General features: G+C 59.6%; 106 protein-coding genes, 5 tRNA genes, 1 other RNA gene and 1 riboswitch (1 of these 113 only partly in view). Of the genes, 53 read left to right on the forward strand and 59 right to left on the reverse strand.

Features of this window, described 5'->3' with window-relative positions; all coding sequences use genetic code 11:
* The first annotated feature begins 862 nt into the window (after positions 1-862).
* The 4 genes from HALAL_RS0107575 to HALAL_RS0107590 all read left to right on the forward strand — a co-directional run bounded on the left by HALAL_RS0107575 (position 863) and on the right by HALAL_RS0107590 (position 5,703).
* Positions 863-1,861 (forward strand): bifunctional DNA primase/polymerase, encoded by a 999-nt coding sequence (locus HALAL_RS0107575; protein ID WP_084471904.1) that lies wholly within the window; start codon positions 863-865, stop codon positions 1,859-1,861.
* Between the two features lie 254 nt (positions 1,862-2,115).
* On the forward strand, positions 2,116-3,915 hold the full coding sequence (locus HALAL_RS18905; RefSeq protein ID WP_025273424.1) for a hypothetical protein: 1,800 nt from the start codon (positions 2,116-2,118) through the stop codon (positions 3,913-3,915).
* 12 nt (positions 3,916-3,927) lie between these two features.
* Entirely contained in the window at positions 3,928-4,236 is a 309-nt protein-coding gene (locus tag HALAL_RS0107585; RefSeq protein WP_169732417.1) for a helix-turn-helix transcriptional regulator, read from the forward strand.
* Between the two features lie 243 nt (positions 4,237-4,479).
* Complete coding sequence (locus HALAL_RS0107590; RefSeq protein WP_169732418.1) at positions 4,480-5,703, forward strand: tyrosine-type recombinase/integrase; 1,224 nt, start codon at positions 4,480-4,482, stop codon at positions 5,701-5,703.
* Between the two features lie 98 nt (positions 5,704-5,801).
* On the opposite strand, the gene HALAL_RS0107595 is transcribed toward HALAL_RS0107590, so the two are convergent.
* Both HALAL_RS0107595 and HALAL_RS0107600 read right to left on the reverse strand, forming a co-directional pair.
* Positions 5,802-5,889 (reverse strand) — tRNA-Ser (locus HALAL_RS0107595).
* 56 nt (positions 5,890-5,945) lie between these two features.
* Positions 5,946-7,325, reverse strand: coding sequence for an aldehyde dehydrogenase family protein (locus tag HALAL_RS0107600; protein WP_029767560.1), 1,380 nt, complete (start codon positions 7,323-7,325; stop codon positions 5,946-5,948).
* 168 nt (positions 7,326-7,493) lie between these two features.
* Here HALAL_RS0107600 and HALAL_RS0107605 point away from each other — a divergent pair, with 168 nt between their 5' ends.
* A complete protein-coding gene (locus HALAL_RS0107605) occupies positions 7,494-8,078 on the forward strand; it encodes a helix-turn-helix domain-containing protein (protein ID WP_025273428.1) in 585 nt (194 codons plus the stop codon).
* 185 nt (positions 8,079-8,263) lie between these two features.
* On the opposite strand, the gene HALAL_RS0107610 is transcribed toward HALAL_RS0107605, so the two are convergent.
* Complete coding sequence (locus tag HALAL_RS0107610) at positions 8,264-9,733, reverse strand: catalase (protein ID WP_025273429.1); 1,470 nt, start codon at positions 9,731-9,733, stop codon at positions 8,264-8,266.
* Positions 9,734-10,257: 524 nt separating this feature from the next.
* Here HALAL_RS0107610 and HALAL_RS0107615 point away from each other — a divergent pair.
* The 4 genes from HALAL_RS0107615 (at position 10,258) to HALAL_RS0107630 (ending at position 14,266) form a co-directional block, all read left to right on the forward strand.
* Positions 10,258-10,680 carry a Fur family transcriptional regulator gene (locus HALAL_RS0107615; protein WP_025273430.1) on the forward strand — a complete coding sequence of 141 codons (423 nt, stop codon included), beginning with the start codon at positions 10,258-10,260 and terminating at the stop codon, positions 10,678-10,680.
* 101 nt (positions 10,681-10,781) lie between these two features.
* Positions 10,782-12,245, forward strand: a complete 1,464-nt coding sequence (locus tag HALAL_RS0107620) for an alanine/glycine:cation symporter family protein (RefSeq protein WP_025273431.1) — start codon at positions 10,782-10,784, stop codon at positions 12,243-12,245.
* Between the two features lie 11 nt (positions 12,246-12,256).
* Positions 12,257-13,756, forward strand: a complete 1,500-nt coding sequence (gene nhaA, locus HALAL_RS0107625; protein WP_051462826.1) for a Na+/H+ antiporter NhaA — start codon at positions 12,257-12,259, stop codon at positions 13,754-13,756.
* A gap of 117 nt (positions 13,757-13,873) precedes the next feature.
* Complete coding sequence (locus HALAL_RS0107630) at positions 13,874-14,266, forward strand: DUF3151 domain-containing protein (RefSeq protein ID WP_029767562.1); 393 nt, start codon at positions 13,874-13,876, stop codon at positions 14,264-14,266.
* An 84-nt stretch (positions 14,267-14,350) separates the two neighbouring features.
* Here the strand turns inward: HALAL_RS0107630 and HALAL_RS0107635 are convergent, their stop codons facing one another.
* The 3 genes from HALAL_RS0107635 to HALAL_RS0107645 form a co-directional block, all read right to left on the reverse strand.
* A complete protein-coding gene (locus HALAL_RS0107635) occupies positions 14,351-15,478 on the reverse strand; it encodes an acyl-CoA dehydrogenase family protein (RefSeq protein WP_025273434.1) in 1,128 nt (375 codons plus the stop codon).
* Between the two features lie 11 nt (positions 15,479-15,489).
* Positions 15,490-16,986 carry a carboxyl transferase domain-containing protein gene (locus HALAL_RS0107640; protein WP_025273435.1) on the reverse strand — a complete coding sequence of 499 codons (1,497 nt, stop codon included), beginning with the start codon at positions 16,984-16,986 and terminating at the stop codon, positions 15,490-15,492.
* 271 nt (positions 16,987-17,257) lie between these two features.
* Complete coding sequence (locus HALAL_RS0107645; RefSeq protein ID WP_025273436.1) at positions 17,258-17,749, reverse strand: YajQ family cyclic di-GMP-binding protein; 492 nt, start codon at positions 17,747-17,749, stop codon at positions 17,258-17,260.
* A 764-nt stretch (positions 17,750-18,513) separates the two neighbouring features.
* Between HALAL_RS0107645 and HALAL_RS0107650 the strand changes: the two genes are divergently transcribed.
* The 3 genes from HALAL_RS0107650 (at position 18,514) to HALAL_RS0107660 (ending at position 21,078) form a co-directional block, all read left to right on the forward strand.
* Entirely contained in the window at positions 18,514-19,536 is a 1,023-nt protein-coding gene (locus tag HALAL_RS0107650) for a peptidoglycan-binding domain-containing protein (RefSeq protein ID WP_169732419.1), read from the forward strand.
* Positions 19,529-20,740 (forward strand): ABC transporter permease, encoded by a 1,212-nt coding sequence (locus HALAL_RS0107655; RefSeq protein WP_169732420.1) that lies wholly within the window; start codon positions 19,529-19,531, stop codon positions 20,738-20,740. The genes HALAL_RS0107650 and HALAL_RS0107655 overlap by 8 nt, the downstream gene beginning before the upstream one ends.
* 255 nt (positions 20,741-20,995) lie before the next feature.
* Positions 20,996-21,078 (forward strand) — tRNA-Tyr (locus tag HALAL_RS0107660).
* A 196-nt stretch (positions 21,079-21,274) separates the two neighbouring features.
* Here the strand turns inward: HALAL_RS0107660 and HALAL_RS0107665 are convergent.
* The 4 genes from HALAL_RS0107665 to HALAL_RS0107680 form a co-directional block, all read right to left on the reverse strand.
* Positions 21,275-21,628, reverse strand: coding sequence for a DUF805 domain-containing protein (locus HALAL_RS0107665; RefSeq protein WP_025273439.1), 354 nt, complete (start codon positions 21,626-21,628; stop codon positions 21,275-21,277).
* A gap of 397 nt (positions 21,629-22,025) precedes the next feature.
* Positions 22,026-22,724: a Type 1 glutamine amidotransferase-like domain-containing protein gene (locus HALAL_RS0107670; RefSeq protein WP_025273440.1), complete on the reverse strand. Its 699-nt coding sequence runs from the start codon at positions 22,722-22,724 to the stop codon at positions 22,026-22,028.
* A gap of 157 nt (positions 22,725-22,881) precedes the next feature.
* Positions 22,882-23,655, reverse strand: a complete 774-nt coding sequence (locus HALAL_RS0107675) for an NAD(P)-binding domain-containing protein (RefSeq protein WP_025273441.1) — start codon at positions 23,653-23,655, stop codon at positions 22,882-22,884.
* Between the two features lie 157 nt (positions 23,656-23,812).
* Positions 23,813-25,309 (reverse strand): multicopper oxidase family protein, encoded by a 1,497-nt coding sequence (locus HALAL_RS0107680; protein WP_025273442.1) that lies wholly within the window; start codon positions 25,307-25,309, stop codon positions 23,813-23,815.
* A gap of 369 nt (positions 25,310-25,678) precedes the next feature.
* On the opposite strand from HALAL_RS0107680, the gene HALAL_RS0107685 reads away from it, so the two are divergent.
* On the forward strand, positions 25,679-27,385 hold the full coding sequence (locus HALAL_RS0107685) for an MFS transporter (protein ID WP_025273443.1): 1,707 nt from the start codon (positions 25,679-25,681) through the stop codon (positions 27,383-27,385).
* A 56-nt stretch (positions 27,386-27,441) separates the two neighbouring features.
* Here the strand turns inward: HALAL_RS0107685 and fbaA are convergent, their stop codons facing one another.
* Positions 27,442-28,464, reverse strand: a complete 1,023-nt coding sequence (gene fbaA / locus HALAL_RS0107690) for a class II fructose-bisphosphate aldolase (protein WP_025273444.1) — start codon at positions 28,462-28,464, stop codon at positions 27,442-27,444.
* A 407-nt stretch (positions 28,465-28,871) separates the two neighbouring features.
* On the opposite strand from fbaA, the gene HALAL_RS0107695 reads away from it, so the two are divergent.
* Positions 28,872-29,096 carry a hypothetical protein gene (locus tag HALAL_RS0107695; RefSeq protein WP_025273445.1) on the forward strand — a complete coding sequence of 75 codons (225 nt, stop codon included), beginning with the start codon at positions 28,872-28,874 and terminating at the stop codon, positions 29,094-29,096.
* A gap of 31 nt (positions 29,097-29,127) precedes the next feature.
* On the opposite strand, the gene HALAL_RS0107700 is transcribed toward HALAL_RS0107695, so the two are convergent.
* Positions 29,128-31,197 carry a S9 family peptidase gene (locus HALAL_RS0107700; RefSeq protein WP_025273446.1) on the reverse strand — a complete coding sequence of 690 codons (2,070 nt, stop codon included), beginning with the start codon at positions 31,195-31,197 and terminating at the stop codon, positions 29,128-29,130.
* 186 nt (positions 31,198-31,383) lie between these two features.
* Between HALAL_RS0107700 and HALAL_RS0107705 the strand changes: the two genes are divergently transcribed.
* The 3 genes from HALAL_RS0107705 to HALAL_RS0107715 all read left to right on the forward strand — a co-directional run bounded on the left by HALAL_RS0107705 (position 31,384) and on the right by HALAL_RS0107715 (position 34,229).
* Entirely contained in the window at positions 31,384-32,151 is a 768-nt protein-coding gene (locus HALAL_RS0107705; RefSeq protein WP_025273447.1) for an ATP-binding cassette domain-containing protein, read from the forward strand.
* Positions 32,152-32,164: 13 nt separating this feature from the next.
* The gene (locus tag HALAL_RS0107710; protein ID WP_025273448.1) at positions 32,165-34,009 is read left to right on the forward strand and encodes a YhgE/Pip domain-containing protein; all 1,845 of its coding nucleotides are present in this window, start codon (positions 32,165-32,167) and stop codon (positions 34,007-34,009) included.
* Between the two features lie 146 nt (positions 34,010-34,155).
* Positions 34,156-34,229: transfer RNA gene (locus HALAL_RS0107715), tRNA-Phe, on the forward strand.
* A gap of 184 nt (positions 34,230-34,413) precedes the next feature.
* On the opposite strand, the gene HALAL_RS0107720 is transcribed toward HALAL_RS0107715, so the two are convergent.
* Positions 34,414-36,846 carry a transglycosylase domain-containing protein gene (locus HALAL_RS0107720; RefSeq protein ID WP_025273449.1) on the reverse strand — a complete coding sequence of 811 codons (2,433 nt, stop codon included), beginning with the start codon at positions 36,844-36,846 and terminating at the stop codon, positions 34,414-34,416.
* 299 nt (positions 36,847-37,145) lie between these two features.
* Here HALAL_RS0107720 and HALAL_RS18090 point away from each other — a divergent pair, with 299 nt between their 5' ends.
* On the forward strand, positions 37,146-37,547 hold the full coding sequence (locus tag HALAL_RS18090) for a WhiB family transcriptional regulator (protein ID WP_025273450.1): 402 nt from the start codon (positions 37,146-37,148) through the stop codon (positions 37,545-37,547).
* On the opposite strand, the gene HALAL_RS0107730 is transcribed toward HALAL_RS18090, so the two are convergent.
* Genes HALAL_RS0107730 through HALAL_RS0107740 form a run of 3 tightly spaced genes read right to left on the reverse strand, consistent with a single transcriptional unit; the run spans position 37,498 to position 40,236 of the window.
* Positions 37,498-38,688, reverse strand: coding sequence for an ArsA family ATPase (locus tag HALAL_RS0107730; protein ID WP_169732380.1), 1,191 nt, complete (start codon positions 38,686-38,688; stop codon positions 37,498-37,500). The two genes, HALAL_RS18090 and HALAL_RS0107730, sit on opposite strands and share 50 nt — an antisense overlap.
* Entirely contained in the window at positions 38,681-39,646 is a 966-nt protein-coding gene (locus HALAL_RS0107735) for an ArsA-related P-loop ATPase (RefSeq protein ID WP_025273452.1), read from the reverse strand. Before HALAL_RS0107735 ends, HALAL_RS0107730 begins: the two co-directional genes overlap by 8 nt.
* Before the next feature lie 56 nt (positions 39,647-39,702).
* Positions 39,703-40,236, reverse strand: a complete 534-nt coding sequence (locus tag HALAL_RS0107740; protein ID WP_025273453.1) for a hypothetical protein — start codon at positions 40,234-40,236, stop codon at positions 39,703-39,705.
* Between the two features lie 213 nt (positions 40,237-40,449).
* Between HALAL_RS0107740 and HALAL_RS0107745 the strand changes: the two genes are divergently transcribed.
* Positions 40,450-41,535, forward strand: a complete 1,086-nt coding sequence (locus HALAL_RS0107745; RefSeq protein ID WP_025273454.1) for an aminotransferase-like domain-containing protein — start codon at positions 40,450-40,452, stop codon at positions 41,533-41,535.
* A gap of 146 nt (positions 41,536-41,681) precedes the next feature.
* Here the strand turns inward: HALAL_RS0107745 and HALAL_RS0107750 are convergent, their stop codons facing one another.
* A complete protein-coding gene (locus HALAL_RS0107750) occupies positions 41,682-42,065 on the reverse strand; it encodes a hypothetical protein (RefSeq protein ID WP_025273455.1) in 384 nt (127 codons plus the stop codon).
* A 113-nt stretch (positions 42,066-42,178) separates the two neighbouring features.
* Here HALAL_RS0107750 and HALAL_RS0107755 point away from each other — a divergent pair, with 113 nt between their 5' ends.
* From HALAL_RS0107755 to HALAL_RS0107770, 4 genes are all read left to right on the forward strand, one after another.
* The gene (locus HALAL_RS0107755; RefSeq protein ID WP_156937662.1) at positions 42,179-42,691 is read left to right on the forward strand and encodes a peptidylprolyl isomerase; all 513 of its coding nucleotides are present in this window, start codon (positions 42,179-42,181) and stop codon (positions 42,689-42,691) included.
* A 279-nt stretch (positions 42,692-42,970) separates the two neighbouring features.
* Positions 42,971-43,756, forward strand: a complete 786-nt coding sequence (locus HALAL_RS0107760) for a rhomboid family intramembrane serine protease (protein WP_211240447.1) — start codon at positions 42,971-42,973, stop codon at positions 43,754-43,756.
* 98 nt (positions 43,757-43,854) lie between these two features.
* On the forward strand, positions 43,855-44,817 hold the full coding sequence (locus HALAL_RS0107765) for an endonuclease/exonuclease/phosphatase family protein (protein WP_025273458.1): 963 nt from the start codon (positions 43,855-43,857) through the stop codon (positions 44,815-44,817).
* A 241-nt stretch (positions 44,818-45,058) separates the two neighbouring features.
* Positions 45,059-45,712, forward strand: a complete 654-nt coding sequence (locus tag HALAL_RS0107770) for an ATP-binding cassette domain-containing protein (RefSeq protein ID WP_051463056.1) — start codon at positions 45,059-45,061, stop codon at positions 45,710-45,712.
* A gap of 507 nt (positions 45,713-46,219) precedes the next feature.
* On the opposite strand, the gene HALAL_RS17530 is transcribed toward HALAL_RS0107770, so the two are convergent.
* On the reverse strand, positions 46,220-46,948 hold the full coding sequence (locus tag HALAL_RS17530; protein ID WP_025273460.1) for a maleylpyruvate isomerase N-terminal domain-containing protein: 729 nt from the start codon (positions 46,946-46,948) through the stop codon (positions 46,220-46,222).
* A gap of 79 nt (positions 46,949-47,027) precedes the next feature.
* On the opposite strand from HALAL_RS17530, the gene HALAL_RS0107780 reads away from it, so the two are divergent.
* From HALAL_RS0107780 to HALAL_RS0107790, 3 genes are all read left to right on the forward strand, one after another.
* The gene (locus tag HALAL_RS0107780; RefSeq protein WP_025273461.1) at positions 47,028-48,044 is read left to right on the forward strand and encodes a UDP-N-acetylmuramate dehydrogenase; all 1,017 of its coding nucleotides are present in this window, start codon (positions 47,028-47,030) and stop codon (positions 48,042-48,044) included.
* Between the two features lie 116 nt (positions 48,045-48,160).
* Entirely contained in the window at positions 48,161-51,400 is a 3,240-nt protein-coding gene (locus tag HALAL_RS0107785) for a S41 family peptidase (protein ID WP_025273462.1), read from the forward strand.
* 215 nt (positions 51,401-51,615) lie between these two features.
* Positions 51,616-52,527 (forward strand): hypothetical protein, encoded by a 912-nt coding sequence (locus HALAL_RS0107790; protein ID WP_025273463.1) that lies wholly within the window; start codon positions 51,616-51,618, stop codon positions 52,525-52,527.
* Between the two features lie 272 nt (positions 52,528-52,799).
* On the opposite strand, the gene sucD is transcribed toward HALAL_RS0107790, so the two are convergent.
* The 5 genes from sucD to HALAL_RS0107815 form a co-directional block, all read right to left on the reverse strand.
* Entirely contained in the window at positions 52,800-53,687 is an 888-nt protein-coding gene (gene sucD / locus HALAL_RS0107795) for a succinate--CoA ligase subunit alpha (protein ID WP_025273464.1), read from the reverse strand.
* 2 nt (positions 53,688-53,689) lie between these two features.
* On the reverse strand, positions 53,690-54,868 hold the full coding sequence (gene sucC, locus HALAL_RS0107800; RefSeq protein ID WP_025273465.1) for an ADP-forming succinate--CoA ligase subunit beta: 1,179 nt from the start codon (positions 54,866-54,868) through the stop codon (positions 53,690-53,692).
* 735 nt (positions 54,869-55,603) lie between these two features.
* A complete protein-coding gene (gene icmB / locus HALAL_RS0107805) occupies positions 55,604-56,026 on the reverse strand; it encodes a coenzyme B12-dependent isobutyryl CoA mutase small subunit (RefSeq protein WP_025273466.1) in 423 nt (140 codons plus the stop codon).
* 126 nt (positions 56,027-56,152) lie between these two features.
* Positions 56,153-57,190, reverse strand: coding sequence for a reticulon family protein (locus HALAL_RS19185; protein WP_025273467.1), 1,038 nt, complete (start codon positions 57,188-57,190; stop codon positions 56,153-56,155).
* A gap of 163 nt (positions 57,191-57,353) precedes the next feature.
* Positions 57,354-57,896, reverse strand: a complete 543-nt coding sequence (locus tag HALAL_RS0107815) for a thermonuclease family protein (protein ID WP_025273468.1) — start codon at positions 57,894-57,896, stop codon at positions 57,354-57,356.
* 41 nt (positions 57,897-57,937) lie between these two features.
* On the opposite strand from HALAL_RS0107815, the gene HALAL_RS0107820 reads away from it, so the two are divergent.
* The 4 genes from HALAL_RS0107820 to mscL all read left to right on the forward strand — a co-directional run bounded on the left by HALAL_RS0107820 (position 57,938) and on the right by mscL (position 62,273).
* The gene (locus HALAL_RS0107820) at positions 57,938-59,230 is read left to right on the forward strand and encodes a cell division protein PerM (RefSeq protein ID WP_156937663.1); all 1,293 of its coding nucleotides are present in this window, start codon (positions 57,938-57,940) and stop codon (positions 59,228-59,230) included.
* A complete protein-coding gene (gene purN / locus HALAL_RS0107825; RefSeq protein WP_025273470.1) occupies positions 59,227-59,862 on the forward strand; it encodes a phosphoribosylglycinamide formyltransferase in 636 nt (211 codons plus the stop codon). Before HALAL_RS0107820 ends, purN begins: the two co-directional genes overlap by 4 nt.
* Before the next feature lie 91 nt (positions 59,863-59,953).
* Positions 59,954-60,120: riboswitch (ZMP/ZTP riboswitch) on the forward strand.
* A 58-nt stretch (positions 60,121-60,178) separates the two neighbouring features.
* Positions 60,179-61,759, forward strand: coding sequence for a bifunctional phosphoribosylaminoimidazolecarboxamide formyltransferase/IMP cyclohydrolase (purH, locus tag HALAL_RS0107830; RefSeq protein WP_025273471.1), 1,581 nt, complete (start codon positions 60,179-60,181; stop codon positions 61,757-61,759).
* Positions 61,760-61,865: 106 nt separating this feature from the next.
* On the forward strand, positions 61,866-62,273 hold the full coding sequence (gene mscL / locus HALAL_RS0107835) for a large conductance mechanosensitive channel protein MscL (RefSeq protein ID WP_025273472.1): 408 nt from the start codon (positions 61,866-61,868) through the stop codon (positions 62,271-62,273).
* 15 nt (positions 62,274-62,288) lie between these two features.
* Here the strand turns inward: mscL and HALAL_RS17535 are convergent, their stop codons facing one another.
* A complete protein-coding gene (locus HALAL_RS17535; protein WP_025273473.1) occupies positions 62,289-62,834 on the reverse strand; it encodes a hypothetical protein in 546 nt (181 codons plus the stop codon).
* Between the two features lie 26 nt (positions 62,835-62,860).
* The gene (locus tag HALAL_RS0107845; RefSeq protein WP_025273474.1) at positions 62,861-64,069 is read right to left on the reverse strand and encodes an MFS transporter; all 1,209 of its coding nucleotides are present in this window, start codon (positions 64,067-64,069) and stop codon (positions 62,861-62,863) included.
* 75 nt (positions 64,070-64,144) lie between these two features.
* Between HALAL_RS0107845 and HALAL_RS0107850 the strand changes: the two genes are divergently transcribed.
* On the forward strand, positions 64,145-64,939 hold the full coding sequence (locus HALAL_RS0107850; protein WP_025273475.1) for a TetR/AcrR family transcriptional regulator: 795 nt from the start codon (positions 64,145-64,147) through the stop codon (positions 64,937-64,939).
* Here the strand turns inward: HALAL_RS0107850 and HALAL_RS0107855 are convergent.
* From HALAL_RS0107855 to HALAL_RS0107885, 7 genes are all read right to left on the reverse strand, one after another.
* Positions 64,936-65,547, reverse strand: a complete 612-nt coding sequence (locus tag HALAL_RS0107855; RefSeq protein WP_025273476.1) for a MarC family protein — start codon at positions 65,545-65,547, stop codon at positions 64,936-64,938. The genes HALAL_RS0107850 and HALAL_RS0107855 overlap by 4 nt on opposite strands.
* 195 nt (positions 65,548-65,742) lie before the next feature.
* The gene (locus tag HALAL_RS0107860) at positions 65,743-66,498 is read right to left on the reverse strand and encodes a PH domain-containing protein (RefSeq protein ID WP_025273477.1); all 756 of its coding nucleotides are present in this window, start codon (positions 66,496-66,498) and stop codon (positions 65,743-65,745) included.
* 4 nt (positions 66,499-66,502) lie between these two features.
* Entirely contained in the window at positions 66,503-66,661 is a 159-nt protein-coding gene (locus HALAL_RS18820) for a hypothetical protein (RefSeq protein ID WP_169732421.1), read from the reverse strand.
* Positions 66,662-67,334: 673 nt separating this feature from the next.
* Positions 67,335-67,976, reverse strand: coding sequence for a TrmH family RNA methyltransferase (locus HALAL_RS0107870; protein WP_025273478.1), 642 nt, complete (start codon positions 67,974-67,976; stop codon positions 67,335-67,337).
* A 184-nt stretch (positions 67,977-68,160) separates the two neighbouring features.
* Entirely contained in the window at positions 68,161-70,344 is a 2,184-nt protein-coding gene (locus tag HALAL_RS0107875) for a heavy metal translocating P-type ATPase (RefSeq protein WP_025273479.1), read from the reverse strand.
* Positions 70,345-70,553: 209 nt separating this feature from the next.
* The gene (locus HALAL_RS18095; protein ID WP_084471907.1) at positions 70,554-70,730 is read right to left on the reverse strand and encodes a DUF397 domain-containing protein; all 177 of its coding nucleotides are present in this window, start codon (positions 70,728-70,730) and stop codon (positions 70,554-70,556) included.
* Positions 70,724-71,524: a Scr1 family TA system antitoxin-like transcriptional regulator gene (locus HALAL_RS0107885; RefSeq protein ID WP_025273480.1), complete on the reverse strand. Its 801-nt coding sequence runs from the start codon at positions 71,522-71,524 to the stop codon at positions 70,724-70,726. Before HALAL_RS0107885 ends, HALAL_RS18095 begins: the two co-directional genes overlap by 7 nt.
* 332 nt (positions 71,525-71,856) lie before the next feature.
* Here HALAL_RS0107885 and HALAL_RS0107890 point away from each other — a divergent pair, with 332 nt between their 5' ends.
* Positions 71,857-72,153 (forward strand): hypothetical protein, encoded by a 297-nt coding sequence (locus tag HALAL_RS0107890; RefSeq protein ID WP_156937664.1) that lies wholly within the window; start codon positions 71,857-71,859, stop codon positions 72,151-72,153.
* A 345-nt stretch (positions 72,154-72,498) separates the two neighbouring features.
* Here HALAL_RS0107890 and HALAL_RS0107895 read toward each other — a convergent pair whose 3' ends face one another.
* The 7 genes from HALAL_RS0107895 to galE form a co-directional block, all read right to left on the reverse strand.
* Positions 72,499-73,695, reverse strand: a complete 1,197-nt coding sequence (locus tag HALAL_RS0107895) for an ABC transporter permease (protein WP_025273482.1) — start codon at positions 73,693-73,695, stop codon at positions 72,499-72,501.
* Between the two features lie 19 nt (positions 73,696-73,714).
* Positions 73,715-74,626, reverse strand: a complete 912-nt coding sequence (locus tag HALAL_RS0107900) for an ABC transporter ATP-binding protein (protein WP_245598060.1) — start codon at positions 74,624-74,626, stop codon at positions 73,715-73,717.
* Between the two features lie 96 nt (positions 74,627-74,722).
* Positions 74,723-75,412 (reverse strand): response regulator transcription factor, encoded by a 690-nt coding sequence (locus HALAL_RS0107905; RefSeq protein WP_025273484.1) that lies wholly within the window; start codon positions 75,410-75,412, stop codon positions 74,723-74,725.
* A 66-nt stretch (positions 75,413-75,478) separates the two neighbouring features.
* Positions 75,479-76,591: an ATP-binding protein gene (locus HALAL_RS0107910; protein ID WP_025273485.1), complete on the reverse strand. Its 1,113-nt coding sequence runs from the start codon at positions 76,589-76,591 to the stop codon at positions 75,479-75,481.
* 161 nt (positions 76,592-76,752) lie between these two features.
* Complete coding sequence (locus HALAL_RS0107915; RefSeq protein WP_025273486.1) at positions 76,753-77,505, reverse strand: phosphoglyceromutase; 753 nt, start codon at positions 77,503-77,505, stop codon at positions 76,753-76,755.
* Positions 77,506-77,569: 64 nt separating this feature from the next.
* Positions 77,570-78,064 carry a type III secretion system chaperone family protein gene (locus HALAL_RS0107920; protein ID WP_025273487.1) on the reverse strand — a complete coding sequence of 165 codons (495 nt, stop codon included), beginning with the start codon at positions 78,062-78,064 and terminating at the stop codon, positions 77,570-77,572.
* Position 78,065: 1 nt separating this feature from the next.
* Positions 78,066-79,043, reverse strand: coding sequence for a UDP-glucose 4-epimerase GalE (galE, locus tag HALAL_RS0107925; RefSeq protein ID WP_025273488.1), 978 nt, complete (start codon positions 79,041-79,043; stop codon positions 78,066-78,068).
* A gap of 181 nt (positions 79,044-79,224) precedes the next feature.
* On the opposite strand from galE, the gene trpS reads away from it, so the two are divergent.
* Positions 79,225-80,256 (forward strand): tryptophan--tRNA ligase, encoded by a 1,032-nt coding sequence (trpS, locus tag HALAL_RS0107930; RefSeq protein WP_025273489.1) that lies wholly within the window; start codon positions 79,225-79,227, stop codon positions 80,254-80,256.
* Between the two features lie 39 nt (positions 80,257-80,295).
* Positions 80,296-80,880, forward strand: a complete 585-nt coding sequence (locus HALAL_RS0107935) for a 2'-5' RNA ligase family protein (protein WP_029767581.1) — start codon at positions 80,296-80,298, stop codon at positions 80,878-80,880.
* Positions 80,881-80,950: 70 nt separating this feature from the next.
* On the opposite strand, the gene HALAL_RS18910 is transcribed toward HALAL_RS0107935, so the two are convergent.
* Complete coding sequence (locus HALAL_RS18910; RefSeq protein WP_025273491.1) at positions 80,951-81,550, reverse strand: hypothetical protein; 600 nt, start codon at positions 81,548-81,550, stop codon at positions 80,951-80,953.
* Between the two features lie 325 nt (positions 81,551-81,875).
* Here HALAL_RS18910 and HALAL_RS0107945 point away from each other — a divergent pair, with 325 nt between their 5' ends.
* Positions 81,876-82,466, forward strand: coding sequence for a hypothetical protein (locus HALAL_RS0107945; RefSeq protein ID WP_025273492.1), 591 nt, complete (start codon positions 81,876-81,878; stop codon positions 82,464-82,466).
* 41 nt (positions 82,467-82,507) lie between these two features.
* Positions 82,508-85,180, forward strand: coding sequence for a DEAD/DEAH box helicase (locus HALAL_RS16755; protein ID WP_025273493.1), 2,673 nt, complete (start codon positions 82,508-82,510; stop codon positions 85,178-85,180).
* A gap of 20 nt (positions 85,181-85,200) precedes the next feature.
* Here the strand turns inward: HALAL_RS16755 and HALAL_RS0107955 are convergent, their stop codons facing one another.
* Positions 85,201-86,094, reverse strand: coding sequence for a TIGR01777 family oxidoreductase (locus HALAL_RS0107955; RefSeq protein WP_025273494.1), 894 nt, complete (start codon positions 86,092-86,094; stop codon positions 85,201-85,203).
* Between the two features lie 360 nt (positions 86,095-86,454).
* On the opposite strand from HALAL_RS0107955, the gene HALAL_RS0107960 reads away from it, so the two are divergent.
* The gene (locus HALAL_RS0107960; protein ID WP_025273495.1) at positions 86,455-87,018 is read left to right on the forward strand and encodes a flavodoxin family protein; all 564 of its coding nucleotides are present in this window, start codon (positions 86,455-86,457) and stop codon (positions 87,016-87,018) included.
* Between the two features lie 200 nt (positions 87,019-87,218).
* On the forward strand, positions 87,219-87,761 hold the full coding sequence (locus HALAL_RS0107965) for a thioredoxin family protein (RefSeq protein ID WP_029767584.1): 543 nt from the start codon (positions 87,219-87,221) through the stop codon (positions 87,759-87,761).
* 508 nt (positions 87,762-88,269) lie between these two features.
* On the opposite strand, the gene HALAL_RS18100 is transcribed toward HALAL_RS0107965, so the two are convergent.
* From HALAL_RS18100 to HALAL_RS0108035, 13 genes are all read right to left on the reverse strand, one after another.
* On the reverse strand, positions 88,270-89,364 hold the full coding sequence (locus tag HALAL_RS18100; protein ID WP_025273496.1) for a tyrosine-type recombinase/integrase: 1,095 nt from the start codon (positions 89,362-89,364) through the stop codon (positions 88,270-88,272).
* Entirely contained in the window at positions 89,364-89,546 is a 183-nt protein-coding gene (locus HALAL_RS0107975) for a helix-turn-helix domain-containing protein (protein ID WP_025273497.1), read from the reverse strand. The genes HALAL_RS18100 and HALAL_RS0107975 overlap by 1 nt, the downstream gene beginning before the upstream one ends.
* Positions 89,543-89,737, reverse strand: a complete 195-nt coding sequence (locus HALAL_RS0107980; protein WP_025273498.1) for a hypothetical protein — start codon at positions 89,735-89,737, stop codon at positions 89,543-89,545. Before HALAL_RS0107980 ends, HALAL_RS0107975 begins: the two co-directional genes overlap by 4 nt.
* Positions 89,730-89,936: a hypothetical protein gene (locus tag HALAL_RS0107985; protein WP_025273499.1), complete on the reverse strand. Its 207-nt coding sequence runs from the start codon at positions 89,934-89,936 to the stop codon at positions 89,730-89,732. The genes HALAL_RS0107980 and HALAL_RS0107985 overlap by 8 nt, the downstream gene beginning before the upstream one ends.
* On the reverse strand, positions 89,936-91,327 hold the full coding sequence (locus HALAL_RS0107990) for a replication initiator (protein ID WP_425402658.1): 1,392 nt from the start codon (positions 91,325-91,327) through the stop codon (positions 89,936-89,938). Before HALAL_RS0107990 ends, HALAL_RS0107985 begins: the two co-directional genes overlap by 1 nt.
* 63 nt (positions 91,328-91,390) lie before the next feature.
* The gene (locus HALAL_RS17540; RefSeq protein WP_025273501.1) at positions 91,391-92,335 is read right to left on the reverse strand and encodes a hypothetical protein; all 945 of its coding nucleotides are present in this window, start codon (positions 92,333-92,335) and stop codon (positions 91,391-91,393) included.
* 32 nt (positions 92,336-92,367) lie between these two features.
* Entirely contained in the window at positions 92,368-93,765 is a 1,398-nt protein-coding gene (locus tag HALAL_RS0108000; protein ID WP_051462834.1) for an FtsK/SpoIIIE domain-containing protein, read from the reverse strand.
* A 170-nt stretch (positions 93,766-93,935) separates the two neighbouring features.
* On the reverse strand, positions 93,936-94,163 hold the full coding sequence (locus tag HALAL_RS0108005; protein ID WP_025273503.1) for a hypothetical protein: 228 nt from the start codon (positions 94,161-94,163) through the stop codon (positions 93,936-93,938).
* Between the two features lie 25 nt (positions 94,164-94,188).
* Positions 94,189-94,461, reverse strand: a complete 273-nt coding sequence (locus HALAL_RS0108010) for a hypothetical protein (RefSeq protein WP_025273504.1) — start codon at positions 94,459-94,461, stop codon at positions 94,189-94,191.
* A 173-nt stretch (positions 94,462-94,634) separates the two neighbouring features.
* The gene (locus HALAL_RS18565) at positions 94,635-94,937 is read right to left on the reverse strand and encodes a hypothetical protein (protein ID WP_156937665.1); all 303 of its coding nucleotides are present in this window, start codon (positions 94,935-94,937) and stop codon (positions 94,635-94,637) included.
* A 60-nt stretch (positions 94,938-94,997) separates the two neighbouring features.
* The gene (locus HALAL_RS0108025; protein WP_156937666.1) at positions 94,998-95,303 is read right to left on the reverse strand and encodes a hypothetical protein; all 306 of its coding nucleotides are present in this window, start codon (positions 95,301-95,303) and stop codon (positions 94,998-95,000) included.
* Between the two features lie 118 nt (positions 95,304-95,421).
* Positions 95,422-95,892 carry a hypothetical protein gene (locus HALAL_RS0108030; protein WP_025273507.1) on the reverse strand — a complete coding sequence of 157 codons (471 nt, stop codon included), beginning with the start codon at positions 95,890-95,892 and terminating at the stop codon, positions 95,422-95,424.
* Positions 95,893-96,180: 288 nt separating this feature from the next.
* Positions 96,181-96,531, reverse strand: a complete 351-nt coding sequence (locus tag HALAL_RS0108035) for a hypothetical protein (protein WP_025273508.1) — start codon at positions 96,529-96,531, stop codon at positions 96,181-96,183.
* A gap of 227 nt (positions 96,532-96,758) precedes the next feature.
* Here HALAL_RS0108035 and HALAL_RS0108040 point away from each other — a divergent pair, with 227 nt between their 5' ends.
* On the forward strand, positions 96,759-97,619 hold the full coding sequence (locus HALAL_RS0108040; protein ID WP_025273509.1) for a sigma factor-like helix-turn-helix DNA-binding protein: 861 nt from the start codon (positions 96,759-96,761) through the stop codon (positions 97,617-97,619).
* Entirely contained in the window at positions 97,616-98,512 is an 897-nt protein-coding gene (locus tag HALAL_RS18570) for a hypothetical protein (RefSeq protein WP_156937667.1), read from the forward strand. Before HALAL_RS0108040 ends, HALAL_RS18570 begins: the two co-directional genes overlap by 4 nt.
* 296 nt (positions 98,513-98,808) lie before the next feature.
* Here HALAL_RS18570 and HALAL_RS0108055 read toward each other — a convergent pair whose 3' ends face one another.
* Both HALAL_RS0108055 and HALAL_RS0108060 read right to left on the reverse strand, forming a co-directional pair.
* On the reverse strand, positions 98,809-99,015 hold the full coding sequence (locus HALAL_RS0108055; RefSeq protein ID WP_025273511.1) for a hypothetical protein: 207 nt from the start codon (positions 99,013-99,015) through the stop codon (positions 98,809-98,811).
* A 709-nt stretch (positions 99,016-99,724) separates the two neighbouring features.
* Positions 99,725-99,814, reverse strand: a tRNA-Ser gene (locus HALAL_RS0108060).
* A gap of 229 nt (positions 99,815-100,043) precedes the next feature.
* On the opposite strand from HALAL_RS0108060, the gene ffs reads away from it, so the two are divergent.
* Together ffs and HALAL_RS0108065 are read left to right on the forward strand one after the other, a co-directional pair.
* Positions 100,044-100,137: signal recognition particle sRNA small type (gene ffs, locus HALAL_RS18105), an RNA gene on the forward strand.
* A tRNA-Thr gene (locus HALAL_RS0108065) sits at positions 100,135-100,207 on the forward strand. The genes ffs and HALAL_RS0108065 overlap by 3 nt, the downstream gene beginning before the upstream one ends.
* A 182-nt stretch (positions 100,208-100,389) precedes the next feature.
* On the opposite strand, the gene HALAL_RS0108070 is transcribed toward HALAL_RS0108065, so the two are convergent.
* Complete coding sequence (locus tag HALAL_RS0108070; RefSeq protein ID WP_025273512.1) at positions 100,390-100,794, reverse strand: MerR family transcriptional regulator; 405 nt, start codon at positions 100,792-100,794, stop codon at positions 100,390-100,392.
* Between the two features lie 107 nt (positions 100,795-100,901).
* On the opposite strand from HALAL_RS0108070, the gene HALAL_RS0108075 reads away from it, so the two are divergent.
* Positions 100,902-101,873 (forward strand): aldo/keto reductase, encoded by a 972-nt coding sequence (locus HALAL_RS0108075; protein WP_025273513.1) that lies wholly within the window; start codon positions 100,902-100,904, stop codon positions 101,871-101,873.
* Here the strand turns inward: HALAL_RS0108075 and HALAL_RS0108080 are convergent.
* Positions 101,870-102,727, reverse strand: coding sequence for a sterol desaturase family protein (locus tag HALAL_RS0108080; RefSeq protein ID WP_025273514.1), 858 nt, complete (start codon positions 102,725-102,727; stop codon positions 101,870-101,872). The two genes, HALAL_RS0108075 and HALAL_RS0108080, sit on opposite strands and share 4 nt — an antisense overlap.
* 242 nt (positions 102,728-102,969) lie before the next feature.
* On the opposite strand from HALAL_RS0108080, the gene HALAL_RS0108085 reads away from it, so the two are divergent.
* From HALAL_RS0108085 to HALAL_RS0108125, 9 genes are all read left to right on the forward strand, one after another.
* Positions 102,970-104,859: a DNA polymerase III subunit gamma and tau gene (locus tag HALAL_RS0108085; RefSeq protein WP_025273515.1), complete on the forward strand. Its 1,890-nt coding sequence runs from the start codon at positions 102,970-102,972 to the stop codon at positions 104,857-104,859.
* A 25-nt stretch (positions 104,860-104,884) separates the two neighbouring features.
* A complete protein-coding gene (locus HALAL_RS0108090) occupies positions 104,885-105,223 on the forward strand; it encodes a YbaB/EbfC family nucleoid-associated protein (protein ID WP_025273516.1) in 339 nt (112 codons plus the stop codon).
* A 56-nt stretch (positions 105,224-105,279) separates the two neighbouring features.
* A complete protein-coding gene (gene recR / locus HALAL_RS0108095) occupies positions 105,280-105,876 on the forward strand; it encodes a recombination mediator RecR (RefSeq protein WP_025273517.1) in 597 nt (198 codons plus the stop codon).
* 702 nt (positions 105,877-106,578) lie between these two features.
* A complete protein-coding gene (locus HALAL_RS0108100; protein ID WP_156937668.1) occupies positions 106,579-108,228 on the forward strand; it encodes an ABC transporter substrate-binding protein in 1,650 nt (549 codons plus the stop codon).
* Between the two features lie 192 nt (positions 108,229-108,420).
* Positions 108,421-110,034: an ABC transporter substrate-binding protein gene (locus HALAL_RS0108105; protein ID WP_025273519.1), complete on the forward strand. Its 1,614-nt coding sequence runs from the start codon at positions 108,421-108,423 to the stop codon at positions 110,032-110,034.
* 115 nt (positions 110,035-110,149) lie between these two features.
* Positions 110,150-111,154 (forward strand): ABC transporter permease, encoded by a 1,005-nt coding sequence (locus tag HALAL_RS0108110; RefSeq protein WP_025273520.1) that lies wholly within the window; start codon positions 110,150-110,152, stop codon positions 111,152-111,154.
* A 2-nt stretch (positions 111,155-111,156) separates the two neighbouring features.
* Positions 111,157-112,113, forward strand: a complete 957-nt coding sequence (locus tag HALAL_RS0108115) for an ABC transporter permease (protein ID WP_025273521.1) — start codon at positions 111,157-111,159, stop codon at positions 112,111-112,113.
* On the forward strand, positions 112,113-113,117 hold the full coding sequence (locus HALAL_RS0108120; protein WP_025273522.1) for an ABC transporter ATP-binding protein: 1,005 nt from the start codon (positions 112,113-112,115) through the stop codon (positions 113,115-113,117). Before HALAL_RS0108115 ends, HALAL_RS0108120 begins: the two co-directional genes overlap by 1 nt.
* Entirely contained in the window at positions 113,114-114,127 is a 1,014-nt protein-coding gene (locus HALAL_RS0108125; RefSeq protein ID WP_025273523.1) for an ABC transporter ATP-binding protein, read from the forward strand. Before HALAL_RS0108120 ends, HALAL_RS0108125 begins: the two co-directional genes overlap by 4 nt.
* Positions 114,128-114,202: 75 nt before the next feature.
* Here HALAL_RS0108125 and HALAL_RS17545 read toward each other — a convergent pair whose 3' ends face one another.
* Entirely contained in the window at positions 114,203-114,544 is a 342-nt protein-coding gene (locus HALAL_RS17545) for a PPC domain-containing DNA-binding protein (RefSeq protein WP_051462836.1), read from the reverse strand.
* 169 nt (positions 114,545-114,713) lie between these two features.
* Between HALAL_RS17545 and HALAL_RS19295 the strand changes: the two genes are divergently transcribed.
* Positions 114,714-114,857, forward strand: partial view of an NUDIX domain-containing protein gene (locus tag HALAL_RS19295; RefSeq protein ID WP_156937669.1) — the beginning only. It continues 312 nt past the right edge of the window; 144 of the gene's 456 nt are visible here — the first part of the coding sequence; its start codon is at positions 114,714-114,716; its stop codon lies off the right edge, out of view.

The raw sequence follows: 114,857 nt of genomic DNA on the forward strand, positions 1-114,857 counted from the left end.
CATCGGCATCGTCATCAGTAACCAATACCCACGGCGAAAACCCAAATCCCTCAATCTATGGCTTGTGCCCAAGGATTCAAGAATGGGGTCAGCCGTGGAAGGCTGACCCCATTTGCAAACCCCATAGCCTATAGGTTCGAAACTCTTCGATATCAGACCTGATGCCTAAACCGAAGAGGATGATCCTTTCGCCGTTGAGCGAGTCCTTCTGCCGTTGGCTTCAGTCTTTTCGCCGTTGGTCATGAGGGCCATTCTTCTGCCGTTGCCTTGTGGCCGCACCGCCGCCTTAGCGGCGGGCGGCCTCCTTCCAGGAGCCCGGAGATTAAGAGAAAGACATTTCCCCGGGTTAAGAGTGGTGCAGCTTGATCCGAAGGCTCACGAGTTCAATCCGATTTGCAAGTGATTGTCGTCACTGATCATAGAGGCGTTGTGGAGTGTAATGCTGAGCTATAGAGAAGTATCTACAGCAATGTCGTGAGCCACTTTCCCCTAGCCCCCTTGCGTTTTCGCGCTATTTTGATTTGGTGTCGGGGTTTATACTGGACGTATACGGGCGCAACCGGACCACACCGGACACTCTTGTCGCTCGTATCAGTCTTTAGCCAGGAACGCTACGCGTCCTGGCTTTTCTTGTCTCCCGCCCCGGCAATGGCCAACCGCGTTAAACCGCTGCGTACCGCTTACATTCGGGGCTATATGAACGTAAGGGAGTCCAGTCCTCAACCCGTTCTACTGAGTTTCGTATCGCTGCGAACGTACGCACGCCTAGCCCTTCCCGTACCGCACGGGCGGGGCTTTTCTTATGTCCCATGTCCTTGGCGCAGTAGCGCCATCGATCGCGTCCTAGTGAGGAGTGACTGTCATGCCTGCATCATCCACCATGTCTCCCACCAACACCGCACCGTCGGAACAGGAGATGAAACCACGCCCGATCGTTGATTGGGCACTGGCGGCCGCCCGACGCGGATGGCCAGTATTCCCCCTCAAGCAGGGCGAGAAACGCCCGGCCCTTTCTAATTGGGAGACGGCTGCTACCACTGACCCGGCTCGCGTCCGTAACTGGTGGGAGCGAACACCGGCAGCGAACTACGGGATCGCGTGTGGGCCTGCGGGGCTCGTGGTGGTCGATTGCGACCTCGCCAAACCTGCGAAGGATGGTACCTACCCGTACGGGCGCGATGACGGCGTGGATCGGTTCCTTGCCTTCGCTGAGGCTTGGGGCGAGACCGCGTTGCCGCACACGTTCACCGTCCAAACCGGTTCGGGTGGATGGCATTTCTACTACCAACAACGAAATGACGATCGCCCGTTGCGAAACACCACCGGGCGGTTGTGCCCCTTCGTCGACACCCGTGCCAGTGGAGGCTACGTGGTCGGACCAGGATCAATCGTCCACGGAGCGACCTACCAACTGGCCAACAAAGAAGAAGCGGCGCCGCTACCCGAATGGACGCGGACGTTTCTCCGTGCCTTGTCGGAGGCTGAAACAACACGGGGTGGTGAATCGGTTCCGTCGCAGTGGTCGCTGACCGCCGTCGGCAGAGGCAGTAACGGTCGCCTCAAACGTTATGCCCACAGCGCGTTGGACTCGACCGTTGAGAAAATAGCTGCCGCTCACCCAGGATACCGCAATAACATGCTGGGCGGTGGAGCCGAATCGATCGGCCAACTCGTCGCCGGTGGTCTCCTTGACGAGGCGGAAGCACGGTCGGCGTTGACCAACGCAGCGATTGCCTGCGGGCTCGACTCTGACAGCGGGCGAGGCGGTGGAACCGCCTGTGGTCTGGCCGGAATCGACAAAACCATCACCTCCGGGTTCCGTCGAGGCGCCAAACACCCACGCACCGGACCACACACCTAACAGCCCGTGAATGTCGCTGTGACCTGGGAAAACAAAACCTCCTGAGAGCGATTCTCAGCGCCGTTGACGCACCGCCCTAGGGTCAACCCACCCCAGAAACACCAGGCACGGCCGTTCAACGGCCCTCATCCACGCTTCCCACTCCACTCGGCACCAGATTTAGTCCAGCCGGGCCGGTGTGGGTACAGAAAAAGCCGCCGACGCGAAGTGAACGATTGCGTCGGCGGCCCTACGAACCGATCCAAGGATACTATATGACGCAACATCTCAATGGCCAGGATTTCGATATACCAGCCGCGATCGTCGAGGCACCACACCCCGCCGAAGTCGACGACGATCAGGCACCCAGCAAGACCGATAGCTCGAACGGAAAAGCGCACGCAGCGCCGTCGGCATCGACGGTGTTGGTCAACATCGCCCGCGAAATGTACAACTTCCGTCTCTCCGAAGGCGGCGATACCTTCGCGGTCCCTAAAACGGGGCCGCATGTGGTTCGTATGTTGCGCGGGGGACGCACCTCGCTGCGCGCCATGCTCGCGTTGGAGTACTTCGAGCGGTACGGCAAAGCCGCCTCCGGGCAGGCGCTGTCAGATGCGCTCATGATCGCCGAAGGACTAGCGGGGCGTGAGAAGGAAGAAGAGCTTCACCTCAGGGTTGCCGAGCACGAGGAGGATATGTGGGTTGACCTGGGCGACACGACCGGTCAGGCGATCCGTATCCGCGACGGGCGGTGGGCCGTTGCCGACCAACCACCCGTGCATTTCCGCCGTACCGCTCTGAACTCGCCTCTCCCACAGCCCGAACGCGGTGGTGACCTTTCGGAGCTGTGGGAGTGGCTGAACGTCACCGACGCTGACAAACCGCTTCTCCTCGCCTGGTTGGTGGCGGCGTTTTTCCCGCGGATTCCTCACCCGGTCCTGTCGATCACCGGTGAACAAGGGACTGGTAAAACCACGGCAGAGAAGCTGTTGGTGTCGCTGCTGGACCCGTCGCCGGTTCCGGTGCGCACCGCACCCAGTGATAAAGAAGCGTGGGTGACCGCTGCTGCCGGCTCCTGGGTGGTGGGCCTGGACAATCTATCCGTTATTCCGCACTGGCTGTCGGACACCATTTGCCGTGCCGTTACAGGTGATGGTGATGTCCGCCGACGCCTCTACACCGACGGAGAGCACTCGGTCTTCGCCTTCCGGCGTGCGGTCGTGCTGAACGGTATCGACCTCGGTGCCGTTGCTGGCGACCTGGCCGACCGTATGATTCCGGTGGAGTTGGAGCCGATCGCAGAAGACCAGCGGTTGGACGAGACGACCATGGGAGATAAATGGACCGCCGCCCACCCACGCCTGTTGGGAGCACTGTTGGATCTTGTCGCCCGGGTGAGGGCCGAAGTGCCGTCCATAACCTTGGCGAAGAAACCCCGGATGGCCGACTTCGCTATTGTTCTCGCTGCTGTTGACCGTGTCTGTTCCACTCACGGTCTCACCACGTATGTGAACAAGCAAGCGACGTTGGCAGGCGATTCGCTGTCGGCCGACCCGTTCATTAGCACGACTGCCAAGACAATCCTGGGCAATGGTGGTGAGTTTATGGGGACTGCTTCCGAACTGTTGGCGTTGTTGGACGACGAGACTGATGAACGCCCGCACGATAAACGGTGGCCGACGACGGCTCGTCAAGTCACCCAACGCCTGAAACGCCAGGCTCCAGTGATGCGCAAAACGGGTTGGGCGATCGACAATGACGGCGGAGCGAACAAAGAGAAGGTCGTCAAATGGGCTATTACCGCGCCGAACTCGTCGCGGGGCGGGGGTTTGGCGGGTGACAACGCGGGGAAGACGGGTGTCGGCGGGTCTCCCACCGCCACCGATACCCGCCGGGATGACCAGGAAAAAGAAGCTTTGGCGGGTGTGGCGGGTGTAAAATCCGCCCCACCTCTGGTATCCGTACCCCACACCGACATTGCGTCGTGTCAATGGTGGATCGCGTCCAATATCGGCCAACACGGACCTGACTGTATGGGATGTCGACAAGCACCAGGGGGCCCCGACACGTATTGAGAATAGATGGTGATGCCTAAAGATAAGACCGAAATAAAACCGACGAACCAGTGGAGTGGTTCGTCGGTTTTTCTGTGTGATCAATTTCCAGCGTTAAGAGGGGAAAATGTTATGACAGCTACCGCCGTCCTTCCTGCCCTGATGATAATCGATGACCTCGCCCAGTACCTAAGCGTGGCGAAGAAAACGATCTATGACTGGAACTGTAGCGGTACAGGCCCCACCCGAATCAAAGTCGGTGGCTCCGTGCGCTACCGCGCCAGCGACATCGAATCATGGATCGACTCCAACACAATAACGCCCCTGGACATCACGGTCTAAAACCACCCAACAACGAATTCTCAGCGAGGGAGCCTCAACCAGAGGCTCCCTCGCTTTTGCTGTCTACTCGAAGGGAGCTCAATGCAGAATCCAAACCTGACGACCTACGTGCGTGTCTATGATCCACGTAAACGCCGTGACTCAGCTCGAAACCCATGGCAAGTGCGGTGGAAAGTCGGACCCTACTCACCGTCTGAGTCTTTTCCCACGAAACGAGCGGCACAAGCGCTACACAGCCGATTGATGAGCGCCTACCTCAACGGCGAGCCCTTCCGCCTCGACACCCGACGCCCCGAATCATGGGCGCCCAAGAACACCGAAGAAAACCAAGATGTTCCCAGCATCGCCGAATTTGCCATAGAAGTGGCTCGAGCACGCTGGAACAAAGGGCTAGCGCCTAACACGCACAAGCGGTCCGCTACTGGGCTTGCACCGGTTATCCTGGGGTTCTGCCCATCTAACGGGCCATTCAGTACAAAAGCCTGTGCCGTTGTAGTGAGAGGACGCATGTTGGCGCGGCGTCCAACGTCGGCAGCTATGCAGATTCCCACCGCCGTTGACGATTGGGTTCGAGAGAACTCCGCTCCTGTCACCCAGTTGGAAGATCCGAAAGCAGTGAGAGCCTGCCTTGACGCGATTGTGCTGAAACAGGTTGGCGGCCTGGCGGCGCGACACACGTTTGCGCGCCGCCGTGAAGAACTATCCCGCCTGATCAAAACGGCGATCCGAGACGGTTGGATCTCCAACAATCTTCTTGATGATCCAAGGTTGGGGTGGGAACGCCCTAAGATGCCCACCGGAGGACTCGCTGATCCTCGTGAAGCATTCTCACCTGATCAATTCAGTAAAATCCGTGCAGCCATCGAAGCACGCTCCAGCACCTGGAAATATCGCGCCATCTTCCACTTGATGTACCGCTGCTTTCTTCGAACAGGGGAAGCGATCGCGCTGAAAAACGGCGATATCACCTTCCTCGACAACGGACGTGGCATCCTTCATGTGCGTCGCCAATCAGTGACGGCAGGAAGCTCCTGGACCGAAGATGGCTCCGAAGACGAACTGAGGCACCTGAAAGCGCGGGAAGAGGGGGAGGAACGCAGTGTGCCGATCCCCGAATCGGTCGTGAACGATATCAGTGAACACCAAGAGGCGTTCGGAAGGTCGCCAGGGGCTTACCTCGTATCAGGGGCCAAGCGAGAGCCGCTCGACAGAGCGGCATTCAATAAAGTGTGGAAACAAGCACGCAATGAAGCGCTAGGCGACGAAATCAATGTCAATCCTCACCTAGCCGGACGACTCTACTCAATGCGAGTCTCCGGAATCAGCCGACTGATCGCCAAAGGCATACCGGTGCCGACGATTGCTCGCTGGGCGGGAAACACCCCGGCGATCCTCCACTCACACTATTCCAAATTCATCGAAGGAGACGAACAACGATGGATTGACCTTATGAACGAAGACTCATAAAACACCGATAGAAATAGCGGGTTGACATCTCGCATGGACGACATGTGGACGGCAACCCGCTCATAAAATAAAACACCTGGTAAACAGGGGTTGTTCGGCGGTGGCGGTGGGATTCGAACCCACGAAGGGCGGTTAACCCTTGCTCGCTTTCGAGGCGAGTTCCTTCGGCCGCTCGGACACGCCACCGCGATCCAGAGTACCGTATTCTGCCGTGCGTCTGACAGCCGGGGGTTATGAAGTGGCTAACGCAGTTTGCGCATGATCTTTTGCTTCCACTCGCTCCACGGTGCGTAAATGACTCGCATGGTGTCGGGCATCAGTGGCTTGTCGAATACCGGCTTACGGTGACTGAAGTTTTCCACCGAGTGCTTGCCGTGGTAGGCCCCTTGTCCACTGAGGCCGACGCCTCCAAAGGGGAGCCCGGGTATGTCGCAGTGTACGAGCGGAATATTGAACCCGACGGCACCGGACGAGGTCCGGGTCAGGACCTTGCGTTTGGATGAGTCGGAGGCACAGAAGGGGTATAGTGACAGAGGTTTCTCACCTTGGCGGACGAAACCGATGGCTTCCTCCAACGTATTGACCGGAATGATCGGGAGAATGGGTCCGAAGATCTCCTCCTGCATGACCGGAGAATCGAGGTCGACCCGGTCGAGCACGGTCGGGGCTATATAGCGCTTCTCCCTGTTGTGGGTTCCACCGACGACGGCACGACCGTTGTCCAGGTATCCGGTGAGACGGTCGAAGGTCTCGTCGTTGATGATGCGCCCGTAGTCGGGACTGTCGGCAGGGGACGTGCCGTACATCGCATTGATGGCGACGGCCAATTCCTCTTTCAGAGTCTCGGCCGTATCGCCCACCGCGAGTACGTAGTCGGGGGCGATGCAGGTTTGTCCGGCGTTGGTGAACTTGCCCCAGGCGATGCGAGTGGCGACCGCCGACAGGTCGATACCGGGTTCAACGATGGCCGGGCTCTTACCGCCCAACTCCAAAGTGACTTTGGTGAGGTTCTCGGCGGCGGCCTTGGCCACGATCTTTCCCACGCGTGTCGAGCCGGTGAAGAAAATATGGTCGACGCGTTGAGCCAATAGCTCCGTCACTTCCGGCACTCCGCCCTGTACGACGGCGATGGCGTCGTTGTCCAGATACTCGAGCAGAAGCGTTTCCAGCAGTTCCGCTGTGGCGGTGGCATGTTCAGAGGGCTTTACGATGACCGTGTTCCCCGCCGCCAGGGCTCCCGCCAAGGGCGACAGCAGCAGTTGAACCGGATAATTGAACGGTCCGATGATCGTGGTGACTCCGAGCGGTTCCAGCAGCGTAAAAGAGCGCCCCGGGAGAAGGTGCGAGGGAGTGTGCACGCGCTGTGGACGAGTCCAGGATCGCAGATTCTTACGAATGTGCTTGACATCGGCCCGCGTGAAGTCGATTTCGGTCAGATACGCTTCCGCCTCGGCTTTTCCCAGGTCGGCGGCCAACGCTTCGGCCAATTGTGGACCGTTGTCCTCCAGCAGTTTCTGCAGCGCCTTCAACTGGGACAGGCGCCAGGGAATCGGTTTGGTTTGCCCGGTATTGAAATGTTCCCGCAATCGATCGACGGAATCGGGGATTTTCACAGTGTCCATGGTTACGAGCCTACAGTCAGTTCGCTATGCCTGAAAAGACGTGCTGCGGCGAAAAGTTAACCGGTGAGTAATGACGCTTGGCTAGTAACACGGTACGACACGCAGTGAAGAACACCTGGCGAATCGTTATTGGTGTGCTATCAACAGAAGGTGGATCTTACGAAACCTATGACGCATCTGGTAAAACGTCGTTATGAGTACACGTTTACCCCTAATTCCCAGCAGGTCCAAAACCTCAACGACACCCTCGGAGCGGTGCGGGTCGCCTATAACTGGGCGCTGCAGGTTTTCAAGGACACCTGGAGGAAAGATGGCGGCAAGATCTCCTACACCGAGATATCAGCGGCGCTGACGACATGGAAGAACCGCCCGGAAAACGCTTGGATCAAGAACTATTCCTCAGTGCCGCTACAACAGATCGTGCGTCAACTGCACACACAGTTCCATGCCTTTACCACTGGACGAGGTGAGGAACCCGCCTTTGCCGATGAGGACGACAACCTCGAACTCATCTACTCGCGCGCCGGATACTACCTCAAAGGTCGCAACGTCAAACTGGCCAAACACGAAGAGCCGTTGGACATCGACTGGGGAACCGAACGACCCGAACGCGACGACATCACGTCGATAACGGTCGTCAAAGTATCCGAGCGGGAATGGCGTCTGCGGATCGTGGCCGAGGAATTCGTCGACGTTCCCCGGCAAAAACCGCCGGAATGCTCCGAATGCGGACGCCCCTACGAAATGTACTGAAACCGGCGACCCCAGCGGTCGCCGTCAACGATGGAATACAGCGCTCTTAGCGGGACGTGAACCTTCCCAGCCGTTCATCTGGGCGGTTACGAATTGGCGAACGTGTCCCACTAAGAGCGCTGAAGTCTCCATTCGGGCCACCGCGGCGCAAAGCCGTGCGAGGCCCGAATCAATACAGTCGTGAACTACTTGCGCAGTTCCTTGACCGCCTCCGACAGACGCTTACCGAAGTCCGCGTCGGCCTTGGCGAAGTTGCCGATCGCACGCTCGGCGATGTCGTCGCGACTGACGCCGGCGATGTCGCCGGCCAGGTTCGTGATCAGACGGCTCTTCTCGTCCTCGCTCATCAGGCGGTACAGATTACCGGCCTGCACGAAGTCGTTGTCCTCCGCGTGGCTCGGAGTCTCCCATTCACCGGTCTGGCCGTTGACCTGAACCGGGCCCCACAGGCTGCTGTTCGTTTCGTCCGGTCCGCCGAAGGAGTTGGGTTCGTAGTTCTTCTGCCCTCCGTGGCGGCCGTCGTAGGCGTAGCCGTCCCGGTTGCCGTTGCGCGCCTCGGTGGCGTGCGGGCGGTTGACCGGCAGGTGATCGGCATTAACGCCCACGCGGTAACGGTGAGCGTCACCGTAGGCGAACAGACGGCCCTGCAACATCTTGTCGGGGCTGGGCCCGATTCCCGGAACCATGTGTGCGGGGGAGAAGATCGACTGCTCCACCTCGGCGAAGATGTTCTCCGGGTTGCGGTTCAGCTCCAGCTTCCCGATCTCGATCGGCGGGTAGTCCTCGTGCGGCCACACCTTGGTGAGGTCGAACGGGTTGAAGCGGTACTTGGCGGCGTCGGCGGCGGGCATGATCTGCACCTGCACCGTCCAGCTCGGGTACTCGCCGCGCTCGATGGCCTCACGCAGGTCCTGCTGGTGGCTGTCGGGGTTCTCCCCGGCCAACTTGTCGGCCTCGTCCTGAGTGAGGTTCTTAATGCCCTGATCGGTCTTGAAGTGGTACTTGACCCAGAACTGCTCACCGGCGTCGTTGACCCACTGGAAGGTGTGGGAGCCGTAACCGTTCATGTGGCGGTAGGAAGCCGGGATACCACGGTCACCGAACAACCAGGTCACCTGGTGAACGGACTCGGGAGAGAGGCTCCAGAAGTCCCATACGTTGTCGGCTTCCTGGCTACCGGTGTAGGGATCACGCTTCTGTGTGTGAATGAAGTCGGGGAACTTGATCGCGTCGCGAATGAAGAACACCGGAGTGTTGTTCCCGACCAGGTCGTAGTTGCCCTCTTCGGTGTAGAACTTCAGCGCGAAACCACGGGGGTCACGAACCGCGTCGGCGGCACCGAGGTTGCCGGCGACGGTCGAGAAACGCAGGAAGGTCTCGGTCTTCTTGCCCACCTCGGACAGGAACTTCGCCTTGGTGTACTTGGAGACGTCGGCGGTGACGGTGAAGGTTCCGTACGCTCCGGCGCCACGGGCGTGGACGACGCGCTCGGGAATGCGCTCGCGGTTGAAGTGCGCGAGCTTCTCCAGCAATACCTGGTCTTGGATGAGCAGGGGACCGCCGACACCGGCGGCTTCGCTCTGGTTGTTGTTCGATACCGGTGCCCCGGACTCTGTGGTGAGAGGTCCGGCGGTGTTGTCAAAGTTGTCAGCCATGAATTTCCGCTTCTTTCGTCGTCGCTATAGCCATGGAGGTTCAACGTGGGCGCACATTGCCACTCAAATAGTACTCACGTATCAATGCGACGGCCACTTCCTGTAGTCAGATCATGACTATGTGGCTGTCGCCGGTCGGCGATGCCATCCCTTTCATCACGTCTGCCGAAGTCAGGCACTGCGGTAAAGCCGTTGTGCGCGCCGCTTCAAACGGAGCGTTGCACTTTCGGCGGTCCGGATGGCCTAGCCGTCGCGTTTTCCCATGGCGGCCCGATTCATTACCATGGAATCAACCTCACATCGCGAACCTCATCGTGGCTCGGTCATGGGGTCGATTCCGGATCGTGAACCGAGTGGCTCATGTACTTGGATAATATCCTACCTTAGACGAATTCTAAACTGCAAGGTACCGTGTAGTGACGTAGTACGAATGTGCGTTGGGGTTCATTTACTGTTAGGATGTATATATTCCTCCAGGTAATGGACAATCAGTGCTCGAACGCCATGAGAATGAAAGATCGACGATGAGTAGTCTGGTAGAACGCCTGCGTGGCCGTAAGTGGCGCATGACGCCGCAGCGGCGCGTCATCGCGGAAACCCTCGACTGTGGAGAGCACGTCCATTACACGGCCGAGGACATTCTGAACCGCGCCAGTGTGCACATGCCTGAAATCTCCCGGGCCACCGTCTACAACACCCTCAACGACCTGGTGTCGTTGGGTGAGGTCTTGGAAGTCTCGGTTGACGGTCGCTCCAAGCGCTACGATCCGAACATTCATCACGATCACGAGCACCTCGTCTGTGACGCCTGCGGTGCGGTACGTGACGTCCACATAGACGGGGACGCGTTGTCGCTCTTGAGTCCTCAGGAAAGCCACGGCTTCCTGGTCACCGAAGCGAAGGTGACCTATCGCGGAATCTGCCCCGATTGCCAGGGCCGTTCCTAGCGGCCGAATTACGAAAACCGCGTTCACACTCCCGCTTCACCGATTAGCCTAAGTTCGCGACGGCTTATTGCGGACCAGGGTCGATTGTGGAGGGGGTTCTTGTGGAATCGTGGCTGGACACCATTAACAGCACCAATGACGATTTTTGGCTCTGGCTGCTCATTCCCGTTTTGGCCCTGGTATCGCTCATCTACATCGTACGCACTCGGGTCGTGCAGATTCGCCTGCTCCCGGCCATGTTCCGCACGATCGGCGAAGCACCGGCGACCGCCCCGGACGGTAAAAAGGCCACGTCCGCCTTCCAAGCCTTCGCCATCTCCTCAGCCGCTCGAATCGGCACCGGAAACGTCGTGGGCGTGTCCATAGCCATTGCGACGGGAGGCCCGGGCGCAATCCTGTGGATGTGGATCATGGGCGTCGTCGTCTCGGCGGCGGCCTTCGCCGAATCCACTCTCGCGCAGCTGTACAAGGTGCGCACCGATATCGGTTATCGCGGTGGCCCGGCCTATTACATGCTGCACGGACTGGGGCGCAAGTGGATGGGTGCGCTCTTCGCCGTGGTTTTGATATTGACCTATCCGCTCACGTTTAATACGGTACAGGCCAATACGGCGACCAATGCGCTGACGGACGCCTTCGCGGCGGCCGATCTCGACGTCGGTTCGGACGTCAACATTCTCATCGGGCTCGGCTTGGCCGCGCTGGTGGGATTGATCATCTTCGGTGGTCTACGGCGTATCGCGCACACCACGCAGTTGCTGATTCCGTTCATGGCACTGCTGTATCTGATCATCGGCACCGCGGTGGTGATCGTCAATCTGGACGCCGTCCCAGGGGTATTCCAGAATATTTTCGAGTCCGCCTTCGGGATACGGGCGATCGGCGGTGCGACGCTCGGGACGGTGTTCGTCATCGGAATCCAACGTGGAATGTTCTCCAATGAAGCCGGAATGGGTTCGGCTCCCAACGCGGGGGCGACCGCCTCGGTGTCTCACCCGGTCAAACAGGGCCTGACGCAGGCGTTCGGCGTCTACTTCGACACTCTTTTCGTCTGCACGATCTCGGCACTGATCGTGCTGACGGCCAATCCACAATACGGGGAGAACGTGGGCGCGCAGCTCATCACCGACGGAGTCACCTCCTCGTTGGGAGCCTGGGCGATCTATCCGCTGACTTTGATCCTCTTGCTGTTCACTTTCACGTCCAGTTTGGGGAATTATTACTACGGTGAGTCGAATACCGAGTTCCTGTCCCAGTCGCCGGTGGCTTTGAACCTGGTTCGATCCTTGGTCGTCTTCGCCGTCTTTTTCGGTTCGGTGGCCAGTCTGGATCTGGTGTGGAGTCTGGCCAACATTTCCATGGGAATCATGGCTCTGATCAATCTCATCGCGGTGGGTGCTCTGACCGGCGTGACGATTACCTTGCTGCGCGATTACGACCACAAGCGACGGCAGGGGATCGATCCGGTCTTCCGAAAAGACGACTACCCGGCGATGAGTGGCGTGCAAGTGTGGGACGACAACATGACCCAGGAACAGCCGCGTCGTTCCGACTCCACAGAGTAGGGTGACCCGATATGAAAAAAATTCCGGAATTGAGGGATCTGCCGATCTGGCGGGATCAACCTCCGTTCATCTGTTCGGACCGGCCTTTGGCTCGCTACATTGGTCTACCGGCCCGGAAATTCCTTCGCATTGAATCCGCCGGTGGGGTCGTTCTTCTCATTGCCACCGCCATTGCCTTGATTTGGGCCAACAGCCCTTGGGGTGGAACCTACACCGAGTTGTGGGAGACCGATCTCGGTTTCACGCTCGGCGGTTTCACCTTGGAAGAGACGCTGGCCCACTGGGTGAACGACGGACTGATGGCGTTGTTCTTCTTTGTCGTCGGGATGGAGATTAAATCCGAGATCGTCTCGGGAGAACTGCGGAGCCCGGCCAAGGCCATCACTCCGATCGCCGGTGCGGCGGGCGGTATGATCGTCCCGGCCGCCGTGTACGCGGCCTTCAACGCCTCCAACCCGGAGACCGCCCACGGTTGGGGAATCCCCATGGCCACCGACATCGCCTTCGCTTTGGGAGTCATCGCCTTCTTCGCCACCAAGATCCCGGCCCCGGCTCGGGTGTTCCTTTTGACCCTGGCGATCGTGGACGATTTGGGGGCCATCACGGTCATCGCGGTCTTTTACACCGAAAACGTGAGTCTCCCGTGGTTGACCGCCGCCGGAGTCGTGGTGGTGCTCCTGATCATCATGCGGATGATGCGGGTCTGGGCCATGCCGATCTACCTGATCCTGGGGCTCACTCTGTGGCTGTGCATGCTGGAATCAGGTGTCCACGCGACCATAGCGGGCGTGATCATGGGGCTGTTCATCAGCGCTAAACCACTTCTCGACCGTCATGTCGCCCGCGATTACGCTCAGCAGATCGCGGCCAAAGGGCCTGGCGACGGGCGGACCCGCCGCCTCATCATTCTGGCGCGCGAATCCGATCCACCGGCCGAACGGATTCAAGCCCGGCTGCACCCCTTCTCCTCGTTTGTGGTGCTGCCGCTGTTCGCTTTGGCGAATGCCGGTATTCCGCTGTCCGGAGACATCGTCAGCCACGCGGTCACCTCGCCGGTGACCTTGGGTATTCTTTTCGGTCTCGTGGTCGGTAAAACCGTCGGAGTCTTCGGTTTCAGCTGGTTGGCGATCACCTTGAAACTGGGCTCCAAACCGGACAACACCAGTTGGTCGATGATGCTCGGTCTCAGCATCGTGGCCGGTATCGGGTTCACCGTCGCGTTGTTCATCACCGAGCTGGCCTTCAGAGGCGGGGATTCGGAGCTCTTCACCGACGAAGCCAAGATCGGGGTGTTGGTCGGATCGATCGTGGCCGCGCTGCTCGGGGCTCTGGTACTGCACTTGAGCACACGGAACGCTCCGGTCACCGCTGCGGCGAACGAGGACAAGGAAAGCGGACCCGAGGTTCGCCACGTACGCGACATCATCGAGACCGCCCAGGCCGCCGAACGAACCGAAAGGACGGAGGCCGAGCGCGGACGATCGGTTTGGGACGAGAATGCGTTAGGCTAGGTCGGGTAGACAGCGACGTGGGCGGGCGAGACCCGCCCACGTCGCCGATGTTCATTCGGTTCATTTTTCCGAACACCCATACATGAAAGGGCGACGCAATTGGTCCCGCAGAATCTTATGGCGCAGCCCCCGGCGACCGAACTTCCCGACGACAGTGACGCCCGGGCACACCTCGACAATTCCAGTGCCGAAGACACGGCCCGCAACTATCCCTGGTTCTGTGCCGCCTGGGCGCGACTGGCGAAGGACGCCTTGGCCGAAGGGCGCGACGTGGAAGCCTACGCCTACGCCAGAACCGGCTACCACCGCGGCCTTGACCAGCTACGTGGTTCCGGATGGAAGGGCAACGGTCCAGTCTTGTGGTCCCACAAGCCCAACCGAGGCTTCCTCAAATCACTCCACCAGCTGTCTCGGGCCGCCGACGCCGTCGGCGAATCCGACGAGGCCGCCCGTTGCGCCCAGTTTCTCCGCGACTGCGACCCCGCAGCCGCCGACTTCGTGACCAGCTAGGACACGTAACCGGAACAAGAAAACGGCCGGCTGGGCTCAGGCTCAGCCGGCCGTTTTCGTCAGTCACACAATAACGGTCGTTGATTACAACCCCATGGAACGGGCGATCAGCATGCGCTGCACCTCATTGGTGCCCTCCCCGATCTCCAAGATCTTGCAGTCGCGCCAATGACGCGCCACCAGAGTCTCGTTCATGAAGCCGTAGCCACCGAAGATCTGAGTCGCGTCACGCGCATTGTCCACCGCGACGGTCGAAGCGTGCAGCTTCGCCATGGCCGCCTCTCCGGCGAACTCCGGCGAATCCATGTCGACGCCCGCCACATCGCGATACAGCAACCGAGCGGTCCGCGCGCGCATCTGCATATCGGCCAACATGAAGGAAATGGACTGATTGGCCCCGATCGGCTTCCCGAACGCCTCGCGGTCCTTGGCCTGCTGCAGCGCCTCGTCCACACATCCCTGCGCGATCCCCGCTGAAATGGCCGCGATCGCCAAACGGCCGCGCGCCAGAAGACCCAAGAACTGCGCGAAACCGCGCCCGCGCTCACCAATCAGGTTTTCCTTGGGTACGCGGCAATCGTCCAAGAACACCGGGCGGGTGTCCGACGTGTGCCAGCCGATCTTCGAATAAGCCGGACCCACCGTGAAGCCGGGGGTTCCCTTCGGAACGGCAATGGTCGACACCTCGTCGGGACCGGTCGTGGCCGTCACGATGATCAGATCGGTCATATCCGTACCGGCACTGGTGATGAAACACTTCGCGCCGTTGATGACCCACTCGTCGCCGTCCAACACCGCCTTGGTGTCGGTCTTACCGGCGTCGGTACCCCCACTGGGCTCGGTCAGCCCAAAGGCGCACAGGCCCTCACCCGATGCCAGACGAGGAAGCCAGCGCTTCTTCTGCTCCTCGGTGCCGAATAGCGCCAAACCCTCCGACCCCAGAGTCACCGACGCTTCCAGCGTCACCGCCACCCCGGAATCGACCTTCGCGATCTCCTCCAACGCCAGACAGAAGGTCAACATGTCCATGCCCGCGCCGCCGTACTCCTCCGGCAAGGTCACCCCGGGAACGCCGAGATCACCGAGCTTGCGGATCAGCTCGGCGGGAAATTCAGCACGCTCATAATAATCGCCGATAACCGGACGAATCTCGGAATCGACGAAATCCCGAACAGCGAACTGAAACTCCTTTTGTTCTTCGGTCAATGACATCGTTGTCTCCTTTAAACAGGCGTAATGGGGTGCCTACGGTTTCCAAAGCGACGTTCCTTGTGAGAAAGCCGCCGATAACGGTCGATCAGGTTCCGGCGCAGATCCTCGGCCTCGACAATGTCGTCGATGACCATCTCACCGGCCAGACGGCGCAGGTCGATATCGGTTTCATACTCGGACCTGCGATCGGCGATGAACTTCTCCCGCTCCTCGGGATCTTCAATCGCGGAAATCTTATTGGCGTAGACGGCGTTGACCGCCGCCTCCGCGCCCATGACGGCAATCTTCCCGGTCGGTAGCGCGATCGTGGCGTCGGTGCCGAAAGCCGGGCCCGACATGGCGTACAATCCCGCTCCGTACGACTTACGCACCACCACACAGATCTTCGGGACGGTGGCCTCGGCGATCGCGGCGATCATCTTCGCGCCGTGGCGGATAATGCCCGCCTTCTCCACTGCGGTACCGACCATGAACCCCGGAACGTCCGACAGGAACAACAACGGAACATTGAACGCGTCGCACGTATTGATGAAGCGAGCCGCCTTATCGGCCGAATCGGCGAACAGAACCCCACCACGAACCGCGGAATTAGACCCGACGATCCCGACCGGACGTCCGTCCAGACGAGCGAACATCGTAATGAGCTCCCCGGCCCACAACTTCTGAACCTCCAAGGTGGAATCCCGGTCGACCAGGCCGTCAATAAAGTCATGCATATCGAACGGAGTGGACTCGCCCGCCGGGACCGTGGACGCCAAATCCACCTCCTGCGGAGGACGGGCCGCCCGCATGGGAGCCTGCTCCTTCCAGTTGGACGGCAAATACGCCAACCAACGCCGCACCGAAGCGATCGCCTCGTCCTCATTGCGGCACAAGAAATGGCCCACACCCGAATCCTGACAATGCACCCGAGCGCCACCCATCTCATCCAAGGTGGTGCTCTCGCCGGTCACCATCTCCACCATGCGCGGCGAACCCAGATACATGGACGCGTTGCCGTCCACCATCGCGACAATGTCGCAGAACGCCGGGATATAAGCCCCACCGGCAGCGGACGGGCCGAACAGCGCACACGCCTGCGGAACCAGACCGGACGCCCGCACTTGCTCGTGGAAGATCCGGCCCGCGCCCCGGCGACCGGGAAAGAGCTGAACTTGGTCGGTAATACGAGCGCCGGCCGAATCAACCAGGTAAATAATCGGGCACAACTCCGTCTGAGCGGCCTCGATCGTGCGAATAATCTTCTCAACGGTCCGTGCGCCCCACGAACCGGCCTTAATGGTCGAATCATTGGCCACAACCCGGACACGACGCCCCTGGACGGTAGCCGAACCGACCACCACGCCGTCGGCGGGCAGCTTCGGATCGGGATTGGCCCAAATGGCGTCTTCTACAAAGGAATCGGTATCGGTGAGAAGTCGGATGCGCTCGCGGGCATGATACTTGCCTTTGGCGGCGGCCGCTTGGTGATACTTCTCCGCTCCGCCTGCGGCGATCTCTTTCCGCATCGATGTGTAGTCCACGTTGACCTCACTTGACCTATCCGTCTCGACCTGGCTCTATGTAGTGGCTCTGTAGAGATGATTGCCGTACCTTAACGATCGTTAAGGTCATGGTGTCAATTGTGACGGATGCTTCAAATATTGTCAACGCGGGGGTAACTAATCCATGGATTAGCAGGTAAATGAGGCGTTTGGGCTTCTTTTGGCGGGTTTATGGTGGTTTGCGTCACTGAAAAAGTGCGGAGGGCGACGTGATGTGCCCTCCGCGCCCGGGTCTCTAGCGGTAGTTGGTGAACTGGAGCGCGACGTCCAGGTCGGATTCCTTGAGCAAGGCGATGACGTCCTGCAGGTGGTCGCGTTTCTTGCCGGTGACGCGGAGCTTTTCGCCCTGGATTTGCGGCTTGACTCCCTTGGGGGCCTCTTCGCGGATGATCTTGGCGATCTTCTTGGCCTGGTCCTGCGGGATGCCCTGCTGAAAGGCAATGTCGATCTTGGTGACCTTACCCGATTGACGCGGGTCCTCCGCCTTCATGGTCTTGAGTGAGACGCCGCGTTTGACCAGCTTGTCTTTGACGACGTCCAAGGCGGCCTTGGCGCGGTCTTCGGTCTCAGCGCTGACGATCACGGCCTCGTCGGATTTCCGGTCGATCTCGGCACCCGTTCCACGGAAGTCAAATCGCGTGGCGAGCTCGCGCTGGGCTTGGTTGAGTGCGTTGTCCAGCTCATTCGAGTCGATTTCGGAGACGATGTCAAACGAGGAGTCAGCCATGGCTGCACGACCTTCCTATTAGTAAATTCAATACGACACCATGTTGTCATCCGTTCATTAAAGGAGGGAGACGCAGCCCCGGTCGACGTTAGGCAGGTCTGCCCGGGTCATCCTCCTTGGAGTCGCACAGTAGGGGACGTTCATTGTGAATGTGGTAGTCGCACAGCGTAAGACTGAAACAGTACCCTAAATATAGGAGAGTCTCCGTCTGGAAGAAGCCTTCTCGCAAGAAAAGACCTCACACATCATCGATTATGAGGTCCCGGTTTTTAGTTTTGCCGAAGAAGCTGAGGCGGTACTCCTTCGAATCCAGGACCTCCTCGCCGATGGAGAACTCACCAATTAGCTCTTGTTGAACATAGGCGGAAAATGAAGTGAGCGTTGTCGGTTTTACTTTCTGGATCTATTTCGGAGATGAACTCATTCTGGACGATCGGACGGGTTTGGCTAGGATATGTGTATATCGGGATGTCGTATGATCGCCATAGAGATTGGCCCCCAGGGTAATTGGCCACCCGGTTAGTTGATGCAAGACGTATCCCCTCCTATGACTAAGGAAAGCATCGGTCATGACGAAAAGCCGCGTTATTCTCAGTATGCTGTCACTGGCTTTGGTGGGAACGACAGGAGCTGCTTGGTATTTTGCTTCCCAGGCTCGAACCAGCGACCAGATCGCACAGGAATCGTCGGCGCCACGTGACAGTACCGTCGGTGTGCGGGTTGAGGAGGGTGAACTTGTCGACGTTGAGAGCTTGACCGGTCAATTGGAGCGCACCGAGGGGCGTGATGTGCTGGGGCCGGAATCGGTTGCGGGAACGTCGAAGGCGATTGTGACCGACATTCCGGTGGAGTCAGGTGATCAGGTCGATAATGGTGCGCTTCTTCTGGAAGTGTCGGGTCGTCCGGTGTTTGCTTTGGCTGGGGAGGTGGATGTCTATCGCGACTTTGTAGAAGGCGAGACATCCGGCGATGATGTGCGGCAATTGCAGACGGCGTTGTCTTGGATCTATGGAACTCCGGTTACAGGGAATTTCGATGCCCGCACGGCTGCTGATGTGCGGAAGTTTTATCAGTCCTCGGGTTATTCGGTTATGGAAGAATCCCAAGGGGATTCGGGATCACCTGAAGACGATCCCGGTGAGGTGGACGGCGATTCGGATGCTCATTCTACCCGTGTCACCATTCCAGCGTCGGAAATCGTGTTCCTGTCGTCAATGCCGATGTCGGTCTCGGAGGTTCATGCGGAGGTGAACGATCCGTCGGGTCAAAATCCGGCATTGAGTCTGGCGTCGGGCGAATGGCAGGCGGCGTTTGAGTTGACTCCGGAAGTCGCCAACGAGATTCGCGGACAAGGAAGCGACTGGACCTACGAACTGTCCGGTGGGGCCATCAAGGGCCAAGAGATTGAGGACTACACCCTGGAGGAACGCACGGTTCAAGGTGACAACGATATGGGCGAACCACGTGAACAGACAAAGGAATTCTTGATCGCTCCTATTGACTCCGATGACCTTGCTGAAGGCGCGGCACCTGGTTCACCACAGACGCTGGAAATAGTCAAGGCTCGCAGCGATGAAAATGCCTTGATCGTTCCCGTATCAGCATTGTGGACCACTGGTGACAAGAGTATGGTCACCGTCCTGGATGAGAACAATGAGGAGATTCGTCAAGTTCAGGTGGAAACCTCGTTGCGCAGCGGCGGACGAACGGTCATCGTGGTCGTCGACGGTACCCTTGAGGCTGGTGAGCGTGTAGCAGTCGCGCGCCGGGATGGGTCTCATGCATAAGCGGCGACATGAAGTCAAGCGTCGTTTTGGTGCGACTTTCCTGGGGATCGTTTCCGAAGCGGTGCAGTCGCTTCGTGGTCGTACGATCCGCACCTGGTTGACCGCTACCGGTATTGCCCTGGGGATTGCCGCTACTGTAGCGACGGTGGGACTATCGTCGACGGCGGCCAATGCGATCTCGGAGCGGTTTGACGAGACCGAGGCGACGACCTTGACGGCGTCCTTCACTGACGAAATGCTCGACAACGGATATGTTCCCGAAATTGCGTCTACCGAGCGGGTGCGGGACATTCACGGCGTTGAGCGGGCGGGCATGTACTGCGAATCGACCGATGAACGTTCGGCCTCCCGCTCGTCCGACGGTGGTTATTCCAGGAGATATAAGGTCTTTGGAGCCGAGCCGCAAACCCTCGACGCATATGGATTCTCGCTACTGCAGGGGACCACGTTCGACCAAGGGCACGTGGATCGCTCCGACAACGTTGCTCTCGTAGACAAGGTAGTGGCCAATGACCTCGGATTTTCGAGCCTCGAAGGTGGACCGATGGTCTACATCGACGGTGTGGAGCACGCCGTCATCGGAATATACGACGCGCCCGAAGGGGAAGCGAAATTCACCGGGGCGATAGTGGTGCCGCCGAGCGGGTGTATGAGTGCGGACAGTGATTTTTCGGCCCCCACGGTTTATGTTCGTACTGAACTCGGTGCGACCGATAAAGTCCTCGAGACCACACCGCTCGCCGTCTTGCCGGAAGCTCCCGAGAAACTGAAAATGTCCAAGCCAATGGACCTGGCAAACCTCCGGAAGGGAGTCGAGGTCGAGATGCAGGGCCTGTTGCTCGGGATGGCGGCGGTGTCCCTGGTGATCGGTGCGGTATCAGTGTCGAACACGTCGCTGGTGTCGGTGATGGAACGGCGGAGTGAGATCGGTCTGCGTCGAGCGGTGGGTGCGGCACGTCGGTCGGTAGCGGTCCAATTCGTGTGGGAGTCGATGATTGTGGGCTTGCTAGGCGGCCTGGTGGGTACCGTTCTGGGAGTCAATACCGTGGCTATCGTGGCGTTGGTGCGAGATTGGCAGATTGTGTTCGATGCGATGTTGTTCCTGGCAGGGCCGCTATTGGGTGCGGTCGTGGGAATTGTCGCGGGTGTATACCCTGCTTGGAGGGCGTCCCGTGTGGCACCAGCCGTCACACTGCGCGCGTAGGCGCCCTGTAAAATGCGACGAATACCCTCAAAGCAATCTAATCCACACATGATGTGGCTACCTCAAGCCGATCATGTAGTTGGCGGGATCCGCTCGAAATGCCGATTCGAGACGCGTGGTCAGTACGCCGGATCCAAAGTTTGCAGTGCAAACCTCGGACTGAATCAGGCATGTGATCCAAATCCAATTCCTTCTGCCCCTCTGTGCAACAAGCACGTGGAGACACGTTATAGTAGGGACAGCTCATTGAGCTTCGGCTGGTTACCCTAGCGGCCAAAGGGAGCGGTCTGTAAAACCGCCGGCTTACGCCTACGTTGGTTCGAATCCAACACCAGCCACCGAGTTTGAAAGGCGGTTGAATCGGGAAATTTCTCAGTTCAACCGCCTTTTTCTGTGCGATCTTCTCTCGCCCGTCAGTCAGGTGTGGCTCGCTGATCGAACGGCCGTAGACACGCGGAGTGGACGATCTCCTGTGTGGGTTTCGTGCCGGTCCCGTTGACTCCGTAGTGGGTCTCCGCGTCCTTCCCCAAGGGCTCAGGCCGCCTTGGGGTTCGGTCCATACCTGTTCGTGCCGGCCTCACTATCGAACAGCCAGAACACGATCAGAATGATCGTGCCGACGATCGGGATGAATCCGATGAACCACCACCACCCGGTCCTGCCGGTGTCGTGGAGGCGGCGAACCTGCACGGCGATGCTGGGGATGATGATCAGAACACCGTAGATCCAGGTGATGACACTCCAGAACCAGCCGTCAGTCTGTTGCGCCAACGTTGACAGGATGAGTCCGATGATCGCGTTGATCAGGATGAACCACCAAAGTTCCCGGCGCCGTGACCTCCCGCTGAATACCGCGTACTTCTTCCATGCTGTGAGATACCAGTTCATCGTCCACTCCTTCGAGATGAAGCGGGGCGGTTTCTCCCCTGTACGATGCATATCACCTGGGAGGCACGCAAGTATTCGTTATGAAGTATTTAAGACGCTGCGATAACGGTGATTCCAACTTGTAGTTCCGTCGTTGACATTTCTGTTGGTGTATCAGTCCAGGTTGAGTGGGTTCCCGTTCCTTCGGAGAGCGTATTTTACCGCAAACGGGATTTATGCAGGTCGGCCGCAGTCAAATGTGACAGGGTCGAGGTCGTTCGATGCCTTCTTACGAAGATCGGTAGCTAAACGGCAAACCCGTCGAAACCTCTCCACCGGCATGAGCGCTGGGGACCTGGAAACCCGTGAGTACAGGCGCTCGTCCGCAATCCTGTTATTCGGTTGTCCTGCGGCCGATTCAACTTTGCGTGTGGATCGCACGAGCCGGATACGGCTCGTGCGTGCCGTCATGGTCGACGCGATAGAGACCGTACTCGTCCCCTCGGTTTCGCACCTCGCTCAGTTCTTCATTCGTGAATCGGGCGAGCGCGCCGTCGTCCAGCGCCCACCCGGGCGGCAGTTCGCCTTCACGGATCGCGGTCTCGTAGTTTTCCTGGCGTCCGTTTTCGGTGTTGAAGTGCGGACAGAAGCTTCCCTTGAGGAATCCGAGTCCGTCGGGAAGAGAGCGTAGTGACCCGAAGGAGTCGGTGGAGCAGCCTTCGAACCACGTGTTCGCTCCTGCGCTGATGCCGCACAGCACGGTTCCACGTTCGTAGGCTTCGCGGACATAGCGATCGACGTTATGCAGGCGCCAAATGGCGAGGAGGTTGGCGGTGTTGCCGCCCCCGAGGTACAGGATGTCCTGGTCCAGGATGGTGCTGCGTAGGTCGTCGCTGCGGTCGAACAGGGACAGGTGGCTGGGGGTGCATTCGAAGCGTTCCATGGCGGTGTAGAAGCGTTCGATATAGCTCAGTGCGTCGCCGCTGGCGGTGCCCACGAAGCACACTTTCGGATTCTTGCTATCGGAATGGTGAAAGACGTACTGGTCGAACAGGTCATCGTCGTCGATGCTGAATCCGCCGCCGAGGGTGATGATGGTGCGGGTCGGGGTGCTCATGTGACTGTCTTTCCGGGGTCGAGGTCGGGGACGACGTGAGAATACCAGGGGACATTGGTTTCAGCGAATCGATTTCGTTTTAGCGTGCGGGCATGGTGCGTACTGCGCCTTGCGATGTGTTGTAGACCTTGAGAACGGTCTCGATGGCCGCGTTTCGTTATTGACGTGGCGGGAACGACTTCAGTAGTTGATCCAGAACCGCCGTCAAGCTGTCGACATTGTCGGAGTCGAACCATTCGGTGCGGAGACGTTCGTTGATTCCTTGCGGAGTTTCGTGATCGGCGGCAAGTTCCGTCAGGGAGCGGGATTCGTCTCCGAGAGCTCGTCCGATCCCTTGGAACAGTCCACGTATGTAGCGATCCGCATCGTTCGGAGATATACCTTGGCTCGTCGCCCAGGCGGCAATCGTGGTGAGAAAGCGATAGTGGGACGACAGGGTGGCGGTCAAGGCGGAGAAGACGTTGAGTTCGCGTTCGCTCGCTACGGCGAGCGCGCCACCGAGCGATGCGAAAAGGGCGTTGACGTTCGGCTCGTTGGGACTTATGACGGTGATGGCGCGGCGCTCGCGTACGGCGGGAAGCGGTATCGCTCGTACGACGGTCGTATCGGTTGCCAGCTCGCGTCTCACGTCGGCGTTGCCGACTCCGGCCATGACGTTGACGAGGACGGTGGGCCCGTTGATGGTCAGTCCGTCGAAGGCGTCTGCTCGGTCATGTGGTCGGACGGCGAGGATGACGGTGTCGGAGTTGTCGACGACGGCTTGGTTGGTGGGGCATTGTGTGACCGTTTCGTATTGGTGCGCGAGAACGTCGGTGGTTTTGCGGCCGCGTGGGGAGAGGAAGATCTGCGGCGGATGTGTCCGGTCCTCGCAGAGGCCGGTGACGATTGCTTTCCCGATCTCGCCTACTCCGATGATTCCGATGGTGGGCATGGTTGTGTTCTCCCTGTCGTTCGGCGCGATGAAATTGGTTTCTGTGGACTGGGGAGTTGTTCGTTCCACTTGCAATGAGGGTGACCGAGTGCGGTGGAACGAACAACCTCCACGACTACAGTGCGCGTGCTGTACGACAACGAGTGTCGGTGCGAGGTCAGTTCATGGGGACGGTTCCGACGTCTTCGTTGTCTCCCAGGACAACGAACTGTCCCATCATTCCCATGTCTTCGTGTCGAAGGATGTGGCAGTGGTACATGTACGGCAGGTCGGGGTCGGTGTAGTCGGTGAATCGCATGGCGAGGCGGTAGGGGAGGTCCGGTTCCAGTGCGATGGTGTCCTTCCAGCCGCGCAGGTGTTCCGGTGGGGCTGCTCCGTCGACGTCGATGACTTGGAACTGTACGTCGTGGACGTGGAAGTTGTGTAGGAACGGGACTCGGTTGCGTACCGTCCATACTTCGGTCGTGTCGACTCGGACGCCGAAGTCGATGCGTTGCATGTCCATGGTCTTGTTGTTGATTTGGTTCATCCCGTGAAGGTCGAATTCGCGGGTGGTGGTGGGATTGTCGGCGTTGAGGTCGGGCATGTCCACGAGTGTGGCGGGCAGTTCCGGGGAGTCGTCCAGTGAGTCGGCGGCTTTGAAGCGCAGTATGTCGAAGCGATCGTCCATTCCGTTGAAGCGTTGGAAGGGGAACCCGTATCCGAGTTCTGCTGGGAAGGATCGTAGGTCGACGGTTTCGTCTTCTTTGAAGTCCACGATGATTTCGGCTCTTTCGCCGGGGGAGAGCGCGATTCGCTCGGTCGGAAGTGGTTTTGAACGCAGGCCTCCGTCGGTGGCGATGAGTTGGAACGAGCGATCGTCGCTGAATCCGAAGTTGTAGACGCGTGAGTTCGAGGCGTTCAACAGGCGCAGTCGGGCTTTTTTGGTGGTGACGGAGAAGTACGGCCCGTAGGTGCCGTTGACGAGGATTTCGTCGCCCATGATTCCGGAGGTGTTCATGAACGAACTGTCTTCCTCGAATTGGTTGTCCGAGGAGAAGGTCCGGTCTTGCACGATCAACGGGACGTCGTCGATTCCGTAACGGTGCGGCAGTGGCAGCGCGTCGCTGATGTCGTCGTCGATCAGTAGCATCCCGGCCAGGCCTCGGTAGACATGGCGAGCGGTGCGTCCGTGCGGGTGCGGGTGGTACCAGAGGGTCGCGGCGTTCTGATCGGCCGTCCACTCCGCTTCCCACGTGTCGCCTGGGGCGATGCTCTGATGGGGTCCGCCGTCGACGGCGGCTGGTAGGTGGGCGCCGTGCCAGTGGACGGTGGTGTCTTCGTCCAGGTGATTGCGAACGCTGAAGGAGGCGTCTTCGCCGCGCCGGAGACGTACCGTCGGTCCGAGGTAGGAACCGTTGACGCCCCAGGTATCCGTTTTACCTCCCGGTTTGAATGCGGTGGTGCCGGTCTGAATGTCCAGTTCGAAATGCCGGACACCGTTTTTGACCGTGGATTCGGCCAGGGGCGGAACGGTCAGTTCGTTGTCGAAGTCGACGTCGTCGAAGGTGTCGGTGCGATACGTGGAGTAGAGGATCCCGAATCCTCCGGCCGGTACGGCGATGGCGGTTCCGAGTCCGGCGGCGCTCCAGGTGAGGACTTTCCGTCTGTTCATGCTTCAACGATTGCCGTTTTCACGTAGCACGACATCGGCGCGGTGACGGTATTTCACCTACGCCAGGGGGCGTAGTTCTGCCGTCGGGATACTCCAGCCGTCGGCAGGGGCGTGGTACGAACGGCTCATCCGATCGAAGGTAATAGGACTTTCTCGGCGTGTCGTGTGGCGTGTTCGGCTTTTTCGCGCCTTCCGGGTGCGAGGATAGGGCAGAAACACCGGTTTTCAGGTGTTTGACCTCGCACAACGCAGTTGTTGGGCGATGAGGTACCGGTAGGGATCGATGGCGGTCGTTCCGGTGTTCGTCGCCTGAAAGATGAACGGTGTACCCCTATTCATCGGTCCCCCAATTCGGGATGGGAGATTCCAATGCCGCAGAGCGATGCCCCTGCCCGCAGTGATGCACAGGGCGAGGAGACCGGTCACCCTCGTCGCTGGTGGATTCTTGCGATCCTCGTCGTTTCGCTTTTGGTTGTCGTCATTGACAATACGATTCTGAACGTAGCGCTGAAGACGCTCGCCGATCCGCATGACGGATTGGGAGCGAGCCAAAGTGAACTGGCCTGGATGGTCAACTCGTATACTTTGGTGTTCGCCGGATTGCTGTTCGCCTTTGGCGTGGTGGGTGATCGCCTGGGCCGTAAGGTCATGATCATGGCCGGCCTTGTGGTGTTCGGTGTGGCGTCTCTGCTGTCGGCCTATGCCGACAGCCCGCTCCAGCTCATCCTGTTTCGCTCGATCATGGGTATGGGGGCGGCGATGATGATGCCCTCGACTCTGTCGATGCTGCGGGCGGTGTTTCCGGCCAAGGAGTTTCCCAAGGCGCTCGCTGTTTGGACGGCCGCGGTGGGGGCGTCGGGTGCATTGGGTCCGCTGGTCGGAGGCGCTTTGCTGGAACGTTTCTGGTGGGGCTCGGTGTTCCTGGTCAATGTGCCCATTGTCGTGTTCGGGTTGCTGTTCATCGGTATTCTGGCTCCGGAATCGCGTGGTAGGCAGGGGAAACCCGACGTCGTCGGCATGCTGTTGTCGGTGGCGGGACTGGTGACGCTCACCTACGGCATTATCGAAGCGGGAGAAAGCGGCACCTGGAACAATGTCGAAGCCTGGGGCACCATGGCCGTCGGGGGTCTCATTCTGGTGTGGTTCATCTGGTGGGAGGCCATCACGCCACACGCCTCCCTGGACGTGTCACTGTTTAAGAAGCAATTGTTTTCGGTCTCCGCGTTCACCATGACCCTGGTGTTCTTCATATCCATGGGTCTGATGTTTTTCATGTCGTTCTATCTGCAGATCGTGCGTGGATACAGCCCCATGCAGGCGGGGTTGCTTTTCCTCCCGACGGCGATTTCCATGCTGCTTTTCGCACCCGGGTCGAACAACCTGGTTCAGAAATTGGGGCCGAAAACGGTCGGTATCGGCGGGATGCTGCTGTTGATCGGATCGGTACTGGTAGTGACGCGACTGGAGGCGGACACCCCGATCGTCATGATCGTGGTCGCGTTCAGCCTGCAGGGGGTGGGGATGGCCTACCTGATGCCTCCGGCCATGACCACCTTGATGAATGCGATGCCGTCCGATCAGGCCGGGGTCGGTTCGGCGTTGAGCAATACCCTGCGGCAAGTCGGAGGGGCTCTGGGCGTGGCAGTGCTGAGTACGGTCATGGCACAGGATTACCGCCGGTCCTTGACCGAGGAGATCCCGGTGATCCGGGGAGAGGCCCGCGAATCGGTGGCGTCCACGTATGCGGCCCTTGACAGTGTGGACGGTATTCCGCCGCCGGTGCGGATGTTCGTGCTGGAAGCGGCCGATAGGTCGTTCATTTCGGCCATGCACGTGACCGCGTACACGGCGTGCGCGATCGCGGTGGTGGGCCTGATCGTGGTGGCTCTGTTCTATCCGAGGCGGGAACGACAAGATGTGCCTCAGCAGCGACGTGCGGAAACCCCGGATTATCGCGCCAAGATGGAGAATCTGGAATGGGGGCCGCCACTGCCTCCGTTGGGGGAATCCGAGCAGGAACACGGAGAATTGCAGACGGCCGGTCAGGCACCCCGTCGGCATCGACAAGGGCAGTGACGAAAAAGCGGTTGGCCGATCGGCCAACCGCTCACGTCGAATACGAGGATCGACTATTAGCTCATCTTGTTGCCAGCGCTGCGCAGCTGCTTGCAAGCTTCGGCAATACGGGCGGCCATGCCCTTTTCGGCGGCCTTACCGTACGAGCGCGGGTCGTAGACCTTCTTGTTTCCGACCTCGTCGTCCACCTTGAGTACACCGTCGTAGTTTTTGAACATGTGGTCGACGATGGGGCGGGTGAAGGCGTACTGGGTGTCGGTGTCGATGTTCATCTTGATGACACCGTAGTCCACCGCGTCGGAGATTTCCTGCTCGGTGGAGCCGGAACCACCGTGGAAGACCAGGTCGAACGGCTTTTCCTTACCGGTTTCGCGCCCGATCTCGTCCTGGATCTCCTTCAGAATTTCCGGACGCAGGCGCACGTTGCCCGGCTTGTAGACGCCGTGTACGTTTCCGAACGTCAGCGCGGTCATGTAACGGCCGTTTTCGCCGGTTCCGAGCGCCTCGACGGTGGCGCGAGCGTCGTCGACCGTGGTGTACAGCTTTTCGTCGATCGCGGCCGATACGCCGTCTTCCTCACCGCCGACGACTCCCACCTCGATTTCGAGGACGATATTGGCGCGGCGGGCACGCTCGAGCAGGTCGGTGGCGATCTCCATGTTCTCTTTGAGCGGCACCGCGGATCCGTCCCACATGTGCGACTGGAACAAGGGGTTCTCCCCGCGAGCCACACGGTCTTCGGAGACCTTCAGCAGGGGACGAACGAATCCGTCCAGGTGCTCCTTCGGGCAGTGGTCGGTGTGCAGCGCGACCTTGACCGGGTAGTTCTTGGCGATCTCCTCGGCGGCGCGGGCGAGGGCGACGGCACCGGTAACTTTGTCCTTAATGGTCTGACCCGACAGGTAGTCGGCACCGCCGGTGGAAACCTGGATGATGCCGTCCGATTCGGCCTCGGCAAAACCGGCCAGCGCGGCGTTCAGAGACTGGGTCGAGGTGACGTTGATGGCCGGGTAGGCGAAGGAATTCTTCTTCGCCCGGTCGAGCATCTCGTTGTATTCCTCGGGTGTCGCGATAGGCATACTGCCTGCTCCTTACGAATGATCAACGGCACGGAGCCGTGTTTATCAGTTTCCTGAGGCGTGCTGACGGTCCCGGCGGAATGGAATCCGGGAGTCCGAGCCGTTCGCTGCCGTGCAGCGAGCCGCTGTCGTCCATTAAAATACCAGCTCGTTGAGCTGGTTGAATCCGGTTCCCTCCGCATGGTGAAGCACGCCTGAACCCCGACCGGGGGTTGTGGGACTCAGACGCCGCTGTCTGGTTTCCCGCACGCACCTACCTTACTACCGACCCTGTTGGCTCTGCGTGAGCAGTCCGCTTTCCGGACGGCCGAGGGGCGAGCATGGCAGCGGTCGATAAGCCTGCCGTATTGAGCGCATCCTGGAGATTTCGGCGCGGGGTGGCCGCGTAGCGTACTAACGTCAATAACATGAGCGCAGCTTTTGAAATTCATCGCGATGAGGACGATTTCCCCACCGACGGTCCGGAGAACAACGAGGACGAAGCGGTGGAGGAGGTGTATGAGGATGAGTTTCCGCTGGAAGGTGGTGAGGCGGTAGAGGTCGGCCTCCCGCTGGAGTCGAACGAGGCCGACGCCATGGAGCAGCGGCAGGAAGTGCCCGAAGACGACGATGCGGCCGACCGCGAAGCGTAAAGGCTCACGATCGGCCGCCGTCCCCCGGTTCTTACTGGGTGGCCTTAAGCTGGTCAAGTACCCAGGCGAGGTGGAAAGCCTCTTCCTTCCAGGCGTCGTAACGGCCGCTACGGCCGCCGTGACCGGCCTCCATTTCCGTCTTCAACAGCACGTGCGAGCTCGGCGAGGTGTGTCGCAGCTGCGCGACCCATTTGGCCGGCTCGTGGAACCCGACGCGCGTATCGTTCAGGCTGGTGACGGCCAGAATATCGGGATACGTGGAGTCGCTGACGTTCTCATAGGGAGAGTAGGACTTCATGTACTCGTAGACTTCGGCGGACTCAATGGGATTGCCCCATTCGTCCCACTCGGGAATGGTCAACGGCATGCTCGGATCCAAAATCGTGGTCAAAGCGTCCACGAACGGCACCTGAGCGAGAATCCCGGTGAACTTGTCGCCGGCCATATTGGCGACGGCACCCATCAGCAGGCCACCCGCCGAACCGCCACGCGCCACGATCCGATTGCCGTCGGCCCACCCGGTCTCGACCAAGTGATCGGCGACGGAGATAAAGTCGGTGAAGGTGTTCTTCTTCTGCAGCAGCTTCCCGTCGTCGTACCAGGAGCGACCCATCTCGCCTCCACCCCGGATGTGGGCGATGGCGAACACCACGCCCCGATCCATAAGGGACAGGCGGGGAATGGAGAAGTACGGGTCCGATGACATCTCGTAGGAGCCGTAGCCCATCAAGAGGACGGGATTGGTGGTGTCCGGTTCCACGTCCTTGTGCGCCACGATCGAAACCGGCACCAGCGTGCCGTCGGCGGCGGTGGCCCATTCGCGGTGCTGCCGGTAGTCGTCCGGATTGAAGTCGCCGAGTACGGGAGTCTGCTTGCGCAGCATCTTGTCGCCACTGCGCACGTTGTAGTCGTAGATGCTCATCGGAGTGACCATCGAGGTGTATCCGAAACGAATGTGGTGGGTGTCGTATTCGGGAGTGTCGCCCAGCCCGACGTCGTAGAGCGGCTCGTCGAACTCGATGAGCTTCAAATCGCCGACCTTGTCCATCAATGCCAGCTGAGAGAGACCGTTCTCGCGCATCGACACGACCGCGAACTCGGCGAAGGCGTCCACACCGAGCAAACGACGGGCGTCGCTGTGAGGAACGAGTTCGTGGTAATCGGTGGTGTCGTCGACCGGCACCCAACCGAGCGTAAAGTTCTTGGCATTGTCGTTGTGCAAGACGAGGAAGCGATCACCCTGGTGGTCGATTTCCACGTCTACGCCGTCGCGACGTCCGTCACCGAAGATGCGGAATTCCCCGGTCGGGTCGTCGGCGGGCAGGTAGCGGATTTCGGAGGTAATGCTGGAGGCCGACATGAGCATCAGGTACTTTTCCGAACGGGTCAAGCCGATGCCGACACGGAAACGCTCGTCGTCCTCCTGATAGATCAAGGTGTCGTCGTTCTCGCCCAAGATGTGACGCCAGACCTGGTGGGGCCGCCAGGCGTGATCGACCTTGGTGTAGAAGTAGGCGGTTCCGTCGGACGACCACGCACCGCCGTAGAAGGTGTCGGGGACGGCGTCGGATAGTTCCTCGCCGGTGCGCAGATCCTTGAAGTGCAGGGTGAAGCGTTCGTCGCCGGAGAAGTTGACCGAATAGGCCAGCAGATTACCGTCCGGAGACACTTCGGCGGCGCCCATGGAGAAGAAGTCGTGGCCCTCCGCCAGGACGTTGCCGTCCAGAATGACTTCCTCGCCCTCGATGGGCTGTCCCGGTTTGATTTCAGGGGGAACCAAACCTTCGGCCTTGAGACGGCACTGCCGGGCGTATTGCTTGCCTTCCTCGGTCCGACCGTAATACCACCAACCGTGGTGGCGCGTCGGCACCGACAGGTCGGTTTCCTGAATACGGCCTTTGATTTCATGGAAAATCTTGTCGCGCAGCGAATCAAGGTGCGCGGTTTCCTGTTCGGTGTAGGCGTTCTCAGCCTTGAGGTAGTCGAGTACCTCGGGGTTCTCTGGATCGCGCAACCAGTAGTAGACGTCGTTGAAGGTGTCGTCGTGGAACGTACGTTCGTGGTCGTACCGTCCAGCGACCGGAGGTTGGATATCTGCCATGCCCCAAGCCTAGATGAGGCGCTCGCCGACGACGGTCGAGGTGGCGTCACCGGTATGCTTAAAGGATAACTTACCCACGGGTAACGATTCCCACAATCGGTATTCACAGCGGTATCCGTGCGGCATAATTTTTCTTACTATGAAAAATTGCGATTACCGCAATGATTGAATGGGAAGATTGCCGATATGAGTGAGCCCAACGACCGGACAGACGAGGGCCAAGCCCCCGACGAGACACGACAAATGCCAACGGCCGCTGACGAATCAGACGACGCCCCCGCCGCTGAAGTACCCGGCACGCCCGACGCTCCCGAATCCGAGGACACCGAAGAACCCGAAGAGCAGGGACCGTATCTCAAGGCCGACAACCTCAAAGCCCACGGCCACCACGGAACGATCATCGAAAAGTTCAGCGTCTCCGGAGACAAAGGACAAATCGTCGCCGTGACCGGCAATGCCGACACCGGACGCACCACCGCACTCCTCTCCCTCAGCGGTCGATTCCAATTCGACACCGGAGTCCTGACCGTCGGAGGCGAGGACAACCAGCGGGCCATCCGTCAACTGTGCGCCATGCCGACCGCAGAACCGGCCATCCATTGCGACGAATACCACACCATTCGTGACATCGCCTTGGAAACCGAAATCGCCACGCAGAAACGAGCCCAGCGCTCCGAGATCGAAAACTGGATCAGCGACCTTGGCGTCTCCACCGGAGCCCGAACCCTGTGGGGACACCTGTCCCAATACGACAAGAAGCTGGTCGGCATCGCGCTCGCCGCAGCGGAGAACACCCCCGTGATCATGCTGGACGACGTGGATGCCGGTCTCGATGTCGCCGAGAGCGACTTGATATTCGGAGCCGTTCGCTCCGTGGCCGACCGCGATCGACTTGTCGTCGTTTCCTGTGTGCGAGGCAACCCGCCCGCCGATACCGTTATCGCACTTCGTTAAGGACCAACCGTTCATGAGTAGTTTCAAACTCGCCTTCCTCGAGCTCCGTCGCTTCAAAGGACACCCCCTACGCTATGCGGCGTTGATCGCCATTATCCTCATGCCCTTGGTTTATGGAGGGCTTTACCTGGCATTTTCCTGGGACCCCTATGGCAAGACAGATCAAGTCCCGGTTGCGGTGGTCAATCAGGACAAAGGGGCGACGGTGGAAAACTCCGCGACGCAAGAGGAAAAGGCCATCAACGCCGGTGATCAACTGACCTCTCAACTCAAAGAGACCGACCTGCTGGGCTGGAACTTCGTAGATGAGGACCAAGCCATGCAGGGGCTCAAAGACGGAGATTACTACGTTGTCATCACTGTTCCAGAAGACTTCTCCGAGCGTCTGGCATCCCTGGCCGGTACGAACCCCGAACGAGCGGAAATCCAGTTCACACTCAATGACGCCAACGGTTATCTGGCCGGGGTGATGGCCCAGACGGTGGAGCTCAACATACAGCAGCAAATCAATACCGCTGTATATATTACCGCCGCCAAATCGTTGTTCTCAGGACTGGAAGAACTTTCATCCGGTCTTCAGGAAGCCGCCGATGGTGCCTCGGAAATCGAAGACGCGCTGGGCGACGCCAATTCGGGAATGGACGATATCGAATCTGCTTTGGCACAGCTGGAAGACGGTTCCCAGCAAGTCTCCGACGGGGTAACCGAGGCGGTCAATAAGGCGACTCCGATCATTTCCTTCGCGACCGAAACCTGGGACGGTGTTACCGATATCGCTACCACCGCTTCGGACGGCGTTCATGACGCATTGAGCGATATGCAGGCGGTGCGCGACGACGCCTGTGAGACCGAAACCGAGGATGAAAACCTCGCCCCCGTTCTTGAGGAAATGTGTACACGGGCGGAGGACGCGATCAACGCCGCAGAAGGCGTTCAGGATGATATCGACGAACTCGAGTCGCGTATCGACGCGCGGGTCGACACCGACGAGCTGCAACAGGCCCTCGACGACCTGGAGGCCCTGGACTCCGGTGCGTCCGATGTGGCCGACGGCATCGCGGAGACCCATACCGGTGCTACGACCTTGAACGACGGTTTGGACGACATTGAAGACGGTCAGAGCCAATTGGCCGACGAGTTGGACAGTGCCGCGCAGCGCATTCCGTCCACAGACCCGTCCAAAGATGCGGAGAATGCCGACGTCATCGGTAATCCGACTGCCATCGAGGAAACCAATCTGAATCCGGCCGGGACATATGGCCGGGGAATGGCTCCGTTCTTCATTGCGATCGCTCTGTGGGTATTCGGGCTTATCTGCTATCTTCTGCTGCGTCCGGTCAATCCGCGTGCGCTGCTCGGTACCATGCGTTCGGTCCCCATCGCGCTGGGAGGTTGGATGTCCGGGGCCTTCTTGGGACTGCTTTCGCTGCTGGTATTGTACGTCACGCTGCAAATGGGGCTTGGACTTGATCCCAAGTACGCCTTGGGGACGATCGGATTCGGTGTGCTGGTGATTCTGGTGTTCTCGGCGCTGACACACTTGCTGAAACTGGCGTTCGGTGCGGCCGGTTCGCTTCTGATCGTGGTGTTGTTGATGATTCAGCTGACGTCGGCGGGCGGACTCTATCCGCCTGAAGTGACACCGGGCTTCTTCCGCATTCTCCATCCGCTACTGCCCATGAGCTATGTGGTGGACGGTTTCCGCGTCACCATCAGCGGCGGCGAGATGGACCATCTCCTGCGGGCTTGCCTGGTGCTGGTCGGCTATGGTCTCGCGGCGGTAACGGTGTCCACCTTGCTGGTCATGAGGCGGCGACGGATGACGATGAGTCAGTTGAAACCGCATCTGGAGATCTAGCCTGCCGTTTCGTCTGACATGACGGCGCCTTGTAGACGTCGGTCACTTTCGGGGCGGGTGCGCTTGCAGCCGTCCCGAAGCGATGCGGTAAGCTATGGCAGGCGAGACAAGCGCGAGCTTGTTACGTTTCGCTGGGAAACCAGCGAGGCCAGGTAGCTCAGTTGGTACGAGCGTCCGCCTGAAAAGCGGAAGGTCGCCGGTTCGACCCCGGCCCTGGCCACCGAGAATGAGCCCGTCACCAGGAGAAATCCCGGTGGCGGGCTTTTTTGCGTTCTCGTGTTGTCCGCTGAATTCCGTAGCTAAGGGCACAATAGGTGCACGATCCCTTGTGGAACCAGCTTCGGCCTGAGCGGTCGTCTCCGGGCAAGGCCCCGGAGACGACCGCTCAGGCGCGTGCGACGACGTCACTCGTCATTGCGGGGAGGTCCCGGCAGTTCCGGCGGACCGCGGTCGTCGTCTTCATCATCTTCGTCGTCGTCATCATCGTCATAGTCGGATCCGTCTGAGATGAGGATGTAAATCGGCGCTCCGGACGGTGCTGATCCGGTGACGGACGTGGAGTAGGCCTGCCCCTTCGGACAGGACGACGGGGACTGGGTCGGTGACACCCGTGCTTGGAATCCAGCGGCGGAAATCTTCGATACCGCGTCGGAAGGGTCTTCGCACTTGATCTTGGGTACTTTGACCAGATCGTCGCCCTTGATCATCTCCTTGGTGGGAGGCTCCCAGTCGCCTTCTTTGGAGGATGTGGTTTTCAGGATGTCGAGTCCGGTGTCGATGACCTTGTCTCCCCAGCCGCGCGCGACGTTGGTGTGGGTGTAGCTGTCCGGGTCTCCGACGAAGGTGGCGGTGGTGGCGGACGGGGTTGATCCTACGAACCAGTACGCGCGCTCTTCGTCGGCGGTACCGGTCTTGCCGAAGATCGGTTCGCCGAATCCGGACGCCTGTTTGGCGGTCGCACCGCTGCATCGGGTCTTGTCGCCGTCATAGGCGACAGTGCAGTGTCCGGCGCTGACGGCGGCGTCGGCGATCTCCTTATCGATCACCTGCTCGCAATCAGGTTGAGTCGGTTCTTCCCACTCGGTTCCATCGGAGTCGTAGATGGCCTTGACCGGAAGCGGCTCGCAGTGTTGACCTCCAGCGGCCACGGTGGCGAACGATTCGGCCATGTCGATGGGAGGTATGGGATCAAAGCCAAGAGTGAAGGTTCCGAGCGAAGTGTCGAGAGTACCCGCTTCCTTGCCCTTCTGGAGCGCCGAGTCCGGTTCACGGAACTCCACGCCCAGACGCTCGGCCATCTCGACGGCCTTGGAGACTCCCACCATTTCCTGCAATTGCACGAAGACGGTATTCGAGGAGCGGCCGAAGGCCTTCCATAGGTTATAGGTGCCGCCGCTCATCCAGTCCGAATCGTTTTCGGGGCACCATTGGTCGCCGCATACGGCCGTCGCGCCTTCACCCGCCGCATAGATGGACGGGTACTCCCGAGGGCTGGGGATGGTGGTGCGGAGTGGATAACCCTCTTCCAAGCCCGCCAGAAGTGTGAACATTTTAAACGTCGATCCGGCCGGATACCCGTACGAGGCGTCGTTTCCGCTGAGGAGCGGAAGCGTGGTGTTGGGATAATTTGACGGGATATCGGTGCGTTCGTCATAGCGTGGACCGTTGTTGGATTGGTCGAGGCTGTAGACCCGGTTGATCGCCATGACGGTGACGTGACCGGTTCCCGGGGTAAGTGCGACCGAACCGTGCGCACGCTGATCGTCGTTGTCGGCCTTATCGTGCACGGAGTCCATGGCCTTCTGCTGTGCCTCCGGGTCGAGCGAGGTGACCACATTGAACCCGCCGCGCTTGAGGAGATTGAGGCGTTCTACTCTGGACTCTCCGAACGCCTCCTGTTCCGCCCACCAGTCGGTGAAGTAATCGCAGAAGAATCCCCAGTTGTTCGGTTCCGCGGCGTTGCATTCATTGCGTGCCGGGCGTGGGTCGAGGTCGAGTCCCTCGGATTTCGCCTGGGTGGCCTTTTGTGAGGTAATCCGTTCATCGTCGGCCATGCGATCCAATACCCAGTTGCGACGATCCAGGATTCTGTCCTCATTGGTCGTATCCCCGATCAGCAGCCCGTCGGCGTAGGAGGGGTATTTGGGAAGGGCGGCAATGAAGGCGGCCTGATGCAACTCGAGTTCCGCCGGTGCCGTATTGAAGTACGTATAGGAGGCCGCGTGGACACCGTACGAGTGGTTTCCGAGGTAGACAACGTTCAGATATCCCTCGAGAATGTCGTCTTTGCTGAGCTCCTTTTCCAAGTCAAGGGCGTACTTGATTTCCCTCAGCTTCCGGTCGGGGGTGCGCTGGGTGGCCTCAATGATGTCGGCGACCGACGTCGAGTTGTACCGCAGGGTATTGCGGACGTACTGCATGGTGATCGTCGAAGCGCCGTGGGGGTTGTCGCCGGAGATCGTCGCAGCGGTGGCGCGTATCAGTCCGGGGAAATCGACGCCGCCATGATCTCGAAAGTTGGAGTCCTCAGCGGACAACACGGCGTCGACAACGTTCTGCCCGTTCTCTTCCAGGGGGATCTGACGTCGGTTTTCTTGAAAGAACCTGGTGATGAGAGTCTCGCCGTCACTGGCGAACACGTTAGTCGTTTGTGGAGCGTGGGCTTCGGTCAGTTCGGTGGGAAGGGTATCGTAGAAATCGAGCGCCTTGTCGGCGACGTAACCCGGTCCCGCCACGATGGGAAGTACGAGCGCGGCGACGAGTATTCCGGCCAATATCGAGCCGGACACGAGTTTGAATAGGGAACCAATGGGGCGGAGGACTCTCAGCTTCTGCACCCCTCCAGCTTAGTTGCTGACTCGTGTTCGCCTTTTGATCCGGTCGGTGGATACCTGCGTATCCAACATTTCGAAGTCGGAAAAGGGTTGATCTGTCTCCGAATCGTTATGTTTTAATGACCTTAGCTATATCTGAAATTCCCTCCGGTGTTCACCCGAACGTGATCAATTTCGCGTCGGATAGTAGTCAAATAACAACTAAGGGTGTATTGTCTGACATACGGCAACAATGAGTAGCGTTACCAACACGTATCGCCGTAAGTGGGTATGAAGGGAAACCAGACAGGGAGGTCCAGCAGATGGGACTGCTGATCGACTGGACGACGAAGGCCCTATGCCAGGAGGGCGATCCGGACGCCTTGTTTGTTCAAGGTGCGGAACAGAATAACGCCAAGAAAATTTGCCGGGGATGCCCAGTCAGACTGGAATGTCTCGCCGATGCGCTCGACAATCAAATCGAGTTCGGGGTATGGGGCGGAATGACCGAACGCGAACGGCGCGCCCTTCTGCGGAAACACCCGGGAGTGCGGTCGTGGCGTCGCGTCTTCGAGGCAGCCCTCGAAGAGGAGCAACGCAATGCGAAGAAGAAAGGCATGCGTATGCCCACCTCGATTGGTGGATTAATTCGCATTGAAGATAACCCACTGCGCCTTACCGGTGGTAGTGGGTTTTCTTATGCGGACAATGGCCCACTAATGTGAAAGTATCCGATGACATGTCGGTCATGGGACTGTGCAGCGGAGTGAAGAACTCCCGCAAACCGTCCAGATCCGCGATCTCAACCCCCCGCAACGGCACCTCTCGCACCGGTATCTCCGGAAACGCCGCCGAAAAACGAGCCGCGATGTGCTCTTGTGTGCTGCGACGCCGAGCCATCTGGGCATGTACCTCCAACACCCCGGCGGCACCCGCACCCGGATTCACCGCTTCCAACACCTCCGCCGCAGCCGAAGCCCGGTCGGCCGACAGACAGGCCAACAACGGTTCACACTGATTCAACACCAATCCCGCGACCGGTAGCCGCTCCGATTTCAAACGCCGCGAAAAATACACCGCCTCCGCAACGGCGGGTTCGTCGGGGATCGCCACCACGAGAAACGCCGTCTCCGGGCTGCGCAACACCGAAAACGTGCGGTCCGCGCGCTCGCGAAACCCGCCGAAGGTGTCCTGCAAACCGGCGGTGAACTCCGCGATGTCGGTCAGCAAATGCCCGCCGAGAACCTTATTGAAGACTCGAGTCATCACCGCCGCGCTCGTACCCATCAGCGAAAGAACCGAGCGACGAGGTCGGCCCGGCACGGAAGCGGCCAGCATGCGAATCATCGGCCCGTCCATGAGGCGCGCCAATCGAGCAGGCGCGTCCAGGAAATCCAGCGCCGACCGTGACGGGGGAGTGTCGACGACGATCAGATCCCAGCGGTCCTCCGCACGCAGACGGCTCAAACGCTCCATCGCCATGTATTCCTGTGTGCCGCTAAACGTCGTGGATAGGGCCTGGTAGAAGGGATTTGCCAGAATCGAGCGCGCCTTCTCGGGTTCGGCCTGTTCGTTCACCACCTGATCGAAAGTCTGCTTCATGTCGAGCATCATCGCGTCCAGACTCCCGTCGCGGAGCCCCTCGATACGGTGTGGCTCATTTCCGAGTTCATTGAGCCCGAGCGCCTGTGCCAAACGTTTGGCCGGGTCGATGGTCATGACCACGACTCGTCGCCCGTGCCGTTCCGCAGCGTTCAACGCCACCGCAGCGGCCGTGGAGGTCTTACCTACACCGCCCGAACCACAACAGACGATGATACGACGATCAGGGTCGCCGGTTATTCCGTCGATGTCGAAGTCATTCACGATCGCACTCCTCTCCGGCCTGCCGCACCACCTCGGCGATCCGATACAGACCACCGGCGTCCACACCCTCGACCAGTTCAGGGACCAACATTCCGTCAATGTCCCGCCGGGCGAGCTCATCGCGATACTCGCGCTGCGCTCGTACCTGGCCAAGCCGGCGTTCGTACTGAGCGGTCAACGCCTCGACCATTCCGTCCGCGCCGTCGATGTCAACCTGATTGAGCGCCTGACGTAGAGAGGAGTCATCCACTTCAGGGTGATCCTGGCTCACCGTCCGATTCAACATGACCGCGCCCACCGGCAGTTCGACACCCCGCAACTCCGCGATCGTGTCCAAACTTTCCTGAACCGACATGGCCGTAGGAAGGGTGGCGATATGAACCGCGGTTTCCGGCGAATGAAGCAACTTCGCCACCGAACGCGAATGACGACCGATCGGACCCGTCTTCGCCAGCCGTTTACTCTCCACCGTCACATTGAGAAAGCGAGTGATACGTCCGCTGGGAGGCGCGTCGACGACCACCGCGTCATACGACCAGCGACCTTGCTGCGAACGCGACGTGATCTCCTTGATCTTTCCGGTCAGAAGAATGTCCTTCAAACCAGGGGCGACCGTGGTCGCGAAGTCCACCGCGCCGGCCTTCCGCAGCACCTTCCCCGCATAACCCATGTGGTAGTACATCTCCAGGTACTCCAGGAACGCTTTATCGATGTCGATCGACAGGCCGTAGACCTCTCCACCTCCGAGGCCGGAGGTCACCAGGCGCTCCCCGTAAGGCAGCGGAGGAATCCCGAAGGTAGTGGCTATTTCCTGGCGGTCCTCCAACTCCACGAGCAATATCTTCTTCCCGGCATCGGCCAATGCCAAGGCCAAGGAGGCCGCCAGCGTGGTTTTACCGCTGCCTCCCTTTCCGGTGACGAAATGCAGCCGCGGGGGAGGCCCGGACGACGTTCGCATTGAACTCACAATCCGATACTACCGTTCATGCCGGATTCAATATCGATAGGCGGACATCAATTCTCAGTGAGCCCGCAGATCATCCACTGCGGTTCAGAATCCTCCGCCACCAGATCGAACTCCAGCGTGGCGGACTGTGTGCCGGAAATGGAGAACTCCGCTTCGACGGTGGCCTCACCGAGCGACCGTGAGGTCTCGGTAACGTTCCCCCACTGCAGTTCTTCGTTCGCCGCCAGCACCCCCAACTGCGCCACCGCGTCCTCGAAGTCGCGAGTTGATTTCTGCTCGCAGGTCCATTCCGCCGCGGCGGCGGAGTCCTGCTCGTCCAACAGGGCGGTGAGAAACGACTCGACGGTATTGCTCGGGGTGTCGTTGACCTCTTCGAAGTCGACGAAAAAACGCATGGCGACCCACACCATCGCCGCCATGAACAAGCACGCGGCGATAACGGTCGCATAGGTCCACTTCCTTCGCCCCGGCGCGGACAGTCCATCGTCCAGGCTGGAAATACGTCGGTGATCGGAGTCGGCCGTGGGGTGTTCGGCGTCGTCGCTGGTGACTTGGGTTTTGATCGGATTCTTGGTAGGCACAGAGACTCCCTGTGATGGTCGAAACATTATGGGAGGCGACGCTGGACGCAGTGTATCGACCCCCGTGACGGCGGTCAATGCACCACGAACGGCTTAACGAACAAGAGGGCGGAAAGGTTACGAGCCGCTACCGTCCAGCTCGGTCGAAAGCGGGAACCACACAACACACCGGGTGGATTGGGGAATTCGCACCGGAGCGCTTAAGCTGGAGATATGAATGACGTCATCTCATTTTCTCGTGGAGCGCCGTCCCTCGACATCATCGATGTGGAGGGGCTGAAACAAGCCACCGCGGCCGCTCTGGACGAAGACCCGGCCCGTACGACCACCTATGGCACCTCGGTTGGGTACGTGCCACTACGGGAATGGATCGCGGCCAAACACGACGTCGCACCAGAGAACGTAGTCGTCACCAACGGCTCGATGCAAGCCGACGCCTTCCTCTTCGACCAGTTGGTCAGCCCCGACTCCCCGGTGGTCGTCGAACGTCCCACCTACGACCGGACCCTGCTCGGCCTGCGCAATCGCCAAGGACAGTTGCACCCGATCGGAGTGGAATCCGACGGAATCAACGTCGATGAACTGGAACAACGCCTCAAAGACGGGCTCCGCCCCGTCATGGCCCACATCATCCCCAACTTCCAGAACCCGGCCGGAGTGACGTTGACCGAAGAGAAGCGCACCCGCCTGCTCGCGCTCGCCGAAGAGTACGACTTCACGATCTTCGAAGACGATCCTTACCTGGACATCCGGTTCCGTGGGCAACAGCTTCCCACCCTCCTGTCACAGGACACCAACGGTCGAGTGGTGTACGCGTCGTCGTTCTCGAAGACCGTATGCCCCGGTCTGCGGACCGGCTACCTCATCGGCCCGGCCGACCTGATCGCAAAGGTGGCGAAAGCCGCGACCAACACCTACATCGCGCCCAACCAGTACGCCGAATCCACCATCTACCAGTTCGCCAAATCGGGTGCGCTGGAGCGTTCGATCGCCACGGTGAAGGAGGCCTTGGAGGCTCGTGTGGACCAGTTGGCCGCCAGCCTACGCGCCCACCTGCCGAACGCCTCGTTCGTGGTTCCGGACGGGGGATACTTCCTCTGGGTGGACCTTGGTGAAGGCGTGGACTGCGCGAAGGTACAGGCCGCCGCGCTCGACGAAGGAGTGCAGGTGGTCAAGGGGACCGACTTCGTGGTCGACGGTGGCGAGTCCTGCCTGCGTCTGGCCTACTCGGCCGTCGCGGTCGACCAAATCGACGAAGGCGTGCGTCGCCTCGCGAAGGCGGTCGAAGCCACGCGTTAATCGCGGCGTTCGACGCTTAATGAGTGCTCGTGAGAGGTATCGGGACGGTGTCTCCACGAGCACTCGCAACGCTTTTACGGGTGGTTATTACGATTGGCCGACACAGTCGGAACGCCCGGCCCGGGTCCGTGTGCGGCTTCGGGCCACTAGCGAGATTCGATGGGCGCTTCGTCAGCGGTAACGGAGGCGGCCGCTTCAGCGTCGGCACGATCCCAGCTTTCGGAATCGTCAAGGATTTCATCGGCGAGCAATTCTTCGCCCATGCGTTCGGTACGGCGCTTATAAGCCCAGTAGGTCACCGCTCCGGCCACCACAGCGCCAAGTGAGGCGAAGCCGACGATTACCGGCCAGTTGCGCTGTTTGGCCTGGGAACTCGAATTGCCGAACTTGACCATGACGGCACGCATTTTCGGGGCCGCCGCCTCACGCGCTTGATCAGAAGCGGTTACCGCAGCGTTCTTAAAGTGGGTGGCACCCTGGGAGAGAGAATCTTTCACTGCGTTCGTGGACGATTTGCGGCAAAAACCCATTATGAAGCCTCCTTCGATATTGCTGTTGTTCATACTGCCTTGCTTTGTGACGCTCGACCGGCAAAACGCTAAGAAAGTTGGAGTCGGCTTGGTCATCTGGCACCATGGACGCCATGACAGACGCAACGCTACACACCAATGTGGGCGACATCAACATGACGCTTTTCGACCTACAAGCTCCGAAAACCGTCGAAAACTTCGTTGGTCTCGCGGAAGGCACCAAAGACTACATCGACCCCAATACCGGACAGCCCGGTTCGGGACCTTACTACAACGGTGTTGTCTTCCACCGCGTTATCGACGGCTTTATGATCCAGACCGGCGACCCGACCGGCACGGGAACCGGTGGCCCCGGGTACAAGTTCGGCGACGAGATCCACCCTGATCTCCACTTCGGACAACCGTACCTCCTCGCCATGGCCAACGCCGGCCCCGGAACCAACGGCAGCCAGTTCTTCATCTCCGTGCAGCCGACGCCGCACTTGACCGGCCGTCACACGATCTTCGGTGAAGTCGCCGACGACGAGAGCAAGCGTGTGGTCGACTCCATCGCCACAACGCAGACCGACCCGAAGGACCGTCCGGTTAACGACATTGTGATCGAATCGGTGGAAGTCAAGCGCTAAGACTGTTCCGCTCGGTCTCACCACAGAGACGTTCAGGCTAATCCGCCGTAACGGGAACCCCCGGACAGCACTATTGGGGAGGACCGTTGCGGCGGAGTATTATCGAGCCAATTCGTGCTGACTGGGAGGCCGGAAAGGGAATTCATGGACGACGACCAAGTACCGGTGTGTTATCGCCACAAAAACCGGGAAACGTACCTGAGCTGTGTACGCTGTGAGCGGCCCATCTGCGTGGAATGTCGTCGTGAAGCGCCCGTAGGTTTTCAATGCCCGGAATGCGTGCGCCGAGACAACAAGACGGTACGTCAGGCGCGAACCCGATTCGGAGCCACTCACGGTCTGGGTGAAAAGGGCATTGTCACCTTGACCCTCATCGGCCTTAACGTGGCCGTCTTTCTCTTTACCTTGATGTACGGCACCGGGGTATTCCTCGGCCAGGTCACGCCGTTGCACGCCGCCTTCAGCTTCATGGGTATCAACGGCGACTTCGCCTTCGTGCTCGCCGACCCGTTCGGCCAGGTACAGGCCTGGTCAACTGTGGCGGGAGGTGGCTACTACCGCTACATCACGTCCATGTTCCTGCATTACGGTGCTCTTCACCTGCTCATGAACATGGTGGTGCTGTGGATTATCGGACGGGTCCTGGAAAAGGACCTCGGACCGGCCCGCTTCCTCAGCCTCTATCTCATTTCCGGCCTGTTCGGTGGGCTGCTTACCCTCTTCTTTTCACCGACGTCATTGGCGGCGGGAGCCTCTGGGGCGATCTTCGGTCTCTTTGGGGCATTGCTCCTGGTCAACCGCAAACTCGGACGAGACAATTTCGGCCTCTACGTGATCTTGGCACTGAACCTGGTGATCACCTTCGGCAACGAAAGCATCTCCGCGACCGGCCACATCGGCGGATTCATCGGTGGGCTGTTGTGCGGCGCCGTACTCACTTTCGCCCCCCGAGAGAAACGCGCGGTCTATCACTGGGTAGGCTTCGGTCTCCTCGTAGTGGCAGTCGTAATGTTGACGCTCGTCCGAGCCGGAACCCTTCTGACGGGGGCAACGACGGTCACCTAAAAGGACCGAACGTGCGGAGATTGCCGAACACAAGGCGGGACGGCGGTAAAGTCGGTTCCACCTTCCCGGCTCGGCGATAAATCCTGGGAAGGGGCGGCGTGAACGGAAAAGTACGCGAAACCACCGTGGGCAAACGGCGACCCGGTCGTCTCAGCGGCGTGATACTGGTGCTGCTGTCCTTGGCGCTTGCCTTCGTTCTCAAAGGACATCGCTTCATACCCAACTGGGGATTCAGTCTTGGAAGCCTGGTCGAGACGTTTCTGCCGTGGTTCGGTCTGGCAGTGCCCCTACTGGTCGTCTGGGCTGCGATACGGCGTTCGATTCTGTCATTGATCGCGGTAGCGATACCCGCCGTCGTGTGGGGGCTCATGTTCGTCCCACTGTTGCCGGACAAATCAGAGGGTCCGGGCGATCTGCGGATCGTCAGTCATAACGTCGAGGCCGACAACCCCGAACCGTCTCGGACGGCCCAGGATTTGAAGGACACCGACGCCGATATTCTCGCCGTCGTCGAAGTGACGCCTGACGACCTGATGTACTACGACCAGGAACTCAGTGCGGAATATCCGTTTCGGGTCGAATTCGGTACCGTATCGCTTTGGTCGAAATACGAGCTCAGCGATGGATATCCGGTTGATCTGGGACTCGGCTGGACGAGGGCGTTTCGCGTGACGGTCCAGGTGGAAAACAACCCGGTAGCCGTTTACGTAGCGCACATGCCTTCGGTTCGAGTCAATACCACCGAAGGTTTCACGATTGAACAGCGTGACGTGGCCGCGCGTAGGCTCGGGACCGCCATTTCCAACGAGAACCTGGATCGGGTGATTCTTGCGGGCGATTTGAACGGAACCATGCAGGACCGGGCCCTCGCGCCGATTACCTACCAATTGCGGTCGGCGCATGCGGAAGCCGGAAAAGGATTCGGTTTCACCTGGCCGTCCAGCCTCCCTGCAGCCCGAATAGACCAGATCCTTTACCGAGGCCTGCATCCCACCGAATCAATCGTCGGTGATCGCACGGGTTCCGATCATTTGCCGGTCCAGGTAGACTTCCGATTGTAAGGACCGACGGTCTGACAATTAGAAAATTCCAATATGGCGCATGCAACCGATCCGGTTTCTCTCGCGTCTATTCAACGTGACAGACATTCCGCGTGTGCCAGGCCAGCAGGAGGGCCATATGGATGACGCCACCGAGATGCTGCCGACGCTCAGTGTGGACCCTCGGAACGCAGTCGATGTGGACGACACGGCGAACCTTCCATCGCAGGGTGAAGCTCTGATCGAACTCGATCAAGTGGGAATGACCTATCCCGGACCCCCTCCGGTTGAGGCGTTGAAACCAATCCGACTGCGGGTTTGGGAAGGCGAATACGTCGCCATCGTCGGCCCTTCCGGTTCTGGAAAGTCGACTTTGCTGAATCTCTTGGGGCTTCTTGACCGGCCGACGACCGGAACGTACCACCTGGACGGCAACGATACGTCTTCGATGAAGGAACGCCAGGTCACTCGGCTGAGAGCGGACAAAATCGGATTCATCTTCCAATCGTTTCACCTCATGCCACACCGCACGGCCAGCGACAATGTAGCGATGTCTCTAGTTTATAGGGGCATTCCACGTCGTCAGCGCCATGCGATCGCGGAGGAGAAGCTGGATCTGGTCGGGCTGTCACACCGCGTTAATGCGCTGCCCACGACATTGTCGGGTGGGGAACGTCAGCGAGTCGCGATCGCCCGCGCACTGGCTACCGAGCCGTCGATGTTGCTATGCGACGAACCGACCGGAAATTTGGACTCCAGTACCGCCGCGTCCGTGATGGAAACGATCGATCGCCTCCATGATGAGGGGTTGACGATTCTCATGATTACCCATGACAAGGACGTTGCGGATCGGGCGCAGAGAGCTGTGACGATACGAGACGGTGAACTCTTGGAAGGACAGGTCGCGTTACGGTGAGCCTCGGCCAAAACGTACAACGGTCCTAGTAAAACCGCAGGTCGATAAGTCTGCTCTCCACGCACGTGGAGGTCTACCAATACAGACACGTCACGTGCGGGACCGTGCTAACTGCTCTCCACGCACGTGGAGGTCTACCGGTCCGCGTTGCGGAGACAGGATCGGAAAACACCTGCTCTCCACGCACGTGGAGGTCTACCGGCCTCTTCGGACCCGAGCGGGCCGATCAACCCCTGCTCTCCACGCACGTGGAGGTCTACCGGTACCAGGATAGGCAGCAGCGGCCCCAACACCCTGCTCTCCACACACGTGGAGGTCTACCGGACCGTGCGGACGCAATGGGCGTCCTCATTCGCTGCTCTCCACGCACGTGGAGGTCTACCGACACCGATTACGGGCAGAGTCAAGCAGAGGTACTGCTCTCCACGCACGTGGAGGTCTACCGGCCGGTGTGCGGTTGGTGGAGACGATCGGCGACCTGCTCTCCACGCACGTGGAGGTCATCGACTATTCGACCCTCAGGTTCTGCAGAAGCTTTTCGTCACCGATGCAGTCGGTAATGCCGAACGGCAGCCGTCCGTGCAAGGCCAGCGCTAGGTCGGAGGCGGAGCCGGCTACGCGGGCTTGCAGTGAGCTGTCGTGGCGTGGTTCCTCGCTCAGAATGGCGATGGTTCCGCCGTGGAATCGGCCGAACCAACTGCGGTCGGCGTCCTGGGCGAACAGCTGCACCAAACCTTCGCCATGTGGATGGGGGTGTAGACCACGCCCGGTAGGGAGGAACGAATCAAGTGCCTCTTCAATGGTCGCGACGGCAATGGCCTGTTCGAGGGGTGCGGTAGTTCCTTCAGCCATCTGAACGTCCCAGCGCGCCAGAGCGGTGATCACCGCGCAGCGCCGGTACCAGAAGATCGCCTTGTCGCTGACCGGTGACCAGCTCCAGGCCGGTGATGCGGCGGGGTGTTCGGCAAAGGTCCGCAGCAGTCTCAACTCCGACGTGCGGAAGTCGGCGACGGCCGAGGTCGGGTTAACCTCACGTTCTTCGGGGTGCCCATTATGACCGGTCGTCAGGATGTCGGAGGTCCAATCGTAGACTGCCGCCAACTCCACCAGCGCGTCGGCGATGGTCTGACCGGGACGTGAAGGCAGTGCGGCTGAGATGTCCGAGTCGGTCAAGGCGCCGAGCATTTCTGCGGCTTCGTCACGGATGACCGCGACATAGTCCGTGATCGGAGACATACCTACCACCGTTTCATAGGGATTGACGACAGCTTAGGCTGGTGGAGTGACTGATGCCAGCCGTAACCCAGAAGATGCCGTGTCATCTACCGGCCAACCATTGGCCCACTATACAACCTTGCGAGTGGGAGGACCGGCAGATGAATTGGTTACGGCGGACAATTCCCTGGAGGCGCTCGCGGCCCTACGGGAAGCGTCAAACAGCCTTATCCTGGCGGGTGGCTCGAACCTGGTCATCGGCGACAGTGGTTTTGCCGGTCGGGTTGTGCACCTCGTCGACGGCGGTTTCACCGATCTCGACGGTGGACGGTTCCAGGTGGAAGCGGGTCAGAACTGGGACGAGTTCGTGCGTTGGACCGTGGAGAACGGTTACAGCGGTGTAGAGGCGCTGAGCGGTATCCCCGGCTCGGCCGGAGCCACTCCGATTCAGAACGTTGGAGCGTACGGCCAGGAAGTCAGCGAGACGATCGAATCCGTTCAGGTGTGGGATCAGAACACGGATGAAACGTACGTGTTGAAAGCACGGGATTGTGGATTTTCGTACCGTAACTCCATTTTTAAACGCAATCCGCGCTATTTCGTCATGACCGTTACGTTTGCCCTGGAACGGAGCGCACTGTCGCAGCCGGTGCGTTACGCCGAACTGGCTAAGCAACTGGGGGTCAGTCAGGGAGAGAAAGCCGAGGCGGCTGACGTGCGCGACGAGGTTTTGCGCTTGCGCCGGTCGAAGGGCATGGTTTTGGACCCCGACGATCACGACACCTGGAGTGCCGGATCGTTCTTCACCAATCCGGTGGTTGACAAGGTGGAGTTTGCCGAATTGGTGGATCGACTGGGCGAACAGCCCGTGCACCATGAGGTTGACGAGGGCATTAAGCTGTCGGCCGCCTGGTTGATCGGTAAGGCAGGGTTCCCCAAAGGGTACCGGCACGGTAATGCCGGACTGTCTACAAAGCACGTTTTGGCGTTGACGAACCGTGGCCAAGCGAGCGCGGCTGACATAGTTTCCTTGGCGCGCACTGTATCGGATAGCGTCTATCTTGACTTCGGTGTCCGCTTGCGTCCGGAGCCAGTATGTATAGGTATCAGCCTATAGGGAACGTGTTCATTCGTCGCGAACATGCTTGAATCACCGTTAAAGTGCATTGCCGATGGCCCCTTATGGTCTATAGAGTAAGACTCACCATATGACTCTATGAATTTGGGAGCTTCATGACCACGGCATACCCTTTGCAGCCGAACATTCACGGCGACACGATCGTGTTCACCGCCGAAAACGACATCTGGTCGACAACCGTCAACGGTGAAACGGCACGTCGCCTGACCAATACCCGTGGACGTAATTCTCACCCCGTCATCAGCCCTGATGGAAGCACCATTGCGTTCAAGGGTTCTGATGAAGGCCCCACAGAGATCTACACAATGGACATTAACGGTGGCCCGGCGGAGCGTCTTACCTACCAAGGGACGAACATCCACAGTCTGGCATGGAACCCGAGTGGAACGTCCATTCGTTATTCCAGCGACCACCACAACCTCAAGGCCGGGGACTACCATCTATGGGAGGTTCCCGCCGACGGCGGTCGGCCGGAACGGCTTCCGTGGGGACGTGGTCTCAAAATGGCCGAAGCCGAGGATGGAACGGTCGTCATCTCCCGCGGGCACCCGTCTCGCGGTGCCGCCTATCATAAGCGCTATCGCGGTGGAACGGCTGGACATCTCTGGATTAAACTTCCCGGTGATTCGGAGTTCCGGAGAATGACCGAGCTGGACGGTTACATCGAATCCCCCTGTTTTGTGGGAGAGAGGCTCTATTTCGTCTCCGACTCGGAGGGGTACGGAAACGTCTACTCCGTCAAATACGACGGAACCGACCTCCGTCGTCACAGCGATCATGCCGATTTTTACGCCCGTGGTCTCAGCACCGACGGAAGTAAGTTGGTTTACCACGCCGGTGGACAGCTCTACCTGGTCGATCCCGCGGTCGACGAACCCCGGCCCGTCGATTCCACGATCCCGTCTACCGAATCGCGCAAGGCCCGCCGCTTTGTGGATTCAGTGGAATTCCTACAGCACATCGCCCCGTCGTACGACGGCAAACGACTGGCCGTCGCGACCAGAGGGAAACTGTTCAACTTCCACACTTTCGACGGGCCCGTGTTGCAACTGGGAGAACGGGACGGCACCGCGTATCGCCTTCCCACCTGGTTGGCCGAGGACAATCACCTTCTGGCCCTTGCCAGTGACAAACAGACCGAGGAGTATCCGGTCCTCTTCGACGCCGATGGCAATGCCACTCGCATCGAAGGTGTGGACGAGGTCGGTCGTATCATCGAGATCATCGCCTTCCCCAAGGGAAAGAAGGTCGCGTTCGCCGATCACCGTGGTTCGTTGTTCACACTGGACTTGGAATCCGGCGAGGCGGCGCAACGGATCGCGTATACGCCCTTCGGCAATGGAATCAGGGACCTTGCGGTATCACCGGACGGCAAATGGTTGGCTTACGCCTGTGGTGTCGGTACCCCTGACGGGTATGAATCGATGAATCGAACCGAGGTGCACCTCTACGACATCGATAGTGGAGTCGAACATCAGGTGATGGACAACCTGGTGACCGAATACGCGCCCAGTTTTGACCCGCAGGGCAAATATCTGTACGTCATTTCCAACCGTGATTTCAACGCCTCCTACGACACCATTGATTTCGACCTCCATTTCGCAGAAGGTGCACGTCCGTACGCGGTCGTCTTGGATTCGCAGACTCCGGCACCGTTCGTACCGACTGGAGCCGACAAGGCCGATGACGAGGAGGACTCTGACGCCGAGTCGGAGGTCGAGGTAAAGGTCGACATCAATGGTCTGCGCTTGCGTGCCGTCGCACTACCTGTGGAGCCTTCCGGATATGAGGCGGTATTCGGCGCGAACGGGAAGGTGTTCACACTTTCACGGCCACCCAAACCGTCCAGTGCGGCCGCTATCTTCCAGACCACGCCGCCGGCGGACGGAGTTCTGCAGAGCATCGACGTGACGACCGGCAAAGTGGAGACCTTCGCCGACAACGTTACCGACGCTTGGCTCTCTGCCGACCACTCCACCTTGGTGTACCGCTCGGGCAATCGTTTCCGTTCGGTCGCCAGCGATGCCAAGGTTCCGGAAGGGGACGCCGTCGGTCGCGATACCGGCTGGGTCGACATTGGACGTGTGACGGTCTCGGTCCGCCCGACCGCCGAGTGGCCGCAGATGTTCGCCGAGGCCTGGCGTCTGCAGCGTGACCACTTCTGGCTGGAGGATGTCGGGGGCGTCGATTGGAACGAGGTCTTCGAACGTTACGCACCGTTGGCCGAGCGGGTGGGATCTCGTGCGGAGTTCTCGGATCTGCTGTGGGAGGTTCAAGGTGAAGTGGGTACCTCTCACGCCTATGAACTTCTGGGCGACTACGGTGACGCCGATCAGTATCCGGTCGGTTCGTTGGCCGCCGAGTACGAGTACGACGAGCGTGCCGGGCGGTGGACGATTGCCTCGTTCGCCCAGGGAGACACGTGGGCGGAGAGCCGTACGTCTCCGTTGACCCGGCCGGGAGTGAACGTCGAACCGGGCGATTACCTGTTGGCGGTCGACGGACAGGAGCTGGACGCCGATACACCGCCGGAGGCGCTTCTGGTGAATCGGGCCGGTAGCGAGATTCAATTGACCGTGCAGCACGGTTCCGAAGAGCCGCGCCGAGTCATGGTACGGCCGTTGCCCGCTGATAAGGGTGTCTTCTACCGCGATTGGGTGGAGAAGAACCGGGAGGCCGTACACAAGGCCACCGACGGGCGTGTGGGTTACCTGCACATCCCCGATATGAGCGCCGACGGGTTCGCGGAGTTCTACCGTGGCCTCATGTCGGAGATCTTCCGCCACGCTCTCATCGTGGACATGCGTTTCAACGGCGGTGGACACGTCTCTCAGCTGCTGTGGGATCGGCTCGAACCGAAGAGGCTGGCCCATGCGGTGTCGAAGGACTCGCGGCCCAGTCCGTTCAATGCGCCGAAACGACGCGGTCCCATGGTCGCCTTGGCCAATGAACACTCCGGTTCGGACGGAGACATCGGCCCCCTGACCTTCCGGGAACGCGGCATGGGTCCTGTGATCGGTACCCGGACGTGGGGCGGGGTCGTTGGAATCAACCCGAGGTTCCGGCTGTCCGACGGCACCATGGTGACGCAGCCGGAAGTAGCGATTCGTTTCAACAGCGTCGGATTCGGCGTGGAAAACTACGGAGTCGATCCCGACATCACGGTGGAGTACACTCCCGACGATTTCGCCTCGGGAGTTGACCGGCAGTTGCAAACCGCCATTGAGACGGTGGTGAAACAGTTGGCCGAGGACGGCTATGACAAGATCGAGATAGACGAGTACCCGTCAGTTACTCCTCCGGAACTGGGTCCGCGCCCTCAGGATCGGCGTTGACCGTACGGAGAACAGAGACCACCCAGGCCGGAAGGTCGAGATTCCTGGGTGAGACGCGGCGTCTATAATGAGGCACATTCAGACCGTTGTGGTGGCGGCTTTTTCATGCTGCCGCAACAACGGTGTATGCCCCCCGGTACGATGGCAGGCCTTCCTTAGGCTGGAGACGTATCGGAATTCAGTGCAAACGTATTCTCAACCGAGAAAAGGAAACCATGAAGAAAACACTCGGAAAGCGCGCATTGGCCCTGACCGGTGCGACCGGCCTGGCCATCAGCCTGGCGGCCTGCAACGGCGATGACAGCAGCGACGATTCGAAGGACAACAACGAAGAATCGTCCGCCAGCCCCTTCGAAGCGGTTCTGGCTTCGACGGACGGCTTCAAATCCGAAGCCTATGCGGCCACCATGGAAGCCACCTTGGAAGGTGAGCTGTTCATGTCCGGCAGCATGGAGTACGCCGATGACAGCAACAACTCCGCCGACATGGAGATGTACATGTCGGCAATGTTTGACATCATGGCCGAGTCGAACCCCGAGATGGCCGACATGATGGAAGACGAGGAAATGAGCGGCATGATGGATTCGATGTTCGCCGACACCTCCGTTAAGACCATTGTGTCCGACGGCGACATGTACATGCACATGAGCGGTGGAATGATGGACATGCTCGTCGAGCAGTACGGCGAGGACTACTGGATCCAGGTTCCTCCGGAAGAAGCCGAGCAGGCCTTGGCGATGGCCGAGGGTCAGCAGGTTGACATCGCCGGCGACGCCAAGTCGATCATTGAAGACCTGGAAGACGTCGAAGAGATCGAAGACGGCACCTACGAGGGCACCCTGGTCGAAGGCAGCGACGCCTACGACTCCTTTATGGGTGGAGAGGCCATGTCGGACGACACTACGAGCTTCGAAGACGCGACCGTGACCGTCGCCCTGGACGACCAGGACCGTCTGGACAAACTGAGCTTCACCACCACGATGACGGATACCGAACAGGGCCTGTCCATGGAAATGGACACCACCATCGACGTAACCGAGTGGGGCGGCGACTACGACTTCAGCGCGCCTGAGGGCAACGTCATCACTCAGGATGAGTTCGAAGACTTCGAGCCGTCCGGTCTGTAAAAAGGCAACCGGATTGCTGTGAAGTAATCGAATGTTGACTACGTAGGACCGCGGTTTCGTGACACGATCCGGCGGTCCTACTTTTTTATGTCAGCTGTGACCGTGATCGGTGACGACCACCAGGTCCGTATGCCGGCAGATCAGATCGTCGGAAACCGGACGACCCTGGAAACCGCTAAGGGCCCGCAAGCTTCGCTTGCGGGCCCTTTACGTCGTCTTAGTCGGTGTGTTCCATCGACTAAGTGGACAACTCTACCGATTGACTCGGCGCTCTACTGGTTCTCAATGACCTCGCGCATGAGACGAGCCGTTTCGGACGGGGTCTTACCGACCTTGACGCCCGCGGCTTCGAGAGCTTCCTTCTTCGAGTCGGCGGTACCGGCCGAACCGGAGATGATCGCACCGGCGTGTCCCATGGTCTTTCCGGGAGGTGCGGTGAATCCGGCGATGTAGCCGACGACGGGCTTGGTGATGTTGTCCTTGATGTACTCGGCGGCACGCTCTTCGGCGTCCCCACCGATTTCACCGATCATCACGATCGCCTTGGTGTCGGGGTCCTCCTCGAAGGCCTTGAGGCAGTCGATGTGAGTGGTGCCGATGACCGGGTCCCCACCGATTCCGACGGAGGTGGAGAAGCCGATGTCACGCAGTTCGAACATCAGCTGGTAGGTCAGCGTACCGGACTTGGAGACCAGGCCGATGGGGCCGGAACCGGTGATGTCGGCGGGAGTGATGCCCGCGTTCGACTTGCCGGGCGAGGCGACGCCGGGGCAGTTGGGACCCACGATGCGGGTCTTGTTGCCCTTGCTTTCGGCGTGGTTCCAGAACGCGACCGCGTCGTGAACCGGAATTCCCTCGGTGATGACGACCGCCAGCTCGATTTCGGCGTCCACGGCTTCGATGACGGCGGCCTTGCAGAAGGCCGGTGGCACGAATACGACCGATACGTTGGCACCCGTCTCGGCCATGGCGTCCTGAACCGAGGCGAACACGGGGAGGCTGGTGCCGTCCACGTCCACCTTGGTGCCCGCCTTGCGCGGGTTAACGCCACCGACGATGTTGGTCCCTGCCTTCAGCATGCGGCGAGTGTGCTTCATGCCCTCGGAACCGGTCATGCCCTGAACGATGACTTTACTGTTCTCATCTAGGAAAATCGCCATCGTTATGCCTCCTCATTGGCGAGCGCGGCGGCCTTGTCGGCCGCGGCGTCCATGGTGTCTACTTGAGTGACCAACGGGTGGTTGGCGTTGGTGAGGATTTCGCGGCCCTGTTCGGCGTTGTTGCCGTCGAGACGCACGACCAGCGGTTTGTTGACGTCTTCACCGCGGTCGGCCAGCATGTGGAGGGCCTCGATGATGCCGTTGGCCACTTCGTCGCAAGCGGTGATACCACCGAAGACGTTGACGAATACGCTCTTGACCTGCGGGTCGGACAGGACCACTTCGAGGCCGTTGGCCATGACGGACGCGGAGGCGCCGCCGCCGATGTCGAGGAAGTTGGCCGGCTTGACGTTGTTGTGCTTTTCACCGGCGTAGGCGACGACGTCGAGGGTCGACATGACGAGGCCGGCACCGTTTCCGATGATGCCCACTTCGCCGTCGAGTTTGACGTAGTTGAGTCCGGCTTCCTGGGCTTTCTGCTCCAGCGGGTCGACGGCGCTCTTGTCTTCGAACTCCGCGTTCTCGCTGTGGCGGAAGGTCGCGTTGTCGTCCAGAGTGACCTTGGCGTCCAGGGCGAGGACTTTGCCTTCCGGCGTCTGCACCAGCGGGTTGACTTCGACCAGGTTGGCGTCTTCGGCGACGAAGGCGTCCCAGAGTTTGACGAAGGTGTCGATCAGCTGATCGCGCAGTTCAGCGGGGAATCCGGCCTTGTCGACGATCTCACCGGCGATGTCGGGGGTAACCCCCACTCCGGCGTCGATCGGAGTCTTGACGACCTTCTCGGGGGTCTTTTCGGCGACCTCTTCGATTTCCACGCCGCCTTCGGTGGAGGCGATGCAGAGGAAGGTGCGATTGGCCCGGTCGAGGAGGTAGGAGAAGTAGTATTCCTCCGCGATGTCGGCGGTCACGGTCAACATGACTTTTTCGACCGTGTGGCCTTTGATGTCCATGCCAAGGATGTTCTGGGAGTGTTCCTTGGCTTCGGCGACGTTGTCGGCCAGCTTGACACCACCGGCTTTACCGCGGCCTCCGACTTTGACTTGTGCTTTTACGACCACCCGGTCGCCGAGCGAGTCGGCGAGTTTTTCGGCTTCTTCCGGGGTGGTGGCCACGCCGCCGTTTAGCACCGGCACATTGTGACGGGCAAAAAGGGCGCGACCTTGGTATTCATACAGATCCACTGTAGAGTCCGCTCCACTCGGTTGTCTTCTTCGACCTGACCGCCTCGGTTGAGACAGTCGGAGGCCGTCCCTGGGCTCACCGGCGTCGGCGAGGTTTCCGACCTGTCGGCCACCAGTGGCGAGACAGCCTATTTTTGCAGCGTAACCCTTGCAATAAAACCGCTGGTGAGGGGTTGGGTTCGGTGTGACTCGTTCGCGTTGGAGCGGCGGAAAAACATGTGATCTGGGAGGCAGTGCCGTGGAGTTTCGGCTGGAAGGGGCGTCGAGATCGTCGCTTTGAAGTGACCGTGGAGAGGCGAGCCGGAACGGCGATGAGTACTGAAACGTAAGGCGGGGGTTGGACGTACCCCTCAAACGTCCAACCCCCTTTTAACAGGCTTGAGCACACCCCTCAAATGCTCAAGCCCAATAGCACGATGCCATATCGCCACCCCTCATTCGATAGGGCATCGGCGTATTGTGGTCCAGCTCAATCTTTCGACCAATCGTTTGAAACGGGTCGGTGACCCCGATCGGCGCGGATTGAACCTTCGCACTGGATATATGAATAAAGTCTTGTGTTATGTGATGTCTATCCAATAGAACGAGGTGGTCCCCGCTGCGGTTACGGGGGTGGCGGGCTTTTAGGAGAAATTTTTTTCGATGTTGGAGGCGTCGCGATTCGACATGGAAAAGGCCCAGGTCCCCGCATGCGATGGGACCTGGGCCGTATTCGGGTCAGGTGGTCGGAACCGGCTAGGCGACGGTGGATTTTCCCACGTTGTCGCGTACCCAGGAACCGATCTCGGTAGTGGTGGCGCCAGGGCCGAAGATCTTGGCGACCCCGTCGGCCTCCAAAGCATCAGCGTCCTGTTCAGGAATGATGCCGCCGCCGAAGACGGTGATGTCGGCCGCGTTCTGCTCCTGCAACAGAGAGATAACGCGCGGGAAAAGGGTCATGTGCGCGCCGGAAAGGATGCTGAGCCCAATGGCGTCGGCGTCCTCTGACAGGGCGGTGGCGACCACCTGCTCCGGTGAATTGTGCAGACCGGTGTAAATCACCTCCATGCCGGCATCGCGCAGGGCTCGGGCGACGACTTTCGCTCCTCTGTCGTGGCCGTCGAGACCGACCTTCGCTACGACTACGCGAATGGGAGTTTGCGGTGACTCCTCATTCATTACGGCACCTCCTTGTGCGGACTTGTGCTAAATCGGGTGGGTGGCAGAGGGCGACTTTCGTCGCCGACGCCCAGCGGTTCGCGAGCCGGGTTGCGGCCCGTGATCGCATTCCCCTATGTAGTGATTCTAATGACCGTACGGCTGCTGCGGGGGCGGAGGTGGTGGTACCGCGCCGTTGGGAGGCGCAGCCCCAGGTGGTTGGCCGTACGAGGGTCCGGGTGGTCCGGGCTGTCCGGGTGCCTGAGGCGGCGGCATGGTTCCCTGCCCGGGAGGGGGCATCGCGCCCTGTCCGGGAGGCGGCATTCCACCACCGGCCATGGTACTCATCGACGGAGGTGCCCCGTTGAACCAGTTACGGCTGGCTTTATTGGAAAACAGGAGGTAGAAAGCCCAGCCGGTGGCCCCCATGATTCCCAGAATGGACATCAACCAGAGGAAGACCAAACCGCCGGGAAAGAAATCACTGAAGTTGAGGATGTGAAAGACCTGCTGCAATCCGATGAGTGCGTGAGCACCCAAGGCACCCACCGCGCCTTGACGGGTTTTCTTGGTCGACAGCATGCCGCGTGGCAGGACGAAACCGATGCCGACAACCATAAGAGAAAGCAACAGGTAGACGATGCTGAAAGAGGAAAACACGTCGTACTGTGCGAAGAAGATGAGTGCGGTGAAACCGAACAACGTCCCCGCAGCCCCGGCGATCAGGTTGAACATCCCCACCTTCTTCAGGGTCTCCTCCGGTCCGGTTCCCATTGGCGCGCCCATGGGCGGCTGCATTTGTCCCGGCGGTGGAGGCATCTGTCCGGGTGGCATACCGCCGGGCGGTGGACCTCCGACGGGAGGCTGCCCCGGCTGTTGCGGCGGAGCCTGAGGCATGCCGCCGGGCTGACCGGCCGGACCACCAGGTGGGGGCGACATTCCCGGAGGTTGCTGAGGGGGAAGGCCCTGCGGATTGGACGGTCCGGTGGGATTGCCCAAGGGGGACGGCGGTGGCGGAGGAGGTGCGCCGTCGGACGACCCGCCACCCTGAGCGGGGCGGATCTTCATGGTCGAATCGGAGACGTCGTCACCCGCCGACGGAGCGGCCGGTGTGTTGCCGCCGCCGGGCCTGAGCTTGAACGTGCCTCCGTCTTCCTCTTCATTGCCATTGTCTGGTTGGCTCATGATGTGCTGATTCTCCAAGCCGGTTGACGAACAGGTAGGTACGAACGCCTTGTACTCGCTCAAACACCATGTGGCGTAGAGTGTTCACGACGTCTCATTTCAGTTTACCGGGCCCCGTCATATCTTGCCGACCTCAGTCCGGGGTAGGCAACCCTCTCACGCGTCACTCGGCGCCGTCCGCGGACGTCTCCCCGTAACACGGTGGGCCCCACAGACCGAGCTCCTCCGAACGCGCCGCACCCTCGGCCGCCTGAAGTACATTATGGAGAGACACCGGGTTGTCCGGAATGTGGTAATACCGAGCCATACCGTCGCTGACCGCCTGCACCGAATAATTCATATTGTCGTCGGTGACAAGATAAGCCAACAGGCGATCGTACTGATCGTATTCATCGTGACCGGGGTCGGTGAACACATGAACCGTTTGATCGGCCAAGAGCTCACCGGCATACTCGGCCGCCTCCGGCCCCCAACACTCCTCGTCGCGATACCCCTCGACCTCAGGCGTATCGATTCCCAAGACCCGCACGGTCACCTCCTCACCGTCCAATTCCACCCGGACGGTGTCCCCGTCGATCACCGACTCGATCGTCGTCGTAGCCAGAAGATCGCCCGGGTAATCCACGCTCGGCGGCGACTCGCCATCCCCACATCCACCCACAAGAAGGACCGTCGCGACGGCGGCGGGAAATAGTTTAGTGCCCATACGTGTCAACACACCGTCGACGTTATGCCAAACTCAAAAACGTGGACGAGCATACAAGTCAAACGTCACTCGACTCACCGGAAACCGAAGCGGAGGCGCCCCGGCCGCGCCGTCCCGCGCCGCCCAGCAGAATCTCCCTCCTGCTGAGCTCCGCCCTGGCCACCAGCGGCTGGGCCACCATGGCCGTACTGTCGCCGCTTACACTCCTCACCGTCGTCCTCTGGGCGGTCAGCAACCGAGCCGGCAGCGCACTCGACGTCGTGTCACTCGCGCTAGGAACGTGGGTATCGGCTCACGCCACCCACATGACGGTAGCCGGACTGCCGTTGACCGTACCGCCACTACTACTAACCGTCCTCTGTGTCTGGAGAATCGGCAAGGCCGCCGCCGCGACCACACGCACCATCGGACCCCATAACTCCGCGGCCGTCCGCGCCGGAGCCGGAGCGGTCTCACTCGTCTACTTCTGCCTGTACACCGCCGCCGTACTGACCGCCCAATTCGGTCCCTTCGAATTCCATCTTGCCCACACCCTCATCGGCGGTGCCGTCGTTATCGTCGTCTCCGCGGCCATCGGAGCCAACACCGCTCTGGGACACCCACCCTGGATGGAGGTCTCCGCCTGGATGCGGCGGGCCTTCCGCACCGGAGCCCTTACCACCTTGAGCCTACTGGCGGTATCCGCTCTCGCCGTCGGCGTTTCGTTCGCACTCCGAACCGAAGAGACGGCCGACATCGTCGCGTACTACGGCGATCAAGGCTGGATCACCGTGCTTCTCAGCCTGCTGTATCTCCCCAACCTGATGATCTGGGCGCTCGCTTACCTGGTGGGTGCCGGTTTTTCGGTGGGGACCGACACCGCCGTCCAGATCGGAATGGTCGAAGCGGGGGCACTCCCCGCCGTCCCCCTGTTCGGGGCCGTGCCGGTCGAGCCGCTTCCGGACTGGGGTACCGCTATTGTCGCCTTCCCGCTGTTGTTGTCCATGGTGTGGGGAGTCATGCTGACGTATCGTTCACCCGATCTCCGATTGGCCCGAGTCATGTTCGCCGCCTGCGCGGCCGCCCTGTGGGCAACGTTGTTCCTCATGGGACTGTCCTGGTTGTCGTCCGGCGCGATGGGGAGCGAACGGCTCTCCGATATGGGAGCCGATCCGGTCGACGTCGGTCTCATCGGTGGGACGCAGATCCTGCTCGGCATGGTGGGGGCGTCCATGCTGGGCCGTCTGTTCGCCGTGCAACGTCAGGCCGTACGCCATGACGTCGTGCGCGCCGACACGGTTCCGATTCCCGAACAGACCGTCACCGTCGACGAAGAGTTAGATTGGGACCCGTGACTCATGAGCGATCCCACAGTCCCAAACGCGTCGTCGTGCTCCTGTCCGGTTCCGGCTCCAATCTGCAGGCCCTGCTGGATGCCGCCTCCGACCCCGACTACGGCGTCGAGGTGGTGGCCGTGGGCGCCGATCGTGGCGGAACCTATGGCGTGAAACGCGCCGAACGCGCCGGAGTGCCGACCTTTGTACGACGGCTGCGGGACTTCGACGATCGCCAGGAGTGGGACCGGTCATTGGCCGACACGATCGCGGACTATGAACCCGACCTGGTGGTATCGGCGGGATTTCTCAAACTGTTCGGCCCGATCATGTTGAACACCTTCCCCGGACGTGTCGTCAATACGCACAACTCCCTCCTACCGGCCTTCCCCGGCATGCACGGACCGCGCGACGCGTTCAACTCCGGGGTGAAACTGGCAGGAGCGACCCTGTTCTTCTGCGACCCCGGAGTGGACACCGGAGCGATCATCGCGCAGGTCGCCGTCCCGGTACTGGACGACGACTCGGTGGAGACGCTGACCGAGCGAATCAAGGAGGCCGAGCGTGACCAACTCGTCGAATGCGTGGGTCGTATGATGCGCGACGGTTGGACGGTGGAAGGCCGTCGGGTGCGGCTCGGAGCGTCGTCCTGATTGGTAGGACATTTGGGAACGCCTTGAACGCGAGGGCAATCCGCCTGCGCGGGACGGTGAGATTGAACCTCCCTCTCCGCGCGTGTTAGCCTGGAGGCGTCGCAACTGGCGGTGATCGTCCGCGCTAGGGCCCCGTGACATACGGACCGGGCAGCTCGTTGTTGAGTGGGGTCGTCGGAACGATCTGTGAGTGGAACAACCACTGGGGAGCGGCACTGCTGAACCAAATTACTGCGGTCGGACGCCTGGGTCGCAGTCTTTTTGAGCGAGCGAATCGCCTTCGAAGTGAAGGTGCCTCACAGAAAGCAGTGCGATGATGAGTGACTCCCGCGTTTTTTCTCCCGATTCTCCTACGACGGAACGCAAGCCGATCAAGCGTGCCCTCGTTTCCGTCTTCTACAAAGACGGCATAGTCGACCTGGCCGGTAGTCTGCACGGCAGCGGCGTCGAAATCGTCTCCACCGGATCGACGGCCCGCACCATTGCGGCGGCCGGAATCCCGGTCACCAAGGTCGAAGAATTGACCGGTTTCCCCGAAATCCTGGATGACCGCGTCAAGACTCTGCACCCCAAGGTTCACGCCGGTCTGCTCGCCGACGTGCGTCGTGAAGGGCATCGCGACCAGCTGGTCGACCTCGACATCGAAGCCTTCGATCTGCTGGTGGCCAATCTCTATCCGTTCTCCGAGACCGTGGCGGCGGGTGGCGACTTCGCCGACATTATTGAGAAAATCGACGTCGGCGGTCCGTCCATGGTGCGAGGAGCAGCTAAAAACCACGCGAATGTGGCGGTCGTCGTCGACCCCGAGCACTATCGCGACATCGCCGAGGCCGCCAAGAACGGCGGTACCACCGAGGGAGAACGCGTCAAACTGGCGGCCACCGCTTTCGCGCACTTGGCCTCCTATGACAGTGCCGTCGCGAGCTGGCTGGCCGAGCAGACCGAAACGTCCGGCTTGGCCGACTTCACCGCGCTGACGCTGTCGAAGTCGGCGGATTTGCGATACGGGGAGAACCCACACCAGGCGGCCGCACTGTACGAGACGCCGGGTGCGGACGCTGGACTTGCTCAGGCCGAACAGCTGCACGGCAAGGCCATGTCGTACAACAACTACACCGACACCGATGCGGCCTGGCGTGCCGCCCACGACTTCACCGAGCCCGCCGTGGCGATCATCAAACACGCCAATCCCTGTGGAATCGCCACCTCCGAGCGACTCGTGGACGCTTACCGGAAAGCCTTCGAATGCGATTCGGTCAGTGCCTTCGGCGGGGTGGTGGCCGTCAACCGAACCTTGGACTCAGAGACGGCCGAGCAGATCGCCGGGGTCTTCACCGAGGTCGTCGTCGCTCCCGACTTCACGCCCGACGCCCTGGAAACTCTGACGCGGAAGAAGAACATTCGCCTCCTCCGTAGTTCTTGGACCCCCGCTCCCCTGGAATACCGTCCGGTGTCCGGCGGCTGCCTGGTACAGGAGGCCGACCGGATTGACGCGGCGGGCGATGCGGCGTCGGAATGGACCTTGGTCAGTGGCGATCCGGCCGACGCAGCGACTCTTCGAGACTTGGAGTTCGCCTGGAGAGCGGTCCGTGCCGTTAAATCGAACGCTATTCTCTTGGCCGACGACACCGCCTCGGTCGGCGTCGGGATGGGCCAGGTCAACCGTGTCGATTCGGCCCGACTGGCGGTGCGACGAGCCGAAGAGCGCGCACAGGGGTCCGTGGCCGCCTCCGACGCCTTCTTCCCCTTCCCCGACGGGCTGGAGATCCTCCTTGAGGCCGGTGTGCGCGCCGTGGTGCAGCCCGGTGGATCAATGCGCGACGAGTCGGTCATCGCGGCGGCTCAGGCCGCCGGGGTCACCATGTACGTGACCGGAACCCGGCATTTCGCCCATTAACACGGTGGTCGCCTCGTTAACGGCGACGATGCCGACCGGTCGATGTCATTCTGCCGCGCGGCGTCGAATCGGCGTGGCACGCCCGTCAGTGTGCCACGCTGTCCACATGCTTCACGGTTTTAAGAACTTCCTGCTGCGTGGAAACGTTGTGGAACTGGCCGTCGCCGTGGTGATGGGGGCGGCCCTGACCGCATTGGTGTCGGCCTTCGGAGACGCCTTCCTCCTGCCGCTGATTACCTTGGTGACCGGCGGTGGTGAGGCGGGTGGAAGTTTCTCGATCAACGGTACCGAATTCGCCTACGGAATCTTCCTCAGCCAGGTCATCGTCTTCATCCTCACCGCGGCCGCCGTATACTTCGTCGTCGTGGTCCCGTTCAACAAGGCCCGGGAACGTTTCGTCACGAAGTCCGAGGAGACGGTGCTTCCCGATCCGCAGTTGGAAGTGCTGACCGAAATTCGCGACCTCCTGCGTGAACGCGGCCAGGCGAACTCCCCGAACGGCGACGACGCGTAACGTTCCCGGAATCGGTCAGGAATCGACCTTCGGTTCCCAGACCATTTCGGCCCCGCGTGTTCCGACCTCGAAGAGCATCCAGCCCGCGAGGAGGATCAAGGCCAGCGTAATGAGGCCGAGCATGAACATGATGAGCTTGCGGCCTTTGGCGGCCGGGTCGCCGGTCTCTTTCGGCTCGCTCTCACTTTCGGGAGTTTCCGGCGATGTCGCCGGCAGGTTGTTGCGGCGAACCCGGTCAAGGGTGGCAAAGAGCCACCAGATCGGAATCAGACCGACGAGTACCCAGAACAATCGGTTACCCCAGTCGCTGTGGGCTTGGATCGGATCGCTCCACTCTCCCGGTGACGGGCTGAGAAAGTCGGCCAGGTCGCCACCGCTCCAGATGGCGAGGAATACGCTCGCCGGAGCCAGCAGGGTCAACGTCGCGACCAGCCATCCGATCCGGCGACGCACCGGAGGAATGAACAGGTACAGCAGTCCCAGTACCAGCAGGATCGGTACCAAGACGATCGGTATGTGAACAGCCAAGGCATGTATGGGCAAATCCAGGACGGTAGTCATGTCTTCAGCATACTTGTGGAAAACCCTCATGTGGCAATTGATTCACCGAGAACCCGACTATGCCGAACCGCCAATCCCAAGGACGCCACCACCAGCGCGAGGAGTACCCACGCCAATGTGTGCATTCCGAAACCGGCCACACCGGCGGCCACGATCGGCCCCAGAGTAGCGCCCACATAATTGATGAACATCGCCCCGGAATTGGCGCTGGCACCGAATTGCGGGGCGATCCGCATGGCCGATTGCAGAATGGCGGGGTTGGCGATGCCGGTAGAGGCCAAGAACAGGGCGGCGGTGATTCCCAGCAAGACCGGGTGAGGAGGAGCGATCGCCATGGTCAGGACGGCCGCCCCGGCGACGACGAGCGAGCCGAGGATTTGCGCGTTGAGGGAGAAACGGCGGAGAACGATCGCTACGAGGGGTACGAGGGCGAGGAAGGGTAGTGCCACCGCGCGCAGGGCCAAAAGCTCGTCGGAGTCGGTCACGATGCCGGTCAGCTCGAATCCGGTGAAGACGGCGACTCCCACCGTCATGGGGAGAGCCATGACGAAGTACAGCCGTACCAGGGAGGCGTGCGTGAATACCTGCGGCAATTGCCCGATCGACTTCCATATCGAACCGGTGAAGTGAGGCCGATCGGCAATCATGACCGAGCGCAGTGCCACCGCCAGTGCCAGCAGGCCGAGAGCGGACAGGTACCAGACCGCCTGGCGGTTCACGTGATCGGTGAGATACTGACTCGCCATCTGTGCCACGATCACCGCACCGATGAATGAGGTGAGAACGGCGGTGGCGGCGATACCACGGTGGTGCGGTCGCAGATGCCGTCCGATATAGGTCATGACGGAAGGCGCGAACGCCCCGGTAGTCAATCCTTGTACCACCCGAAGCAGGAGTGCGAGGCTATACCAAGGGGCAAGACTGATCAATAGAGTGACCACTGCGGCGGCGATCATGCCTATGGACGACCAACGGCGGAATCCGAATTTGTTCGACCCCGGGCCGGAGACGAGCATACCGACCGCATAGCCGATGGCGAAGGCACTGAGGGTCCAGGCCATGGCGTGTGGGCCTACTCCCCAGTGCTCTCGCAGTTCGTTGAACTGAGGAATGATGGTGTACATCTGTCCGGTAGTGAGTAGAGCTCCGAGGGTGAACACGGGGAGCGCCAGGGTGAAGGAGCCGTAGGCATCGGTCTCCTCCGAGACGGGTGAATGCTTTTCGCTAAGAGCCATGGCGACGAAGGTACGCCGAGGGGGCGGGTAGTGTCAACTAACTAGTTGGTTTTTAGCTGTGCTAGTATTCACGTTATGGGACGTAGTGCTGAAACTCGAGAAACCCTGCTGGAAGCTGCGCGGACGGAATTCGCGCGCCATGGATTGGCCGGTTCAAGGGTTGACCGCATCGCCCAGAGTGCGGGCGTCAATAAGGAGCGAATTTACGGTCTCTTCGGTTCCAAGGACGGGCTGTTCAACGAGGTACTGATTCAGGCCATGCGGTGTTTCGTGGAGGTGGTCAATCCCCTGGAAACCGATGGCACCGCCGCCGAATACGTGAAGCGACACTACGAATATCATCGCGACCACCCCGAGTTGTTGCGTTTGTTGTTGTGGGAGGCCCTGGAAGACGGCCGTGACGCCCCGCGTGACATCGACAATTGGCGTCACGAGTATTACCGGGACAAGGCCGATGTCAGTATGGCGAGATTCGGGGCCGCGGACAAGGCGACCGCCGCTCGCCTGACGTTCTCCCTGTGTGCCTTGGCCAGCTGGCCCAATGCGGTACCGCAGTTGCGTGACTTGATGTTGGGCGACGTTGCCGATGACGAGGAGGCGCTGGAACGTTTCCTCCTCGACTTCAGTCGGCGTGCCACTGCGGAGGAGACTCCGAGCGACGAGGCCTCCTCGGTCGACGAGGCGGTCGCCGAGCTCGAACGGGCGCAGCGGGCCGAACGTCAAGCGCGGGAGCGTTTGGCCCGTACGATGCGGCGTGACAATCGACAGGGTGTCAGTGCCAACCGGCTGGCGCGGCAGGCGCGCGGGGTGGTGTCGCGCCCGGTGGTATTGCGGATGTTGTCCGACGACAGCGGCGAATTATCCGGTTAGCGGCCCATGAATTGGTCTCCGTAGGTCATGACCGCCTCGGCGATGAGCTGCACGGCGATTCCGGCCAGCAACATACCCGAGATTCGCGTCAGAACTTCGATGCCGCCCTTGCGCAGGACGGCGACCAGGAGGTTTGAAAAGCGCATGACCAGGAAGATGATGAGGTGGATGGCAACGATCGCGATGGCGATACCGAGGTACTCGAACGTTGAGGCCGCCTCGTTGACAAAGAGGATGACGGCCACGATGGCCCCGGGTCCCGCCAGCAGGGGAGTACCGAGCGGAACCAAGGCGATGTTCGAGGTGTTGGCCGTCTCCGGATCGTCGGCCTGCCCGGTGAGCAATTGGAGCGCCACCAGCAGTAGGAGGAGACCGCCAGAGGCCTGTAGGGCCGCCACATCGATGCCCATATAGTTCATGATCTGCTGTCCCACCACGGCGAAAAGCGCGATCATTCCCAGTGACAGCCCCGTTGCCTGAATGGCGGCCTTGCTTTTCTGTTTCTTATCCATAGCGCTGGTCAGCGCCAGGTAGATAGGAACGATCCCCGGGGGGTCGATGATGACGAACAAGGTGACAAAAATAGGTAGAAATGCTTCCGGTCCCACTCCGAAAGTATCCCATTCCACAGAAACAACGGGCCGTTTTAACGCGCAGACTGTGTCACTCGTATCGCACTATTGGTGTAACCGTCATCAAATAGCGGTGAAGCCGATCTCCCCAGGCGGACATGTGAGCAGAGATATGTCGCCGCGTCGTCCAGCGGCATGACGGGGCGGGTATGGGGGAGGGGTTAATCGGATTTAGGCGTCATCGGCTTTGCTGCGCTGCCCTTCCGGGCCGTCGTTTCCCAGCAACTCGATTTCTTCCTCTTCTTCTCGTTCGTCCACGGCCTCGGGCTCGTACATCTCCTCGACCATCTGCAGATAGAGCTCATTGGGATTGGGCAGATGCGCGACTTCGCGTAGGGCCTGATCCTGACCGGCGGACTCCACGATGAAGGTGCCGTAATTGAACATGCGTCCCATGGGGGTCTGGGCGTACTTCATGTCGGTCACACGGGCGAGCGGCATCATGGCCACCTCGCGAGTGACGACACCCTGCACCAGCATGATGCGTTTATTGGTGAGAATGAAGCGGTCCATGTACCAGTCGATGAGTTTCCAGCCGATGATACCGAGGAACACCAGCCAGACGCCGATGGTAATGCTGAGGGCCATGTCGCGAGCGTCGGATTCCCATCTGAGGAAGAGGCCCGCTACGAAGCCCAAGGTCAGTGTGCTGAAGGCACCGATGATGTACCAGGGGAGAAGGTGTACCCAGTGCCGTCGCCATTCGCCGCGGTACTTCTCGGTCGGGAACAGGTAACGGGCGGAAACTTGAGACGGGACGTCTTTACGTACAGGGCCGCGCATCCCGGCGAAGATTCCGGCTGTCCGGTCGTCTTTTTCATACCGGAGGTCTTCGAGATCGTAGTCGTCCAGACTATCGCGTGGTGGTGGGGGAGAGTGCGGCTCGGAATCCGGTGAGCCCGAGCCGCCGGGACCTGTATGGGTCATCGGGTCAGGTCACCAGGCCCGTGAAGAATGAAGCGAAACCATTGGCAACATCTCCCATGCTGCTGGCAAGTGACACGACGATATCGGTGGCGTCATCGGGCCTCATCGCGATGAAGAACACCAGGAACGCCAGACCGCCCCAGGTGAGAATCTTTTTCACCATTACTCGTTCCTCCTGTTTCAGGCTTGCATCGAACAAATTGTACATATGCAAGCCCCTGAGTGCATACTGAAACGGACTGAGCCTCAGGGTGTTCAGGCCAGACCGATGATCTCATCACCCCAGCCTATAACCTTTCAGCTCAAAACTCCAGACCCAGTGTACGGTTCGAGAGAGTCCTTTTCGCATTGTTCGGTAATTACACGGCCACCAAGCTTGTCGTACAATCGACGTTTCCCGCCGGTCATGGTATTGCTTGCCCGCAAACCCGCGCAACGAGAACGTCGACCGACGATTCACCTGTTCCGCGGACGGATGAATGCCGTTGGTGAGCAATACATCATGTGAACTCCAATCTCGATGTGAGACCGTCTCCCTTGCGTGCTTGCGACGTGCTTGGCGCGGTTGCGAAGTACGTCGGTCAAGCGGCGACCGGGATGTCGATCCAAGCCGATCCACACTCGAATCAACACCGCTCATTTTCGAACCCTACCTGACGTCACCTGATCCTGGCTCAATGTAGGTATAAAGCCTCGGCTCTGACCAGGTAAGTGTTCACTATCCGACACCGAAAGTGAGACAGAGAGGTCGCTCCACCTACGTGAGAGCGACTCGCGCGTGGCGTATCACCGTCGATGACGGGAAGATGTCGTTTGCGCCCACCCGGCGGGAGGCGTTAAGTCGAAAAGACGTGTTGGCGAACCCAACTGTGCATGGCTATTCCACTGGCGACACCGGCATTGATCGACCGTGTGGAACCGAATTGGCTGATGGAACAGACGAGGGTGCACACGTCCCGAACCTCCTGGGACAGACCGGGACCTTCTTGTCCGAAAACGAGCACGGCGTGCTGTGGCAGGTCGGCCGTCTCGATGGGTACGGACCCGGGGAGGTTGTCGATGCCCACCACGGCCAGATCATTGTCCTTGGCCCAGCGGGTAAACTCCTCCACCCGTTCGTGGTGCGAGACGTGCTGGTATCGGTCGGTGACCATGGCGCCTCGGCGGTTCCAACGTCGTTTGCCGACGATGTGCACCCCTTTGGCGAGAAAGGCGTTCGCATTACGGACGACCGTTCCGATGTTGAAATCGTGCTGCCAGTTTTCAATCGCGACGTGGAAGTCGTGCCGGTAGCGGTCCAGGTCGGCGACGATGGCCTCCCGATGCCAGTAGCGATACTTGTCCACCACATTGCGGCGATCGCCCTCTTGCAACAGGTCGGGATCGTAATGCTCGCCGTCGGGCCACGGCCCTTCCCAAGGGCCGACTCCGACTTGGAGCTGATCGTCGTTTGGCTTCTTCTCGGCTTCACTGGTCACCGGTCAATTGAAGCACCCGGTCGCTCGACTGCCAAATCGTCCCGCACACCGTCTACGTAAAAGTCGCCCCGGGCTGCTACGGGGGAAGCAACCCGGGACGATTCAACCATCATAATCCCTGCAAGAATGTGACTCACATCCAGTGTCTAGATGAAAGTCGTTGTGCGACAAAGGAAATGAGTAATCAACTGTTGTTGATTACTGACTTGAAGTGACGCAGGCGCTGTGCGTTCGTGACCACCGATACGCTCGAGAACGCCATGGCAACCCCGGCGATCATCGGGTTGAGCAGGCCAAACGCAGCCAAGGGGAGAGCCAGAGTATTGTAACCGAAGGCCCAGCCCAGGTTCTGCTTGATGTTACGCAGCGTCCGTCGTGACAGAGCCAAGGCGTCCACCGTCACCAAGAGGTCACCGCGCACGAGCGTCATATCACTGGCGGCGATCGCCACATCCGTGCCCGTTCCCATGGCAATTCCCAGGTCAGCCTGGGCGAGAGCGGCGGCGTCATTAACTCCGTCACCCACCATCGCCACAGTGGCCCCCTCCTTCTGGAGCCGTTCGATCTCTGAGAGCTTATCGGCGGGACGTACCTCGGAGATGACGTCGTCGATCCCCACGTCTCGGGCCACCGAATCGGCAACCTGAGCGGAATCGCCGGTCAACAATACCGGTCGCAGCCCCATCTCCCGGAAGTGGGAAATAGCCCGCGTGCTGGTCGGCTTAACGGTGTCGGCGACCGCAACGGTGCCGACGACCTCGCCGTCCACACGCACCTCCACCACGGTGTGCGGTGAATCGGCGGAGGCCGAATCGCTCAGACGCCCCACGGCGACACGCTTGTTCTCCACGGTGCCCACGACACCCTCACCGGGTTCGTTCACAAAATCGACGACCTCCGGCAATTGACCGGTCTTGTCGGCCGCCGTACGGGCGATGGCAGTGGCGATCGGGTGCTCACTGGCGTTTTCCACCGCTCCAGCCAAACGCAGTACTTCGGCGTCGGTGTAGTCCACGACCGTCATCGTTCCCGTGGTGACGGTTCCGGTCTTGTCCAACACGATCGTGTCGACGCGACGGGTTTGCTCCAGCACCTCCGGGCCGGAGATCAGGATGCCCTCCTTCGCCGCGCGGCCGGTCCCGGTCATCAGTGCCATTGGAGTCGCCAACCCCAAGGCGCAGGGGCAGGCGATGACCAGGACCGCTACGGCGGCCCCGAAGGCATGGCCCATGCCGCCGACGAACAGCCAGGCGATCAGAGTGGCGATGGCCAGCAGTATGACCAGTGGAACGAAGACGCCGGAGATCTTATCGGCCAAACGCTGCGCGGAGGCCTTCGACGCCTGAGCGTCTTCGACCATCTTGGCCATCTGTGCCAACTGGGTGTCGGCCCCGACGTTCGTCGCCCGAACTGTGAGGCGTCCCGAGGTATTGACCGTCGCGCCGGTGACCGTGGACCCCTCGGTCACCTCTACGGGAACCGATTCCCCCGTCAGCATGGACTCGTCCACGGCACTGGCTCCGGCCACCACCGTTCCGTCGGTGGCGATCTTTTCGCCCGGACGGACGACGAATTCATCGCCCACGGTCAGTTGACCGACCGGAATACGGACTTCGGAACCGCCACGTAGCACGGCGACGTCCTTGGCCCCCAGTTCCATCAGCGCACGCAACGCGGCACCGGCCTGTTTCTTGGAACGGTGTTCCAGGAACTTACCCAGTAGAACGAAGGCGGTGACGCCGGCGGCCGCTTCCAGGTAGATGTTTCCGGCCGCATCACCCGAACCGGCGGTGAGGGAGAAGGGGTGGCTCATTCCCGGCTCCCCGGCGGTGCCGAAGAACAGGGCGTACAGGGACCACAGGAATGCGGCGAGCGTCCCCATGGAAACCAGGGTATCCATGTTGGCGGCCCCGTTTCGGGCGTTGATCGCGGCGGAGCGGTGGAAGGGGTATCCGCCCCACACCACGATCGGTGCGGTGAGCGTCAACGAGAGCCATTGCCAATTGGTGAACTGTAGGGCGGGAATCATGGCCAGCGCGATGACCGGGACGGCCAGTGCGATGGAGATGAACGCACGTTGCCGCATCGTGTCCAGTTCGTCGTGGTCGGATGTACCGGACGTGGTCTCCTCGTCTTCAGCGGCCTGATCGGACGGGTCGGGAACCGGGCTGGCGTTGTACCCGGTCTTTTCGACCACCGAGATCAGGTCGTCGGCGGAAACCTCGTCGGTGACGGTCACCTGGGCCTTTTCGGTAGCAAAGTTGACACTGGCCTCTACGCCGTCGACTCGATTGAGTTTCTTCTCGATTCGATTGGCGCATGCCGTGCAGGTCATGCCCTGGATGTCGAGGTTAATCAAGTTGCTCATACCGCCACTATACCCCTAGGGGGTATCAAATGCAAGTACCCCCTAGGGGTATACTTCAAGAAGGTCGGCGGCGTCCCTGGGATGAATACCTTGGGGGTGGAGGACCGCCGATGTAGACGTGCGTATCTCCTCCGGATACGGCAAAAGGCGGCCGGGGTCGTTCCCAGCCGCCTTTTATGCGATTCTTTTGCGTGACTGCGTTACGCGAATTAGGAATCGTGTTTCAAAATGGCGTCCCAGTCGGAGGCGTTCACAGCGAGGATCGGGCTGTCGGTCAGCTTCGAATCCTTGACCTCGACGGACTGTTGACGGTTACCCACCCGGGCTTCCACGCAGTTTCCACCAGTGCTGCTGCGGGCGGATTTCTTCCATTGTCGGTTCAACATAGATATTCCCCCAAAGGTATGGATGTGTTGAGCACAGTATCAAATAGGTCGTTGTAGGACTTCACACGGGACCGTTTCTCAATGTACTCACTCATGTCGGGCGCTTCGAGGTACACAAAAGACGGTGCGTGCGGCTCCTCCTGATACTTGGACGCCAGGAAGATGTCGAATCCACTTTGCATAAACGGGTGGGGGGTACGTACCACTCTGATATCCCAGCCGCGTTTGGCCGCCGTATAAAGGTGGTCCAATTGTTGTTGACGGCAGGGAAACTTATTCAACATCTGCAGTACGGTGTCTCCGATGATGATTTCGATTCGGGTATCGCGTCGGTTCTCGATTTCCTTCTGACGTCGTTGTTTCAGGTTCCAGTTCGCCTGGCTGCGCTCGTCCGAGATTCGCGGATCGCGAATCAGTTCGGAGAAGTGGTAGTCCTCGATCTGGAGGACCCCCGGAAGAAAAAGCGGTTCATACTTTCGAATGACCGGATAGTTCTGATCGGCTCGCAAGAGCAGTCGAGGCTCGAAGATCTGAGACGTACTCAAATCCGGAGTGTTTCGATGCTCGTGAAGATGAAGCAGATAGGATTTTGTGGACGGATCGACGTCCAACCTGCTGCACAGTCCCTCTAGGGCCAGTGACGACGGACTGGTTTCCCCTTTCTCCCATTTGCGAATCGCTTCGCTGCTCTGATCGTATAGCCGGGCTGCCGGTGTCGGTTTCAGGCCGGCTTCCTCTCGCAAGGAACGCAGTTCTATTGCGAGAGCCCATCGAATTAGTCGTGATATTCCCACCAAATATCCCCCACGGTCCAAGGCTCACCAATATTGGGTGTCTATAACCATATCTCCCTAAGTGTCTCAATTATGTCGTAGGGGTGACACTATTGAAATCCCAGCTCGCCGCGATTAGATTGAGGTGATGACCACGAAGCGGCGAGACCGGTGTGGGGACGTCCGATGATGGGCGGTGGCTTGTATTGCGCTCGGGAACCGACGAACATCAGCCGAGGGTACGACTTCAGCCAAAGCGAAGGTCTTGTCAAGACTGGTCGGGTGGGCCGGTTGCGGCCCTATGAGGAATATCGATATGGCCGGTGGGTACATGAGACTGAGGAGTGGACGACATGCTTGCTGAACGAGGCACCGAACAAAGTGAGGACTCCGGTAGCGGCATCACCCACATTACAAGTGACGGTTGGGCATTCGTGATTTATTCCGATCGGATTGAAGTCCACGACTTGGACGATGAGCGCGAATTGTGTTTGACCATCAACCGGATGAAACGAGGGGATTTGACGTGGCACGGTGACGCCGCGGAAATGAGGCCGGGGACCCAGACCAACTATTTTTGTCGCATTCTCAACGCATTGCCCGAGCGTTATCTACTCGGCCCCGATGCCGCGGTCGGGGCGAATTCCTAAGACCCGATCAATGCTCATGAGCATGAGGAATGGGAACGTAGCCGGTGCTACGAGATGCAGGTGAACTCCGACTGGCGTTGTGACTGAATCAGGCTTGATCGGACCCACCTGAAAGTTTGGGGTACCAGGTGGGAGCGCGCGCGACGGCCTACCGACACGGGCCGAGCGCGCGGAACGCACGCAGGTGTGAGACATGTGCGTGCGTCGATTCTGTCTACCATTGTGGTGGGACGCCGCCGTATGCCGGTAGACGGAATTCGTGGGGCGCGATGAGACACGAAGGTGGACCCCTCCACCAGCACATCTCATGCGCCCCACGGTCAATCAAAAACGTGGATCCCTCGCTTAACGGGCGGGCTCACGCTTCAGTACGTCCTTCAACTTGAGGCGGCTACCCACGTGCATGACCGTGCGACGATAGATGGCCGCTCCCGCGATCACCGCCGCGAGGGCGGCAATGACGAGTCCGACAATGGCCACGATGATGTTCCAGGTGGGAACGGTGGTCATAGCAGTGCGGACGGGCATGGCGATGGCCGAAATCGGCGGAATCATGGAGAGAATCTCGCTGGTTGAACTCTCGGGGTCGCTGAGTACCGAAATGTTCGTGCCGAGGTAGGCGACCATGATCAACGTGGTCACCGGCATGAGAACGCTTCCGGCCTCTTCTTGGCGTGACACCATGGCTCCCATTCCACCCGCAAGGGCGCCGAACAGGGCGAAAGCAAGTACCCACCAGCCGACGGTGGAGATGAGTGCCGAAGTGGTCCCGTCGGGCAGCTCCGGCAAGGTACCGGTGACCGAAGCGACCGATATTCCGGTTACGAGGATGGCAATCATGGTGATGATCGATACGACGCCGAGTCCGAGGATTTTTCCTACCAGAAGCTGCCAAGGGCGCATGGTGGCCAAAAGGATCTCGACGATGCGGCTGGACTTCTCCTCGATGACGCCCATGGCAATGAACTGTGTGGGCATCATGATCATGAAGAGCATGAAGACGGAAATAAAGAGTCCCAGGAGGTAATTCATCCCGCCGTATCCACCGCTCGCAGAGATTTCGACTTCTTTGAGCGGCTCCACTTGCATGGCGGCCTGTACTTCCGCGGCGTCGTATCCTTGTGCTTCGAGCTGTTCGACCGATTTTGTGCTTTGGTGGGCGGATTGGACGACGATTTCCAGCGCATTGTCGATTCCATTGTCGACCAGGATCTCGTTGCCGTTGACGGCGGTGTCGATGTCTCCGTCACTGAGGGCTTCCTCGGCGGAATCCGCCGAGTCGTAAGTATGAACTGATATGTCGACGTCCTCGACATTCTCCAAGGCGGTGGCCATCGGTGACCCTTCACCGACGATTCCCACCGAGTACCCCTCATCGTCCCCTCCGATGATGGCGGGAAGTGCGGCCAGGATGCCAACGGCGACGACGCTGACGAGGAGTGCGATCACATTGGCTTTGGACAGTCCGCGGACTTTGATCTCACGAGCGGCGACCAGCCCGATTTCCCGGGTGGCGCTGTTTTTCTGCGTATTGGAACTCATGGGCGTTCGGTCACTGGCCTTACTGTTTAACGGTTTCGTGGAAGATGTCGGCGATGCTGCGTTGGTCGTATGCGAAGTGAGTGACGCGTCCGGCCTGTCGGGCAATGTCGAGCACGGCGGCGTCATCGGCTCCGAACAGGAGATAGTCGGTGCCGTCGAAGGTGACCGAGGTGGACGTCGCCTGCAGTGTGGACGTGAGGTCGTCGGCGCCCGAGACGCGGAGTCGCAGGGGCGATTCCTCGCGGTTTTTGAGTTCCTCGACCGTGCCGTCGGCGATGATTTTTCCGCCGCTGACGATGGTGACCGAATCGCAGATGCGTTCCACGAGGTCGAGCTGGTGGCTGGAGAAAAGGACGGCGACACCTTGGTGGGCACGTTCGGTGAGCGCTTTACTCATGACGTCCACCGCGATCGGATCGAGTCCCGAGAAGGGCTCGTCGAGAATGAGGACGTCGGGGGAGGCGACCAGGCTGACGGCCAGCTGCACGCGCTGCTGGTTACCCAAAGACAGGTCTTGCACGGAGTCTTTGGCGCGGTGCGTCAGGTCGAGCTGTTGCAGCAGCTGTTCGGCGGATTCCTTGGCTTCGGCGTGCGTCATTCCCGCCAATTGCCCGAAATAGGTGACCTGCTCGGCGACCTTCATTTTGGGATACAGGCCGCGCTCTTCCGGCATGTACCCGATGGAGCGTTGGTCGTCGGACGTGATGGGTTGGGAGTTGAAGGTGACCTGGCCACCGTCACTGGACAACACGCCCATGATGATGCGCATCGTGGTGGTTTTTCCGGCCCCGTTCGCGCCGATGAAGCCGCGAATGCGGCCGGATTCCAGCGCGAGGTTGATGTCGTTGAGGGCGGTGACGTCTCCGAAGCTCTTACGGAGATGCTCGGCCCGCAATATCGTATTCGGGAGGGTAGTACTGGTATTTGACACGTACCCATCGTATTCCGTGCCGGCGCTCCGGCGCCTCCTGCTGCGGAAGGATTCCCGGGTTCTCCGCTCCTGCTCTGGAGGGAGACGCCCGTCCTTTTAATTGCGGGAGTTGAATTTGTATCCCAGTCCGCGCACGGTCACCAGATACTGCGGCTTACTGGGTGAATCCTCCAGTTTAGAGCGGAGACGTTTGATGTGAACGTCGAGGGTCTTGGTGTCGCCCACATAGTCGGCTCCCCACACTCGATCGATCAGTTGTCCCCGGGTGAGGACGCGTCCGGCGTTGCGCAGGAGCAGTTCGAGTAGTTCGAACTCCTTGAGGGGAAGCTGTATTTCCGTGTTGTTCACCGTCACGACATGGCGTTCGACGTCCATCCGTACGGGGCCGGATTCGAGAGTCGAGCTGTCGTTGTCGGCGGTGCGTTCGTTACTGCGGCGCAGCACGGCACGGATGCGGGCCACCAATTCCCGTGGCGAGTAGGGTTTGGTGACGTAGTCGTCGGCTCCCAGTTCGAGGCCGACGATCTTGTCGATCTCGGTATCGCGTGCGGTGACCATGATGATGGGAACTTCGGAGATCGCCCGCAGTTCCCGGCAGACCTCGGTGCCGGACTTTTCGGGAAGCATGAGGTCCAGAAGGACGATATCGGCTCCGGTCGTGGAGAATTCGCTGATGGCGGTGGTGCCGTCGGGAGCGATGGTGACTTCGAAGCCTTCTTTTTTGAGCATGTAGGACAATGCGTCGGAGAAGGACTCTTCATCTTCGACTACAAGTACGCGAGCCACGTAGGTACCTTCCTGGTCGTTTCCGGGGAAGCGCCGATTCGACGTCGTTGCGACGCGATGTCAACGCTATATCCATATTTCACCGATACGAACTAACCGCTGTTTGACGTCGGTGGAACGCTCAGGCAACATCAAGGTAAACACTGAACCTTCCTCAGGCGTCGAGGTGACGTCCACCTTTCCTCCGTGGTTGACGGCGATGTGCTTGACGATCGCGAGTCCCAAACCGGTGCCGCCGGTGGACCGCGAACGGGCCCGGTCGGCTCGGTAGAACCGTTCGAAGATGCGGTCGAGTTCCTTGGGCGCGATACCGATTCCCTCATCGGCCACACAGATGCAGACGGTACGGTTCGTCGTCACCGAATCCGACGGGCGACAGGAGTCCACCGTCAGGCGGACGACCGTGTTGTCGGGTGAGTAGGCGACGGCGTTGGAGACCAGATTCTTCACCGCCGTGATCAGCTGTACTTCGGAACCGAGAACCTCGAGTCCCTTCTGACCCTCCACACTGAAGTGAATGCCCTTGGACTCGGCCGGAATGCGTGTGTGATCGAGTGCCTCTGCCACCACCGCGTCGATGGACACCGCGGTGGCCTCGGGCGTGCGCTCCGCACCTTGAATCCGGGAGAGTTCCAGCAGGTCGGCGACCAGTGCCGACATACGGCTCGCCTCGGCCTGGACTCGATGGGCGAAGCGTTCGGTGGCGTCGGGGTCGGTCACGGCGTCCGATAGCGCCTCGGACAATACCTGCAGGGCTCCGACCGGGGTCTTCAGCTCGTGACTGACGTTGGCGACGAAGTCGCGGCGGACCCTCTCCAGCCGCTGGGTTTCCGAGATGTCCTGCAGTTCGACAACGAGCAAACCGTCCGGCATGGGTGTGATGCGTACCGAGACCGCGGTCGGTTCACCCAGGCCGGGCGCCTCCACGTCCAATTCACTGGCGCGTACCCGGCCCGAGCGTCGGGCCTGTGACAGGAGTGGACGCAGCGACAGTGAGGTCACTTGGCGCTCGTCCACAATGCCGAGTCGTCGCGCCGCCGCATTGGCGTAGAGGACGTGCCAATTGGCGTCGATGACGCACATACCCGTTTGGAGGGAGTCGAGGGCCGATTCCCAGGGCAGAGGGTTTCCGGACGTGGCACCGGAGAGATTCACGGCCGAATCCAGATTATGTTTCACAATTACAGCCTAACCGGTGACGTGGCGTGTACTGGTATCGCTCATCCTATCCGATTGGGAGTCAAATGTGGCCTGACCAGTACGGACAGGCCACATTCAGGCTCCGTTAACGGAATGGTTCCTCAGGTTTCGCCCTTGGTTCCCGACGATGGGCGCGTCACCTATTTCTTGCCCTGTGCGGCCACCGCGGCGGCGGCTTCCTCGGCTGCCTTCGGGTCGAGGTACTCGCCCCCGGCGACCAATGGACGCAGGGTGTCTTCGTCGAGTTCATAGCGTAGCGGCATGCCGGTGGGAATATTGAGCGACACGATCTCGTCGTCGCTGATGCCGTCCAGATGCTTGACCAGCGCACGCAGGGAGTTGCCGTGCGCGGCGACCATGACGGTCTTACCGGCCTTCAAGTCGGGGACGATACCGTCGTACCAATACGGCATCATGCGTTCCAGAACGTCCTTCAGACATTCGGTGCGGGGCAGGATGTCGGGCGTCAGGTTCGCGTACCGCGGGTCTCCGTCCTGACTGAACTCGCTGCCCGGCTCGATTTTCGGCGGTGGCACGTCATAGGAGCGTCGCCAGGTCATGAACTGTTCCTCACCGAACTTCTCCAGTGTCTCGGCTTTGTTCTTGCCTTGCAGCTCACCGTAGTGGCGTTCGTTGAGTCGCCAGGAACGCTTGACCGGAATCCACGAACGATCGGCCTCGGCCAGAGCGATTTCGGCGGTGTTGATGGCGCGACGCAACAGCGACGTGTGGACGACATCGGGGAGCAACTGCGTTTGCGTCAACAGTTGTCCGCCGCGGCGGGCCTCGTCTTCCCCGGCGGCCGAGAGCTTGACGTCGACCCAACCGGTGAACAGGTTCTTGGCGTTCCACTCGGACTCGCCGTGACGTAGCAGAATCAGGTTTACACTCATGACTCAATCGTGCCGCGCGCGGCGGGCCTCAGGGCCGGTATGGAGCGCTATCGTGTTCTACTTCTCAATTACTCCGGTTCGGTGCGTCGGGGCGGAGATGCTCAAAGGCACGCAGATTGGCCGTGGATTCGCCGCGATCGAGCCTCCACTGCCACTCGTGGCGTATCGAGGAGGCGAAGCCGAGTTCCAGGATGACGTTGAAGGTCGCATCGGACGCTTCCAGCACCGAGCCGAGTACCGAGTCCAGATCCTCGGTGTTGATGCTGCTGAGCGGCAGGCGTCCGACGAGGTGGATGTCGCCTACCTCGTCGATGGCGAAGGCTACGGCGAAAAGTCGTCCGTTCCGCCGTAGCAGTTCGGCCGTCACTGCGGCAGCGTTCTCCTCGGGGCAACGCGAGACGAATGCTTCGATCCGGAGCGCATGATCCTCCACGACGAGGGAACAGTCGGTGGAGAGTTTCCGGGAACCGGGAAGACTGACCGTCACTCCGTTCACCTCGGGCTGCTTGGTCCACTCCACGCCCATGTCATCGAGTGCTTCGGTCAAACGCTCGTACATTTCAGTCCTGTTCTTGACGGTGTTGGAAGTACGCCCACGCGTCGGCGACGATGGTCTCCAGGTCGTCGCGGGTGGGCGACCAGCCGAGTACTGTTTTGGCCTTCTCGGAGGAGGCGATGAGTTGAGCCGGGTCGCCGGGTCGACGCGGCCCGTCGACCACGGGAACCTCGCGACCGGTGACGGTTCGGACGGCGGCGACGATCTCCTTGTTGGTGTAGCCGGTCCCCGAACCCAGATTGAACACGTCGTGACGTCCCGGTTTGGCGTATTCGATGGCCTGGGCGTGTGCGTCGGCGAGGTCGCCGACGTGGATGTAGTCGCGGATGCAGGAGCCGTCGCGAGTAGGGTAGTCGCTTCCGAAAACGGTGAGCTGATCGCGCTGACCGGCCGCCACTTCCAAGGTAATGGGAATGAGGTGCGTTTCGGGTACGTGGTTTTCCCCGTGCCATACCCCGTCGTGATCGCGATAGGCTCCGGCGACGTTGAAATAGCGCAGGGATACGGCCGCCATGTCGTGGGCAAAGGCGTACGAGCGCAATGCCAGGTCGACGGCGAGTTTGGTGGCTCCGTACGTTGAAGCGGGGTCGCAGGCGGCGTCTTCGACGATGGGGACGTCAACGCCTTCGGCATAGACCCCGGCGGAGGAGGAGAAGACAATCGTGGTGATGCCATTGGCCACCATGGCGTCCAGCAAAGCCAGCGAACTGACGAAATTGCTCTGCCAGTATTTTTCGGGTTCCCCCATTGATTCGCCGGCTTCGATGTATCCGGCGCAGTGGACGACGGCGTCAAAGGAGGGATCGAGTACGTCGTTCAGATCGGCCACCGGGCGATTGATGAACTCGGCACCCTTGGGGAGCCAGGCCGCATCGGAATGGGTGAGATCGTCGGCCACGACGACGCCGTGTCCTTCTTCGATCAGGCGGGTGGCAATGGTCGATCCGACATAACCGGCACCGCCGGTCACCAAAATCTTCATGCCCCGATCTTACACATCGACGAGGTGGGAAGCCGTTCCACTTGAACCGTGAGAGAAGCGCATCGTGTCGCTGGCCCCGCTGTGGTGGTGGAAAAGCTCGGTGGTGAGGCAATGCCGCCCACCCGACACATTGGGTATATCCACTAGTCGATCTCATCCCGGTGATGTCAAACTGGGGGTTATGGCAATCAACAACGAAGCGCGTACTGAGGCACGGCCCCCACGGGTGTTTTCCGGAATTCAACCCACCTCCGACTCATTTCACCTGGGTAACTACCTGGGCGCGCTTCGGCAGTGGGTCGAGCTGCAGGAGACGAGCGACGCCTTCTATTGTGTCGTGGATCTACATGCCGTTACCGTGCCGCATGACCCGAAGCTGCTGCGTAAGCGCACCCTCGTATCAGCCGCGCAGCTCATGGCTCTGGGAATCGACCCTTCGCGATCGGTGCTCTTCGCTCAGTCGCAGGTCGCCGAGCATCCGATGTTGAGTTGGTTGCTGGAATGCCAGACCGGCTTCGGCGAGGCGGGCCGCATGACGCAGTTCAAGGACAAATCCGCCAAGGACGAACGCACCACCGTCGGTCTGTTCACCTACCCGGTCCTGCAGGCCTCCGACATTCTGCTTTATCAGACCGAGTACGTTCCCGTCGGTGCCGATCAGCGGCAGCATTTGGAATTGTCGCGAAATCTGGCTCAGCGTTTCAACCAGACCTTCGGTGACACCTTCACCTTGCCGGAACCATACATTCTCAAGAGCACCGAGACGGTCAAGGATCTGGCCGATCCCACCAAGAAGATGTCGAAGTCCTCCGAGAGCCCGCGCGGCTGCCTGTACCTGCTCGATGAGCCGAACGTCATGCGTAAGAAGATCAAGAGCGCCGTGACGGACTCGGAGGCGCGCGTGGTCTACGACGTGGACGACAAACCGGGTGTGTCCAACCTCTTGAACATTTACTCCAGTCTCACCGGAACGTCGATCGAGAAACTGGAGGCGGAGTACTCCGGTAAAGGTTACGGCGATTTCAAGGGCGACCTCGCCGATGTGGTCGTGGAGTACCTCGGCCCGATCGCGGAGCGAACCAAGGAGATCTTGGCCGATAAGGCCGAGCTGGAACGGGTGCTCGACGAGGGAGCCGAACGTGCCGCTCAGGTGTCGCGGCGCACGATGTTCAAAGCGTATAAGAAGGTCGGTTTCCGCCGACCCTTGATGTAATCGCGGTGACCAATGGTTCGACTTGGGAGACAGGGTCGCATGACTGAACCTCACGATATGACGGGTGCCGCCGGCGAGACCGTCAACGTCGGGGTGTCGGTTCCGGTTCCGGAACCATGGCTCGGTCAACTCGATCAAGCCCGGATCGATTCCGGTGACCCGCAGGGCGGCATCGTTCCGGCGCACTTGACCCTGCTTCCGCCGTCGTTGATTCAACTGGACGTCCTGCCTGAATTTGAGCGGCATTTGACGGAAGTGGCCGCTCGACTGCCCCCGTTTCTACTGCATTTGAGGGGCACGGGGACGTTCCGACCGATTACCGACGTCGTCTTCGTGGCGGTGGCTCAAGGTATCGCCATGTGTGAACGCCTTGCCGCGGCCATCGGGCACGGTCCGATTCGTAATACCTACCGCTATCCGTATCATCCACACGTGACGGTGGCGCAGGACGTTCCCCAGGAGAATCTGGACCGAGTGTTTCACGACCTCGGACACTTCGACGCACAGTGGACGGTTGACGGTTTCGTTCTCTACACCCATTCGGTGGAGTTCAATCCGCTGGGAACGCCGACGCCCTGGACGCCGAAGACGTCTTTCCGTCTGACCGGACCCGAGATCGATTGAAACGTGGGTGGTCCGATTAATAACGTCCGGACCACCCACGGAATCGAGCACGCCAGCCCGGTGGTTTTCACTATTTCTGCGGGGCCGGAGGCACGAACATGCCGTCGGTTCCCGCGTCCGCCTCAGGGTCGCCCGGGTTGGGGTCGTAGGCGGGCTCAGGGTTGTTGTACTCGGTGGTGTCCATGAAACCGTCGCCGGTCGTGTCGGTCATGGTGACGTTGACTTCACCGTCTCCGGTGGTGTCCATGGCCATGGCGTCGGCGGATCCGTCGCCGTCGGTGTCGGTGACCACGGTGTCGGTGAGGCCGTCGCCGGTGGTGTCGGATGAAACGGTGTCAACCTCGCCGTCGCCGGTGGTGTCGGACAGGAGTTGATCGACGTTTCCGTCTCCGGAGTTGTCCACGGCCAACGAGTCGGTCACTCCGTCGCCGTCGGTGTCAATGGCCTCGGCGTTGAAGTTGCCGTCACCGTTGGTGTCGATGTGCAGTTCGTCGCTCACTCCGTCGCCGTCGGTGTCCATGGCGACCGCGTCGGCGATGCCGTCTCCGTCCACATCGATGAAGGTCTCGTCGCCGGCAACCGTGGTGCCGTCGTCAATACCGTTACCGTCCAGGTCGAAGCTTTCCTCGGCTCCGTTGTCGTCGCCGACTACCCCTTCGAATTCACTCATGTCAGTTCCCTTTTCATACTGGAGCCGAACCCAACCTCTGGAGTGCCCGAATCGGACCGACCGACGGCTGAGCAACAGCTCGTTTGCGCTTTCCTTAACCTGTTGATATCAACTCTAGGCTCGCTCGCTCAAGCGTGAATCCCTAGATTGTGCCAACCGACCGAACTCTGTCCCGCCTCGGGGTAACGCATTCTTATTGCAGTTCAAGGGGGTAATGCACCGGAAGTACGCGTTCGTCCGATTCGGCGCGGACCGTACCGCCTAGCCAGTCTGGCCACATCGTGGTCACTGCATTATCCTGAATACAGTCTGGAGAGGAAAAGGCATGCCTACCAACGACAGCGAGCACAGTGACACTCCGCCGGAACTACCCGACGTATTGGACTACATACCGGCCATTAAATGCTTTGAGATGGACGGAGTTCGGGCCGTGTGCGGTGAATCCGGCATCGGGTGGGTCGCCGACATGCGTGCGTATCCGCCCATTACCGAAGACCGGGTTCTCCTCGTTCCGGTCGCGACCGAAGCCGATCATTATCGTGCCGTCGACGAATCGGACCGGCCGCGAACTCAGCTGTGGAAGGCCGACCGAGTATGGATTGAAGCGTTCAACACCAATAACGGCAAGGTTCTCGCTCCGATGCCGACCCTGTTCGAACGCCTTATCGACCCCGACCGGCCACCCTCCCGGGCGCCGATTCCCGCTTCCGACATCGCCTTCCTCGCGGGTCGACGTTTGTGGTGGTGGCATCTGGAGGCATTCCGCGACAACTATCGAGCCGTGTCGGAGCCCTTCGAAGAAGATGGGGAGATCTTCGTGCGGATCACCGATGAGAAAAGTTGGTACCGTTGGCGACAAGTCGGTACGCGCCCTCGAGTACTGGACGCGTTCATCCAACATCTTTGGGCACAATGAATACAGTACCCAAACCCGAATATCGCTCTTATCATTGAGACATGACGGTTGCCCACAACCCCAAACACTCACGCCCGGATGAAGTCGGTCTCGCCCAAACGATCTCCGAACTGGCCGACCACCACCTCCTCACCACGTCGCCATTGAGCGACGACCGGCCTACCCTGTTTCGTTGGACCGCAGGGCAGATGATGGTCCAAAACGCCGCAGAACACGCTGCCTACGACGTACTTCACTACCACGAACGTCTCCTCCGCTACGGATGGGGATTTATCATGTCCCCCAACGACGACACCCCACAGCCCGTCGTCAGTCAACCCGTCCGCATCCAACAGAGCCCCAATAAGAAGACCGACTACTTCATCTACGCCGCCGGCGATCCCGTCATCACACCCCACCTCCACGACACCCCCTTCCACGACGAACTCATTCGCGAAATCGAAGCGCACAACCTCACCTACCGAGCCGAACGCGATCCCAACTGGATACGCGCCCTCACCGAAGCGCTTCCATTCCCCGTCAACGTCGTACACACCGAACCCGGCACACCCGACACCAACGGAAGCACCCACTTCGTCTCCATCGGAGCCGTGTACCTACACCGACGATCCCATCCCGCTCCCACCGCCGACCGCATCAAACAGTGGTCCACCACCCCGCACCTGGACGGCACCGCGCTCAACGCCCTCTACAACAACTCCGAACCGGCCCCAATCGAGCAAAGCCACGACATCAGCGCCCCCATCACCTCCCTGCCGCTTAACAAGGAACAAACCCACGCCGTCCTCACCGCACGTGAAAACCCCGTCAGCGTCATCTCCGGTGCCCCCGGCTGCGGCAAGAGCCACGCGCTCGCCGCCATCGCCCACGACGCGGTCGCCCGCCGCCAATCGGTACTGATCGCCACCCGAACCTCTTATGCCGCCGACATTCTCGCCGATCTCCTGTCCCGTTACCCCGGGCCTCGGCCCATCCAATTCGGCGACAGTGAACGGCGTGGACGATTCCTTACTCAACTCGGCGACGACACCTTCGCTCACGCCGTCGACCTCCGCGAGGCCTATAGGGTCATGAAAGAACAACAGCGCCTTACCGAACGCGTCGCGGTTGAAATCGAACAGCGTCTCGACGCGGAGCGGTCGTATCTGCGACATCGCGAGGAACCCACCCCGGAACTCGACCGTTTCCCCTACCTTCGAGCCGCAGAAGAAGAAACCGTCGAGTACTTCACCCGTCAACTCGACAAACTGGACGTCCGTCCACAGGGCCGCTGGGAGAAATGGAAGCAGAGGCGTCTGCGTAAACGAGTAGGGGACAAGCTCGGCAATCCCGACCTGGGCGGACTGCGTCGTGCCCTCGCGCAGGCTCGCGACCAGATCGCCCACCGGCACTTGACCGAAGGCCTCCATGCCGAGCTCACTCAACTGGTCGCCCAATATCAATACGCCCATCGGCGTCGTATCGAAGCGAACTCCGACTACCTCAACACCCGAAGCAACGTCCCCGGATCGATTCTCGACTCCATCGCTACGGCCCTGACCGGGCCCAATCGCGAAACCCGAGCTCAAGCACTCAAAACGATCCGACCGCAGGAACTCACCGACACCGCACCACTGTGGATCGGAACCGTTCACGACGTCGACGACATTCTGCCCCACCGTCCCGCTCTATTCGATCTCGTCATCCTCGACGAAGCCAACCACCTGGCCCAACCCCACGCCGTCGGGGCGCTCGGCCGCGCTCACCACGCCGTCATCGCCGGAGACGCCCAACAGCTCCCACACACTCACGGCCCCGACGTCCCCGGCGTCCTCGACCTTGCCGACGATCAGGGCCCCACCACACGCCTGACGCAACATCAACGTTCCCACCCTCATCTCATCGACTTTCCGTCTCGGACCTTCTACGGCGGTGACGTCAAGCCGGTCACCGCCCACCCCCGCCTCCACCAGCGCAGTGCCATCACCGTCCACACCACCACATCCGCGCCGTCGCAGGACGGAGTCAACCACGCTGAGATCGACCGAGCTCTTACCCTGGTCGCCGAACTCATCGCCGCCGACACCCCGTCAACCGCCCTCATCACGCCGTACCCCGAACAGGCACGCGCGCTCGAATCCCGGCTAGTCACGCAATTCGACCTGGACAGCCTGCATAAAAACCGGATTCGTTGCGGAACCGTACCGTCCTTCCAAGGCTGCGAAGTCGACACCGTCATCGCGCTCTTCACCGTGACCGACGACGACACCGCAGAACGTAAAGCCCAACTCGCCGAACCACATCAATTCAACGTCATGACCACCCGCGCACGTCGGCACATGCATGTCATCACGTCCCAACGGAGTCCCGAAGGGCTCGTCGGCGACTATCTCGCCCACGCCGCCCACACCGCCGATCCCGCCGCCGACGACGGGGGACACCCCACAGAACAATGGATCAAGGAAATATCTGAACGCCTGCGCCACAGCGCTATTACGGTACGAACCGATTATCGGCTCGGGCGTCACACCATCGACCTCGTGGCCGGAGACGGAGAACAGGCTCTGGCGGTGACATGTCTACCGCACCGAGAAGGCACTCGCTCACACCTACAACGCCACCAGGTCATCACGGACAACCACTGGCGTCATATGAACGCGTTGCCCTCCACTTTCGACCACGATCCCGTTCGAGCCGCGGCGGCCGTCATCGACCGTCTGGAAACCGATTATTGACATACGGCCCCACCCTCACGTCAGTACTCGACCGATGTCCCCGAAACCGCCTGCGCCAAGGCCTCCTCAACAGTGGAGTCACGGAACCGATAACCGTCGTCAAGCAGAACCCGTGGCGTCACCTTGACCCCGTGCAACATCTCCACGGCCGCCTCCCCAGCGACCAGCCGAGCCGCCCAGCCCGGAATGATCCACGGTGCCGGGCGGTGTATCGCTTGGGCCAATGCGACGGTGAAGTGCCGATTGGTAACCGAGACCGGCCCCACCAGATTCATCGGTCCACTGATGGGCGAACTCAAGGCGTGAGTCACCGCCCCGACCCAATCGCGCACGGAAATCCAAGGCATATGCTGGCGCCCGTTCCCGAACCTACCGCCCAAACACAACCGGAAGAACGGCAACAGTTTCCGCAAAAGCGGACTCGACGGGCCGAGGACATGACCCGTGCGCAGAGTGACGACACGAGTTCCGCCCTCCGCCGCGAACTGCGCGGCGTCCTCCCACGCCTGCGTGGTCAAACCCAGGAAATCCTGTGAGGCGGGATAGGTCTCATCGACTTCGACATTAGGGCGGTGACCGTACCAACCGGTCGCCGAAGCACTGAGAAACAACGGGATCTGCAAACTACCCACAGCCTTGGCCAATACCCGCGTGGGCACCACCCGACTGCGCCGAATCTCGTCCTTGTACTCACTGTTCCAGCGGCGTCCGGCGATGGGCACCCCACACAGGTTCACCACCGCGTCGGCACCTTGTAGGGCCGTATAATCCAGCGAATCATCATAGGGGTCCCAGAAACTCTCGCCCTCGTGCCGGGAGGGGCGGCGCACGAGCCGGATGATCTCATGATCCTTCCAGGCACGCCGCAGTTCAGTTCCCAGGTAGCCGCTCGAACCGGCGATCACAATTCGCATACCTACAGCCTAAACCCACTAGGCAAGGTGCGCATGGGGATCGACAGGACGTAACGAAGGCCCGGTAGGCGCACGTCAATCCGTCTCAGATCGTGGAAAAATCACGTCGCCGGGAATAATCGAGGCATCGTGGAGCTTTGTACCCTTTGGGGCGTAAAGGGCTTCGGGCAATGGTTCACCTTCACACCATTGGGCGTGCGCGACACCGCCGATAGGTCGATCTCCGGTAACTGAATGAAGATAATCGATATAAGGTTGATAGCGCCTTTAAAGAAATTTTCTGTGATCGCGGAATATAAAACGCCTTGGGAACATTGAACTTATACGAATATGACTCATGGTTTCCAAGGAAGGAACACAATGGATAATTCCCAACGCCGCTTTCTTTTCATCCTGGGCAGCGCTCGCGATGAGCGCAATGAAAGCAATACGGAGATCCTTACGCGACAGGCCGCTCAGCAGCTTCCTGAGGGGACGGAGCAGGAGTGGATTCGCTTGACCGACTACCCCCTCGATCCGTTTCGCGATCGTTCGGACTCCGGAGATACCCCCACCTTCCCCAAAGGAAATGAGAAAGCCCTGCTGGACGCTACTCTCGCCGCCACCGACCTGGTCATCGCGTCCCCTCTGTACTGGTATGGAGTGAGTTCGTATACCCAGGCCTACCTCGAATACTGGGACAAGTGGTTCCTGATCCCCGAGTTGAATTTCGAGGAGAGGATGAAAGGGCGCAATCTCTGGGGCGTCACCGCGATGGGAGTGAAACAGACCGAACACTCCGATCCTTTGCGAGACAAGCTCAGCCTCACCGCAGAGTTCATGTCCATGGAGTGGAAGGGATTTCTGGTCGCCACTTCCGGAGGGTCCGGTCAAATACGTAAACGGGAGGAGGCAATGGTGAAAGCCAAGGAATTCTTTGCCTGAGGGGCCAGAAGGCATCCGGGCCTGTGACCGTATCGGTAACGTTCCGACGGTCCAGGTCCGGAAACGCCGAACGCGACACCGTCGTGACGGGCGGTTTGGTTGGGACGGCATTCCGTGCTGTGAAAACCGTTGGACCCCAAAGGTGTGACGTGACTAGGATGGGCAAGCGTCAAAGAGTTTCCATTGAAGGAGTTCCACGGATGGCATTGCAATCTCACATGGTTCCGCTCGAGACGCCGGCGCCCGACTTCACACTGCCCAGCCTGGACGGGAAACAACGTTCCCTGTCCGATTTCACGTCCCCGGTGCTGCTGGTCGCCTTCGTTTGCAACCACTGCCCTTACGTCAAGCACATTGAAAGCGAGTTCGCTCGGTTTGCCGAGCGACAGTCGGATCTTGATATTGTGGCGATCTGTTCCAACGACGCGGAGAACTACCCCGATGACGCTCCGGCGGGTCTGAAAGAGCAGGTGGACCGTACCGGCTGGACGTTCCCGTACCTCATCGACGAAAGCCAGGAAGTGGCACGGACGTATAATGCCGCCTGTACGCCGGACTTCTTCCTCTACGACTCGGAGCGGAAGTTGGCCTACCGGGGTGCGTTCGACGGTTCCACTCCCGGCAATGACGTGCCCGTCACCGGCGAATATCTCGCAGCGGCGGTAGAGCACGTGCGCAAGGGAGAGGCGGTTCCCGAGCCGCACCACTCTTCGATCGGCTGCGGCATCAAATGGCGTGAATAGCCTGGAAGCGCGTGGTCGAACGTCGTTGGCGTACCCACCGAACTCCGATTTGGTGAAGTACAGTTTATTAAACCGTATTTTTATAAAGCGGAGTCATGGAAAAGCCGTGCGAGATAGCCGCGAATCGTCAGGATGTGAGTCTCGTCGGTTTGAACGAGCTCTACGGTCGATAGGTGGTTGGGCGACCTTCCATACGCCAAGGTGGGCGATTTTCTCAACACTCATTTCGTATAGGCTGACAGTCTGAAATTCAGCTCGTCACCAAAGGACCGCACTACTAGCGCACTACTAGCAAAGGTCAACAGCGGTCAACAAGGGTCAAAACCGGGCGATACAAAGAAAGCCCCGCCTTCCGAGTGTGGAAGACGGGGCTTCATATTCGCAGGTCATCCCTGCCTAGTGGCGGAGGATAGGGGATTCGAACCCCTGAGGGCTTTGACACCCAACTCGCTTTCCAAGCTGGAGGGTTTCCCCAGGTTGATTTGGGCGATCCGCCCTTTTGCATCCTCTATGCACCCTTAAGGCGTTTGGGAAGTTTTGCCGGGTCATCGCCATCGGCGATCTTGGATAGCTCCTCTGCAATCTCTTGGTCTCGACCATCCACAGTGTGGAGATATCTCTTCGCGATAGCGTCCGAGCTATGACCAAGTCGGTACATAAGGTCTTTCAAGTTCGCACCGGTAGCTGCGGCCAACGAGTTACCTGTATGGCGAAGGTCATGAATAGTCAAATAGTCGAGCCCTATCCTGCTGCGGGCGCGACGAAAGGCGTGATAGAAAGAGTTCGCGACCATACGTCCGCCACGCGGGCTAGTGAAGAACCAATTTTCGTCACTCCATTTCCGCGCAGATTCCAAGGCTGGAACGACATGGGGCGGAATCGATACCACTCTTATTCCGGCGCGAGTCTTTGAATCCTCTACGTATAGTTCACGTTCTTTGAGGTCAATATCATTAGGCTTGAGCGCTATGATTTCGCCCCGACGAAGGGAACACCAAGCTGCCAGTGCAACAGGAGCGCGGTACCAGGGCTCAATTTCTTCAAAGAGCTGCTGAACCTGCTCGGGCGACGCAATTCGGCGCTCCGGAGAGTCAGTCGATCCTGCTCCTGGAACATTGCACGGATTCCGAGAGATCAACTCATCGCGCACAGCTTGATTCATAACGGCTCTAAGGAACCGATATGACTGCGCTACCGATGTTGGACCGTGACACTTCGACTTTTGTATTTTGTTGTACCACCGTCGTACTCGCCGAGGAGTAAGTTCTCGCAGTGACAAACCTGTCAACTCGTCCATGTGAAGGCGTAGGTTGACCTCGCAAGTTGCCCGCCAGCTATCACCAATCGCATCTTGATCAAGGTATTCTATTGCGTATTCACCAAGTGTGACTTTGAAACCATCATCACTGATCCACTGGTTACGTGCAATATCGGTCTGTTGTCCTGAGAGCCAGGTATCGGCGTCTTTATGGCGTTCGAAGGTGTTTGGTGCATAAACCCTGTTTCCCGCAGGGCCGATATAAGAAGCTTGATAGCGGCCCGAGCGCATTTTCAAGATTTTTCCGAAGGAGCGCCGTTTGTTGCGTTCGGATTTCTTCGCCATTAGTTAGTCGCCTCCACTGTGCCTTGCTCGAGGTAGTTATCGAGTACACGTTTATCGAATTTGACGTATTTGCCGACCTTGGTGTATGTAATTCGACGTTCGTACACGACCCGGCGGATGAACCGTACTTTGACTCCGAGGTATTTGGCGGTTTCTGGAACTCCCATGAGGTGGGGATTCATTGGTTGTCCTCCTTGACGAACACTCCGTAGACGTGATACTGACCGTTGTCCCGTTCTTTTGATCGACGGAGAATCAACTCCCAACCGCCGATAGCCCAGTGCGAAAGGCCAGTAGCCAGAGAAATGATGTCGGCTTCGCGTCCTTCGAATCGCACGCGGACACGACGAATCGTCTTGCTGTTTCTATGCATGTTGGTCCCTCTCTTCGAGATAGCAGCGCAGACGACGAGTTCTCTGTTCCAAGTCGTCCACGTGTCCTGCGAGAACGTGTTGTTTGGTGGACAGGTCATGGCGAATGAGGTAGGCGCGGTCACGAAGTGCGTCAACCTCTTGCTGAACCGTCCCAATCAGGTAGGTCAAATCGGTGTAATCGTGATCGAGAAACGGCATTAAGCGGTGCCTCCCGTTCCATTCGTGGTTTGTCTGGTGTGTTTGGACAGTCGTTTCTGGAGGAGTTGTTCCGCGATGGCGGAGGCGTATTCGCGTTCGGCTTCGTCACGGTGACCAAATCCCACGGGGTGCCAGTCGTTGACGACGGTGACGTCGTCTTCGGCAACGTCGAGTTCGCTGAGTGTCTCCAAGAGGCAATGGCGGGCGCGGATATCACGCAATTGACCGAACGTCAGGCTCCAGGCGCGGGATTTGGTGAGGAAATGGCCGCGGAAACCCAGCATGTGTGCCCAACGACGGAGGTTGAGGTGTTCGTATTGGACCAGTCCGCCGAGCCTCCAGGCGGTGCGCATCATGGCCTCGTAATGGGCCGGTGTGGAGACAAGATCGATCTCGGCTTCGGAGCGAAATTTCCGGTCAGCCCCGTCAGTAGCACCAGTCGACTTCGTAGCGTACTTAGCGATATAGCCCGCTAGCGCTTGACCCGACAGGCCTTCCTTGGCTTTTGCTTCGGCGGTGATATCGCGCAGGTCAACCTGAGTTCCCCACTGCAGAGCCAACTCGGTGCCGTCAGGACGAACGGTGGTGATCTCGGTGTCGGCCACAGCAGTACGGATTGCCGATTCCAAGGCCTCTTTCGTTGCCCAGGACGGCGGGGTTGAGTCAGCTCCGTCTGGCCCGTCCAGGCGAACGGCTCCATGAAAATGAACGAGCCCACGACGCTGGAACTCCGCCACCTTCGCGTAAGAGAGGCGCACTTGCTCGGACAGGTCCTTGATACGGATACCGCCGATGCGCGCCAGGGCTCGTTTCAGACGGATAGTGAACCGGTGCCAGAGTTTCCCCGCGTGTGCTTGCCAGAGAACGGCGGCATCGTAGTCATAGGTGTCGGGATCGACCGGGTGGCCCAGGCGGGTATACGTTTCGGAATGCCAAGAGCCACAACTACATGGACGATACATCTTGCCGTGTGCGTTGACCGAGCGCGAATGCACCGACCCGAACGACGGTGCGGTGAGAGTGACAAACCAGCGAGGACGCTCAGCGACCTCCACGGCGACTCCCTTGTCGGCATCACCGGTCAAACCGGAGCGGATCAAGTGGAACGCGTCCTGCGCGTACCAGGCCGAGCAGGTCTCACACATCGACTCACGACGAGTACCGCAGGGAATCCAAATCGAACCGGTTGATTCTCGCAGGACGTTTCCACTAGCCCGGTGAGTGATGGTCGAGCCGCCCCTGAGTTTGATCGGATGCATACACCCGTGCGTAGATTTGACTTTCTCTTTCCAGGCTTTAAACCCGGGGCGGGTGATGAGTTGTTGAATCGGATCAGGGTCAGGCGGTAGTGTGGTGGTTGCGATAGTTTCACCTCCGAGTGATTCATTGATAGGGCTAGAAGCGGGTAGGCTCCTAGCCCTTTTCCTTTGCCCAAAAGGGATATGACATGTGTGCTATGTGGATGCTGCTTGTGTGTTAGCCCAGGCAGCAGCGTGATCGGCCAGAGAAGCCGGGAGTCGGAATTGTGTTTTGATGTCATCGGCAGTCACCTGCCGGGACGTCGTTCGAGCGAGATCGGCAATCTGCGCGAGTAGTGCTTCCGGGATACGGGGACGCGCCACTGGTTTCGGTGCCTCAGCCTCGGGTCCAGGAGCCGGTGCCCGCACAGAAGCTGGCGATTCAGTCTCGACCGATGGACCTGCCGGCACTGAAGCCGGCGGCGTACGAGCCGGCGATTCGATAGGTGAAACTGCCGGCGATGTGGAAGCCGGCGCTGGAGCCGGAGACGGCACGGTGTCAACGCTTTCTTCGCTGGCACGGTCGTCCAGGACGTCACGCTCGTTGCCGGTTGTGGTGTTGAGCTCGGCCAACAATCGGGTTCGTACCGTATTCAAACGTGCCTCCACCACCGGCAGAACCTCAGCGATACACAGCACCATGAGCGGAATCAGAGTGTGCAAAACGATGAGCACTATGCCTTTCGGCAGTGCGGAGACGACGTTCATCACCAACGAACCGGATAGGAGCGCGTATTTGGTGGTCTGCACCCAACGGGAGTTGACAGTGACGTTGTGGGAGAGGATGAACGACTCCCACCGCAAAATGGTAATCACCAAACCAGCAAGGGCCGGTTCGATCGCCCATGCGCCCCACCAGATCGGGTCCGACGAGTCCCGGTCACCGGCAATGAACCCATGTACGCCCGAAGTGGTGAACCCAATTGCCAGCAGCAGCCCCGACCAGATGAGAATGCGAGTCGAGGTAGCAAATCGATCGAGCCGGACAATCTGAAGATAGGGATTCGATGCCAGATTGTGCAAGTGCTGCGCCCGGTCGAGTTCTCTTCGGAGCTTGCGGATTCCCTTGGGCACCTTCGATTTCTGCTGTTTATCAGACATACTGGAGTCTCCTTTCGATGTAGTGCAGTCGCTTAGGCGACCAGGCGGAAATTACGCTCTCCAGCGCCAGGAGTAGTCGTGCAGAACCGCACCAGATCGGTGATGTCGTCATCATCGGAATAAGCTGCACGGATCTTGACGGGGATGCGGGAGCGTTGCGAGACGCGGAAACCAATCCCGGCCGTCTCAGGCAATGCCGGAATCTCATCGGCCAGGGCACCGCGTTGGCGCATGTTTTCGCCCAAAACCATGTCCGGCTGCGCCGCTGAGGTCGCCCGCAGGCACACACGCAACGTGAACAAATCCCTGGAGGGCAACGTGCCTTTGTCCGGCTCTTGGATGTAGCCGTGCAGCAGATGCCCCGACGCACGTCCTTGGGACGTCATGACGTAGGAGGCGCGAGTGAACGACCGAGTGACGTCACGATCCCCGTACGTCATGAGAGCGCCGATCTCATCGGCAATCAAAATGTTCAGCGGCGTCTCGGTCGACATTTCGAACTTACGCATTCCCTTGTCCTGCAACAGTTTCTGAACTCGGGATTGATCCTCAAGGAAAGCCTCGACAACCTCGTTGACGTCGTCCATACCGCCCGCGTACGCATACGCCAAATCTTTACCGGCGGATAGTTCGGTTTGTTTAGGATCGAGCATCCAGATACGCACCAGGCCGTCCCGAATGAGCGGCGCCATTGACCGCAGATACGCCCACGTAATGCTGTTCTTTCCCGACCCGGACGCGCCGGAGACCAGGAGGTGATGGGCCGCGAGATTTTCGGTCCACACCTGCCCGTATTCGTCTTCACCCAGCGCAACAGACGTCAGGTCAACTTCCTCGGGTTCGGCGGGCATGACCGGAGCGGGGATCACCTCAGTAAACGGTTCACTGCGCTGGAAGATGAGTTTCAACAGGCGCGGTTTGACCTGTTCGATCGAGACGCGTTGACAGTCAAACGCCGCCGCCACCGTCTCAGCCGCATCCTCAAACTGCCGGATCGTTTGTCCCTTATGAATCTTGACCGTCGCGACCTCAATACGACTGGAGTAGGCCTTCAACCGCACCAGGCGAGGAACCAAAACCTCACCAGTATCGGGATGACTGACCGTTAGTCCACACGATTTGAGGTTGCGCTTCCAGCCGAGCCCGTTGAAGTTAGCCGATAGCCAGCGACGGCGCATCGACCGCATCCAGGGCAGCACCACGGTGTCAAACGAGGGCGGGTGCGCCCGGCCCCAGGCGACCATGCCACCTACCGCCGCAGCCGCCAGCCCCGCCGAGGCCGTTGGATAGGCCGCCACAGCAGTACCAGTCGCCGGAAGACCGACCGACAGACCCGGATGGCGAGCCGCCCAAGCTGCTGCTTTCCATTCGAGGCCGACCTTGCGTTTTGAGTGCATATCCTGTTTCGACGTGGATTTCTTGAAAGCCACTGGTATTCCTCCTCAGGCGAGTTCATAGTGGAAAGAGCTCAAAAGTTAATGCGAATGATTTAGATAAAGCAATAGAAAGGGCAGGTCAGCACAATTGCTTCCTGCCCTCATCCCTGTATGAAGTTATCGCTGTATGCAGTTGTTATTCAGTTATGACCGGACCTGGATTCCTAAAAGAACAGTCCGTTTTCCTCATCGACGTGGCCGAAGCTGGTGAACCCGGCATCCTCGACAAGAATGGTCAAACGTCCCATCGCGTAGGCGAACTCCCGATGCGCGCTCAACAGTTCGTTGGCCTTCTTCGGAGCCCGGCCCGCCGAGCCGCGCAGTTGCCGCATCATCTTGTCTGAGGCCTCCAATTGGCGGTTGACGTTCGCGCGCGTCCACTTTTGATTCATGCTTTCCCCTTCAGGATTGAGTGTGTTACAGCTGCCAGTCCCAGGTTTTGAGTTCGGCTTCCTGGCGAATCGTCGCCCGCTTCAGTCCGGCAAGAGCCTCGACCGCTTCCAGGTGAGCCCGCTTCAGTTCCCCTTTCTCGACGTAACGCAGCGAGTTAAACGCCCCGTCGTCCTTATAGTTGCGGATGAGTCCCTCGAAGTCGGCCAGCACCATACCGGTGGTGTTGATCGTGGAGACGAGGTCTTCGTATTTCCTGACGGAACGGGCGTTCGTCCCGAACAAATCGATATGGGTCATGTTTCTCCGTTTCTGTGTTTGTGGTGAAGCGTCTATCACCGGTTGGTGATGCGCCAGGCGTTGGCGAAGCGCCGCAGCAGGCTAGTGGTGAAGGCAAGGTTCAGTAGCACTGAGAAAAACAAGCACACCCCCAGAATGAAAACTGTGTCCACTCTGATCACTCCTTTCTGCTGTTAATCGTGGTCAAGTCCGTATGAAAAAAGGAAGTACTGTTGTGCCTGCCGGTAGGGGACTCGACAGTAGACATGCACGTGACGACCACGAACGACCGTGGGTGCATGCAGGAGTACTTCGTCGGGAGAGAGGAAATGGAACTCAGACGTGGTGGCGGTGGTTTTGCACCACACGACGAAGTTGGTGAGTGCATCGAGCCCTCGAAAGAAACCGGTTACACCGGCCTGTTGATCGATATGCCATTGCGGTTGCGGCACATCAGTAAAGACTTCGTCTATAGCCTCTTCGAGCAGTGAAACCATACGGAAATGGTCACCCGATACCACTATTCGATGAACCTTGTGCGTAGCAATCATCAGCAGTCACCGACAGTTCTTCAACTCGATAATTTCGTATTCCATGTGACTGATACGAGTCAATATGCGCGTTGCTGTGTCGGTCATCGATGCACACCGCATCAGTAGTTTCTCTGTAACTGCGCAGGCCAGGTCATGCTGCCGAACCGGATCATTGCGGTGGTCGTACAGACCGTCTTCCAATGTATTAAGTATTCCGCCAATTTCCTGAAGGTCGATCAAGTCCTCAATAGCCTCATAAAGCTGTCCCCGCGGACATTCGACCAGATCCCGGTGAAGCCCAAGCATGCGTTTGTATTCTTCATCACTCATGGATTCCATAGTTGCCCTTCCTTCGATTGGGTTCGGTGGACACCACCAACCACCACGATTCGTCCTCTCTGTTGTGTGATGGTTGATAGACCCCAACGACGCCCAGCAATGAACGCGATCAACGGTCCTGAAGTTCCGCAACGGATTTGGTGACAATGCCCGTCCACGACAGGCACGGTGAGCCGAGTTCCTCGACTGCTTCATCGCGAGTGAGCGTTCCCGACACCAACACGCAATGGCCAACGAGAACGAGGGTGGCTGCCATGGCCAGTTCACCGCCCATCCACCGGGCCTCCAGGCGACCATTACCGAACTCGTTCGTCCACTGCATGATTGACTCAGCGACCGGGTAGCAAAACGTCCCTCGGAGTCGCCCATGCGAAACCGACCAGAACGGTTGCGCCCACCCCGACGGAGCCACCGCAGCCACCAGACCCGCGATGTAACCGGCGTTATCCTGCACGGTCACGTCAGCGTCCTTATAGGCCCGCAGCACCTGCGACAAACGTTGTCGCTCAACGGACTGCTCGACCGGAGTAGGCCGTTCGGGACTCAGAAAGTCCACATCGAATAGAGCCTCCTGCGCCATACCACTCACCTCTTTGCCTCCTCATATTGGTTTCGACGGACACCGCCAACCACCACAAGACTTCTCCTTTCTGTCGTGTGATGGTTGACAGACCCCGCCGAAGCGAAGTACTGGAAGAAGCATTCAGGCATTAAAGCTGGTCAAACACTCTATTCGTGTTGTCAAACAACATTCCGAAACCACCACCAGACCGTGCTAAGTGCCCGACGATGGCCCAGATAGTGCCCTAACCGGACTCAAACCGGTCGCTCCATCAAAACCAGGAGGCAGGGCGAGAAATTTAAGTGACTAAAGGGCCGCCACGGACGAAGCCTTAAAGGACAATCCATGACGAGGCTCACCGGTGGTCTTATCTTTGAATTCCCACTCCGAGGCCTGGAGATTGCCGAAATCAACCAACTGGCCATCCTCGACTTCGGGGATCGACGTCATCGAAACTTTGATTTCCGCCCCCTTCGCCTTACGTCCGGTTTCCGGGTCAGCGTCCGCCAACTTCATGAACACAGTCACGACCCACACGGGCTTCCCGTCGCGCTTGACTTCCTTCACTTCGCCGGTCTCAGCGTCAACGAACGTCTTGACCTCGGGGTCTTCGCTAACGCGGAACTTGTAGGGGCGAGTGTCAATAGCCAGTTTCATACGAACTCCTTCTTCCAGTCGTTAGCTACGATAAACATTGATGTTTACCGCGCTAAATCAATGTAGCTATAGTAAAGCACACGGAATATGAGAGTGTCAAGCGGGCTAAACAACTAAAGTTAGCCTGGATAAACTTTAGGCCATTAGCGTTTATTACCTGCAATAACATCTAGGTGAGTTAGATCGCTGAATGTGTTTAGGGGGCTAAAATAAGGTAAGCTGATGGCATGGAGATGTTTAGCCCTGTACACAAGTCTCTGGAGAATCTGAGATCTGTTGAATCGCCACTAGAGCGCGCAAAGCTGGCGCATGAAGCGGTGGAGTACTTGACCGATACAGTTATTCCAGATCTATACCTCACAAGGCTCTCTGCTGTAGAAGCTCTGATCAGCGGAGGTATGCCACAGCGACAGATTGCAGAAGAACTCAATGTCTCACGGGGCCGTGTATCGCAAATGCTCCGCCAAGGCAAGGAAGAGAAGGCTTTCTTCGGTGATGGTCGTATAACGATTGCGGTAGGAGCAAAGCCAGAGTCAAACCGTGCTGACTCAGCTCAAAAGTTCGTGATTTCGAGCCAGGCCATGCAGGCAGCGCAAACACTCATCGACGGGATGCGTTCATTTGGACTCGATTCAGTAATGGAACAGGTTCCTCCACCTGGGAACGTTAACCTGAATCGCAAGAATCTCCTAGTAATGACGTCACCACGACTGTTGCCATTTCTGGGACAAGTTGTTGCTAGTGACCCAAACATCGGGTTTGAAGAACGATCAGAAGGTTGGTGCCTAATCGACCGAGAATCCGGTCAGGTCTACTCGGCCCCTGGGGAAGCAAGTCACCAAAAAGACTTTGCCTATATTGGTCGACTTCCCCGACCGGATGGAAATGGCACGTTCCTCTACGTGGCCGGAATCCACTCGGAAGGAACTCTTGGAGGTGCTCAATGGCTTATCGATAACGTGAGTAGCCTGTACGGGCGTGTAAAGAATCGAATTTTTTCTACGATCGTCCAGGTAGAAAGCAACAGCGAAACCGAAGAAATTACTCAGGTACAACCTGTAACGAAGATTTTCCAGAGGAAGTCATGATACATATCAGCATGGCTACATCAGGCGGATCAGTCACCAAACAGAACGAAGATTATTTTATTTATGGTGACTCGTTTGCAGTCATAATTGATGGAGTTACTGCCCGTACCGATACTGGCTGTATCCATGGTACTAGTTGGTATGCACGTAATCTTGGAACACAGCTTGCAGAGCTATTGCCGTCTGATGATCTCCAGAATGCACTCCACCGAGCAATCACGAAGGTCGCCGCGCTGCATCAGGACTCTTGTGATCTCGAAAACGTAGCAACCCCCGCTGGAGCAGTTGGAATATTTCAGATACGGAATGACACAATTTGCGACTGGCTGCTTCTGGGAGACGTTTCCCTTGCAATTAGAGATCAAAACAACGTATGGGTTCAGACAGATAAACGGGGACGCGTTCCAACACCGTTTGCGCAAGCTGAAGCTGACAAGTACTCAATAGATGATCCCCGTAAACAACCAGCGCTAATGGAGATGAAGCGTTCGGAGCTTGAGTCCCGAAATACTTCCAGCGGGTTCTGGGTGGCTGACTCACATCCTCGAGTCGCTTCAATGGCTATGAATGGAAGTCAGAAATTCAGTTCTGGTGCACAATTTATTTTGGCAACCGATGGAGTGGCACGTTTGGTTGATGTTTTCGGCACGTGCACTTGGGAGCAAATATTCGAAAGTGTAGACCAGCTTGGTCCTACAGCAATTCTTCGTGAGGTCCGTAAGCAAGAAGAGACCGATCCTGTTGGTGCTAGGTGGCCTCGAAATAAAAAATCTGACGATGCCACTATTGGTTACTTCAGTCTATTACGACACTTACTGCCAAAACCATCAAAAAAGCTCAAGCCGGACATTTTCAAAATCATCGTACCGTCCGGCTTCACAGGTCATAATTGACCAATCCAATTGAACCGCTTCATAAACCGCACTTGCGGCAACCACGTCTGTCGTCTCAGCCGCAGACATGAGGCGATGGATTTCCAACGATCCATCCAAGCTCATTTCGGGAATAACGACTTGTGAGCGGAAAAGCCGAGGCATACCACCGAACTTAACTGCCGCTGTGGGAGCGACCACGACACTCCCAAGATCGAACAATCGCTGGATCGATACCAAAGGATGACGAGGCTCACCCCGTCGAAGTGCCCATATAGCCGTGTCATCCAATACAACTCCCTTGATAGGAAGAGTCATCAGGCAGCGGCCTCCCGGTTCGACTCGGTCTCAGTACGAAGACGCTCAATGAAATCATCAGCCCACTGCGAGGCCTCCGGGTCTTCACGGCGAAGACGTTCTATCTCAAGGCGATTCACACGCTTTTCATACTCAGTCGGCACCTGCCGCTGCAAGACACGACCATTAATCACGATCTCTTCGTACTTCACCTGTGATTCAGACATGCTGACAGTCTATCCTCAACCCGAGACTGCTTCAACTGGCAAGCACTGCTATCGCGTGCGTGTTCAAACTTTCTATACCTAATCAAGGGCCGCCTGCGGCGGCCTGTCGGCAGGGCTTGGGAGCCGGGCGTGCGGCCTGGAGGCCGGTCCCGACTCCAGCCCGCCGACCCACAGGGCACCAGAGCCGTAGGAGCGCTTCCCGCTCCAGCCGGGGACTCAGGGCGCTGCCCTGAAACCCGCCAGGACCTCCAGTCCTGGACCAGGAGATCCGAGGAAGTACCGAGCCAGGGCTCTACACGCCACCCACCGTTCCAGCGGCGTTCAGACGGGTTTGGCGTGGGGCTCTCGTGGTCCAAACATCCGGAGAGCTGGCCGGAGGCCTATCACGGAACCCAGGGGCCGCTTCGCTATGTCAAACCCTCCACCGACTTTTTCGCGCTCCACACCCAGCATCCATCGCCACAGCCCATGCGAAAAAGCCGCCTCCGGGCCTGACATACCCCTGGAACCCGCGATAGCAAGAATGCAGCTCTCCAGAGGAAGGACCACTCAGAACGAGACTTCTGTTCCACAGTGGATTGCATCCCTAGTGCATCTCTAGCAAAGGTCAACAGCGGTCAACAAGGGTCAAAACCGGGCGATACAAAGAAAGCCCCGCCTTCCGAGTGTGGAAGACGGGGCTTCATATTCGCAGGTCATCCCTGCCTAGTGGCGGAGGATAGGGGATTCGAACCCCTGAGGGCTTTGACACCCAACTCGCTTTCCAAGCGAGCGCACTAGGCCACTATGCGAATCCTCCGCCGAAAATTCTACATGCCTTCCGGGGGAAGCCTGTATCGGGTACCCCCGAGTGACTCCAGTCTCGATTGTGGATTGGAGACGCAGGGCAGGGGTTCACTGGTGTCGCCTGGTGGGGGTGTGTCGCCGCTTCTCGGTTCAGTTCGAGTCGGATCGGAGTCGGGTTACTGTAGCCGAGGTAACAAGAGCCGACCCATTGGCGGGAAATGCAGTGGCTGAGGTACTCTATATATGTTCCTCGCGTGGCGTTATCTTGTGAACCTCCCCAGGGCCGGAAGGCAGCAAGGATAAGCGAGCTCTGGCGGGTGCGTGAGGAACCCGGCCGCGTTAGCTCAGTCGGCAGAGCGATTCACTCGTAATGAATAGGTCAACGGTTCGATTCCGTTACGCGGCTCCGAGATAAACATTGAAAAGACCCGGCTCCTGTTTGGAGCCGGGTCTTTTCAATGTTTAGGTGGCCGGCGATCCACGTGAAGCCCGTATTGTTGTTACTGCGTGTCGTAGAGGGAACGGTAGGCGCTGAGCCCGGTGAACCTCGCGGGGCCTTCATCTACCGTGCTGACGGTGGTCGCATGTTCAGCCGGTCGTGTCCTGCTTTGCGGAGATAACAGCGTCCAATCTTTGGTAGTACCCGATTTTCTTGTCGATCTGTCCGCGTTTGTCACGTAGTTCATCGATGTGACGATCTACCTCCAGGCGATGTGTCTGCAGGAGTTGCACGCGCTCTCCGAGGGTGTGATCGCCTGCCCGCGTCAGGTCGATGTAGCGATGGAGTTGGGCCAGCGGCATTCCGGTGTCGCGTAGGCATTTGAGCAGTCCCAGAAGACCGAGGTGGAAATCGCTGTAGCGGCGCTGCCCGGTCGAGTTACGTGGCACGTCGTAGATGAGTCCGATCTTCTCGTAGTACCGCAAGGTGTCGGTGGTGAATCCGGTCCGTTCGGCGGCTTCGCGGATCGAGATCGTGTTTGGGGTGGCTGCCATGGTTTTAGTTTAACGAGAGTTTTTACCGGAACCGTGGGGCAATGTCTTGCCTTGGAGCGGGCTCCAAGGCCTAGGCTAGGGGCGTTGACAACGAAGGGAAGGTAGATATGCAGCGTCTTTATGTGGGTAACAGCGATATTGAAGTGTCACGCATGTGTTTGGGAGCGATGAACCTGGGGACCGTGCAGGATCGCGATACCTCGTTTGCCATCCTAGATCGATATGTGGAGCTGGGCGGTACTTTCATCGACACCGCCAACTGTTATTGCTTTTGGGTGGAAGGCAATCACGGAAACGTCTCCGAACGACTTCTTGGGGAGTGGATGGCCTCGCGTCAGAACCGGGATCAAGTCGTGTTGGGCACGAAGGTCGGCTATCGACCGGCGACCGAAGATGATACGACGATCAACAATCCCGAGCATCTGACCGCACGACGCATAGAAGCCAGTCTGAACGAAAGTCTGGAGCGCTTGGGAACCGACTATGTCGATGTGTATTGGTCGCACCGGGACGACCGGGACACCGACCTGGCCGAAACGGTTGGCGGGTTTGACAGGGCTGTATCCGCAGGAAAAGCCCGTGCGATCGGGGCCGGCAACAATCGAGCGTGGCGAGTGGAGCGGGCACGGTCGGTCGCCGAGCAGGATGGTCGTCACCACACCTACGGCCTGATGCAGAACCGCTACTCCTATGTCCAGCCTCGCCCGCAGAGTCGGCTGAAATCAGTCGCACATGTGCATGCGACCGAGACGGACGTGGATTATGTCCGCAATACACCCGGCATGGCCATGCTGACGTACAGCTCTCTATTGTCAGGGGCCTATACGAACCCGAACAAATCCCTGGAAGGCGTTTACGATCACCCGGGAACGGACGCTCGGCTCGCGGTTCTGGATTCCGTTGCCCATGAACGTGGCGTCACCCGAAATCAAGTCGTCCTAGCCTGGTTGTGTGCGCACGACGCACCGTTGATTCCGCTGGTAGGCGTCTCCTCGGTCGAGCAGTTGGACGAGGTCGTGGCCGGTGTGAACCTGCGACTGGAACCGGAGGAGTTCGAGCGGTTGTCCAACGCCGCCTAACCGCTGGCGACGGTGTCGTGTTCGGCCGATTCCGTGGGACTCCAGCCGGGTGGGCCGAACACGTAACCGAGCTTGTCGCGCCAGCGAGGGGCGTGGGAGACGTCGCGTCCGATGGAGGCGTATTCGTGGAAGGCGACCTTGACGGGGTTGAAGGTCTTGATATTGCTGGTCAGGCCATAGGTAACGGCGGTGGTTTCGGGGACGAAACTACCGAAGACCCGGTCCCAGACGATGAAGACTCCGCCGTAGTTGCAGTCGAGGTAGCGGGGATCGCTGCCGTGATGAGCCCGGTGGTGTGAAGGGGTGTTGAAGAGGAATTCAATGGGGCGGGGCAGGAACTGCACGCGTTCGGTGTGAATGAAGAACTGGTAGATGAGGTTGAGCGACTGCTGCAGCAGGATCATCCAGGGAGGAATTCCGACGAGGGCAAGCGGTATCCAGAACGGGGCGGACGTCAGCGCGGTCCAGGGTTGGCGAAGCGCGGTGGTGAAGTTGAAGTATTCGCTGGAGTGGTGGACGACGTGGCTGGCCCAGAGCACGCGAACCCGGTGATGCGTACGGTGGTACCAGTAATAGAAGAAGTCGTCGAGAACCACGAGGAGAATCCAGGTCAGCGGGTTGGTGGGGCTCAATTCGAGCGGGCTGAGGGTGAACGCACCGGCGAAGACGACGACGGTGAGGAACTTCCAGAAGAACATGACGACCGAATATCCCGCTCCCATGGTGAGCGAGGTGATGGAGTCCTTCGCATCGTATCCACGCTGATCGCCGTCGGGGGAGTAGCGGAACGACACGGCTTCGACGGCGATGAACAGCAGGAAGAATGGGATGGCATAGGTGACGGCATCGACCATGGGCACACCAGTTTCCGGGATAGAGATATTTGGGTATTACCGGCAAGTATGAATCATATCTTACTCACGGGTCAAGAGTAAGGATCGACAGCCCGCACCACGTCCGCCGCAGGCCGTACGACCAGCTTGAATGTGGTTGGGCAAAACACAGCCACTCCCGCTGCGCGGTGTCGGCTCGACCCCGTAAAGTTGCTAGGAAGGAGCCCACAACCGCGTGGATCATGCCCTGAGAGGAGAATCAAGTGGCGCTGGCCCTCTACCGCAAATACCGCCCGCAATCGTTCGCCGAGGTGGTTGGGCAAGAGCATGTGACCGAGCCACTCATGAACGCGCTCGCCAACGGGCGCCTCAATCACGCTTTTCTGTTCTCCGGGCCGCGAGGCTGCGGTAAGACCTCCTCGGCGCGGATCCTGGCGCGTTCGTTGAACTGCGCCGAAGGGCCGACGGTGAATCCCTGCGGTTCCTGCTATTCCTGTCAAGCCCTCTCGGCCGGGGGGCCGGGCTCGGTCGACGTCATCGAGATCGACGCGGCCAGTCACGGCGGAGTCGAAGACGCACGAGAGCTGCGCGAACGTGCCGTGTTCGCTCCCGTGGAGTCGCGATACAAGATCTATATCATCGACGAGGCCCATATGGTCACCGCCGCCGGTTTCAATGCCCTGTTGAAGCTGGTGGAGGAACCACCGGAATACGTGGTGTTCATCTTCGCCACCACCGAACCGGAAAAGGTCCTACCCACGATCCGGTCACGCACCCACCACTATCCGTTCCGCCTTATACCCCCACCGACAATGAAGGAACTCTGCCAGCGGCTGTGCTCGGAAGAGGACATCACCGTCGCCGATGACGCCTTCCCCCTAGTGGTTCGTGCCGGAGGCGGTTCGGCCCGCGATACTCTGTCCATTCTCGACCAACTCATCGCCGGAGCGGGCCCCGAAGGCGTCACCCACGCCATGACGGCCGAATTGCTGGGAGTCAGCGACGCCACCCTGCTCGACGACATGTGTGAGGCCTTCGCCAACAGTGACGGAGCGACGGTCATGAGCGTCGTGGAACGAGTCGTCGACGCCGGACTCGACGCGCGGCGCTTCGCGCAAGACCTGTTGGAACGCCTACGAGACCTGATCGTCCTGACACAGGTCCCCGACGCAGGCGACAAGAGCCTCGTGGACGCGCCGGCCGATCAATTGACGCGCATGAAATCTCAAGCCACACGTTTGGGACTGGCAAGCCTCACCCGCATGGCGGAGGTCATCGCCGACGGCATCTCCACCATGAAGGGCGCCACCGCGCCGCGTCTCCTCCTCGAGATCGCCTGTGCACGAGCGGTACTGCCCGGCAGCGAAGATACGATGGCGAGCCTGCTGCAGCGCATCGAAGCGGTGGAAACACGCGGACCCGCCGCCGCGGCCACCCCACAACCGACGGCCGAGCCACCGAAGCCGGCCCCGGCACCGACTCCCGCCGCGCCGCCACCGGCAACCGAGGCCACCTCCACCCCGGCGCCCGAACCGACCCCCGAGACACCGCCGCAAAAACCCGCCACACCCGCCGCCGAGCCGACGGTGCCACCAGTGGAGACCACCCCGGCCCCAAGCGCGGACGTCGCTTCGGTCCGGAGACAGTGGGACCGCATCATGCAAGCGGTCCGCTCGCAAAAACGAGTCACCGCGTTTCAGCTGAAAGAAGCCGTGGTCACCGACGTATCGGACCACGAGGTCCTGCTGACGTTCGACAACCCCTTCCTCGCCAAAACCGTTCAAGAAGACCCCGCCTACTCCATCGTGACCCAAGCGCTCACTCAAATCCTGGGTGGCCGTTGGCGTTTGCGCTGTAAAGTGGGCTCGGGAACGAACCCGCCTCCACCGCCACCACCTCCGGCGGACACCGACATGCCCGCCGCGTCCGGCGACGCACCCCCGGCGGAACCGCCCTGGGAGGCCGCGCAAGTGACGCCGCCCCCGCCCGAGGCGAACATCGCATCCGAGCCGCCTCCGGCAAAATCGGGCTCCGGTACGGTACCGCGAAGCCAAACGGGAGGTGGCACGAGTGGCCCCAGCGCGGGTGGTGCTCCTGTCGAGACGGCGGTACACATGCTGACCGAGGCGTTCGACGCCCGCAAGATCAAATAACGAATAACCCGAAGAGGAGGCCGGAATGTTTCCAGGCGGCGACATGAGCAAAATGCTGGAGCAGGCACAGCAGATGCAGGCTCAATACGAACAGGCACAGGCCGAACTGGCCGAAGCCGAAGTGTCGGCGGACGCGGGCGGTGGACTCGTACGTGCGACCGTCAGCGGGGACGGGGAACTCAAGGACATCACCATCGACCCCAAAGCCGTCGACCCCGACGACATCGAATCCCTACAAGACATGGTCGTAGCCGCCGTACAGGCCGCCTCCAGCGACGCACAGAACCTGGCGGAGGAAAAACTGGGACCCGTCGGCGACGCACTCGGCAACATGACCGGCGGCCTCGGACTGCCGGGCATGTAAAAGCGACAACCGACCCTAACCCCTCACCGAACATCCTGTGACAGTGGAGACGACACGTGGTTTACGACGGAGCCTTGGCCGATGTCATCGAAGAGCTCGGCTCGCTACCCGGCATTGGGCCGAAAAGCGCCCAGCGCCTGGCCTTTCACCTGCTCGCCGCCGACGAAAACGAAGTCGAACGGTTGAGCAGTGCCTTGCTGCGCTTGAAGAAACAAATGCGATTCTGTGAACGATGCGGAAACGTGTCCGAATCCCCCGTGTGCTCCCTCTGCGAAGACACCCGTCGCACCGAAGAAACCATCTGTGTGGTCGAAGAACCAAAGGACGTCGTAGCGATCGAGCGAACCGGAGAGTTCCGCGGACGCTACCACGTCCTCGGCGGAGCGATCAACCCGCTGGACGGCGTCGGCCCCGACGACCTACGGATCAAATCCCTCATGGAACGACTTCAAACAGGTCAAACCCAAGAGGTCATTCTGGCCACCGACCCCAACACCGAGGGCGAAGCCACCGCCACCTACATCGCCATGCTGGTACGCCCCTTGGAGATCTCCGTATCACGCCTGGCCAGTGGACTACCGGTAGGCGGAGACCTAGAATACGCCGACGAAGTGACCCTAGGACGCGCCTTCTCCGGTAGACGTAGTGTGTGACCGCTCAGCTTGCCCCAGGCACTCCATATTTACGCTGCGGGGGATTCTCACGACCTGAAGGTCGCGACGAATCCTCCTCGCGCAAATCTGAAGCACCTGGAACAACCTGAGCTCCTAGCCAGCTCTACCGCCGCTACACACGCGCTGCGCGCGTTGTTAGCGGCTCGCCAGTTACGTAAGGGTTTGCGGGACATCGAGTCTTGCTGTGAAAGCACAGGCAGCTCTACCACCGCGTCGCACTTTCAGCGCTAGCGGCTCGCCGGTTGGCTCGTCCCTGGGGAAAGTGTGATGGCAGCGCTCTTTAGGGACACCGGCAGCTCTACCGCTTCTGCTCTTCGCTTGAAGCTCGCCAGTGACGTTAAGGACTTGCGTGGAAGTCGAGTGCCCCCTGAAAGTACAGCCGGCTCTACCGCCGCATACACACGCGCTGCGCGCGTTGTTAGCGGCTCGTCGGTTACATAGAGAACTTGTGTGGAGAGCGTGTTCGTCCTTGAAAGTACGGCTGGCTCGCCGGTTGGCGCATCTGTGAGACGGTGTCGTAGTCGTGTATTCCTGAAAGCATAAGCAGCCCAAATATTCCGTCGTTTTGACTGGCTTCCACGACGTCCCGTCCGTTCGAGGCCCGGTGTGCCTCTAGCCAGGTTGGTGCTTGGTTTGTAGGATCTAATATAGGCGTACATCCAAGAATGGCGGGTGGGATTCATGGGCAGAGGGACGAAAGCCGGTGCAGTGACGGCTATTGTGGGGCTCGCGGTAACAGCCTGCTCCAGTGGCGGAACCATTGACGACGGTGACAGGACGGGGTTTTCGGATTTTCTGTCGGAACTGCAGCGAGGTACGGAGAACGAAAAGCCGTTCGTTTTCGGGCTCTCCAGCGAAGTCCAGTCTCTGGATCCGGTGTTCGGCATGGATGGGACGACTTTTCAAGTCACCAGTCAGATCTATGACACCCTACTATCGCATGACGGTGGCAAATTGGCTCCGGGACTGGCGGAGAGCTGGGACCACGATGCCGCCGGTGAGGAATGGACATTCACATTGCGGGAGGGAGTCACCTTCCATGACGGTGGCGAATTGACCGGTGACGTCGTTTGCCGCAATTTCGAGCGATGGAATTCCTTTGACAGTGATCTCCGGTCGATTACCTATTATTGGGATTGGTCCTTTTACGGATACGGTAGTAACTCTATCTTTGACGGCTGTGAAGCCGATGGATTGGACGTGACGATCAATCTATCGGCGCAATACCCCAATTTTCCCGGCGCGTTTTCTCTGGAAGCCTTTGGAATTCTGTCGCCGAATGCGTTGGACGAACTGGAAGATGTCGAGATTGATTCGACGGTCGAACCGCCCGACTATACTCAGGAGCTGGGGACACTGGCGGGAACCGGCCCTTTTGAAGTAACCGAATGGGACCAGTCCGGTGGCGGAATGACACTGGAGCGATTTGACGATTACTGGGGCGAGACCGCAGAACTATCAACTGTAGAGTTCCAGGTGCTCGAAGATGAAAACGCACAACGCCTGGCGATGTTGAGTGGCGATATACACGGTTACGACCTGGTGAACCCGGCAGATGTGGAATCACTGGAAGCGGACGGATATCAATTCCCCGAGAGGGAGGACTTCAGCCTTCTGTATCTCGGGTTTACCGAAAGCGACAATGCAGCTCTTGAGGACGATGCGGTGCGTGAGGCCATTGCGTACGCGATTGATCAGGAAGCAATAGTGGACACCTTCTTCCACTATGGAAGGTCTGCTAATCAATTCGTTCCCGAAAACTTCGATGCTTGGAATCCCGATGTACCGACGTATGGTTTCGACCCGGGGCGAGCCAAGAAACTATTGGAAGACGCAGAGGCCGAAGACACCACTGTCGAGTTCTGTTATCCGGCCGGTGTAGTGCGGACCTACCTTCCGGATAGCTCTGGTATCGCCGAACACATGATGCAAGGTCTCGAAGAGGTCGGATTTGAGGTTGAACCTCGTCCCATCGAGTGGCAGGAGTACATCCAACAGGTTTATGACGGCGACTGTGAGCTGCATTTGTTGGGCTGGACCGGCTCGTATGCGGATTCGTTCGACTTCCTGGGAACCTGGTTCGATGGTTCACGTCCTGCCTGGGGATTTGAAGACGACGAAATTTTCGACCTTATGGAGAAAGCCGGTAAGGAACCCGATCTCGACAAGCGCAGCGAGATTCTGAAGGAAGCCAATGCGGCCATCATGGATTACGTCCCGGGGGTTCCGATCGCCAGCGCTCCGCAGCTCTTGGTGCTGGTGGACAATGTCGAGCTCGCAGAGCTGTCGGCGAGGGGGTACGTGAATTTCGCGGAATTGGCGTGGCGATAGGAAAAGGGTGCAATCGGGATAACACGTCGGTCGGAAAAATCCAATGGTAAGTAAGCAACCACATGCGAAATCCAATGTAATATCAGTCGCATTACCATCACGGTTCCGTAACATCACTTGGACTCACATTCCTCAGCTATTTACGCTCATGAGAGACATCACAATCGAAATATTACTGGTTGGTGAAACCTCATGCGCAAACTGACGAAGGCAATAGCGGTCGCCGCTGTTGCCGGTCTGGCCGCTACGGCGTGTTCAGGCGAGACCAAGAACAGCGGCGGCAGCTCCGCCGGAGAAGGCGACCCGTTCATTTTCGGTAGCGGGGGACAGGTGACGACCCTCGACCCGGTCCTTACTTCGGATGGGGAGACTTTCCGCGTCACGCGGCAGGTCTACGACACCCTGCTCGACCATGACGGTGTTGAGATGGTTCCTGGCCTGGCGGAGAGCTGGGAAGGAAGCGACGACGGTCTGGACTGGCACTTCAAGCTCCGGTCCGACGTAACGTTCCATGACGGTAGCGAACTGACCGGTGACGTCGTATGCCAGAACTTCGACCGCTGGCAGACGTTCGAGGGTGAATGGGAAGCGGTGACCTACTACTGGGGCAATATGTTCCAGGGTTACGGCGAAGAATCCAACTACGCCGGTTGCGAGGCCGACGGTCTCGACGTCACCGTGAGCGTCAAGGAAGCCTCCGCCGACTACCCCGGAGCCTTCTCCATGGCCACGTTCGCGATCCTCTCGCCCAAGTCGATTGAGAAGATCAAGGACGTCGAACTGGAAGACGCCTCGGAGATGCCCGACTACAGTCAGGAAGTCGGCTCGCTGGCCGGAACCGGACCGTTCAAGTTCGACTCGTGGGACCACTCCTCGAACGAAATCACCCTGACTCGCAACGACGAGTACTGGGGCGACAAGGCCGGGCTGGAAACGCTCATCTTCAAGGCGATCGAAAACGAACAGACCCGTCGTCAGGCTCTGATCAGCGGAGAAATCCACGGCTACGACCTGGTGAGCCCCGCTGACGTCATCGAGCTCGAAAAAGAGGGCTTCAACGTCCCCACTCGCGACGTGTTCAACGTTCTCTACCTCGGCTTCACCGAGGGGAACAACCCCGCACTGGCCAAACCGGAAGTACGGCAGGCCATTGCCCACGCACTCGACCGGGAGCGCGTTGTCGACACGATTCTTCCCGAGGGTGGAAAGGTCGCCACGCAGTTCATGCCGGAGGGCCTGAACGCATGGAACCCGGACGTGCAGACCTATGAGCACGACATGGACGAAGCGCAGGACCTCGTGTCGAGCGCCGGCGAAGACGGTACGACGCTGGAGTTCTGCTACCCGACCGACGTCGTTCGTCCGTACATGCCCAACGTGGCCGACATCTTCGAAATCTTTAAGGCCAACCTGGAAGAGGCCGGTTTCGAGGTGGAGCCGCGCGCGATCACCTGGACCGACTACGTGCAGGAAGTGCACAACGCCGGTTGTGAGCTGAACCTGCTGGGTTGGACCGGTGACTTCAACGAGGCGTTCAACTTCCTCGGCACCTGGTTCGACGGTTACAAGGAGGAATGGGGCTTCGAGGACGAGGAGATCTTCGACCTCATGAGCGAAGCCCGTACCGAACCGGACCGCGAGAAGCGTGACGAACTGCTGTCGGAGGCCAGCGCGTTGATCATGGACTACCTGCCCGGTGTTCCGATCTCGCACTCGCCCCCGTCGATCGTGTTCACCGATGACGTCAATGCTCCTACCGTGTCCCCGTTGACGCAGGAGGACTTCGCGGAGATGTCGTGGAAATAGGCATCCAATAGAGCACTGACAATTCAAGACGTGTCAAGAGGGGGAAGGGGAGACTCTTCCCCCTCCACAGCGACAGCACCCATTGCCTGTATAGGCATTTACGGAAAGAACAGCCGTGCTTAGACACACTCTGAAAAGACTTCTACAACTGATCCCAGCGCTGCTGGGGCTCACCGTGGTTCTGTTCATTTGGTACAAACTCATGCCGGGTGGCCCCGAATACGCGCTCCTTCCCGAGAACGCCTCCGATGCACAGCGCGAAGCCATGCGCGAATCCCTAGGGTTGAACGATTCGATCTGGGTTCAGTACGGCAACTTCCTGAAGGACATCGTGACCTTCGACTTCGGTTCCTCGGTGACGACGGGCCGGGAAGTGTCCACTGAAATCGCGGAGCGGTTCCCCGCCACCCTCGAATTGGGACTTGCGGCAATGGTCCTCGCGATCGTCGTGGGAGTGCCGTTGGGATACTTCGCCGCGCGCAAACGCGGGTCGCTCTTGGACGTGGCCGCCGTCTCCGGATCGCTGATCGGTATCTGCACGCCGGTGTTCTTCCTGGCCGTGGTGCTGAAGGTGATCTTCGCCGAGCTGCTCGGCTGGTTGCCGACCCTGGGGAGGCTCTCCAGTGGAGAGACGTACACCGACATCACCGGATTCAGAGTGCTGGACGGTCTTTTGAGCGGTGAATTCCATGTCGCCTGGGACGCGGTGCAGCATCTTATTCTTCCCGCCATGGCGCTGGCGTCGATTCCCTTGGCGATCATCACTCGTATTACCCGCGCTTCCGTTCTGGAAGTGATGGATGAGGACTACGTCCGTACCGCCAACGCCAAGGGCTTGGGGCAGACCACCGTGCGTGTCAGCCACGTCATGCGTAACGCGCTGCTGCCGGTCGTGACGGTCGTCGGGCTGTTGTTCGGTGGACTGTTCGCCGGTGCCGTGTTGACCGAAACGGTATTCGAAATCAACGGAATCGGCCGGTTCGTCTACACGGCCACCTCAAACCGTGACTTCCCGGCCCTGCTGGGCTGCATCATGCTGGTGGCCGTCGTGTTCGTTTTGATCAACCTGTTGGTGGATCTGTCGTATAACCTCATTGACCCGAGATTGCGGGTGAAGTAGTCATGTTGAACACCAAAGAACGCATCGACCAACTGGTTTCCGACCACACCGCCACGCGAGGCGGATACTCGGGTTCACTGTTCAAACAGAGCCTGCTGCGCATGCGGCACAGTCCCATGGCTCTCATCGGCGGTACCATCGTCGTTCTGTTTCTGGTTCTCGCCATTCTGGGACCTTGGATCGCTCCGTACGATCCGGTCGCACAGAACTGGGGCGACGAGGCGCTCCGCAATCGCAATGAGTTCCCCGGGCCGCGCGCCGAGAATTGGTTCGGCGTCGACCACTTGGGTCGCGACCAGTTCTCCCGGATGCTGCACGGAGCCCGCCAGACCCTTCTGGTCGGGGTCATGGCCGCCGCGTTGGGATTCGTTTTCGGCGCCGTCCTGGGCGGCACGGCCGCGGCGATGCGCATCCTCGGTGGGCGCATGGGCGGTCGCATCGATTCGTTCATCATGCGTGTCGTCGACATGATGCTGGCCATTCCGGCGCTGTTGCTGGCCTTGTCGATCGCGGCGTTGATGGGTGCGAGCCTCATGACCGTCATGATCGCGGTGGGTGTGGCTCAGGTACCGATCTTCGCTCGATTGTTGCGAGGAGCCATGCTGGCGCAATCGGGCAGCGACTACGTCCTCGCCGCCACGGCCGTCGGGGTGAAGAAGCCACGAATCGTGGTGTCGCACGTCTTTCCCAATGCCCTGGGTCCGGTGATCGTGCAGGGAACATTGACTCTGGCCACCGCGATCATCGAAGCGGCGGCACTGTCGTTCCTGGGTCTGGGCAACCCCGACCGGAGCCTTCCGGAGTGGGGCACGATGTTGGCCGAAACGCAGGACTATCTGCTGTACGCTCCCGGCCTGGCATTGCCGCCCGCTCTGGGAATTATCATTACGGCCCTTGGGTTCACGCTGCTGGGTGAGGCCATGCGGGAATCACTCGATCCGAAGTTGAGGAGGCAATGATGTCCCTACTGGATGTTTCGTCACTGGGGGTGTCCTTCGGCAACACCACCGCCGTGGACGGCGTGAGCTTTAGCGTGGATCCGGGTCAAGTCGTCGGTCTGGTGGGGGAATCGGGCTGTGGCAAGTCGGTGACCTCGCTGGCGATCATGGGCCTTCTGCCGTCCAAGGGTGTGAACCTGGAAGGTTCGATCGAGTTTGACGGCCGCAATCTTCTGGAGTTGTCGCCCAAACAGTTGCGGCGTCTACGCGGCACCGAACTGGCGATGGTCTTCCAGGACCCGCTGTCGAGCCTGAACCCGGTTTTGACCATCGGGCACCAGATCACCGAAATGTTGAGTCGTCACCGCAAGATGAAGGGCAAAGAGGCCAAGAATTACGCCACCGAACTGCTGGATCGAGTCGGTATTCCGGAACCGCGTCGTCGGTTGAGCGAGTATCCGCACCAGCTGTCGGGCGGTATGCGGCAGAGAGTCTTGATCGCGATCGCCGTGGCGTGCGCTCCGAAGTTCCTCATCGCCGACGAGCCGACCACGGCTCTGGACGTGACGATTCAGGCGCAAATCCTGGAGCTGTTGAAGGAACTGGTGGACGAGGAAGGCACGGCGATGTTGATGATCACCCACGACATGGGTGTGGTCGCCGGCGTCTGCGACGACGTCAACGTCCTTTATTCGGGTCGGGTTGTGGAGAGCGCCCCGGCGTCGCAGCTGTTCGCCGCTCCCACACATCCCTACACCTCAGGGTTGTTGGGCTCGATTCCGCGCATCGACTCCAATCGCGACGAGCCCTTGAACCCGATCCGCGGGTCGATTGTGGATCTCATTTCCTGGCAGGACGGTTGCGCATTCGCGCCTCGGTGCGATCACGTTCAAGAGGGGTGTCTGCGTGGAGACATTCCACTGGAGCCGAAGTCCGCTCAGCAGACTTCACATCAGCATCGTTGCTGGCCTGAACCGACTGTGGCCACGGCTGACGTGGCGGCCGAAAGCGAGGTGGCTCAATGAGCCTTCTGAACGTATCCGACGTCAAGGTGCATTTCCCGATTCGAAAAGGCGTCCTGATCGAGCGGACGGTCGGACACGTCAAAGCCGTGGACGGTGTCAGCTTCTCCATCCCCGAAGGTAAGACCTACGGGCTGGTGGGGGAATCAGGTTGTGGGAAGTCGACCTTGGGGCGCGGGATTCTGCGCCTCAACGATGTTTCCGACGGCACCGTCGAGTTGGACGGCGTCGACGTGGCCCGCCTGAAAGGCGAAAAGCTCCGGACGTTCCGCCGCAATATGCAGATGGTCTTTCAGGACCCGTTGGGTTCGTTGAATCCACGGCACTCGGTGGAGATGATGCTGACCGAACCGATGAAGGTGCACGGTATCGGTGACCCCAAGGTGCGAGCCGAGCGGATCAAAGAGACCCTGGACGCGGTCGGCCTGCCGCAGAGCGCACTGGATCGCTATCCGCACGAGTTCTCCGGTGGTCAGCGTCAGCGCATCGGTATCGCGCGCGCCCTGGTTCTGCGTCCCAAGTTCATCATCTGCGACGAGCCGGTCAGTGCCTTGGACGTGTCGATTCAGGCTCAGGTACTGAACCTGCTGGAGGAACTGCAGGAGCAGTTCAACCTCACCTATCTGGTCATTGCGCACGACCTCGCGGTGGTGCGCCACATTTCCGACCGGATCGGCGTGATGTATCTGGGACGGATCGTGGAGGAGGCCAACGCGGAGGATCTCTACACGAATCCTCAGCATCCCTACACGAAGGCGCTGTTGAGCGCTGTGCCGCAGCCCAATCCCGAGGTGGAGGCCGATCGGCAGCGGATCCTCCTGCAAGGAGACCTGCCGTCGCCGTCGAATCCGCCGTCGGGCTGTCGTTTCCGTACCCGGTGTCCGTGGGCGGTGGACAAGTGCGCCGAGGAAGAGCCGGTGACGCGTCAGACCGCTGAGGGGCATTCCGTGGCCTGCCACTTCGACATTGACGACTTGGAACCGACCGCCATGAGCAATACGGGTACGAGTTGAGGTGAGCGGACCGGCCGCCGAGGAAGTCCGATTGTAGTCACGGGCCCCAAGCGAAGCTTGGGGCCCGTTCTCCTTTTACGATATGACTTCGTCGACGGGAGATACGTGGACTTTCACAAACCACGTGTCGACCCAGGCGGCCTTGAGATGTCCGACCCGGGCGTGACCGCCTTCGAGACCACAGCTGACATGAACATGGAGATGACCGTCGGTCAACTCTCCGGTTCCGATCATCTCCGCTGGTTGATCGTAGGTAGTGGTATCACGTTGGGTGGCGTCGGCGGCCGACATGTTGATGATTTCAAAGCCGTTGACGCCTCCGATGATACTCAGAGCGGCGTTGTCGATTCCTCGCTTGTCGAGTCGGGTCGCGATCTCGTCAAGCAGTTCTCCGGATCGAATGTCCAAGGCCAGCATGGCATTCCTCCTGGTAGGCTACGAATGTGGGTACACGCACACGTTAGACGCTCAAGGCGCTCAACGCATCATGCAAAAGCATCGTGGCCGCCTCCACTGAACGGTTGGAAACCGAGTTGACGTGACTTCGTTAGGTTCGCAAGACTGAACTGTTATGAATAATCGAAGGATGAGTGTTCGCCAAAGGGTGGTGTCCTATGTGCTCCGTTGGTCCACTCTTGACTCGTGGGAGGTGCTGACCTTCCGTCACATTGACATTCCCGAGGCCGGCGTTCAAGTACCGGGCGGGGGAGTCGACTCGGGAGAGACCATT

Origin of the sequence: Haloglycomyces albus DSM 45210, assembly GCF_000527155.1 — a bacterium.
Taxonomy (GTDB): domain Bacteria; phylum Actinomycetota; class Actinomycetes; order Mycobacteriales; family Micromonosporaceae; genus Haloglycomyces; species Haloglycomyces albus.

What these genes read in the sequence shown, in the direction of transcription:
- HALAL_RS0107575 (WP_084471904.1), top strand. Translation starts at nt 863, where the DNA reads ATGCCTGCATCATCCACCATGTCTCCCACCAACACCGCACCGTCGGAA.
- HALAL_RS18905 (WP_025273424.1), top strand. Translation starts at nt 2,116, where the DNA reads ATGACGCAACATCTCAATGGCCAGGATTTCGATATACCAGCCGCGATC.
- HALAL_RS0107585 (WP_169732417.1), top strand. Translation starts at nt 3,928, where the DNA reads ATGCCTAAAGATAAGACCGAAATAAAACCGACGAACCAGTGGAGTGGT.
- HALAL_RS0107590 (WP_169732418.1), top strand. Translation starts at nt 4,480, where the DNA reads ATGAGCGCCTACCTCAACGGCGAGCCCTTCCGCCTCGACACCCGACGC.
- HALAL_RS0107600 (WP_029767560.1), bottom strand. Translation starts at nt 7,325, where the DNA reads ATGGACACTGTGAAAATCCCCGATTCCGTCGATCGATTGCGGGAACAT.
- HALAL_RS0107605 (WP_025273428.1), top strand. Translation starts at nt 7,494, where the DNA reads ATGACGCATCTGGTAAAACGTCGTTATGAGTACACGTTTACCCCTAAT.
- HALAL_RS0107610 (WP_025273429.1), bottom strand. Translation starts at nt 9,733, where the DNA reads ATGGCTGACAACTTTGACAACACCGCCGGACCTCTCACCACAGAGTCC.
- HALAL_RS0107615 (WP_025273430.1), top strand. Translation starts at nt 10,258, where the DNA reads ATGAGTAGTCTGGTAGAACGCCTGCGTGGCCGTAAGTGGCGCATGACG.
- nhaA (WP_051462826.1), top strand. Translation starts at nt 12,257, where the DNA reads ATGAAAAAAATTCCGGAATTGAGGGATCTGCCGATCTGGCGGGATCAA.
- HALAL_RS0107630 (WP_029767562.1), top strand. Translation starts at nt 13,874, where the DNA reads ATGGCGCAGCCCCCGGCGACCGAACTTCCCGACGACAGTGACGCCCGG.
- HALAL_RS0107635 (WP_025273434.1), bottom strand. Translation starts at nt 15,478, where the DNA reads ATGTCATTGACCGAAGAACAAAAGGAGTTTCAGTTCGCTGTTCGGGAT.
- HALAL_RS0107640 (WP_025273435.1), bottom strand. Translation starts at nt 16,986, where the DNA reads ATGCGGAAAGAGATCGCCGCAGGCGGAGCGGAGAAGTATCACCAAGCG.
- HALAL_RS0107645 (WP_025273436.1), bottom strand. Translation starts at nt 17,749, where the DNA reads ATGGCTGACTCCTCGTTTGACATCGTCTCCGAAATCGACTCGAATGAG.
- HALAL_RS0107655 (WP_169732420.1), top strand. Translation starts at nt 19,529, where the DNA reads ATGCATAAGCGGCGACATGAAGTCAAGCGTCGTTTTGGTGCGACTTTC.
- HALAL_RS0107665 (WP_025273439.1), bottom strand. Translation starts at nt 21,628, where the DNA reads ATGAACTGGTATCTCACAGCATGGAAGAAGTACGCGGTATTCAGCGGG.
- HALAL_RS0107670 (WP_025273440.1), bottom strand. Translation starts at nt 22,724, where the DNA reads ATGAGCACCCCGACCCGCACCATCATCACCCTCGGCGGCGGATTCAGC.
- HALAL_RS0107675 (WP_025273441.1), bottom strand. Translation starts at nt 23,655, where the DNA reads ATGCCCACCATCGGAATCATCGGAGTAGGCGAGATCGGGAAAGCAATC.
- HALAL_RS0107680 (WP_025273442.1), bottom strand. Translation starts at nt 25,309, where the DNA reads ATGAACAGACGGAAAGTCCTCACCTGGAGCGCCGCCGGACTCGGAACC.
- HALAL_RS0107685 (WP_025273443.1), top strand. Translation starts at nt 25,679, where the DNA reads ATGCCGCAGAGCGATGCCCCTGCCCGCAGTGATGCACAGGGCGAGGAG.
- fbaA (WP_025273444.1), bottom strand. Translation starts at nt 28,464, where the DNA reads ATGCCTATCGCGACACCCGAGGAATACAACGAGATGCTCGACCGGGCG.
- HALAL_RS0107695 (WP_025273445.1), top strand. Translation starts at nt 28,872, where the DNA reads ATGAGCGCAGCTTTTGAAATTCATCGCGATGAGGACGATTTCCCCACC.
- HALAL_RS0107700 (WP_025273446.1), bottom strand. Translation starts at nt 31,197, where the DNA reads ATGGCAGATATCCAACCTCCGGTCGCTGGACGGTACGACCACGAACGT.
- HALAL_RS0107705 (WP_025273447.1), top strand. Translation starts at nt 31,384, where the DNA reads ATGAGTGAGCCCAACGACCGGACAGACGAGGGCCAAGCCCCCGACGAG.
- HALAL_RS0107710 (WP_025273448.1), top strand. Translation starts at nt 32,165, where the DNA reads ATGAGTAGTTTCAAACTCGCCTTCCTCGAGCTCCGTCGCTTCAAAGGA.
- HALAL_RS18090 (WP_025273450.1), top strand. Translation starts at nt 37,146, where the DNA reads ATGGGACTGCTGATCGACTGGACGACGAAGGCCCTATGCCAGGAGGGC.
- HALAL_RS0107735 (WP_025273452.1), bottom strand. Translation starts at nt 39,646, where the DNA reads ATGCGAACGTCGTCCGGGCCTCCCCCGCGGCTGCATTTCGTCACCGGA.
- HALAL_RS0107745 (WP_025273454.1), top strand. Translation starts at nt 40,450, where the DNA reads ATGAATGACGTCATCTCATTTTCTCGTGGAGCGCCGTCCCTCGACATC.
- HALAL_RS0107750 (WP_025273455.1), bottom strand. Translation starts at nt 42,065, where the DNA reads ATGGGTTTTTGCCGCAAATCGTCCACGAACGCAGTGAAAGATTCTCTC.
- HALAL_RS0107755 (WP_156937662.1), top strand. Translation starts at nt 42,179, where the DNA reads ATGACAGACGCAACGCTACACACCAATGTGGGCGACATCAACATGACG.
- HALAL_RS0107770 (WP_051463056.1), top strand. Translation starts at nt 45,059, where the DNA reads ATGACCTATCCCGGACCCCCTCCGGTTGAGGCGTTGAAACCAATCCGA.
- HALAL_RS17530 (WP_025273460.1), bottom strand. Translation starts at nt 46,948, where the DNA reads ATGTCTCCGATCACGGACTATGTCGCGGTCATCCGTGACGAAGCCGCA.
- HALAL_RS0107785 (WP_025273462.1), top strand. Translation starts at nt 48,161, where the DNA reads ATGACCACGGCATACCCTTTGCAGCCGAACATTCACGGCGACACGATC.
- HALAL_RS0107790 (WP_025273463.1), top strand. Translation starts at nt 51,616, where the DNA reads ATGAAGAAAACACTCGGAAAGCGCGCATTGGCCCTGACCGGTGCGACC.
- sucD (WP_025273464.1), bottom strand. Translation starts at nt 53,687, where the DNA reads ATGGCGATTTTCCTAGATGAGAACAGTAAAGTCATCGTTCAGGGCATG.
- icmB (WP_025273466.1), bottom strand. Translation starts at nt 56,026, where the DNA reads ATGAATGAGGAGTCACCGCAAACTCCCATTCGCGTAGTCGTAGCGAAG.
- HALAL_RS19185 (WP_025273467.1), bottom strand. Translation starts at nt 57,190, where the DNA reads ATGAGCCAACCAGACAATGGCAATGAAGAGGAAGACGGAGGCACGTTC.
- HALAL_RS0107815 (WP_025273468.1), bottom strand. Translation starts at nt 57,896, where the DNA reads ATGGGCACTAAACTATTTCCCGCCGCCGTCGCGACGGTCCTTCTTGTG.
- purH (WP_025273471.1), top strand. Translation starts at nt 60,179, where the DNA reads ATGAGTGACTCCCGCGTTTTTTCTCCCGATTCTCCTACGACGGAACGC.
- mscL (WP_025273472.1), top strand. Translation starts at nt 61,866, where the DNA reads ATGCTTCACGGTTTTAAGAACTTCCTGCTGCGTGGAAACGTTGTGGAA.
- HALAL_RS17535 (WP_025273473.1), bottom strand. Translation starts at nt 62,834, where the DNA reads ATGACTACCGTCCTGGATTTGCCCATACATGCCTTGGCTGTTCACATA.
- HALAL_RS0107845 (WP_025273474.1), bottom strand. Translation starts at nt 64,069, where the DNA reads ATGGCTCTTAGCGAAAAGCATTCACCCGTCTCGGAGGAGACCGATGCC.
- HALAL_RS0107850 (WP_025273475.1), top strand. Translation starts at nt 64,145, where the DNA reads ATGGGACGTAGTGCTGAAACTCGAGAAACCCTGCTGGAAGCTGCGCGG.
- HALAL_RS0107860 (WP_025273477.1), bottom strand. Translation starts at nt 66,498, where the DNA reads ATGACCCATACAGGTCCCGGCGGCTCGGGCTCACCGGATTCCGAGCCG.
- HALAL_RS18820 (WP_169732421.1), bottom strand. Translation starts at nt 66,661, where the DNA reads ATGGTGAAAAAGATTCTCACCTGGGGCGGTCTGGCGTTCCTGGTGTTC.
- HALAL_RS0107875 (WP_025273479.1), bottom strand. Translation starts at nt 70,344, where the DNA reads ATGAGCAACTTGATTAACCTCGACATCCAGGGCATGACCTGCACGGCA.
- HALAL_RS18095 (WP_084471907.1), bottom strand. Translation starts at nt 70,730, where the DNA reads ATGTTGAACCGACAATGGAAGAAATCCGCCCGCAGCAGCACTGGTGGA.
- HALAL_RS0107890 (WP_156937664.1), top strand. Translation starts at nt 71,857, where the DNA reads ATGCTTGCTGAACGAGGCACCGAACAAAGTGAGGACTCCGGTAGCGGC.
- HALAL_RS0107895 (WP_025273482.1), bottom strand. Translation starts at nt 73,695, where the DNA reads ATGAGTTCCAATACGCAGAAAAACAGCGCCACCCGGGAAATCGGGCTG.
- HALAL_RS0107915 (WP_025273486.1), bottom strand. Translation starts at nt 77,505, where the DNA reads ATGAGTGTAAACCTGATTCTGCTACGTCACGGCGAGTCCGAGTGGAAC.
- HALAL_RS0107920 (WP_025273487.1), bottom strand. Translation starts at nt 78,064, where the DNA reads ATGTACGAGCGTTTGACCGAAGCACTCGATGACATGGGCGTGGAGTGG.
- galE (WP_025273488.1), bottom strand. Translation starts at nt 79,043, where the DNA reads ATGAAGATTTTGGTGACCGGCGGTGCCGGTTATGTCGGATCGACCATT.
- trpS (WP_025273489.1), top strand. Translation starts at nt 79,225, where the DNA reads ATGGCAATCAACAACGAAGCGCGTACTGAGGCACGGCCCCCACGGGTG.
- HALAL_RS0107935 (WP_029767581.1), top strand. Translation starts at nt 80,296, where the DNA reads ATGACTGAACCTCACGATATGACGGGTGCCGCCGGCGAGACCGTCAAC.
- HALAL_RS18910 (WP_025273491.1), bottom strand. Translation starts at nt 81,550, where the DNA reads ATGAGTGAATTCGAAGGGGTAGTCGGCGACGACAACGGAGCCGAGGAA.
- HALAL_RS0107945 (WP_025273492.1), top strand. Translation starts at nt 81,876, where the DNA reads ATGCCTACCAACGACAGCGAGCACAGTGACACTCCGCCGGAACTACCC.
- HALAL_RS16755 (WP_025273493.1), top strand. Translation starts at nt 82,508, where the DNA reads ATGACGGTTGCCCACAACCCCAAACACTCACGCCCGGATGAAGTCGGT.
- HALAL_RS0107955 (WP_025273494.1), bottom strand. Translation starts at nt 86,094, where the DNA reads ATGCGAATTGTGATCGCCGGTTCGAGCGGCTACCTGGGAACTGAACTG.
- HALAL_RS0107960 (WP_025273495.1), top strand. Translation starts at nt 86,455, where the DNA reads ATGGATAATTCCCAACGCCGCTTTCTTTTCATCCTGGGCAGCGCTCGC.
- HALAL_RS0107965 (WP_029767584.1), top strand. Translation starts at nt 87,219, where the DNA reads ATGGCATTGCAATCTCACATGGTTCCGCTCGAGACGCCGGCGCCCGAC.
- HALAL_RS18100 (WP_025273496.1), bottom strand. Translation starts at nt 89,364, where the DNA reads ATGGCGAAGAAATCCGAACGCAACAAACGGCGCTCCTTCGGAAAAATC.
- HALAL_RS0107975 (WP_025273497.1), bottom strand. Translation starts at nt 89,546, where the DNA reads ATGAATCCCCACCTCATGGGAGTTCCAGAAACCGCCAAATACCTCGGA.
- HALAL_RS0107980 (WP_025273498.1), bottom strand. Translation starts at nt 89,737, where the DNA reads ATGCATAGAAACAGCAAGACGATTCGTCGTGTCCGCGTGCGATTCGAA.
- HALAL_RS0107985 (WP_025273499.1), bottom strand. Translation starts at nt 89,936, where the DNA reads ATGCCGTTTCTCGATCACGATTACACCGATTTGACCTACCTGATTGGG.
- HALAL_RS17540 (WP_025273501.1), bottom strand. Translation starts at nt 92,335, where the DNA reads ATGTCTGATAAACAGCAGAAATCGAAGGTGCCCAAGGGAATCCGCAAG.
- HALAL_RS0108005 (WP_025273503.1), bottom strand. Translation starts at nt 94,163, where the DNA reads ATGAATCAAAAGTGGACGCGCGCGAACGTCAACCGCCAATTGGAGGCC.
- HALAL_RS0108010 (WP_025273504.1), bottom strand. Translation starts at nt 94,461, where the DNA reads ATGACCCATATCGATTTGTTCGGGACGAACGCCCGTTCCGTCAGGAAA.
- HALAL_RS18565 (WP_156937665.1), bottom strand. Translation starts at nt 94,937, where the DNA reads ATGGTTTCACTGCTCGAAGAGGCTATAGACGAAGTCTTTACTGATGTG.
- HALAL_RS0108025 (WP_156937666.1), bottom strand. Translation starts at nt 95,303, where the DNA reads ATGAGTGATGAAGAATACAAACGCATGCTTGGGCTTCACCGGGATCTG.
- HALAL_RS0108030 (WP_025273507.1), bottom strand. Translation starts at nt 95,892, where the DNA reads ATGGCGCAGGAGGCTCTATTCGATGTGGACTTTCTGAGTCCCGAACGG.
- HALAL_RS0108035 (WP_025273508.1), bottom strand. Translation starts at nt 96,531, where the DNA reads ATGAAACTGGCTATTGACACTCGCCCCTACAAGTTCCGCGTTAGCGAA.
- HALAL_RS0108040 (WP_025273509.1), top strand. Translation starts at nt 96,759, where the DNA reads ATGGAGATGTTTAGCCCTGTACACAAGTCTCTGGAGAATCTGAGATCT.
- HALAL_RS18570 (WP_156937667.1), top strand. Translation starts at nt 97,616, where the DNA reads ATGATACATATCAGCATGGCTACATCAGGCGGATCAGTCACCAAACAG.
- HALAL_RS0108055 (WP_025273511.1), bottom strand. Translation starts at nt 99,015, where the DNA reads ATGTCTGAATCACAGGTGAAGTACGAAGAGATCGTGATTAATGGTCGT.
- HALAL_RS0108070 (WP_025273512.1), bottom strand. Translation starts at nt 100,794, where the DNA reads ATGGCAGCCACCCCAAACACGATCTCGATCCGCGAAGCCGCCGAACGG.
- HALAL_RS0108075 (WP_025273513.1), top strand. Translation starts at nt 100,902, where the DNA reads ATGCAGCGTCTTTATGTGGGTAACAGCGATATTGAAGTGTCACGCATG.
- HALAL_RS0108080 (WP_025273514.1), bottom strand. Translation starts at nt 102,727, where the DNA reads ATGGTCGATGCCGTCACCTATGCCATCCCATTCTTCCTGCTGTTCATC.
- HALAL_RS0108090 (WP_025273516.1), top strand. Translation starts at nt 104,885, where the DNA reads ATGTTTCCAGGCGGCGACATGAGCAAAATGCTGGAGCAGGCACAGCAG.
- HALAL_RS0108100 (WP_156937668.1), top strand. Translation starts at nt 106,579, where the DNA reads ATGGGCAGAGGGACGAAAGCCGGTGCAGTGACGGCTATTGTGGGGCTC.
- HALAL_RS0108105 (WP_025273519.1), top strand. Translation starts at nt 108,421, where the DNA reads ATGCGCAAACTGACGAAGGCAATAGCGGTCGCCGCTGTTGCCGGTCTG.
- HALAL_RS0108115 (WP_025273521.1), top strand. Translation starts at nt 111,157, where the DNA reads ATGTTGAACACCAAAGAACGCATCGACCAACTGGTTTCCGACCACACC.
- HALAL_RS0108120 (WP_025273522.1), top strand. Translation starts at nt 112,113, where the DNA reads ATGTCCCTACTGGATGTTTCGTCACTGGGGGTGTCCTTCGGCAACACC.
- HALAL_RS0108125 (WP_025273523.1), top strand. Translation starts at nt 113,114, where the DNA reads ATGAGCCTTCTGAACGTATCCGACGTCAAGGTGCATTTCCCGATTCGA.
- HALAL_RS17545 (WP_051462836.1), bottom strand. Translation starts at nt 114,544, where the DNA reads ATGCTGGCCTTGGACATTCGATCCGGAGAACTGCTTGACGAGATCGCG.